General features: G+C 61.5%; 102 protein-coding genes, 2 pseudogenes and 1 riboswitch (2 of these 105 running past the window's edge). Of the genes and pseudogenes, 46 read left to right on the forward strand and 58 right to left on the reverse strand.

The window, feature by feature from the left end; genetic code table 11:
• Positions 1–502, forward strand: partial view of a multidrug effflux MFS transporter gene (locus tag N1937_RS11165; protein ID WP_260058790.1) — the final stretch only. Its footprint begins 779 nt before the window's first position; 502 of the gene's 1,281 nt are visible here — the last part of the coding sequence; its start codon lies beyond the left edge, outside the window; it ends in the stop codon at positions 500–502.
• A gap of 229 nt (positions 503–731) precedes the next feature.
• Complete coding sequence (locus N1937_RS11170; protein WP_260058792.1) at positions 732–1,472, forward strand: metallophosphoesterase; 741 nt, start codon at positions 732–734, stop codon at positions 1,470–1,472.
• Positions 1,473–1,515: 43 nt separating this feature from the next.
• Here the strand turns inward: N1937_RS11170 and N1937_RS11175 are convergent, their stop codons facing one another.
• The 11 genes from N1937_RS11175 to N1937_RS11225 all read right to left on the reverse strand — a co-directional run bounded on the left by N1937_RS11175 (position 1,516) and on the right by N1937_RS11225 (position 12,679).
• Entirely contained in the window at positions 1,516–2,340 is an 825-nt protein-coding gene (locus N1937_RS11175) for an inositol monophosphatase family protein (protein ID WP_260058793.1), read from the reverse strand.
• 40 nt (positions 2,341–2,380) lie between these two features.
• On the reverse strand, positions 2,381–3,208 hold the full coding sequence (locus N1937_RS11180; protein ID WP_017964496.1) for an inositol monophosphatase family protein: 828 nt from the start codon (positions 3,206–3,208) through the stop codon (positions 2,381–2,383).
• Between the two features lie 47 nt (positions 3,209–3,255).
• Positions 3,256–4,125, reverse strand: coding sequence for a tRNA 2-thiocytidine(32) synthetase TtcA (ttcA, locus tag N1937_RS11185; RefSeq protein WP_222294815.1), 870 nt, complete (start codon positions 4,123–4,125; stop codon positions 3,256–3,258).
• Between the two features lie 60 nt (positions 4,126–4,185).
• Positions 4,186–5,115 carry a glutaminase gene (locus tag N1937_RS11190; protein WP_130682789.1) on the reverse strand — a complete coding sequence of 310 codons (930 nt, stop codon included), beginning with the start codon at positions 5,113–5,115 and terminating at the stop codon, positions 4,186–4,188.
• A gap of 102 nt (positions 5,116–5,217) precedes the next feature.
• Positions 5,218–5,835 carry a 30S ribosomal protein S4 gene (rpsD, locus tag N1937_RS11195; protein ID WP_017964499.1) on the reverse strand — a complete coding sequence of 206 codons (618 nt, stop codon included), beginning with the start codon at positions 5,833–5,835 and terminating at the stop codon, positions 5,218–5,220.
• A 297-nt stretch (positions 5,836–6,132) separates the two neighbouring features.
• Entirely contained in the window at positions 6,133–6,621 is a 489-nt protein-coding gene (locus tag N1937_RS11200) for a GNAT family N-acetyltransferase (protein ID WP_168724790.1), read from the reverse strand.
• Between the two features lie 85 nt (positions 6,622–6,706).
• Entirely contained in the window at positions 6,707–8,218 is a 1,512-nt protein-coding gene (locus N1937_RS11205; RefSeq protein ID WP_222294813.1) for an ATP-binding protein, read from the reverse strand.
• Positions 8,219–8,398: 180 nt separating this feature from the next.
• Complete coding sequence (murI, locus tag N1937_RS11210; RefSeq protein WP_017964503.1) at positions 8,399–9,199, reverse strand: glutamate racemase; 801 nt, start codon at positions 9,197–9,199, stop codon at positions 8,399–8,401.
• Complete coding sequence (locus N1937_RS11215; protein ID WP_170255792.1) at positions 9,180–10,010, reverse strand: RNA methyltransferase; 831 nt, start codon at positions 10,008–10,010, stop codon at positions 9,180–9,182. The genes murI and N1937_RS11215 overlap by 20 nt, the downstream gene beginning before the upstream one ends.
• Before the next feature lie 4 nt (positions 10,011–10,014).
• The gene (locus N1937_RS11220) at positions 10,015–12,054 is read right to left on the reverse strand and encodes an FUSC family protein (RefSeq protein ID WP_260058798.1); all 2,040 of its coding nucleotides are present in this window, start codon (positions 12,052–12,054) and stop codon (positions 10,015–10,017) included.
• Positions 12,055–12,151: 97 nt separating this feature from the next.
• Entirely contained in the window at positions 12,152–12,679 is a 528-nt protein-coding gene (locus N1937_RS11225; RefSeq protein WP_222294811.1) for a hypothetical protein, read from the reverse strand.
• A gap of 187 nt (positions 12,680–12,866) precedes the next feature.
• Between N1937_RS11225 and N1937_RS11230 the strand changes: the two genes are divergently transcribed.
• From N1937_RS11230 to N1937_RS11240, 3 genes and pseudogenes are all read left to right on the forward strand, one after another.
• Positions 12,867–14,078: an NADP-dependent isocitrate dehydrogenase gene (locus N1937_RS11230; RefSeq protein WP_064246881.1), complete on the forward strand. Its 1,212-nt coding sequence runs from the start codon at positions 12,867–12,869 to the stop codon at positions 14,076–14,078.
• A 71-nt stretch (positions 14,079–14,149) separates the two neighbouring features.
• Complete coding sequence (locus N1937_RS11235) at positions 14,150–14,596, forward strand: GNAT family N-acetyltransferase (protein WP_260058799.1); 447 nt, start codon at positions 14,150–14,152, stop codon at positions 14,594–14,596.
• Between the two features lie 89 nt (positions 14,597–14,685).
• A pseudogene (locus N1937_RS11240) lies at positions 14,686–15,311 on the forward strand (glutathione S-transferase family protein).
• A 46-nt stretch (positions 15,312–15,357) separates the two neighbouring features.
• Here the strand turns inward: N1937_RS11240 and N1937_RS11245 are convergent.
• The 3 genes from N1937_RS11245 to recA all read right to left on the reverse strand — a co-directional run bounded on the left by N1937_RS11245 (position 15,358) and on the right by recA (position 20,436).
• The gene (locus N1937_RS11245; protein ID WP_017964510.1) at positions 15,358–16,209 is read right to left on the reverse strand and encodes an AraC family transcriptional regulator; all 852 of its coding nucleotides are present in this window, start codon (positions 16,207–16,209) and stop codon (positions 15,358–15,360) included.
• A 329-nt stretch (positions 16,210–16,538) separates the two neighbouring features.
• On the reverse strand, positions 16,539–19,193 hold the full coding sequence (alaS, locus tag N1937_RS11250) for an alanine--tRNA ligase (RefSeq protein WP_260058802.1): 2,655 nt from the start codon (positions 19,191–19,193) through the stop codon (positions 16,539–16,541).
• Positions 19,194–19,347: 154 nt separating this feature from the next.
• Positions 19,348–20,436 carry a recombinase RecA gene (gene recA / locus N1937_RS11255; protein ID WP_003568997.1) on the reverse strand — a complete coding sequence of 363 codons (1,089 nt, stop codon included), beginning with the start codon at positions 20,434–20,436 and terminating at the stop codon, positions 19,348–19,350.
• A gap of 229 nt (positions 20,437–20,665) precedes the next feature.
• On the opposite strand from recA, the gene N1937_RS11260 reads away from it, so the two are divergent.
• Positions 20,666–21,610 (forward strand): carbohydrate kinase family protein, encoded by a 945-nt coding sequence (locus tag N1937_RS11260; RefSeq protein ID WP_260058803.1) that lies wholly within the window; start codon positions 20,666–20,668, stop codon positions 21,608–21,610.
• Positions 21,611–21,696: 86 nt separating this feature from the next.
• Positions 21,697–22,623: a pseudouridine-5'-phosphate glycosidase gene (locus N1937_RS11265; RefSeq protein ID WP_260058806.1), complete on the forward strand. Its 927-nt coding sequence runs from the start codon at positions 21,697–21,699 to the stop codon at positions 22,621–22,623.
• Between the two features lie 91 nt (positions 22,624–22,714).
• Here the strand turns inward: N1937_RS11265 and N1937_RS11270 are convergent, their stop codons facing one another.
• The 3 genes from N1937_RS11270 to cckA form a co-directional block, all read right to left on the reverse strand.
• On the reverse strand, positions 22,715–23,221 hold the full coding sequence (locus N1937_RS11270) for a transposase (protein WP_341850326.1): 507 nt from the start codon (positions 23,219–23,221) through the stop codon (positions 22,715–22,717).
• Between the two features lie 70 nt (positions 23,222–23,291).
• Complete coding sequence (locus N1937_RS11275) at positions 23,292–24,023, reverse strand: hypothetical protein (protein ID WP_260058810.1); 732 nt, start codon at positions 24,021–24,023, stop codon at positions 23,292–23,294.
• A gap of 361 nt (positions 24,024–24,384) precedes the next feature.
• Positions 24,385–26,988: a cell cycle histidine kinase CckA gene (gene cckA / locus N1937_RS11280; RefSeq protein WP_260058812.1), complete on the reverse strand. Its 2,604-nt coding sequence runs from the start codon at positions 26,986–26,988 to the stop codon at positions 24,385–24,387.
• 300 nt (positions 26,989–27,288) lie between these two features.
• Between cckA and N1937_RS11285 the strand changes: the two genes are divergently transcribed.
• Both N1937_RS11285 and N1937_RS11290 read left to right on the forward strand, forming a co-directional pair.
• Positions 27,289–28,371 (forward strand): flagellar biosynthetic protein FliO, encoded by a 1,083-nt coding sequence (locus N1937_RS11285; RefSeq protein ID WP_260058815.1) that lies wholly within the window; start codon positions 27,289–27,291, stop codon positions 28,369–28,371.
• Positions 28,372–28,749: 378 nt separating this feature from the next.
• Positions 28,750–29,385 carry a DUF1062 domain-containing protein gene (locus N1937_RS11290; protein ID WP_432443482.1) on the forward strand — a complete coding sequence of 212 codons (636 nt, stop codon included), beginning with the start codon at positions 28,750–28,752 and terminating at the stop codon, positions 29,383–29,385.
• Between the two features lie 63 nt (positions 29,386–29,448).
• On the opposite strand, the gene dksA is transcribed toward N1937_RS11290, so the two are convergent.
• Positions 29,449–29,868: an RNA polymerase-binding protein DksA gene (gene dksA, locus N1937_RS11295; RefSeq protein WP_260058816.1), complete on the reverse strand. Its 420-nt coding sequence runs from the start codon at positions 29,866–29,868 to the stop codon at positions 29,449–29,451.
• Between the two features lie 276 nt (positions 29,869–30,144).
• Between dksA and N1937_RS11300 the strand changes: the two genes are divergently transcribed.
• From N1937_RS11300 to N1937_RS11315, 4 genes are all read left to right on the forward strand, one after another.
• Complete coding sequence (locus N1937_RS11300) at positions 30,145–30,639, forward strand: SixA phosphatase family protein (RefSeq protein ID WP_260058818.1); 495 nt, start codon at positions 30,145–30,147, stop codon at positions 30,637–30,639.
• A 75-nt stretch (positions 30,640–30,714) separates the two neighbouring features.
• Positions 30,715–32,190, forward strand: a complete 1,476-nt coding sequence (locus N1937_RS11305) for a YcjX family protein (RefSeq protein ID WP_260058819.1) — start codon at positions 30,715–30,717, stop codon at positions 32,188–32,190.
• Positions 32,187–33,266 (forward strand): YcjF family protein, encoded by a 1,080-nt coding sequence (locus N1937_RS11310; RefSeq protein ID WP_162119645.1) that lies wholly within the window; start codon positions 32,187–32,189, stop codon positions 33,264–33,266. The genes N1937_RS11305 and N1937_RS11310 overlap by 4 nt, the downstream gene beginning before the upstream one ends.
• A gap of 210 nt (positions 33,267–33,476) precedes the next feature.
• On the forward strand, positions 33,477–34,028 hold the full coding sequence (locus N1937_RS11315) for a hypothetical protein (protein WP_017964521.1): 552 nt from the start codon (positions 33,477–33,479) through the stop codon (positions 34,026–34,028).
• Positions 34,029–34,096: 68 nt separating this feature from the next.
• Here N1937_RS11315 and folK read toward each other — a convergent pair whose 3' ends face one another.
• The 3 genes from folK to folP are packed head-to-tail and all read right to left on the reverse strand — an operon-like array spanning position 34,097 to position 35,839.
• A complete protein-coding gene (gene folK, locus N1937_RS11320) occupies positions 34,097–34,615 on the reverse strand; it encodes a 2-amino-4-hydroxy-6-hydroxymethyldihydropteridine diphosphokinase (protein WP_017964522.1) in 519 nt (172 codons plus the stop codon).
• Positions 34,608–34,973 (reverse strand): dihydroneopterin aldolase, encoded by a 366-nt coding sequence (gene folB / locus N1937_RS11325; RefSeq protein ID WP_017964523.1) that lies wholly within the window; start codon positions 34,971–34,973, stop codon positions 34,608–34,610. The genes folK and folB overlap by 8 nt, the downstream gene beginning before the upstream one ends.
• On the reverse strand, positions 34,970–35,839 hold the full coding sequence (folP, locus tag N1937_RS11330; RefSeq protein WP_260058822.1) for a dihydropteroate synthase: 870 nt from the start codon (positions 35,837–35,839) through the stop codon (positions 34,970–34,972). Before folP ends, folB begins: the two co-directional genes overlap by 4 nt.
• A gap of 101 nt (positions 35,840–35,940) precedes the next feature.
• On the opposite strand from folP, the gene N1937_RS11335 reads away from it, so the two are divergent.
• Complete coding sequence (locus tag N1937_RS11335; protein WP_260058823.1) at positions 35,941–36,567, forward strand: DUF922 domain-containing Zn-dependent protease; 627 nt, start codon at positions 35,941–35,943, stop codon at positions 36,565–36,567.
• Between the two features lie 316 nt (positions 36,568–36,883).
• Here the strand turns inward: N1937_RS11335 and N1937_RS11340 are convergent, their stop codons facing one another.
• Together N1937_RS11340 and N1937_RS11345 are read right to left on the reverse strand one after the other, a co-directional pair.
• Positions 36,884–37,204: a 2Fe-2S iron-sulfur cluster-binding protein gene (locus tag N1937_RS11340; protein ID WP_003540151.1), complete on the reverse strand. Its 321-nt coding sequence runs from the start codon at positions 37,202–37,204 to the stop codon at positions 36,884–36,886.
• 260 nt (positions 37,205–37,464) lie between these two features.
• On the reverse strand, positions 37,465–37,848 hold the full coding sequence (locus N1937_RS11345) for an Hpt domain-containing protein (RefSeq protein WP_017964526.1): 384 nt from the start codon (positions 37,846–37,848) through the stop codon (positions 37,465–37,467).
• Between the two features lie 462 nt (positions 37,849–38,310).
• Here N1937_RS11345 and N1937_RS11350 point away from each other — a divergent pair, with 462 nt between their 5' ends.
• Together N1937_RS11350 and N1937_RS11355 are read left to right on the forward strand one after the other, a co-directional pair.
• A complete protein-coding gene (locus N1937_RS11350; RefSeq protein WP_260058829.1) occupies positions 38,311–45,291 on the forward strand; it encodes a hypothetical protein in 6,981 nt (2,326 codons plus the stop codon).
• Between the two features lie 155 nt (positions 45,292–45,446).
• Complete coding sequence (locus N1937_RS11355; RefSeq protein ID WP_170255773.1) at positions 45,447–46,007, forward strand: cysteine hydrolase family protein; 561 nt, start codon at positions 45,447–45,449, stop codon at positions 46,005–46,007.
• Between the two features lie 54 nt (positions 46,008–46,061).
• On the opposite strand, the gene N1937_RS11360 is transcribed toward N1937_RS11355, so the two are convergent.
• Complete coding sequence (locus N1937_RS11360; protein ID WP_260058831.1) at positions 46,062–46,811, reverse strand: aminoacyl--tRNA ligase-related protein; 750 nt, start codon at positions 46,809–46,811, stop codon at positions 46,062–46,064.
• A 386-nt stretch (positions 46,812–47,197) separates the two neighbouring features.
• Here N1937_RS11360 and N1937_RS11365 point away from each other — a divergent pair, with 386 nt between their 5' ends.
• Positions 47,198–48,073: a D-alanyl-D-alanine carboxypeptidase family protein gene (locus N1937_RS11365; RefSeq protein WP_260058833.1), complete on the forward strand. Its 876-nt coding sequence runs from the start codon at positions 47,198–47,200 to the stop codon at positions 48,071–48,073.
• 22 nt (positions 48,074–48,095) lie between these two features.
• Here N1937_RS11365 and N1937_RS11370 read toward each other — a convergent pair whose 3' ends face one another.
• Genes N1937_RS11370 through N1937_RS11385 form a run of 4 tightly spaced genes read right to left on the reverse strand, consistent with a single transcriptional unit; the run spans position 48,096 to position 52,130 of the window.
• On the reverse strand, positions 48,096–48,707 hold the full coding sequence (locus N1937_RS11370; protein ID WP_017964530.1) for an ABC-type transport auxiliary lipoprotein family protein: 612 nt from the start codon (positions 48,705–48,707) through the stop codon (positions 48,096–48,098).
• 26 nt (positions 48,708–48,733) lie between these two features.
• Entirely contained in the window at positions 48,734–50,104 is a 1,371-nt protein-coding gene (locus N1937_RS11375; protein ID WP_017964531.1) for an MlaD family protein, read from the reverse strand.
• 9 nt (positions 50,105–50,113) lie between these two features.
• Positions 50,114–50,959: an ABC transporter ATP-binding protein gene (locus N1937_RS11380; RefSeq protein WP_170281234.1), complete on the reverse strand. Its 846-nt coding sequence runs from the start codon at positions 50,957–50,959 to the stop codon at positions 50,114–50,116.
• Between the two features lies 1 nt (position 50,960).
• Complete coding sequence (locus N1937_RS11385; RefSeq protein ID WP_170255768.1) at positions 50,961–52,130, reverse strand: MlaE family lipid ABC transporter permease subunit; 1,170 nt, start codon at positions 52,128–52,130, stop codon at positions 50,961–50,963.
• A 102-nt stretch (positions 52,131–52,232) separates the two neighbouring features.
• Between N1937_RS11385 and dgcA the strand changes: the two genes are divergently transcribed.
• Positions 52,233–53,207 carry an N-acetyl-D-Glu racemase DgcA gene (dgcA, locus tag N1937_RS11390; protein WP_260058835.1) on the forward strand — a complete coding sequence of 325 codons (975 nt, stop codon included), beginning with the start codon at positions 52,233–52,235 and terminating at the stop codon, positions 53,205–53,207.
• Here dgcA and N1937_RS11395 read toward each other — a convergent pair.
• Entirely contained in the window at positions 53,159–54,379 is a 1,221-nt protein-coding gene (locus N1937_RS11395) for an MFS transporter (RefSeq protein WP_260058836.1), read from the reverse strand. The genes dgcA and N1937_RS11395 overlap by 49 nt on opposite strands.
• A gap of 225 nt (positions 54,380–54,604) precedes the next feature.
• Positions 54,605–55,447, reverse strand: a complete 843-nt coding sequence (locus N1937_RS11400) for a UDP-2,3-diacylglucosamine diphosphatase (RefSeq protein ID WP_017964536.1) — start codon at positions 55,445–55,447, stop codon at positions 54,605–54,607.
• A 235-nt stretch (positions 55,448–55,682) separates the two neighbouring features.
• Here N1937_RS11400 and N1937_RS11405 point away from each other — a divergent pair, with 235 nt between their 5' ends.
• Positions 55,683–56,432, forward strand: a complete 750-nt coding sequence (locus N1937_RS11405) for a histidine phosphatase family protein (RefSeq protein WP_170255765.1) — start codon at positions 55,683–55,685, stop codon at positions 56,430–56,432.
• 132 nt (positions 56,433–56,564) lie between these two features.
• Here the strand turns inward: N1937_RS11405 and N1937_RS11410 are convergent, their stop codons facing one another.
• Positions 56,565–58,004: an FAD-binding oxidoreductase gene (locus tag N1937_RS11410; protein WP_170255764.1), complete on the reverse strand. Its 1,440-nt coding sequence runs from the start codon at positions 58,002–58,004 to the stop codon at positions 56,565–56,567.
• 260 nt (positions 58,005–58,264) lie between these two features.
• Between N1937_RS11410 and N1937_RS11415 the strand changes: the two genes are divergently transcribed.
• Positions 58,265–60,577: an NADP-dependent malic enzyme gene (locus tag N1937_RS11415; protein ID WP_162117770.1), complete on the forward strand. Its 2,313-nt coding sequence runs from the start codon at positions 58,265–58,267 to the stop codon at positions 60,575–60,577.
• Positions 60,578–60,711: 134 nt separating this feature from the next.
• On the opposite strand, the gene N1937_RS11420 is transcribed toward N1937_RS11415, so the two are convergent.
• Both N1937_RS11420 and N1937_RS11425 read right to left on the reverse strand, forming a co-directional pair.
• Complete coding sequence (locus tag N1937_RS11420) at positions 60,712–61,245, reverse strand: ribonuclease H family protein (RefSeq protein ID WP_260059094.1); 534 nt, start codon at positions 61,243–61,245, stop codon at positions 60,712–60,714.
• An 11-nt stretch (positions 61,246–61,256) separates the two neighbouring features.
• Positions 61,257–62,066, reverse strand: coding sequence for an acyl-CoA thioester hydrolase/BAAT C-terminal domain-containing protein (locus tag N1937_RS11425; RefSeq protein ID WP_311202846.1), 810 nt, complete (start codon positions 62,064–62,066; stop codon positions 61,257–61,259).
• 320 nt (positions 62,067–62,386) lie between these two features.
• On the opposite strand from N1937_RS11425, the gene N1937_RS11430 reads away from it, so the two are divergent.
• Positions 62,387–63,481 (forward strand): DUF2865 domain-containing protein, encoded by a 1,095-nt coding sequence (locus N1937_RS11430; RefSeq protein ID WP_170255762.1) that lies wholly within the window; start codon positions 62,387–62,389, stop codon positions 63,479–63,481.
• 73 nt (positions 63,482–63,554) lie between these two features.
• Here N1937_RS11430 and bluB read toward each other — a convergent pair whose 3' ends face one another.
• Complete coding sequence (bluB, locus tag N1937_RS11435; protein ID WP_170255761.1) at positions 63,555–64,244, reverse strand: 5,6-dimethylbenzimidazole synthase; 690 nt, start codon at positions 64,242–64,244, stop codon at positions 63,555–63,557.
• Between the two features lie 42 nt (positions 64,245–64,286).
• Positions 64,287–64,473, reverse strand: a riboswitch (cobalamin riboswitch).
• On the reverse strand, positions 64,441–64,686 hold the full coding sequence (locus tag N1937_RS11440; protein ID WP_260058839.1) for a hypothetical protein: 246 nt from the start codon (positions 64,684–64,686) through the stop codon (positions 64,441–64,443). (Overlaps the previous riboswitch by 33 nt.)
• 187 nt (positions 64,687–64,873) lie before the next feature.
• Between N1937_RS11440 and N1937_RS11445 the strand changes: the two genes are divergently transcribed.
• From N1937_RS11445 to N1937_RS11460, 4 genes are all read left to right on the forward strand, one after another.
• Positions 64,874–66,748 carry a methyl-accepting chemotaxis protein gene (locus tag N1937_RS11445; protein ID WP_170255759.1) on the forward strand — a complete coding sequence of 625 codons (1,875 nt, stop codon included), beginning with the start codon at positions 64,874–64,876 and terminating at the stop codon, positions 66,746–66,748.
• Positions 66,749–66,808: 60 nt separating this feature from the next.
• The gene (locus N1937_RS11450; protein WP_260058840.1) at positions 66,809–67,390 is read left to right on the forward strand and encodes a hypothetical protein; all 582 of its coding nucleotides are present in this window, start codon (positions 66,809–66,811) and stop codon (positions 67,388–67,390) included.
• A gap of 401 nt (positions 67,391–67,791) precedes the next feature.
• A complete protein-coding gene (locus N1937_RS11455) occupies positions 67,792–68,859 on the forward strand; it encodes a 3-deoxy-7-phosphoheptulonate synthase (RefSeq protein ID WP_260058841.1) in 1,068 nt (355 codons plus the stop codon).
• 84 nt (positions 68,860–68,943) lie between these two features.
• Positions 68,944–69,441, forward strand: coding sequence for a hypothetical protein (locus N1937_RS11460; RefSeq protein ID WP_260058843.1), 498 nt, complete (start codon positions 68,944–68,946; stop codon positions 69,439–69,441).
• 8 nt (positions 69,442–69,449) lie between these two features.
• Here the strand turns inward: N1937_RS11460 and N1937_RS11465 are convergent, their stop codons facing one another.
• Positions 69,450–70,013 carry a hypothetical protein gene (locus N1937_RS11465; protein WP_222294789.1) on the reverse strand — a complete coding sequence of 188 codons (564 nt, stop codon included), beginning with the start codon at positions 70,011–70,013 and terminating at the stop codon, positions 69,450–69,452.
• Between the two features lie 696 nt (positions 70,014–70,709).
• On the opposite strand from N1937_RS11465, the gene N1937_RS11470 reads away from it, so the two are divergent.
• Positions 70,710–71,207 carry a hypothetical protein gene (locus tag N1937_RS11470; RefSeq protein WP_260058845.1) on the forward strand — a complete coding sequence of 166 codons (498 nt, stop codon included), beginning with the start codon at positions 70,710–70,712 and terminating at the stop codon, positions 71,205–71,207.
• 20 nt (positions 71,208–71,227) lie between these two features.
• Here the strand turns inward: N1937_RS11470 and N1937_RS11475 are convergent, their stop codons facing one another.
• Both N1937_RS11475 and N1937_RS31550 read right to left on the reverse strand, forming a co-directional pair.
• The gene (locus N1937_RS11475) at positions 71,228–72,013 is read right to left on the reverse strand and encodes an IS1595 family transposase (protein ID WP_260058846.1); all 786 of its coding nucleotides are present in this window, start codon (positions 72,011–72,013) and stop codon (positions 71,228–71,230) included.
• A 69-nt stretch (positions 72,014–72,082) separates the two neighbouring features.
• Positions 72,083–72,310 (reverse strand): annotated as a pseudogene (locus tag N1937_RS31550) (hypothetical protein); the annotation flags it as partial.
• A gap of 330 nt (positions 72,311–72,640) precedes the next feature.
• Here N1937_RS31550 and N1937_RS11480 point away from each other — a divergent pair.
• Positions 72,641–73,774, forward strand: a complete 1,134-nt coding sequence (locus N1937_RS11480; RefSeq protein WP_260058847.1) for a hypothetical protein — start codon at positions 72,641–72,643, stop codon at positions 73,772–73,774.
• Between the two features lie 159 nt (positions 73,775–73,933).
• On the forward strand, positions 73,934–74,170 hold the full coding sequence (locus N1937_RS11485; RefSeq protein WP_260058849.1) for a hypothetical protein: 237 nt from the start codon (positions 73,934–73,936) through the stop codon (positions 74,168–74,170).
• A 60-nt stretch (positions 74,171–74,230) separates the two neighbouring features.
• On the opposite strand, the gene N1937_RS11490 is transcribed toward N1937_RS11485, so the two are convergent.
• On the reverse strand, positions 74,231–75,061 hold the full coding sequence (locus N1937_RS11490) for a TolB family protein (RefSeq protein ID WP_260058851.1): 831 nt from the start codon (positions 75,059–75,061) through the stop codon (positions 74,231–74,233).
• A gap of 44 nt (positions 75,062–75,105) precedes the next feature.
• Positions 75,106–76,785 (reverse strand): NAD+ synthase, encoded by a 1,680-nt coding sequence (locus tag N1937_RS11495; protein ID WP_260058853.1) that lies wholly within the window; start codon positions 76,783–76,785, stop codon positions 75,106–75,108.
• 192 nt (positions 76,786–76,977) lie between these two features.
• On the opposite strand from N1937_RS11495, the gene N1937_RS11500 reads away from it, so the two are divergent.
• A complete protein-coding gene (locus N1937_RS11500; RefSeq protein WP_222279334.1) occupies positions 76,978–77,508 on the forward strand; it encodes a DUF1003 domain-containing protein in 531 nt (176 codons plus the stop codon).
• Here the strand turns inward: N1937_RS11500 and N1937_RS11505 are convergent.
• Positions 77,505–77,903 carry a GFA family protein gene (locus N1937_RS11505; RefSeq protein ID WP_017964550.1) on the reverse strand — a complete coding sequence of 133 codons (399 nt, stop codon included), beginning with the start codon at positions 77,901–77,903 and terminating at the stop codon, positions 77,505–77,507. The genes N1937_RS11500 and N1937_RS11505 overlap by 4 nt on opposite strands.
• A 297-nt stretch (positions 77,904–78,200) precedes the next feature.
• Here N1937_RS11505 and N1937_RS11510 point away from each other — a divergent pair, with 297 nt between their 5' ends.
• Positions 78,201–80,039 carry an ABC transporter ATP-binding protein gene (locus tag N1937_RS11510; RefSeq protein WP_260058855.1) on the forward strand — a complete coding sequence of 613 codons (1,839 nt, stop codon included), beginning with the start codon at positions 78,201–78,203 and terminating at the stop codon, positions 80,037–80,039.
• A 241-nt stretch (positions 80,040–80,280) separates the two neighbouring features.
• Here N1937_RS11510 and N1937_RS11515 read toward each other — a convergent pair whose 3' ends face one another.
• Positions 80,281–81,654 (reverse strand): class II 3-deoxy-7-phosphoheptulonate synthase, encoded by a 1,374-nt coding sequence (locus N1937_RS11515; RefSeq protein ID WP_017964553.1) that lies wholly within the window; start codon positions 81,652–81,654, stop codon positions 80,281–80,283.
• 219 nt (positions 81,655–81,873) lie between these two features.
• Between N1937_RS11515 and N1937_RS11520 the strand changes: the two genes are divergently transcribed.
• Positions 81,874–83,157: a TadE/TadG family type IV pilus assembly protein gene (locus tag N1937_RS11520; RefSeq protein WP_260058856.1), complete on the forward strand. Its 1,284-nt coding sequence runs from the start codon at positions 81,874–81,876 to the stop codon at positions 83,155–83,157.
• A 179-nt stretch (positions 83,158–83,336) separates the two neighbouring features.
• Here N1937_RS11520 and gor read toward each other — a convergent pair whose 3' ends face one another.
• A complete protein-coding gene (gor, locus tag N1937_RS11525; RefSeq protein WP_260058857.1) occupies positions 83,337–84,722 on the reverse strand; it encodes a glutathione-disulfide reductase in 1,386 nt (461 codons plus the stop codon).
• Positions 84,723–84,953: 231 nt separating this feature from the next.
• Here gor and N1937_RS11530 point away from each other — a divergent pair, with 231 nt between their 5' ends.
• The gene (locus N1937_RS11530; protein WP_260058858.1) at positions 84,954–85,166 is read left to right on the forward strand and encodes a hypothetical protein; all 213 of its coding nucleotides are present in this window, start codon (positions 84,954–84,956) and stop codon (positions 85,164–85,166) included.
• Positions 85,167–85,336: 170 nt separating this feature from the next.
• On the opposite strand, the gene N1937_RS11535 is transcribed toward N1937_RS11530, so the two are convergent.
• The 3 genes from N1937_RS11535 to rpiA form a co-directional block, all read right to left on the reverse strand.
• Entirely contained in the window at positions 85,337–85,621 is a 285-nt protein-coding gene (locus N1937_RS11535; protein WP_222385182.1) for an acylphosphatase, read from the reverse strand.
• Between the two features lie 94 nt (positions 85,622–85,715).
• Positions 85,716–86,279, reverse strand: a complete 564-nt coding sequence (locus tag N1937_RS11540; protein WP_017964559.1) for a DUF2059 domain-containing protein — start codon at positions 86,277–86,279, stop codon at positions 85,716–85,718.
• 15 nt (positions 86,280–86,294) lie between these two features.
• Complete coding sequence (gene rpiA, locus N1937_RS11545) at positions 86,295–86,993, reverse strand: ribose-5-phosphate isomerase RpiA (RefSeq protein ID WP_260058860.1); 699 nt, start codon at positions 86,991–86,993, stop codon at positions 86,295–86,297.
• A gap of 285 nt (positions 86,994–87,278) precedes the next feature.
• On the opposite strand from rpiA, the gene N1937_RS11550 reads away from it, so the two are divergent.
• Positions 87,279–87,995: an HAD family hydrolase gene (locus N1937_RS11550; RefSeq protein WP_210254191.1), complete on the forward strand. Its 717-nt coding sequence runs from the start codon at positions 87,279–87,281 to the stop codon at positions 87,993–87,995.
• A gap of 301 nt (positions 87,996–88,296) precedes the next feature.
• Here the strand turns inward: N1937_RS11550 and N1937_RS11555 are convergent, their stop codons facing one another.
• Positions 88,297–90,210, reverse strand: a complete 1,914-nt coding sequence (locus tag N1937_RS11555) for a L,D-transpeptidase family protein (protein ID WP_260058863.1) — start codon at positions 90,208–90,210, stop codon at positions 88,297–88,299.
• A gap of 74 nt (positions 90,211–90,284) precedes the next feature.
• Positions 90,285–90,521, reverse strand: coding sequence for a hypothetical protein (locus N1937_RS11560; RefSeq protein WP_162117672.1), 237 nt, complete (start codon positions 90,519–90,521; stop codon positions 90,285–90,287).
• Between the two features lie 91 nt (positions 90,522–90,612).
• Here N1937_RS11560 and fumC point away from each other — a divergent pair, with 91 nt between their 5' ends.
• A complete protein-coding gene (gene fumC / locus N1937_RS11565; protein WP_162117751.1) occupies positions 90,613–92,004 on the forward strand; it encodes a class II fumarate hydratase in 1,392 nt (463 codons plus the stop codon).
• A gap of 226 nt (positions 92,005–92,230) precedes the next feature.
• On the opposite strand, the gene N1937_RS11570 is transcribed toward fumC, so the two are convergent.
• Positions 92,231–93,382, reverse strand: a complete 1,152-nt coding sequence (locus N1937_RS11570; protein WP_260058864.1) for an acyltransferase family protein — start codon at positions 93,380–93,382, stop codon at positions 92,231–92,233.
• A gap of 206 nt (positions 93,383–93,588) precedes the next feature.
• On the opposite strand from N1937_RS11570, the gene N1937_RS11575 reads away from it, so the two are divergent.
• The gene (locus N1937_RS11575) at positions 93,589–95,196 is read left to right on the forward strand and encodes a fumarate hydratase (protein ID WP_222294781.1); all 1,608 of its coding nucleotides are present in this window, start codon (positions 93,589–93,591) and stop codon (positions 95,194–95,196) included.
• 346 nt (positions 95,197–95,542) lie between these two features.
• Positions 95,543–96,610 (forward strand): GGDEF domain-containing protein, encoded by a 1,068-nt coding sequence (locus tag N1937_RS11580; RefSeq protein ID WP_162117749.1) that lies wholly within the window; start codon positions 95,543–95,545, stop codon positions 96,608–96,610.
• A 343-nt stretch (positions 96,611–96,953) separates the two neighbouring features.
• Here the strand turns inward: N1937_RS11580 and N1937_RS11585 are convergent, their stop codons facing one another.
• The gene (locus N1937_RS11585) at positions 96,954–97,565 is read right to left on the reverse strand and encodes a pyridoxamine 5'-phosphate oxidase family protein (RefSeq protein ID WP_162117748.1); all 612 of its coding nucleotides are present in this window, start codon (positions 97,563–97,565) and stop codon (positions 96,954–96,956) included.
• Positions 97,566–97,602: 37 nt separating this feature from the next.
• The gene (locus N1937_RS11590) at positions 97,603–98,583 is read right to left on the reverse strand and encodes an alpha/beta hydrolase (protein WP_222294780.1); all 981 of its coding nucleotides are present in this window, start codon (positions 98,581–98,583) and stop codon (positions 97,603–97,605) included.
• Positions 98,584–98,630: 47 nt separating this feature from the next.
• On the opposite strand from N1937_RS11590, the gene N1937_RS11595 reads away from it, so the two are divergent.
• Complete coding sequence (locus N1937_RS11595) at positions 98,631–99,098, forward strand: MarR family winged helix-turn-helix transcriptional regulator (RefSeq protein ID WP_017964569.1); 468 nt, start codon at positions 98,631–98,633, stop codon at positions 99,096–99,098.
• A 3-nt stretch (positions 99,099–99,101) separates the two neighbouring features.
• On the opposite strand, the gene N1937_RS11600 is transcribed toward N1937_RS11595, so the two are convergent.
• Positions 99,102–100,292 carry a low temperature requirement protein A gene (locus N1937_RS11600; protein WP_222294779.1) on the reverse strand — a complete coding sequence of 397 codons (1,191 nt, stop codon included), beginning with the start codon at positions 100,290–100,292 and terminating at the stop codon, positions 99,102–99,104.
• A 59-nt stretch (positions 100,293–100,351) separates the two neighbouring features.
• Positions 100,352–100,726 (reverse strand): gamma-butyrobetaine hydroxylase-like domain-containing protein, encoded by a 375-nt coding sequence (locus N1937_RS11605; protein ID WP_170261044.1) that lies wholly within the window; start codon positions 100,724–100,726, stop codon positions 100,352–100,354.
• Between the two features lie 136 nt (positions 100,727–100,862).
• Between N1937_RS11605 and moaA the strand changes: the two genes are divergently transcribed.
• Together moaA and N1937_RS11615 are read left to right on the forward strand one after the other, a co-directional pair.
• Complete coding sequence (moaA, locus tag N1937_RS11610; RefSeq protein WP_222294778.1) at positions 100,863–101,909, forward strand: GTP 3',8-cyclase MoaA; 1,047 nt, start codon at positions 100,863–100,865, stop codon at positions 101,907–101,909.
• A 386-nt stretch (positions 101,910–102,295) separates the two neighbouring features.
• Positions 102,296–103,282: an IS110 family transposase gene (locus N1937_RS11615; protein ID WP_260058868.1), complete on the forward strand. Its 987-nt coding sequence runs from the start codon at positions 102,296–102,298 to the stop codon at positions 103,280–103,282.
• A 75-nt stretch (positions 103,283–103,357) separates the two neighbouring features.
• Here N1937_RS11615 and N1937_RS11620 read toward each other — a convergent pair whose 3' ends face one another.
• Positions 103,358–104,143, reverse strand: coding sequence for a class I SAM-dependent methyltransferase (locus N1937_RS11620; RefSeq protein ID WP_260058870.1), 786 nt, complete (start codon positions 104,141–104,143; stop codon positions 103,358–103,360).
• 115 nt (positions 104,144–104,258) lie between these two features.
• Here N1937_RS11620 and N1937_RS11625 point away from each other — a divergent pair, with 115 nt between their 5' ends.
• From N1937_RS11625 to N1937_RS11635, 3 genes are read left to right on the forward strand one after another with little or no spacing between them, the layout of a single operon-like run.
• Positions 104,259–105,395, forward strand: coding sequence for an ABC transporter substrate-binding protein (locus N1937_RS11625; protein WP_222294600.1), 1,137 nt, complete (start codon positions 104,259–104,261; stop codon positions 105,393–105,395).
• 6 nt (positions 105,396–105,401) lie between these two features.
• Entirely contained in the window at positions 105,402–106,472 is a 1,071-nt protein-coding gene (locus N1937_RS11630) for a FecCD family ABC transporter permease (RefSeq protein WP_222294602.1), read from the forward strand.
• A complete protein-coding gene (locus N1937_RS11635; RefSeq protein WP_222294604.1) occupies positions 106,466–107,218 on the forward strand; it encodes an ABC transporter ATP-binding protein in 753 nt (250 codons plus the stop codon). The genes N1937_RS11630 and N1937_RS11635 overlap by 7 nt, the downstream gene beginning before the upstream one ends.
• Positions 107,219–107,238: 20 nt before the next feature.
• On the opposite strand, the gene N1937_RS11640 is transcribed toward N1937_RS11635, so the two are convergent.
• From N1937_RS11640 to N1937_RS11655, 4 genes are all read right to left on the reverse strand, one after another.
• Positions 107,239–108,189: a sugar-binding transcriptional regulator gene (locus N1937_RS11640; protein ID WP_017964577.1), complete on the reverse strand. Its 951-nt coding sequence runs from the start codon at positions 108,187–108,189 to the stop codon at positions 107,239–107,241.
• Positions 108,190–108,210: 21 nt separating this feature from the next.
• Complete coding sequence (locus N1937_RS11645) at positions 108,211–109,677, reverse strand: FGGY family carbohydrate kinase (protein WP_222294605.1); 1,467 nt, start codon at positions 109,675–109,677, stop codon at positions 108,211–108,213.
• A 122-nt stretch (positions 109,678–109,799) separates the two neighbouring features.
• Positions 109,800–110,756 (reverse strand): transketolase family protein, encoded by a 957-nt coding sequence (locus tag N1937_RS11650; RefSeq protein ID WP_222294607.1) that lies wholly within the window; start codon positions 110,754–110,756, stop codon positions 109,800–109,802.
• Positions 110,756–111,565 carry a transketolase gene (locus tag N1937_RS11655; protein WP_222294608.1) on the reverse strand — a complete coding sequence of 270 codons (810 nt, stop codon included), beginning with the start codon at positions 111,563–111,565 and terminating at the stop codon, positions 110,756–110,758. The genes N1937_RS11650 and N1937_RS11655 overlap by 1 nt, the downstream gene beginning before the upstream one ends.
• Positions 111,566–111,774: 209 nt before the next feature.
• Here N1937_RS11655 and N1937_RS11660 point away from each other — a divergent pair, with 209 nt between their 5' ends.
• The 4 genes from N1937_RS11660 to N1937_RS11675 all read left to right on the forward strand — a co-directional run.
• Entirely contained in the window at positions 111,775–112,755 is a 981-nt protein-coding gene (locus N1937_RS11660; RefSeq protein WP_017964581.1) for an ABC transporter permease, read from the forward strand.
• Between the two features lie 117 nt (positions 112,756–112,872).
• Entirely contained in the window at positions 112,873–113,802 is a 930-nt protein-coding gene (locus N1937_RS11665; protein ID WP_017964582.1) for a sugar ABC transporter substrate-binding protein, read from the forward strand.
• Positions 113,803–113,831: 29 nt separating this feature from the next.
• Positions 113,832–115,310 (forward strand): sugar ABC transporter ATP-binding protein, encoded by a 1,479-nt coding sequence (locus N1937_RS11670; protein WP_017964583.1) that lies wholly within the window; start codon positions 113,832–113,834, stop codon positions 115,308–115,310.
• 22 nt (positions 115,311–115,332) lie between these two features.
• On the forward strand, positions 115,333–115,343 hold the start of the coding sequence (locus tag N1937_RS11675; protein WP_162117737.1) for an SDR family oxidoreductase. 778 nt of this gene lie beyond the right edge of the window; the window shows 11 of its 789 coding nt (coding positions 1–11); its start codon is at positions 115,333–115,335; the stop codon falls past the right edge of the window.

Raw genomic sequence — 115,343 nt, forward strand, 5'->3', positions numbered from 1 at the left:
TGGCGACTGGCTGCCGATCGCCTTTGCGGCCACCGCCGGCGGCATCGCCGTCGCCAATTTCGCCAACGGCTTCTTCGTGCGCACATTTGGCATGCGCCGCATCTCGCACGCTGCCCTGCTGATCTTCACGGCGCTGTCGGCCATCGGCTTTTTCCTCGCACTGGCCGGCAAGCCGGATTTCGCCGTCGCCTACGGCATCTTCTCCATCGTATTGATGATGTTTGCCGTGATCGCCACCAATTTCACCGCGATCAGCCTCGAGCCGATGGGCAATCTCGCCGGCACGGCAACCGCCATCACCGGCTTCGTTTCGACGACGGCCGGCGCCATCCTCGGCGGCCTGGTCGGCCAGATGTTCAACGGCACGGTGCAGCCGCTCTTCGGCGGCTTCGCGCTCTTCGGCACGGTGACGATCGCCGCCACCCTCTGGGCGGAAAATGGCAAGCTGTTCACCCACCCCGGCGACAGCACGCAGATCGATCCGGGTGCTGCTCATTTCTGAAATAGGAAGCGTCGCAAAAGACTGATTTTGCGACGCTCTGCGAACCTCAGGACGGTCGGGTTCGCCTTGCCACGGAAACGATTTTCGGTATGCCTTTTCAGAAGACACCAGAGCATGATGCCGAAAAGTGTGCGCGGTTTTCGGACGACATCTATTTAACCTAGAACAGGATTCAGATTTTAGGCCGAACAGGCCTAAAATCATCCTGTTCTAAGCAAGGACGAACGAAATGGCTGTTGCTCGCTCCGAATGGTTGCCCGCTATTCGCGAGATCGATCCAGCTATTGCTGTGTGTGCAATAGGCGACGTTCACGGACGTGCCGATCTTCTGGCGGAGATTCATTTCAGCATCGCCAGAGAAATTGACCTGATCTCGCCAGATGCCGCTCACTGTGTCCATTTGGGCGATCTGATCGATCGCGGCCCGGAAAGCTTGCGCGCCCTGAAGCTGGCAATGGAAGGCATCGCAGGCGTAGAGAGCCACACGCTCATTGGCAATCATGAATACCGCCTGCTTCAACTGCTCGAAATGCCGGACGCCGAAATGATGGAACGCTGGCTGAAAAATGGCGGCGCAGAGTTCTTCGAGGAATTGGGCGTCGATCCCAATGGTCGCTGGGAACAGCCGGTAGCAAAGCACTTGGGTAAGCAGCTTATGGAATGGCTACATTCTTTGCCTCTAAAGCTGCAGTTCGGAAAGCTGCTCTTTGTTCATGCAGGATTAGACCCCAACATATCTATAGAACGCCAGACCGCCGACACGCTCGCATGGATTCGCGAGCCCTGGCTGTCTTCGGAAGGGCCGTATGAAGATGGTCTGGCTGTCATTCACGGCCATACACCAGTCGCTGAGGCTGCTCTTGGCAACCAGCACAGAATCAATTTGGACACAGGCGCCTGTGAAACGGGCACACTCAGCGCGCTTCTAATCCATGGCAACAAAATGAAGCTTTTGCAGACCGGCAATTAATGGCTCTGTCATCGCGGACCCGATCTGTCGGGTTTCTATGCGTTCAAACCGTGAAGACCTCACGCCGCAGCACGTCCCATGAGGCCTTGTCGGGCGCAATCAGCAGCCCGCCATCGAGATGATGCGGCATGTAGGGCGAGCCGTCGAAGCGCGCCGCATAGGCGCCTGCTTCCAGCGAGATCAACGTGCCAGCAAGGTGATCCCAAGGCATCAGCTTGTTGTACATGAGGTAATGCACATGACCGCCGGCAAAGGTGCGGTATTCGTGGGCGGCGCAGCGGTAATTGGTGAGGAAGCGCACCTTGGCGAGGTTGGCGAGCACTTCGGCGCGCTTTTCCTTCGGCAAGTAGCCAGTCGAGGCCATGCCGACCATGTGCTCCAGTTCGACGGGCGCTGCGACCGACAGCCGCTCGGCGCCGCCATCAGGCCGCTGCAGCCAGGCACCGCCGCCCTTTTCCGCCATCACCCAGTCGTCTCCCATCGGATCATAGATGATGCCGGCAATCGTCTCGCCGCCGGCGATGACGGATGCCATGACGCCGAAGGCCGGGATGCCGGCGGCGAAATTGAAGGTGCCGTCGACCGGATCGACGACGATCGCGAGATCGGCATGTTCGAGGCTGCGGAGCAAATCAGGATCGGCCGCGACCGATTCTTCGCCGAGGAACAGCGCGCTCGGCCAGAGTTGCGCAGCTTCCGCCTTGATCATCCGTTCCGCCTGCTCATCGGCCTCGGTGACGAGATCGGTCGCCTCGCTCTTGGCTCGAACGTCTGCCTGGCCGAGCCGGCGAAAGCGCGGCAGGACCTCCGCCTTCGCCGCGCGCCGCAGCAGATCGGCAAGAACGGTCACGTCGACGGTCGAAGTCATGTCAAATCCTCACGCTCAGGTCTCTCAGGAGAAGCTTGAATCAGATGCCGACGATCTCGCGCCGGATGAGCTGCCAGCTCTCCCGGTCGGGCGCAGAGATGATGCCACCCGTCGTCTCGCCGGGGCGATAGGGCGTGCCGTCGAATTTCGCCGTATGGCCGCCGGCCTCCTGATGCGCGAGCACGCCGGCTAGGTGATCCCAGGGCATCAGCTTCGCATGGCCGATGAAATGCATCTTGCCGGAAGTGACCATCCAATATTCGTAGGCCGAGCAGTTGAAGGCGAAGGTCATGCGGATCTTCGCCATGTTGGCGCAGATACGGGCGCGATCCGGTTCGTCCATGTGGCTCCATGACAGGCCACCGACCATCTGGTTCAGGCTAGCAGGCTCGGCGACCTTCAGCTTTGTCGACTGCCCGTCCCGACGTTTCAGAAAGGCGCCTGCCCCCCTGATCGCGGTCACTGTGTCGCCGAGAACTGGATCGTGAATAATGCCGGCGACCGTTTCACCCCTGACGGTCACCGCCAACATGGTCCCGAAGACAGGAAGCCCGGCGGCGAAATTGAACGTCCCGTCGACAGGGTCGATGACGAAGGCGAGCTCGGCATCGGCAAGGGCCGGCACGACGGACCTGTCGGCGTCATAAGCCTCCTCGCCGACGATGAGTGCTGCGGGAAAGCGCTCTCTCAGCGCCGCGGTGATCCGCTGTTCGGCAAGCAGGTCAGCCTGCGTCACCAGATCGATTGCCGACGTCTTTTCCGAAACATCGGCAGCGTCGAGATTGCGGAAACGCGGCATGATTTCGGCGCGCGCCGCCTCCCTGACGCAATCGCCGAGAAAGAGAATATCCTGATCTGAAATAGTCATGCGAAATCCTGTCCGTCATATAATGAGCAGCCTGCTTAGCTGGCTTTTCATGAAGGATCGGTGACACCAAGGGTGGAAAAGTCGAAGAGTTTCGGGTCGAGCAGATGCGACGGGTTCACATGCGACAGCGCCCGCAGCATCGTATCCTTGCGGCCCGGCATCCGCCGCTCGATATCGGCGAGCATATCCTTCATCGCATTGCGCTGCAGCCCGTCCTGCGAACCGCAGAGATCGCAGGGAATGATCGGAAACTGCATGGCGACGGCGAATTTCGCGAGGTCGTCCTCCGCGGCATAGGCCAGCGGCCGCAGCACCATCAGATCGCCCTCGTCGTTCAGAAGCTTCGCCGGCATCGAGGCGAGCCGGCCGCCATGGAAGAAATTCATGAAGAAGGTTTCGAGAATGTCTTCGCGGTGGTGGCCGAGCACCAGCGCATCGCAACCCTCCTCCCGCGCGACGCGGTAGAGATTGCCGCGACGCAGCCGCGAACAGAGCGAACAATAGGTGGCGCCTTCAGGCACCTTCTCCTTCACGATCGAATAGGTATCCCGATACTCGATCCGGTGCTGAACGCCGATCTTGGTGAGATAATCCGGCAGCACGTGTTTGGGGAAGTTCGGCTGGCCCTGGTCGAGATTGCAGGCGATGAGTTCGACCGGCAGCAGCCCGCGCCATTTGAGATCGAGCAGCAGCGCCAGCAGCCCGTAGGAATCCTTGCCGCCGGAAAGGCCGACCAGCCAGCGCTTCTGGCCCTTCAGCATATCGAAATCGTCGAAGGCCTGGCGCACCTGCCGCAGCAGCCGCTTGCGCAGCTTGTTGAAAGAGACGGAACGCGGCGCATCGGCAAACAGCGCATGGCCGCTGCTGTCGGCTTCGCCACTCTCCAAATCATCGGCGATATTGGCTGCGATATTCATTGCTTCGTCCTACAGAAATTCCACACTTGCTCTACCAGAAACCCGCCTGGCAACACAGCGTCAATCGCCGAAAACCGACCAGCCGGTGCGCGCTGCGAGCATTTCCAACGCCGCGGCGCCGAGCTGCGAATTGCCGACCTTGTTCAGCCCCGGCGACCACACTGCGATCGAGGCAATGCCCGGCGCCACCGCGAAAATGCCGCCGCCGACGCCGCTCTTGCCGGGCAGGCCGACATGATAGGCGAAGTCACCCGAGCCATCGTAATGGCCGCAGGTCAGCATCAGCGCATTGATGCGACGCGCCCGCTTCGGCGAGACCACCGAATGGCCGGTCGTCGGATTGCTGCCGCGCGCCGCCAGGAACAGCCCGGCGCGGGCCAGCTGCTCGCAGCTCATCGACAAGGCGCATTGATGGAAATAAACGCCGAGCACGTGATCGACGGGATGGTCGAGATTGCGGTAGGCGCGCATGAAGTTGGCAAGCGCGAAATTGCGATATCCGGTCTGCGTTTCCGAGCGCGCCACCTTGTCGTCGATGGTGATTGACTCGTCATCGGCAAGATAGCGCACGAAACGCAGCAGCTCGCCGATTGCCTCGCGCGGCGCATGGCCGGCCATGACGACGTCGCTGACGGCGATGGCGCCGGCATTGATAAAGGGGTTGCGAGGGATGCCGCTCTCGTGTTCGAGTTGGACGATAGAGTTGAAAGCCGATCCGGAAGGTTCGCGCCCGACGCGCTTCCACAGCCCCTCGCCGACCTTGCCGAGCGCCAGGGTCAGCATGAAGACCTTCGATATGCTCTGGATCGAAAAGGCGATATCGGCATCGCCGACACGATAGACCCTGCCGTCGACGGTGACGATCGCCATGCCGAACTGCTTCGGGTCGACCTTGGCGAGCTCGGGAATATAGTCCGCGACCTTGCCCTCGCCGATCCGCGGCTGGATATCGGCGTAGATGCTATCGAGGGTCGCCTGCAAATCTGCCATTGCTTCTCTCCAGATCGCAAAAAAGCCGCTCGAAAGAGCGGCTTTCCGTATATCGACGCATGCTGTTGTCTCGCAATCGGTTTCGACTGCGAGACCAATGCATTAACGCGAATAGAATTCGACGACCAGGTGCGGTTCCATGACGACCGGGAACGGAACGTCGCTGAGAGTCGGGACGCGGCCGAAGGTTGCGACCATCTTATGGTGATCGACTTCGATGTAGTCGGGAACGTCGCGCTCGGCGAGGCTGACGGCTTCCAGAACGATTACCAGCTGCTTCGACTTTTCGCGAACCTCGATGACGTCGCCGGCCTTGCAACGGTAGGAACCGATGTTGACGCGCACGCCGTTGACCGAGACGTGGCCATGGTTGACGAACTGACGGGCAGCAAAGACCGTCGGAACGAACTTGGCGCGATAGACGATCGCGTCGAGGCGCGATTCCAAGAGGCCGATCAGGTTTTCAGAGGTGTCGCCCTTGCGGCGGTCGGCTTCGGCGAAGATCGCGCGGAACTGCTTTTCGCGCAGGTCACCGTAGTAGCCCTTGAGCTTCTGCTTGGCGCGCAGCTGCACACCGAAGTCCGAGAGCTTGCCCTTGCGGCGCTGGCCGTGCTGGCCCGGGCCGTACTCGCGGCGGTTCACGGGGGACTTCGGACGGCCCCAGATATTTTCGCCCATACGGCGGTCAATTTTGTACTTGGACGATTCGCGCTTGCTCATCGTATTTCCTTTCAAAGGCTTAAGACGGTTTGTTGCCAAACCGCACGAAGGAAACACGCCCTCCTCTGATCTCTGCCGAGATCCGACAGGATGTTCCGGTTAGCGAACAGGAACGATCCACGGGACATGTCAAATGAAACACCGGACATTGCTGCCCGGTGCTTGCGGCGGTCTTTAGAGGGCCGTCATGAAAATGTCAACAGCCCGAGATGCGATCACCGAACTTTGCGAATGCCACGTCTAGCGCTACATCCGTCGTGTTCCTCACAAACCGCTTCAGAACCTCGGCCAGTTCGATCAGGTCGCTTGCCCGTCCCATCCGGCAACGGGCTGGATTGCTTTTGCCATCTCGGACGTTTGAGCCCAGCCTGTTCGCTCATATAGCGGTCGTCCGGCCTTTGTCGTGTGCAGAATAGCATAGGTGATACCGCGCTGCCTGAATTCCCGATCTGCGGCATCCATGAGCAAGCCTGCTATGCCACGCCCCCGTTGCTCAGGATCGACAAACACGTTCAACACGTAGCCTCGATGATCGTCGCTCGGGTGGGATGGATGTGGCGGCCACTCGATAAGCATCAGGCCGACGCCTCCCACGGAACGTCCGTCATGCTCGGCGATGAAGCCGAAATATCGGCCGTCCTCCAGGCGCGGCTTGAGCCAATCTCGAAAGGCGGAATTCATCGCAGCGATCTCAGCCGCATCTCTGCCAGCTTCGGCAAACATCGCTTTGCGGTGACGGCATATGAGATCGAGGTCTTTCGGCAAAACAGGGCGCAGTTCGATCATTTGGCTTCCTTGCAATCTCTTCCTCAGCAGGGCATGGGCCGTTCGAAGGCATGCACCGCATCTGATCGGAACCTGACGCCTGCCCCTACTCCGCCGCCAGCGGCTGGTCGCCGGTATCTGGTGCGTTGGCGTCGCCCGGCGCCGTCTGGCAGTCCATGTCCGGGAAGGCGATGATGCGCTTGCCGGCAAAATCGGCATGCACGACCACGATGCCCTGCTCCTCGAAATAGCCGAGCAGGCGCCGCGCGCGGCGGGCGGAATGGGTGCCGTAGGCGCGGGCTATGCGGGCGTCCGACGGGCACGGCTCGCCGCGGACGGCGGCCTTGGCGAGCATCAGGAAAACGCCCTGCAGGTCGTCGGTGACACCTGAAGACAGCGACAGCGCCGTCGCCCAGGCATCGGTCGCGGCCGTTGCCGCATCGACGCCGGAACGCGAGATCGCCACACGCCGGCGGAAATCCGGCAGCGTGATCGGCGGTCCCGGCACCCGGCGCATGCGCAGCCTGACCAGAAAATCCTGGTAGAGCACCGAATCGGTGCGGAAGGCGGAGGTGGGATCGTCGAGGATTTCGGCAAGCACGCCGGCAAGGCGCTCCTCCCGCTCCTCGGCGGAGACTTCCACCTGACTCGCCCTCGCCTCGGCAGGTACCGCCGATGCCGCCGGCGTCGAGCGCGAGAGTTCGGCCAGAATATCGGTCGTCGGCCGCGGCACAGGCGGGGCGCGGCGCACCAGCGGGCGCTGGAATTCCTCCGGATCGGGCGTGAAGATCAGATCCTCGATATCCTGAGGCGCATCCGGCAGCGGCATCAGCTTCGGGCTGGAAGAGCGCGCCGAGGTCTCCACCGCGCCGATCTGGATCGGCAGCGGCCGGCGCGACAGCGCCGGTCCGAGAGCGACGAAATTGCCGCGCTTCAGGTCGCGGAACATCTCAGCCTGACGCCGGTCCATGCCGAGCAGGTCGGCAGCACGCGCCATGTCGATATCGAGAAAGGTGCGGCCCATCAGGAAGTTCGAGGCCTCGGCGGCGACGTTCTTGGCGAGCTTGGCAAGCCGCTGCGTCGCGATCACGCCGGCAAGACCGCGTTTACGCCCGCGGCACATCAGGTTGGTCATCGCGCCGAGTGACATCTTGCGCGCATCTTCCGAGACATCACCGCCGACCGACGGCGCAAACATCTGCGCCTCGTCGACCACGACGAGAACCGGATACCAGTATTCGCGATCGGCATCGAACATGCCGTTGAGGAAGGCGGCGGCGGCGCGCATCTGGTCTTCGAGATCGAGGCCTTCGAGCGTCAGCACGCAGGAAACGCGATGCTGGCGAATGCGGTTGGCGATGCCGGCAAGCTCCGCCTCTGTGCGCTCACCGTCGACGACGACATGGCCGAACCTATCGCTGAGGGTGACGAAATCACCCTCGGGATCGATGATGACCTGCTGCACCCATTGCGCCGACTGCTCGAGCAGGCGGCGCAGCAGATGCGACTTGCCCGATCCGGAATTGCCCTGCACGAGCAGACGGGTCGCCAGCAGCTCCTCGATATCGAGCGTCGCCGGGCTACCGGACGCCAATCCCATATCGATGCCAACCTGCAATGTATATCCTCGCGACGAAGAGACTCACATGAATGAACCGCCATTCTTCCGAAACGGCATCGCCCCGTCTATCAAAGAATGCATTGTCTTTCAGGACCGGATTTCACCAACCCACAGGACAATTCCCGGCATCATCCGAGAAGCTGATCCATCGCCGTGATCGTGCATCTCTTCGCGGCGCTACGCCCTCAAGCCGAAGCCCTGCATCAGCCGCCGTGTGGCGAAATCGGGATTGCCCGAGGTGAACACCGCGAAATCGACATTGTCGGGATGCACAGCGTCCGCGACCAGCGGCACCAGTGTACGGGCGCGCCGCGCGATCGCTTCGGCGGGGTCCAGCCAGTCGACCGGCCAGGGCGCAAGCCGGCGGAAAAGATTGGCCATGAAAGGATAGTGGGTACAAGCGAGTACGACGATATCGGTCTTCCGGCTGTCCTTCTCGACGAAGCATTGGTCGATTTCGGCAAGCACGGCCTCGTCGGAGACGGCATCACCGCGAATATAGGCCTCCGCCATGCGCGCAAGGTTCTCCGAGCCGACGAGCCGCACATGGCATTGCTGGGCGAAGGACTGGATGAGATCGCGCGTATAGGCGCGCTTCACCGTGCCCGGCGTGGCAAGCACCGAGACGAGGCCGGAGCGCGTACGCTCCGCCGCCGGCTTGATCGCCGGCACAGTGCCGACGAAGGTCATCTGGGGAAAGGCGGCGCGGAGATCGGCGCCGACCAGCGTGAAGGCGGTGTTGCAGGCGATGATGCAGACTTCGGGATCGTGTTCTTCGAGTAGCCGGCCGAAAAGTCCGATGATCCGTTCCTTCAGCGCCTGTTCCTCCCATCCGCCATAGGGAAAGCCGGCATCGTCGGCGACATAGATGAAGCCGCGTTCCGGCATCAACACACGCGCCTCGCGCAAGACGGTCAGCCCGCCGATGCCGGAATCGAAGACGAGGACGGGTTTCAACTCATGCGTCGGCGCTGTCATCGGGCGGTATTTCCTTGGCCGCTGTCGGGAACCGGCCGCCGCGCGGGCTCTTGCGCGAGAAGCGGTCGAGGGAGGAGATGACGCCGCGCAGCACGCTGATTTCCTGCTCCGTGAAGGCCCGGCGGGATAGAACGGCACGGAGATTGTCGACCATTTTCGGCTTTTTCCCGGCAGGGTGGAAATAACCGCGCGCATCGAGCGCCTCTTCCAGCTGGTCGAACAGGCCGAACAGCTGGTCCTTGGTCGAGGGCGTCTGCCCCATCGCCTGGAAGGGCACGGCGCCGAGATCCTCCATGCCGGACTTCATCCATTCATAGGACATCAGCAGCACCGCCTGGGCGATGTTCAGCGAGGCAAAGGCCGGATTGACGGGAAAGGTGACGATCTCGTCGGCAAGCGCCACCTCCTCGTTGGTCAGCCCCCAGCGCTCACGCCCGAAGAGGATGCCGGTGCCCTCACCGGCGCGAAATCTCGCCCGGAGCGTTTCGGCGGCGATGACAGGCGAACGCACCGGTTTGTAACCGTCGCGCTCGCGCGCCGTCGTCGCATAGACGAAATTGAGGTCGGCGACCGCCTGCTCCAGCGTATCGTAGACCTTGGTAGCCTCGATGACGTGATCGGCCTTGGAGGCGGTCGCCAAGGCTTTCTCGTTCGGCCAGCCGTCGCGCGGATTGACGAGGCGCAGTTCAGCAAGGCCGAAATTCGCCATGGCACGCGCCACCATGCCGATATTCTCGCCCATCTGCGGCTCGACCAGAATGATGGCCGGCCCTTCGGCCAGAAGTTGACGCTCGCTATTCGTGCCTGCCATGACCTTATCCCTGTTTCGAGCGCGCAATAACCTCGCCCGGGGCAAACGGCAAGACATCAGCCTGCGGATAGAGCCTTTCCAGCGCCGAACCGATCATTTCGAGCCCCAGTCTGGTGCCCTCGCGCGACAGCGGCAGATGCCGTCCTGTCGTCCGCGATGCCTTGCGCTCGATGAAGAAAGCGGTCGAGCCTTGCGCGGCCGCATCTTTCATCAGCGCCAGATCCGCCGCGATCAGCCTCATCAGCGCGTCGGCCTCGGCCGGCGCTGTGGAACTCTTCGCCAGGATGCGCGACCAATAAGTGCAGGAGAGGAAGATCGCCAGCGTCTGGCGGATCTGGCCCGGCCGCGTCACCACCGACCAGGACGAGCCGAGCGGCTTGGCGGCCACCGTCACGTCTCGGTAGGAGGCATCGATCTTCTGTGACAGGGCGATCAACTCGAAGCCGCTCTTGCCCTCACCGATCGCGTTCAGCAGGTCCTCCAGCGCCTGGAACCAGCGGGCAAGTGCCGCATCGAGCGCACCCCGCGTACGGGCCGGAAAGACCAGGAAGGCGACTGCCGTTCCGGCCACCGCCCCGATCATGGTCTCCCCGATGCGCAGCTGCAGCAGGTCGAGCGTCAACACGCCGGTCATGCCATAGACCAGGCAAAGCACGATCGAGATGAAGAAGGTCATCGTCGCGTAGGAAACCTGCAGGAAATAGAAGGCGAGGAAGATGCAGACGGCCGCAACCGGAATGGCGATCGCCAGCTGCCCCGAAATCAGCGTCGCCAGCACAAGGCCGATCGCGATGCCGAACACCGTGCCGAGCGAGCGCGACAGCGCCTTCATCGCCGTGTCGCCGCGCGAATTGGTGTTGGTGAAAACGAGGAAGGAGGAAAGCACCGCCCAGAACCAGCGCTCGCGCGACAAGAGCAGGCCGAAGCTCATGGCGATCGCCGATGCCAGCGTGATCTGCAACGCCGAGCGCAGAAGCGGATTGGCGAACGAAAAGTCGATCGGTTGGGGCTGCGCCATATCCTTGACGGCATCGATGCCGGAGAAGCCGGAGGCCTGTCCCTTGCCGATCGCCTGCGTCAATTGCCGCCGCGCCTCGCCGAGCCAGAGAAGCGCACGCACGGTTTCGCCCTGCGGCCGATCCACAGCGGCTTCGGTCATGCTCTCGTATCTTTCGAGTTCCGCCGTATCCGTCTCGATGACCGCATGGACGAGCGCGAAGGGCGGCGGACTCTGGAAGCTCAACACAATCGCACTCTCGGCGGCAAGATGCGCATCGAAGAGCCGGATCGCCAACTCGGCGGCTGGATCGGCGGCACCGTCGAAGACGCCGGCCGCTGGGCGGGGGATGAAGGTTTCGGCCATCAGCACCACTTCCTTCAGCCGGTCTTCCAGCTGGCGCAGCTCCTGCCGATCGACTTCTCCGATTTCGGCGCTGCCGGCAAGGGTGGCGAGCTTGAAGAGGATCTGGTTGATACGGCCCCTGACACTCTCGAGCGAGCGCAACAGATCGCGCTGCCAGTCGTCGGGTAGCAGCACCGCCCTCACCAGATGGCCGACGAGCACTGAGACGACCGGGCCGATCGCCACATCAGGCAGCTCGGCAAGAGAAGGCCGGAAATAGGACCCCATGAAATAGGAGGTGAAGGCGAACATGCCGATCGCAAAACCGCGCGGCCCGAACACGCGGCCGGCCGAGGCGAGCGCGATCACCACTAGGAAAACGAGATCGGAGAGAAAACGCCGATCCTCGAGGCCCGCCGCGATGGCGACGACGCCAACGCTTGCGACGCAACCGAAGAGCCGCGTCACCAGTTGGCGCGTATTGCCCTTGTCGCGAACCGCCACCCCGCCCTCGATCGACAGGACGATGCCAAGGCCGAAAGCTGCCGTCGGCAGCGGCAGGAGGAACATCTGGATGGCAAGGAGAATCAAAAAGGAGAAAACGATCGTCAGCGTCACCCGCGAGGCCATACGCAGACGCGAGAGCGCCGGATCGTTGGCAAGCAACCAGTCGCGGAACTGAAAACCGGAAAACAAATGCAAAAGCCCCTCATGCCGCCCAGGGATCAACAGATACCGCCGCAGGAGCGGAAATCAAACCGCCCGAGATCGAATCCCGATGCTTGCGAATGTCGCGCGCCTATTGGCCCTTGGCAATCAGCGCCATTGTCGTCTTGAGGGAATCGCGCGCCTGCGTTTCGATATTCTCGGTGACGATATCGTCGATGACGGGTTTGCTGCCTTCTTCGACCACGAGGAAATGAACAGTCGTATAGTCCTTGGCATCGGGCGCATCCGAGCAGGCGGATTTTCGGAAGCGCACGGTCACCTCGGCCACCCCGTTGACCGGCGGTGCCGCGACCATCGTCAGATCCTCCAGCGGGCAGGCATCCTGGCCATTGACGATGACGTCGTAGTCGAAGGGCGAAATGCCGTCGTCGTCGATGGCGGGAAACTGCGCCGCCGCCTGGTATTTCGCGACGAAATCGCGGCTGTAGAGATGGTCGAGCCGGCCCGCATCGAAGATGTCGGTCCAGTCGCTGTTGTTGTCGGCCCAGTTGCTCTTGGTCGCCTCCATGATCTCCTTCACGGGAGCAATCATGTCGGCGGCGTGACCGTTGCCGGAAAAAGCGATAAGGCTTGCGATAACAACGGCGATTGTCTTCATGGTCGAATATTCCGGGGGCAGCAGTTGGGCCGGAGACTAGCCGAAATCTGACACTTGGCAATGGCGGCAAAAACGCATTCCGAAACCGGTTGCAGCTTTGCGTTCCCGGTTCACAATGCTATAGCCCTCCTCATCACGTCACCCACCTGGGACCACGTCCCCATCCAAGCTCGAACGAGGCAGATACATGAACAAGATCAAGGTCGCCAATCCCGTCGCCGATCTCGATGGCGATGAAATGACGCGCATCATCTGGCAGCTCATCAAGGATAAGCTGATCCATCCGTACCTTGACCTCGACATCGACTATTTCGACCTCTCGGTCGAAAACCGCGACGCCACCAACGACCAGGTCACCGTCGACGCCGCCAACGCCATCAAGAAGTACGGCGTCGGCATCAAGTGCGCGACGATCACGCCGGACGAAGCCCGCGTCAAGGAATTCAACCTCAAGGAAATGTGGAAGAGCCCGAACGGCACGATCCGCAACATCCTCGGCGGCGTCATCTTCCGCGAGCCGATCATCTGCAAGAACGTGCCGCGCCTGGTTCCCGGCTGGACCAAGCCGATCGTCGTCGGCCGCCACGCCTTCGGCGACCAGTACCGCGCCACCGATTTCAAGTTCCCCGGCAAGGGCAAGCTGACGATCAAGTTCGTCGGCGAGGACGGCACGGTCATCGAGAAGGAAGTCTTCAACGCGCCGGGCGCCGGCGTTGCCATGGCCATGTACAACCTCGACGAATCGATCCGCGAATTCGCCCGTGCTTCGATGATGTACGGCCTGATGCGCAAGTGGCCGGTCTATCTGTCGACCAAGAACACCATCCTCAAGGCCTATGACGGCCGCTTCAAGGACATCTTCGAGGAAGTCTACGAGAGCGAATTCAAGGATCAGTTCAAGGAAGCCGGCATCACTTACGAACACCGCCTGATCGACGACATGGTCGCCTCGGCGCTCAAGTGGTCGGGCGGTTACGTCTGGGCCTGCAAGAACTATGACGGCGACGTCCAGTCCGACACCGTCGCTCAGGGCTTTGGCTCCCTCGGCCTAATGACCTCGGTTCTGCTGACGCCCGACGGCAAGACGGTCGAAGCCGAAGCCGCTCACGGCACGGTTACCCGCCACTACCGCCAGCACCAGAAGGGCCAGGAAACCTCGACGAACTCGATCGCCTCGATCTTCGCCTGGACCCGTGGCCTGGCGCATCGCGCCAAGCTCGACGACAATGCCGAGCTTGCCCGCTTCGCCGCGACGCTCGAAAAGGTTTGCGTCGACACCGTCGAATCCGGTTTCATGACCAAGGACCTGGCGCTGCTGATCGGCCCCGACCAGCCGTGGCTCTCGACCACTGCCTTCCTCGACAAGATCGACCAGAACCTGCAGAAGGCCATGGCGTAAGCCGGCCTTTCCGAGATAACATCGAAGCGGCGGGGATTTCCCCGCCGTTTTCATTTTGGGAGAATGAACCGATGACGGCCATCCTGCGACCGCTCGAATCCTCTGACCGCGCCGCTTGGGAACCCTTGTGGGAGGCCTATCAGCGCTTCTACGAAGTGGTCATCCCGCCCCAAACCACCGATCTCACCTGGGCTCGCTTCCACGATCCTGACGAACCGATGCATGCGCTGGGCGCCTTCGACGAAGACGGCCATCTTGTCGGCATCGTCCATGCCATCTTTCATCGCTCCTGCTGGCTGCCACAATGGACCTGCTATCTGCAGGATCTCTATGTCGACAACAGCTACCGCGGGCTCGGCACCGGTGCCGCATTGATCGAGGCCGTCGCCGATCTTGCCCGCGCAAACGGCGCAGGCCGGCTCTATTGGATGACGCACGAAACGAATGCAACGGCCCGCCGGCTCTACGACAGGATCGCCGAGCGCTCGGGTTTCATCCAGTACCGCAAGACGCTTTAAAGGCCTGGGGTTGCACAAGGGCCCCGCCGCACTATTGATTCCGGGGAACGGCAAGGCCGCAGAATAAACGGGAACATGAGGAGGATCTCATGACTGAAGATTTGGTATTCTATACGAACCCGATGTCGCGCGGCCGCATCGCGCGCTGGATGCTGGAGGAGATCGGCCAGCCCTATCGCACCGAACTCCTGACCTTCGGCGAGACCATGAAGGCGCCGGAATATCTCGCGGTCAATCCGATGGGCAAGGTGCCGGCAATCCGCCACGGCGATACCATCGTCACCGAATGCGCGGCGATCTGCGCCTATCTCGCCGAGACCTTCCCCGAAAAGGCCCTGGCGCCGAGGCCGGAGGAGCGCGCCCGCTATTACCGCTGGATGTTCTTTGCCGCCGGTCCGCTCGAATCGGCGGTGACGATGAAGGCGCTCGGCTTCGAAATTCCGAAGGAACGCCTGCGCATGGCCGGCTGCGGCGGTTTCGGCGATGTCATGAACACGCTTGAAATGGCGGTCTCGGGCTCGACCTATGTCGCCGGCGAGCGCTTCACCGCCGCCGACGTCTATGTCGGCGCCCATATCGGCTGGGGCCTTGGTTTCGGCAGCATCGAAAAGCGCCAGGCCTTCGTCGACTATTTCGGCCGCATCAGCGAGCGTGAGGCCTACAAGCCGCGAATGAGTTGGACAACGAGGCAGGCAAGACGATGCAGGCCGCTTGACCCTGAAACCGGCGCGGCTGCCAGACCGCGCCGGGGATATCTGCCGTCAGACAAGCGGCATGTGAATGTCCGTCAGAAGCTCGGTCGGCGGCACCTCGCGCGGATTGTTGAGATACTCCTCGAACATGACCCTGTCCTTCAACTGCCGACCGGATTTCGGCAGCCATTCTGCAAAGAGCCACTGATAAGACTTGGGCATATTGGCATAGGGACCCTTGTGGCGCAGCACCGCATAATCGCCGCCGTCGATCGTGCGCCGCTCGAACGGCGCCGCCGCCGGCACTTCGGCAGCGCCGGTGACGCAGGCGATCGAGCGCAGCTTTTCCTCCGGTACGATATCGGGATCGTCGAGATAGATGCCGATCATCCGCATCTCGGGCTTGGCGAGGCCGCGAGCGTAAAGCGTGCCGAACAGCGTCTCGAAGGCTTTGTCGATATGCATGTAGGAACCGGTATGAGGCACACCGATCATCTCGATCGGTCCGATCTCGCGTATGGTAACGTCTAACATGACTTTGGTCTTTCCGTTGGGTGAGGGTTCAAAGGCTGTGTGGCTTCCCTCTTTCCGATAGCGCGCCGGCGGCATGCCGTAGACCGACTTGAAGATACGATTGAAGGATTGGAGATTGGAATAGCCTGATCGCTTCGCAATTTCGCTGACGGCAAGCTCCGTGCGGACGATCTCGCCCGCCGCGTGATGCAGCCTGAGCCGCTTGACGGTGGCCGCCAGCGTCTCACCGTAGATCGCCCGGTAGATCCTGTGCCAGTGATAGCTCGACATGCAGGCGATCTCGGCAAGCCGCTCCATATCCAGCTCCTCGTCGAGGTGGTCGTGAATATAGGCCGAAACCCGTCTCAGACGGTTTTCATAAAGTGCCCATGCCGTTTCGCCATTCATGTCGGAACCTCGTGCAAATCGATCGGCTTGAGAGAACCATAACCCGATTTGACAAATCCTGCGGAGTTGCTGGCTCCGCAAGGCCAACGCCCAAGAGAGCCTCGCTGAGGCGCCCCGAAGGGGCCTCGAAGGACGAGACGGGTGCTCCTGCATCTCCCCAAACTCCTTTATTCCTGTGCTTGTCACAGGAATCCAGCCACGGCGCTTCCGCGCCGTGAATGAATCAGCACCCAAAGAGAGAAAGAGTCCTTCGCGCCCAACGACTTGGGCGCACTGGATCCCTGTGACGAGCACAGGAATAAGGGACGAGAGGCGACGTAATCGGCAGTTCAGCCGGCTAGTGCCACGGCAACCGCCTCGATCGCTTCGTCGGCCTTCGAGCCGTCGGGGCCGCCGGCCTGTGCCATGTCGGGGCGGCCGCCGCCACCCTTGCCGCCGAGGGCGGCCGAGGCGATGCGGACGAGATCGACGGCGCTGTAGCGCTGCACCAGATCCGGCGTTACCGCCACGACGGCACTTGCCTTGCCGTCGTCGGAAACGCCGATCAGCGTGACGACGCCCGATCCGATGCTGGTCTTGCCGTCATCGGCAAGACCTTTCAAATCCTTGGGATCGACGCCCGATATCGCCTTGCCGAGGAACTTGACGCCGGCAACCTCGCGCACGGCATCGGCCGAGCCGCCCTGCCCGCCGCCCATGGCGAGCTTGCGCTTGGCGTCAGCCAGTTCCTTTTCGAGCTTGCGGCGCTCGTCCATCAGCGCCTCGACGCGCGACAGCACTTCGCCGGGCTGCACCTTCAGCGACGTGGCGAGCGCCTTCACGCGTTCGTCCTGTTCGGCCAGATATTCGCGTGCCAACTCGCCGGTGACGGCCTCGATGCGACGGACGCCGGCGCCGACGGCGCTTTCGCCGAGAACGCGGATCAGGCCGATCTGGCCGGTGGCCCCGACATGCGTGCCGCCACAGAGTTCGATCGAATAGGGCTTGCCGGCCTTGACGCCGCGCACGCCCTCGCCCATCGCAACGACGCGGACCTCGTCGCCGTATTTCTCGCCGAACAGCGCCATCGCGCCTTCGGCGATCGCATCGTCGACGCTCATTAACCGCGTCGTAACCGGCGAATTCTGCAATACGATCTCGTTTGCCATGTCCTCGACGATCTTCAGTTCCTCGGCCGACATCGGCTTCGGATGCGAAACGTCGAAACGCAGGCGCTCGGGCGCGACCAGCGACCCCTTCTGCGCCACATGGGTGCCGAGCACTTCGCGCAGTGCCTCATGCAGCAGATGCGTTGCCGAGTGGTTGGCGCGCAGCCGCGACCGGCGGGCATGATCGACCGTCAGCACGACGGCATCGCCATCCTTGACCACGCCGTCGATGACAGTACCCTGATGCACGAACAGGCCTTCGCCCCTCTTCTGCGTATCTGAAATCTCGATCTTGCCGTGGTCGGACGAGATCACGCCGGTATCGCCCATCTGGCCGCCGGATTCGCCGTAGAACGGCGTCTGGCTGACGACGATCTGCACCTTGTCGCCGGCCTTGGCCTCGGCAGCGACGGCGCCGTGCTTGACGATTGCCTGCACGACGCCTTCAGCCGTTTCGGTGTCGTAGCCCAGGAATTCGGTTGCGCCGTGTTTTTCCCTAAGCTCGAACCAGACGGTTTCCGTCGCCTTCTCGCCGGAACCGGCCCAGTGCGAGCGGGCTTCGGCCTTCTGGCGCTGCATCGCATCGGTGAAGCCGGAGATGTCGACGCCGATCTCACGGGCACGCAGTGCATCCTGCGTCAGATCGAGCGGGAAGCCGTAGGTATCGTAGAGCTTGAAGGCGGTCTCACCATCCAGCATGTCGCCCTTGGAAAGATCCGTCGTCGCGTCCGACAGAAGCGACAGGCCGCGTTCCAGCGTCTTGCGGAAGCGGTTTTCCTCCAGCTTCAGCGTTTCCGAGATCAACGCCTCGGCGCGCACCAGTTCCGGATAGGCGCGGCCCATCTGCTGCACCAGCGTCGGCAGCAGCTTGTAGACCAGCGGTTCCTTGGCGCCGAGCAGCTGTGCATGGCGCATGGCGCGGCGCATGATGCGGCGCAGTACATAACCACGGCCCTCATTCGACGGAAGCACGCCATCGGCGATCAGGAAGGCCGAGGAACGTAGGTGGTCGGCGATGACGCGGTGGCTGGCGCTGCCTTCCGCCTTGACGCCCATCGTGTCCTCGATGGTGCCGATCAACGTGCGGAAGAGATCGGTGTCGAACACGCTCTGAACGCCCTGCAGAACGGCGGCCATACGCTCCAGCCCCATGCCCGTATCGATCGACGGGCGGGGCAGCGGGTTGCGAACGCCGGGTTCGGTCTGCTCGAACTGCATGAAGACGAGGTTCCAGAACTCCAGGAACCGGTCGCCATCTTCCTCCGGGGAGCCCGGAGGGCCGCCCCAAACATTCTCACCCTGGTCGATGAAGATTTCCGAGCACGGGCCGCAGGGGCCGGTATCGCCCATCTGCCAGAAATTGTCGGAGGTCGGGATGCGGATGATCTTGTCGTCGGAAAAGCCGGCGATCTTCTTCCACAGCGTCGCAGCTTCTTCGTCCTCGGAATAGACGGTCACCAGCAGGCGGTTCTTCGGAAGGTCGAAGCCTTCGGTGACGAGCTTCCAGGCAAGCTCGATCGCATTCTCCTTGAAATAGTCGCCGAAGGAGAAGTTGCCGAGCATCTCGAAGAAGGTCAGGTGGCGTGCAGTATAGCCGACATTGTCTAGGTCGTTGTGCTTGCCGCCGGCTCGCACGCATTTCTGCGAAGACGTCGCCGTTGAATAGGGACGCTTTTCGAGGCCGGTGAAGACGTTCTTGAACTGCACCATGCCGGCATTGGTGAACATAAGCGTCGGGTCGTTGCGCGGCACGAGCGGGCTCGACGGAACGATCTCGTGGCCGTTCTTCTTGAAATAGTCGAGGAAGGTCGACCGGATATCGTTCACGCCGCTCATGCTATGCCCTTCAATGCTGCCGGAGGCAGGTAAATACAAATCCATCGGCTTTTAACGTTCGCCTCCGCCACTGTCCAGCAGACAAACAAAGCCGGCCGCATTCTCATCAGGGAATGCGGCCGGCTTTGATGTTTAAAAGAACCGAGCGTGAAAATCACATTTCCGCGGCGGAGTCGCCATCATCCGGGTCCGGTCCGCCATTCTGCAGGAAGCGGTCGGCAATCAGGCCAGCATTCTGGCGCAGCGACAGTTCAATCTCGCGGGCGAGATCCGGATTGTCGCGCAGGAAAGTCTTGGCGTTTTCGCGGCCCTGGCCGAGGCGCTGGCTGTTATAGGAGAACCAGGCGCCCGACTTTTCGACGATGCCGGCCTTGACGCCGAGATCGACCAGTTCGCCGGTCTTGGAAACACCCTCGCCGTACATGATGTCGAACTCGACCTGCTTGAAGGGCGGCGCCATCTTGTTCTTGACGACCTTGACGCGGGTCTGGTTGCCGATCACCTCTTCGCGCTCCTTGACCGCGCCGATGCGCCGGATGTCGAGGCGCACGGAGGCATAGAATTTCAGCGCATTGCCGCCCGTCGTCGTTTCCGGCGAACCGAACATGACGCCGATCTTCATGCGGATCTGGTTGATGAAGATCACCATGGTGTTCGACTTCGAGATCGAAGCGGTGAGCTTGCGCAGCGCCTGGCTCATCAGTCGTGCCTGCAGGCCGGGAAGGCTGTCGCCCATCTCGCCTTCGATTTCGGCGCGCGGCGTCAGGGCAGCGACGGAATCGACGACGAGAACGTCGACGGCGCCGGAGCGCACCAGCGTATCGGTGATTTCGAGCGCCTGCTCGCCGGTATCGGGCTGCGAGATCAGCAGGTTCTGCAGGTCGACGCCAAGCTTGCGGGCATAGACGGGATCGAGCGCATGTTCGGCATCGACGAAGGCGCAGATGCCGCCCTTCTTCTGCGCTTCGGCAATCGTCTGCAGTGCCAGCGTCGTCTTACCGGAGCTTTCCGGTCCGTAGATTTCGATGATGCGGCCCCTCGGCAGGCCACCGACGCCGAGCGCAATATCGAGGCCAAGCGAGCCGGTCGAGATCGTCTCGATCTCGACAACATTCTCGTTGGAGCCGAGTTTCATGATCGAGCCCTTGCCGAACGACCGCTCTATCTGTGAGAGTGCCGCTTCAAGCGCCTTGCTTTTGTCCACCGATTTGTCCTCTACCAGCCGCAATGAATTCTGAGACATCCCATCCACCTTTAGGTTATTGAAGCCGCTCTAGCAATGTCGAGTTTGTACTCCATTTGTTCCATTCTCGCAATAGGCGATCAAACAGTTGAAAGAAAAAGGTAAAACGACACGTGTTCTGCATTTGTTTTATCGATAAAAAGCAACGGCTTAGGCCAGAAATGCCGATTCGGCCGCGGAAGGGCGCGCTGTATCGATTCGTCCTTCCGGCATCGGGAGAGGGGATCGGATGAAGAAAAAGATTCTTGTTCTCGGCGGCGCCCATATCGATCGGCGCGGCCGCATCTCCGGCGAGACGGCACCTGGCGCCAGCAATCCCGGCACATGGTTCGAGGAGCCGGGCGGCGGTGGCTTCAATGCGGCGCGTAACCTCTCAAGGCTCGGTTTTCAGGTGACGATGATCTCGCCGCGCGGCGGCGATCCGATGGGCGAGACGGTTGGAGAAGCTGCCGATTTCGCCGGCATCGACGACCGGCCCTTCGTCTTCCTCGACCGCAAGACGCCGAGCTACACGGCGATCATCGAGAAGGACGGCAATCTGGTGATCGCCCTTGCCGACATGGATCTTTACCGCTTCTTCGTGCCGCGGCGTCTCTCCATCCGCTGGGTGCGGGAGGCCTTCGCCGCGCATGATTTCATCCTCTTCGACGCCAACCTGCCGGAAGAGACGGTCGCGGCGATCGTCGCAAAGGCGCATTCGCTAGGCAAGCCCGTTGCGGCAATCGCCATCTCGCCGGCCAAGGTCGTCAGGCTGAAACCCTGCATCAGGAATATCGACTACCTGTTCCTGAATGAGGCTGAAGCCGCCGCCCTTGCCGGTGCACTGCCGGAAGACGCCGCCGGCTGGCCACCTTTGCTGAACGAGATCGGCATCCGGAACGCCGTCGTCACCCGCGGCCGGCGCGAACTCGTGGCGCTTTGCGAGGGCCGCGCCGTGACGCTGCAGCCGCCGATCGCCGACATCGTCGCCGATGTCACCGGTGCCGGGGATTCACTTGCGGCCGGCACGCTCGCCGCATTGATATCAGGCCTGCCGCTCGAAGAAGCTGTTCGCCACGGCACTGCAGCCGCCACGCTGACCGTGCAGTCGCGGCATGCCGTCAACGAAAATCTGACGCCCGATCTGCTGAATGAGGCGCTTGCTCTTGTTCCCAAGGTCAGAATTCTGCATTGAAGCGGCCAATTAAATAGTTGCGCATGATGTCGTCCGAAAACCGCTCGCACCTCGGCATCATGCTCTGTCGATCACAGGACAAGACCATGACCAAGCCCATCTCCCCTCTTCTGCCGATCGCCTATTCGAAGGAAGTCGCCAGCGCCAAGCAGCGCGGCGCGCCACTGGTGGCACTGGAATCGACGATCATCACCCACGGCATGCCCTATCCCGGCAACATCGAGATGGCCCGCAGCGTCGAGGCGATCATCCGCGAACAGGGTGCGGTGCCGGCAACGATCGCTGTCATTCACGGCTCGCTGCATATCGGCCTGGAAGCTGCGGAACTGGAGCAACTCGCCAAGGCGACGGAAGTGATGAAGGTGTCGCGCGCCGATCTCGCCTTCGCCATCGCCGAGCGCCGTACCGGCGCCACCACGGTCGCGGCGACAATGATTGCGGCGGCGCGCGCCGGCATCCGCGTCTTTGCCACAGGCGGTATCGGCGGCGTGCATCGCGGCGCCGAGGAAAGCTTCGATATATCAGCAGATCTCGAGGAACTCGCTCGCACCGGCGTCATCGTCGTCTGTGCCGGCGCCAAGGCGATTCTCGACATTCCGAAGACGCTGGAAGTGCTGGAAACCCGTGGCGTGCCTGTCGTCACCTATGAGAGCGAGGAATTCCCCGCCTTCTGGTCGCGCTCCTCGGGTATTCGCAGCCCGCTGTCGCTGAACAGCCCGGCCGCCATCGCCAATTTCCAGACGGTGCGCGAACAACTCGGCGTCGACGGCGGCATGCTCGTCGCTAACCCCGTGCCGGAGGCGGACGAGATTCCGAGCGAAGAGATGGAAATCTATATCGAGCGGGCGCTTGATAGCGCCGAACGCGACGAAGTGACCGGCAAGGCGGTCACACCCTATCTTCTGTCGACCATCTTCGACCTGACCGACGGCCAGAGCCTCAAGACCAATATTGCGTTGGTTGAGAATAATGCGCGGCTTGCGGCTGAGATTGCGGTGGCGCTGGGTGAATGAGAGGTGATGGGGCTGGGGCCAGCATGGCCTTCAAAACGGCCATGCCGTGTAAGCCCCCTCTGCCCTGCCGGGCATCTCCCCCACAGGTGGGCTAGGGCATATACATATCTCGCAAAGCCCATCCATCGGCGACGGCTCGAAAGTATTTGAGGCCGTTGAAGAAGGTGATTGGGCCCGGCGGCTTGGCCGAGGCGTAGCCGTTCCAGCCGCCGAGCTTGGCGATGATCCAGGCGGCCCAAGCCAGCGAGGCCTTAGAGTGGGGATTGGACTGCAGCTTGGTTGTGCCCTTGAAACGGCTTTCGAGGGCGGCGAGGGTATCGATCTCGGCTGCCGTGAAGGTCAGGCTTGCCGGCTGGTGATCGCCGCCGCTGCGGGCTTGGACGAGATGGAGGACGATTGCTGCGGCCTTGGCGGCGATGGCGACGAGCTTTTCCAGCCGTGCCGCCAGATGCAACTGGCTGTCCTCGATCTTGAAGCCTTGGTTCTTCATCACCCGAAAGAACTGCTCGATCATCCAGCGCTGCTTGTACCAGGCGACGATCTGCCAGGCATCGGCCGGGCTGCTGAGCCAATGGGTGGTCAGGAGCAGCCAGTGCAAGGGCTCGACACCGTCGGGGGCGGCCGGTTCAACGATCTCGACCCAGCTCAGCCTGACGCCATCGGGCAGGCTAGGCCTCGCGCAGGTTTTGCGGCCGCCGGATCGTCGCTTCGCCGAAGCGCAGGCACACCGTCGCCTGCCGCGCCGGACGGTCGGCGCGCTCGCGCAGATCAATCGTCTGAGTATCGCAAAACGCCACCGTTTCGACCGCGCGGCGCAGTTTGGAACCGTCGATGAGCGCATGGTCATGCATGACGCGCGACAAAAGATCGAAGCGCCGATCGGGCAGGCGCGCCCACATGATGAAGAAGTCACCCTCCCGGTCGGCGATCGCCGTGACCCGGGCCGCACGCGAAAGCACCAGTTTGGCCGCCTCTGCCGTCTCCACCCAGCGCCGCGATTCCTTTTCGTTCAACGGCCGCTCGGCATGCGGCGTAAGCTCTTTGCTACCCCGCGTCCAGACCCGGCCGCCCACCAGGCCAAGGCAGCTGCCGGTGTCGGCATCGAGCGCCAGCATCGGATGCAGCAAAAGGCCAAAGCAATTGCCTTTTTTGATCTTGCCCAATTCCCGCCGGCTGTCCGGCGTCGTCGCAAACTTGATCTCGCTGGTGTCCTGCAGCGCCAGCACGTGGCGACCCTCAACCGCAGACCGGGTCTCCTGGCTCCAGCCGGCAATGATCTCTTCCACGCTCACCGCACTGTTGTTGAGAAAACGCCCGAACCGGATCTCCTGCGAATGGTTGCCCTCGGCCAACTGGCGAAGGCAAACCGTCTCGCGCAGCACAATGCGACGGAGCAGCACCGCCCCCCTTTATCGAGACGACGATCTCCAAACCGGCCCAACGAAAAATCATGCCCTACATCCATCGGCGACGCTCCCAAATCAAAACGTCGCCAAAACAATCATACAGCCCGCAGTAAAGGAATCCGACCCCCGCAAACCGAGTCAATCCGTCGCACCGACTTATGTATATGCCCTAGCACAGGTGGGGAGATGACAAGCGGCGAGATCTTCGCATCACATCAACGTCTCGCCGAGCTGCAATGAATATTTGATTGGGGAAGCCGGTGCGCCCCAGCCGATCTCCCCACCTGTGGGGATGCCTGGCAGGGCAGAGGGGGGTGCGGCACAGCACAAATCTTCCCCGCTGACAAGCCTCCCCTCACCCATCCAACGTCTCCTTGACCACAACAGCTAGCTGCTTCAGTGAAAACGGCTTCGGCAAAAATCCGAATTTCGCCTCCGGCGGCAGGTTGCGGGCGAAGGCATCTTCGGCATAACCCGAGACGAAGATGAACTTCATGTCGGGATAGGTTTTGCGCAGTTCGCGCAGCAGCGTCGGGCCGTCCATTTCGGGCATGACCACGTCGGAAACGACGATATCGACCTTGCCGTCAAGTTCTTCCAAGATGGCCAGCGCCTCGACGCCCGAGCCCGCCTCGTGCACGGTATAGCCGCGCGTTTCCAGCATGCGTTTGCCGCCGCGGCGCACCGCCTCCTCGTCCTCGACGAGAAGAATGACGGCCGATCCCGTCAGGTCTTCCGGCTGCTGCGGCGACACCGGCAGCGGCACCACTTCAGCCCCGGCGATGGCGCCGTCGATCGAACCCGCTTCTGCGGCCACTGCCGGCTCTGGGATGTGGCGCGGCAGGAAGACGCGGAAGGTCGTGCCCTTGCCGACTTCGGATTCCGGCTGGATATAGCCCCCCGACTGTTTGACGATGCCGTAGACCATGGCGAGGCCAAGTCCCGTGCCCTTGCCGACATCCTTGGTGGTGAAGAAGGGCTCGAAGATCTTGTCCATGATTTCGGGCGCGATACCGGTGCCGTTATCGGCGACTTCGACCAGCACCATGTCCTCGGCCGGCATATAGGAGTAATTGAAGGCCGAGACCTCGGCGGCGGTCAGATTGCGGGTGCGCAGTGTCAACGTGCCGCCGTCGGGCATCGCGTCGCGGGCATTGACGCAGAGGTTGATCAGCACTTGCTCGAACTGCGAAAGGTCAGTTTTGACCGGCCAGAGGTCGCGGCCATATTGCACGTCGAGCTTGACATTGGTGCCGGAAAGCAGCCGATCGACCAGCATGCGCAGGTCGCCGACAACATCGGTGAGGTTCAGCACCGAGGGCCGCATCGTCTGCTTGCGCGAGAAGGCGAGCAGCTGGCGCACCAGCACGGCGGCGCGGTTGGCGTTGCGCTTGATCTCTATCAGGTCTGCAAAGCTGGCATCGGCCGGCCGCGCCTGCAGCAACAGGTGGTCGGCGGAAAGCAGGATCGCCGTCAGCACGTTGTTGAAATCATGCGCGATGCCGCCGGCAAGCGTTCCCACAGCATTCATCTTCTGCGTCTGCGCCATCTGCGCTTCCAGCGCCTTCTGCTCGGTCACCTCGACGGCATAGACGATCGCCGCCTCCTCGGGCGCCTCGTCGCTCTGGTCGATGACGGCATTGACATAGAAGCGGAAATAGCGCGCCTCGTCGGTCGGCGTGCGGGTGTCGAGGGGCGCGATGTCGCCCTGCCGGTCCTTGGCCGCCGCCAGCGCCGCGGCCAGCTGCGGCCGGTCGCTCTCCTGCACGATGGTCTCAAGATGCGGCGCCTTTTCGAGATCGTCGCGCGAGACGACGCCGGAGAACATTTTCAGGAACGGCGCATTGGTCCGCAAGATGCGCCCGTTGCCGTCGACCGAGGCGATAGCCATCGGCGTATTGTTGAAGAAGCGCGTGAAGCGCATGGCGGCGGCCGAAGCGGACTGGCCGCCGGCATCGCTCTTTTCACGCGCCAATACGATCGTCCGGCTTTCGCCGGGCGCACCGTCGCGCATCGAGGTGACGCTATGGATGATCTGCACCGGCAGGCTCTGGCCGTTGCTCTTGCGCAGGTCGAGATCGAGCGTCACGGTCTTCTTGAGACCCGGTTCGGCCTGCACCGACTGGATCAGCGCCAGTCCCTCGCCCGCCACGACGTCGCCGATCGTCATCGAGCCCGGTACGAATTTGGTGAGGTCAAGGCCCAGCCATTCGGCAAGCGTCGCATTCAGGTAGAAGATCTCACCCTTCCTGCCGGCGGAAAAGAAGCCGGCCGGCGCATGGTCGAGATAGTCGATCGCGTTCTGCAATTCCTTGAAGAAGCGCTCCTGGTCGTCGCGCTCAGTGGTGATGTCGGTGATCTGCCAGATCTGCAGCGGCTTGCCGCCGTTCTCCTCCGGCTGCAGCAGCCGCGCCTTCAGCCGATACCAATGCGCGCCGGAGCTGTTGCTGCCAGGCCCGACGGCGCGCAGCAAGCGAAATTCCTCCCGGCCCTCCTTGCCCTCGCGCAGGCCGTTGACCAGCCTATAGAGCGCCTCGTTGGATTCGCGGTGGCGCGACAGCAGCGTCTCCAGCGTCTGCACCTCGGTCGCCTTGCGCGCGCCGGTCAGCGCGCCATAGGCGGCATTGGCATAGATGATCCGGCCCTTTTCGTCGGTGATCAGCGTTCCGTCGGGATGGCTGTTGAGGAAGGCGCGCGCCAGGCTGTCGGACTGGCGCTGCGGCATCACCTCGATGAAGCCGATGACCGAGGATACCAGGAAGAAGATGCCGACCATGGCGAGCACGCCGAGACCGCCAAGCACGACCTCGTTGTCGAGCGATTTCTTGAAGAAGATGAAGGCGCCGGCCGCCGCGATCAGCACGAGCGCCAGCAGAAGAATGCGCAAGACCGTGCCAGAACGCCCCCCACGATCCACAAGCGGTGCGTTATAGTCGTCGGCCTGACGCGGTTTCGTCATATATTCCTCACATAAGCCCTCCTGCTTCGTAGCACGAACACGAAGCAGGAATCAGGCACTCTCTACCTTCTTAGCAATTTGCCGCGTCGGCAAAAACACCGCTAGCCGGCAAGACTGCTTGAATTCACAGGCAACAGCGCCATCTGCCCCGAAAGCGCAGCGCAGCCGCCCGGATGCAAGGTCGCCGGGTACCAAGCAGCGGAACACGAAATCGCGTTCTCCCGTGACTGGACAGCACCGGCGGCCCTTGCCTAAGGAACGGAAAAGTCGTCAATATGTGCCGAATGCGAAATGGAGTGAGTGACTATGTTGGATGATGTTGTCGGAGCTTATGGCAGCCGTTTCCTGCTTGCGGCCGGTGGCGTCGGTCTGGCGCTTCTCCTGCTCATCCTCGTGCTCTGGGTGATCCGCAGCCGGGCGCCCTCGCCCTTCGTGCGCGGCGGCCGCAACCGCCAGCCCCGCCTGCAGGTGCTGGATGCCGCAGCCGTCGATGCCCGTCGCCGGCTGGTGCTGGTGCGCCGGGACGACGTCGAGCACCTGATCATGATCGGCGGCCCGAGCGATATCGTCATCGAAAGCCGCATCCTGCCGGCAGCGGCCGAACAGCCGGACAGCGCCAGCCGCCCGCAACCCGTCGAGCAGCGGCCGATATCCGTCGCGCCGCCGGAAATGCCACAGGAAACGCCACCGGTTTCGCCACCGCGCCCGCCGGTCGCAGCCCGCGTCGAGCCCGCCGCCGAGCCCTCTTTCGCTGCGCCGGCTTCGCCAGAGCCGCGCCCGCGCCCAGAGCCGTCGACCCAACCGTCGACCCGACCGCCAGTCCAGCCGGCCGTGGCACCGCCGGTGGTCACGAGCCCTCTTCCGGCAGAGCCGGTGACTGCTCCGCTGTCGGCCGAACGCGACAATCCTCTGCGTGCTGCCCCGCCCCAGCCACGCCCGCTGGAGCGTCCCGCCGCTCCCCCAGCGGCGCAGCCCGCACCGTTCCACGATACCTCAAGTGCCGCCGAGATCCTCGAAGCCGCCCGTCAGCGCGTGCTGCCGCAGCACCGCATCGAACCCGAGGTCTCCGCCCCGCCTGTCCAGGAGATGCCGGCGGCCGCACGCGCCGCACCTGGTAGCGCCGAAGACGATTCGGCTGCGCAGTCGGCAGCAGCGAGCCGTCTTGATTTCCAGCGGGTGCTGGAACAGGAAATGTCGAACAATCTGACGGCTGAACGCATCGTGCCGGCGCCGGCAAACCAGGCGCCCCGGCCCGGAGCGCCGCAACCCGCAAACCTGCCGCGCCGCGATCCGGAAATGGCCCCGATCACCGGTGCCGATACCGATCTGCAAAAGGAAGTCGCCCGCATCTTCGGTGAGATGAGCGTCAACCGCGACAAGTGAGCGGAAACGCAGTCCGGCTTCAAGTTGCATAAAAGCCGCAATGCAGCGACTTTCAGTTCCCGATGTGTCAGGGGGCTCCATCTTGTGCTGATAATTTGTTATCGCTTCGGTTGAAGAGCATTGGCGCGTCGAGGTCATACTTTGCCTAAGTAAATACCGGTCTCACTCCAGTTTCACCCGCACTGCCGGACAGCGACACGCTGACGGCGTATGAACACGTTCATCGGGTGGTGGCGAGAGACCGGTTTGGCATTGTTGACATGTGCCGCAGCTCCGCTGTCTCAGCTCTTTCGCCGCCCAGAACATCGCCACACCGCGCCCGCGAGGGCTTTCTCACGCATCATCCTGGTGGACTTCCGAACGGAAGACCAACACGATATGTGCAATACCCTTCGGGTCCGATGGACCATTCTACCGAAAACAGCGCCCCAGCCCTGGATTGTATGCAGTGGCTGCGGAGGCCCCAGAGCTTTCCGATGCAGTGACAAGATCCGGCTCAACGCCAATGGCCGCAAGCTCGATGCCTGGCTTATCTACAAATGCTCGACCTGCGAAAAGACGTGGAACCGTCCGATCTTCGAGCGCCGGAATGTTCGCGATATCGATCCCGCAGTCTTCGAGGCATTGCAGTCCAACGATCCGGATTGGATCCGGGCAGAAGCGTTCAACCTCGAAGCTCTCAGGCGCAAGTCGCAACGCGTCGACGAGTTTGCCGAATTTGAAATCGCAAAAGAGATGCAGCAGGACATTGCCAATTGGACGAGACTGGAAATCGAACTGATGGTCCCGTTTCCATCAAGCACGCGCCTCGACCGCCTGCTGGCGTCCGAGTTGCAAGTTTCACGCACCCGGCTACAAGCTCTTCACGATGGTGGCATGCTACGGACGGATTCGAATCGAGCCGACGTTTTGCGGCGGCGGATCAAGAACGGCACCAAGCTTGCAGTCGACGTCACCGCCGAGACCGGCCGGGAGCAATGGTGGAGGTCTGTGGCGACCGGAAGCGCACCGTAATTGTAAAAGGCGCCGCGATCAGATCGCGGCGCCTATTCTGCTCTCATGCCTGCATGAAAACTCTCATTCGTCGCGATAGACTTTTTCGCGGCGTTCGTGACGCTCCTGCGCCTCGATCGACAGTGTCGCGATCGGGCGGGCGTCGAGGCGCTTGAGGCCGATCGGTTCGCCGGTTTCCTCGCAATAGCCGTAGGTGCCGTCTTCGATGCGCTGCAGTGCCGCATCGATTTTGGAAATCAGCTTTCTCTGCCGGTCACGGGCGCGAAGTTCGATCGCCCGATCTGTTTCCGACGACGCTCGGTCAGCGAGATCAGGATGATTTGCGCTTTCCTCGGCCAGATGGTCGAGTGTCTCGCGCGCTTCTCTAAGGATATCATTTCTCCATGAAACCAGCTTGGCCCTGAAATAGGCACGCTGGTTTACGTTCATGAACTCTTCCTCTTCCGAGGGAACGTAATTGCTAAGATCGATCTTCTCACTCAACGCGATTCTCCTGAAGAACATCTCATCTGGCGGGGTGTATATCCCAAGCGCTAGCCGCGATTCAAGCCAAATACGACAGGTAAACAGATTTTTAAATCTGTCACAGTTTTCGGCTAACAGACTATTTTCTCATCATTATTCCGGCCTGCGTTTTTTGCTTCGCCTTCAAAACGCCGTGTTATCGGCCGCGTTTTGGGCAGCTGGAGCAGCGCTGACGGTTGACGCCGGCCGATTGCAACCGCTACTGAAAAGGCCCGCTGGATCTTGGATTTGCCCATGACCGTACCCCTGCCTCCGCCCAACCGCGTCTATCTGCTGCGTCACGCCGAGGCCGCCGGGGCCGAACCCGGGCAGCGCGATTTCGACCGGCCGCTCAACGAAAAGGGCTTCGGCGATGCCGAAATCATCGCCGATAAGACCGCCGACAAGGGCTACCGTCCCGATCTTCTGATCAGTTCTACGGCGCTGCGCTGCCGCGATACCGCCGATGCGGTGTACCGGGCGATGGGCCTTACGCTCGAAGTTCGTTATGTCGACGCGCTCTATAACGCCACGGTCGACAACTATCTCGAGATCATCGATTCGCAGGACGAGGCTGCTGTCATGCTGGTCGGCCACAATCCGACAATGGAGCAGGCGCTGGAGGCGCTGATCGGTCACGAGGCTATGGCAGGCGCCCTTCCCGGCGGCTTCCCGACGGCAGGCCTTGCCGTCGTCGATTACGACGCTTCCGCCGCAGTCTGGCGCCTCATCGATTTCGTGGTCGTCTGAAGACTTTCGCGCCGCTTCTTTCGCGGGCGGCGCACCCTTCCTATATTGCCGTCAGTTACCAACCGGAATTGCGCCTTGCCGCCACGACTGACATCCTTTGCCGATGACGCCCGCATCGCCTTCGATAATCTCGCCGACCGGGCGAGCGGCCTCGTCAATCCGACCGTGCGGCTCGGCGTTACCGGGCTCTCCCGCTCCGGCAAGACGGTCTTCATCTCCTCATTGGTTCACAATCTGCTGCATGGCGGCCGACTACCGCTGTTCGAGCCGGTCCAATCCGGCCGCGTCTCGGCGGTGCGGCTGGAACCGCAGCCGGATGATGCCGTGCCGCGCTTCCAGTACGAGGACCATATCCGCGCGCTGGTGAAGGACCGTATCTGGCCGGATTCGACCCGCGCCATCTCCGAGTTGCGCATCACGCTGGATTATCAGAGCGCCAGCGGCTGGAACCGGTTGTTTTCGCCCGGCCGCCTGTCGATCGATATCGTCGATTATCCCGGCGAATGGTTGCTCGACCTGCCGCTGCTCGGCAAGAATTACCGCACCTTCAGCGAGGAAACGTTGGCACTTGCCGAAACCGGCGTCCGCTCCGAGCTGTCGCGCCCATGGCTGGCGCTGACGCGCGCCACTGACATCCATGCCGGCGCCGACGAGATGATCGCCCGCGACCTCGCCGCCGCTTTTGCCGATTACCTCAAAGCCTGCAAGGCCGACGAACGCTCGCTTTCCACCCTGCCGCCTGGCCGCCTGCTCCTGCCCGGCGATCTCGACGGCTCGCCGGCATTGACCTTTGCACCGCTGGCTCTGCCGCCGGACGGGCGCCCTGGCCGCGGCTCGCTCTGGACAATGATGGAGCGGCGCTACGAGGCCTATAAATCCATCGTCGTCAAACCCTTCTTCCGCGAGCATTTCGCCCGCCTCGACCGCCAGATCGTCCTGGTCGATGCGCTGCAGGCGATGAACCGCGGCCCCGAAGCCGTGCAGGATTTGGAGCGCGCGCTGACCGACGTGCTTGCCTGCTTCCGCCCCGGCACCAATTCGCTGCTCTCATCCCTGCTCGGGCGGCGCATCGACCGCGTACTGGTTGCCGCCACCAAGGCCGATCATCTCCACCATGAAAGCCACGACCGGCTCGACGCGCTGACCCGCCGCCTGGTGGACCGCGCCATCGACCGCATCGGCATCGCCGGCGCCGGCATCGACGTCATGGCGCTTGCCTCCGTGCGGGCCACCCGCGAGGCGACCGTCAAGCGTGACGGCCATGAACTGCCGGTCATCGTCGGTACGCCGATGGAGGGCCAAGCCATTGCCGGCGAGCGCTTTGACGGCCAGAGAAAGACCGCGATCTTTCCCGGCGACCTGCCGGAGGATCCGGAAAGCCTGTTCGACCTCACCGCCTCGCGTGTAACCGGTGTGCAACTGCCCGATGTCAATGTCGTCAGGTTCCGCCCGCCGCATCTTGAGGAAACCGGCGGCGGCATCAAGCTGTCGGTGCCGCATATTCGCCTCGACCGTGCCATGCAGTTTCTGTTCGGAGACCGTCTCGCATGAGCAAGCCCCCGTCCGATCCGCCGCGCCGCGCGCCCGCCGCCTTCAGCTATGAGGACGAAGCCACCGAGCGGCGTGACAACGGCCGGCAAGGAGGTGAGCGGCGCAAGCCGGAAAGCTTCTCGGAGCATATCGTCGTGACGCCTGATGAGGACGATCCCTTCCTCAATCCCGACAAGGATCTGAGCGCGGTCCCCGTTGCAGCGCCGCGCAAGCGGCGGACCTCCTTCGGCAAGATTGCCGCCGGCGCCTTCGGCATCCTGCTGTCGCTCGCCATCGGCCTCTGGACCGATAGCCTGATCCGCGATCTCTTCACCCGCGCCGACTGGCTGGGCTATGCGGCCCTTGCCGTGCTGGCGGTCGGCATTCTCGCCGTACTCGCCCTCGCCATCCGCGAAACCATCGGCATGATGCGCCTTGCCGCCGTCCAGAAGATCAAGGCCGAGGCCGAGGCGGCGATCCTCGAGACTCGGCCGGCCAAGGCGCGCGCCGTCGTCGCCCAACTGACTGCGCTGCTCTCGGCAAATCCCGAGACGTCAAAGGGCCGTGCGACGCTGAAGGCGACCGAGGGCGAGGTCATCGATCCCCCGCATCTGATCGCGCTGGCCGAACGCGAACTGCTCGCTCCGCTCGACCGCAAGGCCCGCGCCCTGATCGTCAATGCCTCCAAGCGCGTCTCGATCGTCACCGCCGTCAGCCCGCGCGCCGTGGTCGACCTGCTCTACGTGCTCTATGAGGCCGTGCGCCTCATTCGCGCCATGGCCGAGCTTTACGGCGGCCGTCCCGGCACGCTCGGCATGTTCCGCCTGCTGCGCGACGTGCTGGCGCATCTGGCCGTCACCGGCTCGATCGCCGTCGGCGACAGCCTGGTGCAGCAAGTGCTCGGCCATGGACTGGCGTCCAAGCTCTCAGCCCGACTGGGTGAAGGCGTCATCAACGGGCTGATGACTGCCCGCATTGGAATCGCGGCAATGGATCTCTGCCGTCCGCTCGCCTTCCGCGCCCTGAAGCGGCCGGGAATCGGTGATTTCATCGGCGATCTCACCCCGTCCATGTCGCCGCGCGGCAACAATCCTTGAACGAAACAGCGATTCCGCAGCTTTCGACTCCCCTTGCGTAATGCCAGAGAAGTTTCAACAGATTCAATGATCTAGTGACGGGAGTTTAAAATCGCCGTCGCACGAAAGCCTTACGCCGCCTCGCATTTCGGCACAATTGAAAGGAAGGATTAACCATTCTTCGGCAAAACTTGCAGCCAGTTCGTGAGTGGTGTTTGCCAAGGAAAATCCATGTATTCGCGCAAGTTTCTCATCGTATGCGGCTTGGCCGCCGCGGCATTGTCTCCCGTCGCAGATGTCGCTCCGGCAGCCACTGCTGCAACCCGTGACAAGGCCTTCTTCGATTCCGTCGCCGGCTCATGGAAGGGCCCCGGCGAAATCGTCGCCGGCAAATATAAGGGCACGAAATTCACCTGCAACCTGATCGGTGAGCCCACAGGCGACAGCAGCGCCGGCATCAAACTCGACGGCACCTGCCGCGTCGGCGTCTTCAAGCAGCCGATGACCGCCGTCATCTCGCAGTCGGGCTCGACCTACAAGGGCAAGTTCCTTGACGGCGCCGCCGGCAAGGGCCTTGACGTCGTCTCCGGCGCCGTCTCCGAGGATACCGTCGTCGTCGGCATCAACCGCGCCAAGCTGAATGGCGCAATGATCGCCCGCGTGCGCGACGACAAGACGATGAACGTCACCGTTTCGGTCAAGGTCGAAAGTCAGATGGTGCCGGTCATCGGCCTGACGCTGACCCGCCAGGTCGACGAGATGGCCGTCGGTTCCATCGAGTAGGCAAATCCCACAGCGGATTTTCCTGAAGCGGCGGGTTTCCGCCGTTTTGCGTTTCAGGTCCCCTTGCTTCAGGCGCTCAGCCACCAGTCGCGACTATCGTCTGCGACCTCGATTCCGGTCACCTCCGCATCCGACAACCACTCACTCACCGCCCTGCCCCTCACGAGCAGACCCGGCGCTATATCGGCAAGCGGCATCAGCACGAAACCGCGATCGGTCATGCGCGGATGCGGCAGTTCCAGCCGCGGCGCGTCCTGGACCACATCGCCATAGGTCAGCACGTCGATATCGAGCGTGCGCGGCCCCCACCGCTCGATGCGCTCGCGTTTCATTTCGCGTTCGATCGACAGGCAGACATCGAGCAAAGCCTCAGGCGCCAGCCTGGTCTCGACGGCGGCGCAGGCGTTGAAGAAGAAGGATTGGTCCGTCTTGCCCCAGGGCGGCGTGCGATAGAGCCGCGAGACCGCCGTAACCCGACAGTCGTCCCGTCCGTCCAGCCTCTGCAGCGCGGCCGCCATCGCCTTTACGGGATCGCCGATATTGCCGCCGAGACCGAGTGTGGCGGATTGCAATGCGGCCTCAGGCAAAATGCTCAACGCTCACCTGCACGAAATCGAGCACGCCAGGGACCGGCGCGTTCGGCTTGCGCACCGTGATCTTCGCCCGCCGCACCTGCGGGAATGTCTCGCAGAGCCCCTTGGCGATATCGAGCGCCAGTGCTTCGATCAGGTAGCGCCGTTTGCCCGTGACGATCTGCTCAATCACGGTGAAGGCGACACCGTAATTGACGGTATCGTTGATCGAATCGCTTTCCAGCGCCTCGCCGGCGACGACATCGAGCTCGGCATCGACGAAGAAGCGCTGGCCAAGGAACTCCTCCTCGTCATGCACGCCGTGGCGCGCGAAGAAGGCGCAGTTCTGCAGCGTAATCGTGTAGGTGGTCATGTCGGCCGCTTCCTCTCGAATTCCTGGCGCGCATTGAGCATAGCATCGGCGATATCAAGCGCATCCCTGTTGATTGCGACATTGTGCACGCGGAAAACCGCAGCCCCTTGAAGTCTGAGCAGCGCGCTGGTCGCAGCCGTCGCAGCATCCCTGTCCTGCGCCTCACGCCCCGTCACCGTGCCGAGGAAACGTTTGCGCGACGTACCGGCGAGCAGCGGCAGACCGAAGCGGGAAAGTTCGGAAAACCGCGCCATCAGCTCCAGGTTTTCTTCCGCAGTCTCCTTGGCGAAGCCGAAGCCCGGATCGAGCACGATGCGATCGCTGTTGACGCCTGACGAAGCGGCGATCGCAAGCGACCGCTCGAGGAAATGCACCTGATCGGCAATCACATCGACAAGTTTTACTCTGTCGCGACCGGTGTGCATGATACAGAGTCCGGCTCCGGTCACCGCGGCGATATCGGCGATATCGGGCTCCTTCTGCAGCCCGAAGACGTCGTTGACGATATGGGCGCCGGCACTGATTGCCAGCCGCGCCGTCTCGGCGCGATAGGTGTCGATGGAGATCAGCGCCTGGGTGCGGCCGCGCAGCGCCTCTATGACGGGCAGCACGCGCGCCTGCTCCTCGGAAGGGCTGACGGTTGCTGCGTTCGGCCGGGTCGATTCACCGCCGATATCGACAATCCCTGCACCCTCGCTCACCGCCCGCAACGCCTGTTCGACTGCTGCATCGACGGTTTCAAAGCGTCCGCCATCGGAGAAGGAGTCCGGCGTCACGTTGATGATCGCCATGATCGTCGAACGACGGCCGAGTTCGATCTCTCGGCCATGGCCGACACGCCACAATCTGCCTTCGAGCCCTGTCACCAGACTTATCCCATTGGAGACGAAAAAAGCGCCATCCGATATTGCGCTTGTGGTGGCTATGCCCCAAGCTCCCGTCGATTTCAACACGGGTTGCGTTCAGAATGCCGCTTGCAGTGCGTTATATGGTCCTTCCTATCGCCTTTTCCATTGCTCTTTCCCTCTGCAGCCCCGTGGCAGCCGAAGTGATCGCATCGAAAAGCTATTCTTATTTCGACATTCGCGGCAAAACCGCGGATGAGCTCGACCGCGAACTCAGCCGGCGCGGGCCGACAGCGAGCGGCTCTTCGGCGCGTCATCCCGGCGCCACGAAGATCCGCTTCGGCGGCGAGGCAACCTACATTCAGGATAACGGGCGCTGCCGCGTCGGCAACGTCAAGGTCACGGTCCACACCCAGATCATCCTGCCGCGCTGGAGCAGCCGCAAGGGCGCCAGCAAGGAGCTGTCGATGATCTGGGACGCTCTGTCGAGCGATATCAAGCGCCACGAGGAGCGCCATGCCGAGATCGCCCGCGATCAGGCCCGCGCCATGGAGCGCGCCATCCGGGCGCTGCCGCAGCAGCGCAGCTGCGAAGCCATGCAGGAACTCGTCTCCGGCGAATCAGCTCGCGGTATAGAGGAGCACGATCGGCAGCAGGCGCGATTCGACCGGGTCGAGGCGGTCAATTTTCAGAAGCGCATGTTGAGGTTGCTGAACAATCGAATCAATGATCGAGCCGGCGCAAAATAAGGCTTTTTCAGTCTTGTTGCGAGCGGAAAACCTTAGCTGCACAACGAAACTTGTGCGAAACTTGCACCCTCCCCAGCGATTGAATGGTCATTTTTCATCCTGGCAGACTCAACCGGAACGCGTTAATATGAACACATTCGAAAGTTCAGGTACGGCAACTGCACTTTCATCGCTGGGTTCTCCTGGCGCGTTCCGAAGCCGCGGATGTTCCTCCCTCATCCGTAGGTAATGCGCCCGCCTCGCCTCGCTCGCTCTAGCGCGCGAGGCGTCTTTTTTGATATCGAATTTTTCGGCGACGATTGTGGCGCAGCGCGCTTCAGGCCTGGCGTTCCGGCACGTGCACCACGAGCCCGTCATAGACGGCCTTCATCCGGATCTGACAGGACAGCCGCGAGGTCGGGCGTACATCGAAGGCGAAGTCGAGCATATCCTCTTCCATCGCTTCCGGCTGGCCGACCTTCTCCGTCCACTCCTCGTCGACATAGACATGACAGGTCGCGCAGGCGCAAGCGCCGCCGCATTCGGCCTCGATGCCGGGCACCGAATTGCGCACGGCATTCTCCATCACGGTGGAGCCTTGGTCGACGTCGAGGTCGAAGCGCGTGCCGTCGAAGGCGACGATGGTAAGTTTGGGCATCAGAACTATTTCCGGTCTTCAGGTGGATGGGCGGATTTTCTTCCGACAATTCGACGCATCAGTCAACATTGGGAAATCCGTGACAGCCTCGCAGATCGGGCCTTCGCCCGCCGTCTTCAAAGCGTCATCAGGGACGTCGCAAAAAGACCCGTGGTTCCGCAATGGAACAACGGGCCTCGTTCGAACGGTACCTCAGGCATATCGCCCAAAAATATGCGGCGGTTTTGGCACAGCGACCTGCGTCGGTGAAGACCTGGAGATCAGCCGCGGCAGAGCTTCAGGATGAAATTCTCGGCGTCGATAACGGCAGCGCCGAGCGCTGCCGTCGCGCCGGCATCACCGCCGGTTTCCTCGACGGCTTCCGCCGTCTGCGACACGCGGAACGCGCCGACGGAGCTTGCCGCACCTTTCAGCCGGTGCGCGGCTGCGCCAATACGGATGGTTTCGCCGCTTGCAATATCCTGGAGGCAGGCACGGGCCTGGCGCGCAAACATCTGAAGGACTTCGATTTCCAACGTCTTGTCGCCCATCGTCTGCTTTGCGAGATGGACCAGATCGATTGGCCGGACCTTCGAAGGACACGGTCCCTTTGCATTATCCGGCGCCTCGAATACGATGTTCAATGCTGCCATCTGGGCTGCCATTGCCAATTCTCCCGTCTCTATCGTCCGCAGTTGCAACAGTTCTGCGTCCGGAGAGTGGCCATCACGTTAAATTCGGGCACATTCAGGGCGGAAATCTCGCCATATGGTTAACGTCCGTTAAATATCCCTAAATTATTGGTTTTTAAGCGATGCCTCGGATTCAAAGATGTTAACAACGGGTTAACGAGCCGTGAATCTCAAGCCTTCATTAATTGTGTGAGGACCTCAGATGTGTCACTACGATACTGGTGGAGCGGGTTTATGGTACGCGCCTTTGCCGAGCGAGTGGATAATGGTAGTGTTTTGATACCTTCCGTTTGAAAAAGCGGCTATCTACTCTGAAATGACATGCTTATCCGTCCTTCGTTGGGATGGAAGGCTGGAACGGCAAAGTTGTTCCCGGGTGAGGCGGAAGCCAGGGATGCGCGGTTGGGCCGGCTGACAGTAACGAGGCATACCCGAATGGCGAACAACAAATACAACGAGTCAATTGAGGACAAGGCGTTCAAGGCATTGGACGAGGCGCTCCAGATCGACTTTAGCAAGGATAACGTACCGTCTCGCCGCGGCGACGCGCCCCAGGCCCCGGAGGCTAATGTGTCTGATCCATCGAATGCGCGTAATCAGCAGGCTCAGGACGAAGCGCAGCGCCGCAGCCGCCGCGGTGCCGCCGGCGAGCAGACTTCCAGGGGTCCGGCCTTCACGCCCGCCAACGATGCCAGCCGCAATACGCCCGCCTCGATCCTGAAATCCTTTGACGGCGCCTCCAGCCGCTCGGCGGTGCGCACCGCCACCTTGTTTTCCGTGCTTTGGGTCATGGCCGGCCTTGGCCTGATGTCGCTGCTTTATGCTCCGCAGATCTGGCAGATCCGTTCGCTCGCCGACCTCGTCGCCCTGCCCGGCGTCATCGCCGGCCTCGTCGGCATCATCGTTCCCGTGATGATGTTCTACGCCTTCGCCATCATGATCTCCCGCGCCCAGGACATGCGCAACGCCGCCCGTTCCATGGCAGAGGTGGCATTGCGCCTGGCAGAGCCGGAAACCATCGCCTCCGAGCGCATCATGACCGTCGGCCAGGCCGTGCGCCGTGAGGTCTCGGCCATGAACGAGGGCATCGAGCGCACCATCGCGCGTGCCTCCGAGCTGGAAACGCTCGTCCATTCCGAAGTCAATGCGCTTGAACGTTCCTATGCCGACAACGAGTTGCGCGTGCGCGGCCTCGTCCACGAACTCGGCTCCGAGCGTGAGGCGATCGTCAACCATGCCGATCGTATCCGCACCTCGATCGGCAGTGTGCACGACCAGCTGAAGGAAGAGCTGTCGCTGGCGACCGAAGAGATCGCGGTGCGGCTTGCCACATCCGGCGAAGCCTTCGCCTCGCTGATCGATACGCGCGCCGCGACGATCCTGGAAAAATCGGACAGCGCCCTGCAGTCGATGGGCAGCCTGCTCTCTGCCAAGACAGATACCCTGCTGCAGACCCTGAACGCATCGGGTTTTGCGCTCGCCACAGAATTCGACAACCGCCTCGAAGCGCTCTCCGTCAATCTCAACGACCATGGCGAAAGACTGCTCAGCCAGTTCGAAACGCGCGCCTCGACCATGGACAGCAGCACCGAGAAGCTGAATGCGGCGCTGAACGAGCGCACGCACCAGCTCAACGAGATCCTGATCGCCCGCACCCGCGAGATCAACGAGAGCCTGACGTCAGGCGAACGTACCATCGGCGGCACGCTTGACGACGTGCTGTCGAAGCTGAACAGCGCGCTCGACGAAAAAGGCGCAAGCTTCCGCCAGAGCCTGCAGACCACCGCCGACGACGCCGTCATGGATCTCGACGTGCGCTCCGGCTTCTTCGAGGAGCGGCTGCAGACGACCGTCGCCCAACTGTCGACCGCCTTCGACGAACGCGTCGCCGAGTTCACCAGCGCCTTCGACAAGCGAACCGGCTCGCTCGACACCAAGCTGATGGAAAGCCTCGCTCGTATCAACGAGACGCTGACCGGCGGCTCGGATTCGATCGACGGCATCCTGAATTCCGGCATCGACCGGCTTGGTTCGTCGCTATCAGACCAGTCGCTGGCGCTCGCCACCGCGCTCGCCACCGGCCACGAAGTGCTGGAAAGCACGCTCGGCAGCCGCGCAGATGAAATCACCACGGCACTCACCAGCCGCACCGGTGAACTGACCTCTGCGCTGCAGAGCGCGACTTCTGAAATCGCGCTGACCCTTGCATCAGGCACCTCCGAACTGCAGAACAACCTTCAGACGCGCTCGGCCGAATTCCGCGACACGCTGCGCACCACCACCACTGATCTGACGACTGCCGTTGCCGCTGGCACAGAACAGGTGACCGCTGCCTTCGGCGGTCGCGCCGAGGAGCTCAGCGGCGTGCTTGCTGCGCGTGCGGCCGAAATCAGCGAGGCGCTCGGCACGGCCCACGGCCGCATCGACAGCGTCATGGCAGAGCGCGGCGGCGCACTGGTCGAGGCGCTGACCACCCATCACAGCCGCTTCGAGGAAACGCTGGCAACCCGCTCCGACGCCATCATCAATGCCGTCTCCGGCACCCATGACCGTCTTGCCGAGACGCTCGATGAAAAGTCGATGGCGCTTGCCATCTCTCTGAACGAGAGCCATGCCCGCATCGAGGATACACTTGAGACGCGCTCCGAGGCCTTACTCAACGCCGTGTCTGGCACGCATGATCGTTTGTCGGAAACGCTGGACAGCAAGGCGGCGGCCCTGACGACCTCGCTCGACGAGCGCCATGCCCGCATCGAGGATGCGCTTGGAACACGCGCCGAGGCACTGTTGAACACTGTATCCGGCACGCGCGACCGTCTTGCCGAGACGCTCGACGAGAAGGCGATGGCGCTGGCCATGTCCTTGAACGAGAGCCAGGCCCGTATCGAGGAGACGCTTGAAACCCGTTCAGCCTCTCTGCTGAACGCCGTCTCCGGCACCCATGACCGTCTCTCCGAGACGCTGGACGGCAAGGCGGCAGCTTTTGCCACCTCGCTGAGCGAAGGCCATGCCCGTATCGAGAATACGCTCGAAACCCGCTCCGCGGCGCTGCTGAACGCCGTCTCCGGCACCCATGATCGCCTCTCCGAGACGCTGGACGAAAAGGCGATGGCACTCGCCATCTCGCTCAACGAAACCCAGACGCGGATCGAAGACACGCTGGAAACCCGATCGGCAGCCTTGGTGAATGCGGTCTCCGGCACGCATGACCGTCTGTCCGAGACGCTGGACGAGAAGGCGATGACGCTCGCCATCTCGCTCAACGAGAGCCAGTCGCGGATCGAAGACACGCTGGAAGCACGCTCCGAGGCCTTCCTCAAGGCCGTGTCTGGCACGCACGACCGTCTCTCGGAAACGCTCGACGAAAAGGCGACGGCGATCGCCGCCTCCCTGAACGAGGGCCAGAGCCGCCTACAGGATACGCTGGAGAGCCGCTCGGAATCCTTCCTGAATGCGGTCTCTGCCACCCACGACCGCCTGTCCGAGACACTTGACGATCGGGCGATGGCGCTTGCCATCTCGCTGAACGAGAGCCAGAGCCGTCTCGAGGAGACGCTGACAACAGGCGCCGATGCGATCACCAATGCGGTTTCCGGCACGCATGTTGGCCTGAACGGTGTACTCGACCAGAAGGCCGCCGCCCTCGCCACTTCGCTGAGCGAAGGCCAGGCCCGCCTCGAGGAAGCCTTGGGGCACCGCACCGCCGCGATCATCGGCGCCGTGACGGCAACCCACGACCGGCTCACCGATACGCTCGACGAAAAGACCATGGCGCTCGCCATTTCGCTCGACGATAACCAGAGCCGCTTCGACAGCGTGCTCGAAGCCCGCAGCAACGCCATCATGGAGGCCGTCTCCGGTGCCGAGGCACGAGTCGCCGGTGCCTTCTCCGACAAGACCGATGCGATCCGCACCGCCTATACCGACAATCAGCAGCGGCTCGAAAATGCGCTTTCCGAACATAGCGCCGCCCTCTCGGGTGTTCTCGATGCCGGCGGCACCCGCTTCGAGGATCTCGTCGGCGGCTTGACCGGCCGCATTGAAGGCCGTCTGACCGATGCACATACACGGCTCGGCGGCCTCGCCGACGAAGCCGCGGCGCGCATCGAGGGCGGGCTTGCCTCGGCCCATGAGCGCATCCGCACGACGCTCGAAGACCGCGCCAACGCCATAGACCTATCGCTGAACCAGGCCCATGCGCTGATCAGCGATACGCTGGCCGAACAGGCGACCAGCATCGGCACCTCGGTGGCGACGAGCGTCGGCATGCTCGAATTGTCGCTGGAGCACCGTGAAGCCGCAATCCGCCAGGCGATCGATGCCGGCGCCCAGAGATTGGAAGATCGCATGCATGCCGGCGCCGGCCAGATCGCCGGCCGCTTCCAGGAGGCGGCAAGTGCGATTTCGAGCTCCACCCAGGATTTGTCCACCCGTCTCGATCGGTCGGTCGAAAACCTGACGGGCCGTTTTGATGAAACCGGATCGCGTGTGGAAGCCGGTCTTGCGGCGATCGAGACCCGCATCCGCGACGGCGTCGGCGGTGTTGCCGAAAAGGTCGAAGCGGCCAGCGGCCAGCTGTCCGGCGTGCTTGCCGACGGCGTCTCTCGTCTCGGCGCGCTCAGCGACGACGCCACACAGCGCATCTCGGCGACGCTCGAAGGCAGCGCCGCAAACCTCACTCAGGCGATCGACAGCCGCACCGCCAATCTGGCCGAGACGCTGGACAGCCGCACCACCAGCCTGACCGGCGCTATCGATGGCCGAACCGCGAGCCTCGCCGAAACGCTCGACCGCGGCAATGAACGCATCGAGGAACGCCTCTCCACCATGGACCGTGCGTTGACCGTCGGCCTCGATGCCGTCAACCGCACTATCGAAGGCAAGGCCGCTGGTCTCGCCTCGACGCTGCGCAGCGCGGTTGCCGACGCGGCCCAGGGAATGGAAGGCGAAGCGACGAGAACCACCGAACTGCTTGGCAAGACAGGCCAGCAATTCGCCGAGGATCTCAATGTGAAAAGCGACGAATTCACCCGCACCATGGATGAGCGCTCGTCGCAGATCGTCACCCGCGTCGCCGAAGCTCAGAACCGGCTGGCAAGCCAAGCCGCTGCCGTTGCCCAAACCTTCTCCGAAGCCGGCAATGCCATCGTCAACAAAGTCGCCGAGGCTGAGACCATCGTCGGCACGCAAGTCAATGCCATCTCCAAGGTGCTGTCGGATGCCAGCCAGTCTCTGGAGTCACGCGGCAACGCCATCCGCTCGACGCTCACGGGCGCCGGCAGTGAGATTTCCGCAACCATGGCGGATGTCGACCGGGCGCTCGAAGCCCGCAGCAGCGCCATTCGCACCAATCTCGAGGAGCGAGCCCGCGAGATCGATACGACGTTCTCCGAGATCGACCGGGCGCTCGAAGCGCGCGGCAACTCGATCCGCTCGACGCTCGAGGAGCGCACCCGCGACCTCAACTCGATGTTATCAGGCCGTTCGGTCGAATTGACACGCATCCTCGACGAGACGGCCCGCCCGATCATCGACCGCTACACTGATGCCGGCGAGCAGGCCGCCGCCCGCATCACCGCCGCAGCCAACCTCAGCGCCGACCGTCTGCGCGCCGAAAACGAAGCGCTCGCCAGCGCCGTTGCCGCCCGCACCGAGAATGTCGCCAATGCCGTCAGCGCCATCGAAAACAGCCTGGTCGGCAACGTCAACGGCCTCGTCCAGCGAATGTCGGAAAGCAGCGCGGCGATGGCGATGATGATGAACCGCGCCGCCGAGCAGCTGACCAGCGTCGACGGTCGTCTGGGCGATACCACTACGCGGTTTGCCGACTCCGCCACCAAGGCCGCCGAGATGGTCTCCGCCTCCACCAGGCTTCTCGAAGGCAAGATCGACCGCCTCTCCGACATCTCGGGCCAGACGCTGGCGCAGGTCGGCGGCATCATCGGCCGCTTCGACGAACACTCCAAGGTCCTGACCCAGGCCTCGCAGCTTCTCGGCGCCGCCCAGTCCAACCTCGCCTCGACGCTCGAGGAACGCGAGAGCGCGCTGCAGACACTCTCTGTCGGCCTCGTCCAGCGCTCCGCCGAGATCGAAAAGACCATGCAAGGCCTCGGCGGCATGATCGAGACCGTGTTCGAGCGGGCAGAACAGCGCTCCAGCCAGGTCACCGGCAATTTGCGCCAAGGCGTGCAATCCTCCTTTGCTGACATTGGCCGCATTCTCACCGAAACCGAGAAGCGCGCCCAGGAAGCGGCAGAGACGATGCGCGAGGCGATCACCCGCGCCGGCGACGAGGCCAATACGACGATCGACGGCACTTTCGCCAATGTCGAACGCCGTTCCGGCGATCTCTCCAATCGCATTCGCGGCGGTCTCACCGCCTCGCTGTCGGACGTCGAGCGCATGCTCGGCGAAGCCGGTCGCGCCTCCGACGGTGCCGCCCAGCACATGCGGGAAGCGCTACGCGAGGCGATCGACGATGCAGTCGGCCGCTTCTCCGGCGCCACCGAAGATATCCGCCGCTCTGCCGCCGACATCCGCAGTGAACTCGACGCGACCCGTGCCGAACTGAAGCGCGGCGCCTTCGATCTTCCCGAGGAAGCCAAGGAAAGCGCCTCGGCCATGCGCCGGGCGGTCGCCGAGCAGATCAAGGCGTTGCAGGATATCTCCCAGCTCGTCGGCCGCTCCAGCCAGCAGCTTGAGATCTCCGAACCTGTCGCCCGCACGCTTGCTCAGGCGCAGCCGGCCCCGCGTCCCACCCAGCCGGTCGCAGCCCAGCCGCCGCAGCCGGCAGCGCCGCCGCCGCTTGAAGCGACGGGCCTGCGCGGAACGATTGCACCGTCTGCGCCGGCTGCCGCCCCTCCGCGCGGCGCGCCGCAGCCTGCCCCCGCTCGCCAGGAGCCAGCCCGCCAGGAACCGGCGCGCGCCGAAGGCGGCGGCTGGATCAGCGATCTCCTGCGCGGCGCATCGCGTGACGAGGCCGCCGACGAAGCGCCTGCCCGCGCCCCGGCCCGCCAAGCGGAAACCGCCGCCCCTGCGACGCGCAGCAACAGCGATAGCCGCAATCCGCGGCACGTCGTCGAATCGCTGAACTCGCTCTCGGTCGATATCGCTCGCGCCATCGACCACGACGCCTCGGTCGATCTCTGGCGCCGTTATCAGCGCGGCGAGCGCGACGTCTTCACTCGTCGCCTCTATACGCTGAAGGGCCAGCAGACTTTCGACGAGATCAAGCGCAAATACGACCGCGAACCGGAATTCCGCACCGCCGTCGACCGCTATATCGGTGATTTCGAAAAGCTGCTCGCCGACGTCGCCCGCACCGACCCGAACCGGACGGTGACGCAGTCCTACCTCACCTCGGATACGGGCAAGGTCTACACCATGCTCGCTCATGCCGCAGGCAGGCTCGGCTGAGCCTGACTGGGACCTGCGATTTGGAAAGCCGCTTGAACACGTGTCAGGCGGCTTTCGTTCTATATTGCGAGGGTGAAGGCATCTCTGCAGATATACAAAAGCAAAGCATTCCGAAACGAAACCATCCACCGTTCAGTTACGGAAACCTCCCCGAAATGACCAAGGCCCTTCTGATCATCGACGTGCAGAACGCGATCCTCGCCGGCAAAGCCTCGCCTGAGCGGCAGCCTTACATCGATACCGCACTCGACGAGACCGTTGCGCGCTTGGCAGTGTTGCAAGAAAAAGCTCGGCAGGCGGGCGCGCAGGTCGTGCTCGTTCAGCATGACGGCGACGTTGGCCATCGGTTGGCTGTCGGCACGCCGGGTTGGGCCCTGCGCGACGAGATCGCGCCAAGGCAGGCCGAGGTCGTTGTGCGCAAGAAAAGCGCCGACTCCTTCTTCGAGACCGATCTTGCCGAATGCCTGCACGAACGATCAGTCACTCACCTCGTCGTCGGTGGATGCATGTCGCAATTCTGTGTCGACACCACAGTCAGGCGAGCCGTGTCGCTCGGATATGATGTGACGTTGATTGCCGATGGTCACATGACCGGCGACACAGCGACCTTCACCTTCTCCGAGATCATTGCCCATCACAATGAAACGCTCGATGGTTTCGATGCCGGCAAGGCAACGGTAGAAATCCGCCCCGCCGCCGAGATCGAGTTTTCATAAATTCTCAGACCACATGAGAACCGGGACCGCCTGGCAGCACCGGATTCCGATATCTCACCGATCGGCGGCTATGCTCCAGTTATAAATGCACCGATCGAGACCGATGGCGATCTCAAGCACGAGCACGTCGTGGTCGAAGGCAGCTCCCTTCTTCGGCTGCGACCGGTAACGCTGCGGAAAATCCGTGCGTCGCGAGATCGAGCAGACCTCCATCCACTTGTCGCCATTGTCGACCTCGATATCCATCGTCACCTCGGAATAGCCCGGCAGCCGGTCGGAAGGTACGATCCGCGTCGGCAGATGGATCAGCGATGCGATCATCCGACGGACCGGCTCGAGGCATGCGGCGTGATAGTCGTTACCGCTATCGGCCGTGAAGGCGCATTGGAATTCAAGCTGCCAGAATTCCTTCAGCCGCATGTGTTTGGTCGGCTGTTCCTGCTCGCGACGATAGGATCTGCCGGCTTGCCAGACGCAGAGCGGCAGCCGTGTCTTGGAGTGATTGCCGAGAATATGCTGCATATAGATGTAGGTCGACGGCGTGGTCTCCGGTCTCAGCACCAGCGCGGTATCGCTGGTGGAGAGCTGCTCCTGGACCCAGATATCGGCGTTCGAATAGGCGCTTGAAACAAGTGACCGCGGCATCAGCGCCGGCGCCTCGACCCTCCTGACATCCCAGGCCAGATTGACGGATCTGAGAAAACTGCGGACTTCTTGTGAGAAGAAGCCGATCATATGATCGCGCAGATGGATCTCGCGCTCCTCCCAATGGACGAGCGAATTGACATGATAAATATTGAGCACGGTGCCTGTCTCCCTGGCAGCCTTGATTGACGTGGTGAGGGGCTTTACGTCCAGCAGCGCGCCGGACGCCGATAGCGCCCGTACGTCACAGCAGGACGCGGAGACCTCGTCCGTCAAAAGCGCGCAAGATCGCAACCTGCGGGCAGGTGCTGATATGACGGGAGATGGGCGCGCGCTTCGTGCTCATGGCGAAATTCTCTACGTGCCCAGCCGGACATTGTCAAACGGCCGCAGCGAGCCGGACGTCGGTCGAAGGACATGGTGAGACAAAAGGGATCATCTGTGGATGACCCTTTTTTGTTGCCCCGGTTCCTTCATTCCGTCACAAACCTTTTTAATCCCCTTGCGTTCAAGCTCATGACCAAACGATAGAGACAGCAACATTGATGACCAAGACGACATCCAGGCTCCTTGCCACCGCGCTCTCCTCTGCTTTCCTGATGGGCGCCGTCACGCTGGCTGAGGCCGGCCAGGCAAGTTTCGTCGTCGATGCGCAGTCCGGCCAGGTCCTCGAAGGTTCCAATCAGGACGATCTGAACTATCCGGCGTCACTGACCAAAATGATGACGCTCTATCTCGCCTTCGAGGCCCTGCATGACGGACGCCTCAACTGGGACCAGAAGCTCACAATGTCGGAAAATGCCGAGAGCAAGGAGCCCTTCAAGCTCGCTGTCGGGGCCGGCCGTAAGGTGACGCTGCGCGAAGCGGTCGAAGGGATTGTGGTGCTGTCCGCCAACGACGCTGCTGTGGCGATCGCCGAGCAGCTTGGCGGCTCCGAACAGGCTTTCGCCAAGGAGATGACCGACAAGGCACGCCAGCTCGGCATGAAGGACACGGTCTTCAAGAATCCGTCTGGCCTTCCCGATCCGGAGCAGGTCACCACGGCGCGGGATATGGCGACACTTGGCGTTTCGCTGATGCGGGACTTCCCCGAGGAGTTCAAGCTCTTCTCGATGCGCGGCTTCCAGTTCCGCGGCATGAAGCTGCGCGGCCACAACAACCTCATGTATCGCTATGACGGCGTCGACGGCATCAAGACCGGCTACACCGACGCATCGGGCTACAATGTCGTGACCTCGGCGTTGAAGGATGGCCGCCGCGTGGTCGGCGTCGTCATGGGCGAAAAGACCGCGAGCATACGCGACGACAAGATGGCAAGCCTGCTGGACAGCGCTCTATCGTCGTCATCGACCGCCACAGCTTCCACGACACCCGGCAGCCAGCCGGGAACGACGATGACGGATTCGCAACCGACGAAGTAGCCCGAAAGCTTAGCCCGAAAGCTTAGATAGTCTTCAGCGTCCAGCTGACGATCTCGGAGGCAACCGTGGAGAAGGCGCGGTCGAGGCCCTTGACGAAGCCGTCATTGCCGCCGCCGGCCGGCGCCATGGCGCGGAACACCTTCTGGGCGCGCACCGAGCCGTTGCGGTCGTTGAGGATCTTGGCGGAGATCTCGACCACCGCCTGGTTGCCGTTCGAAGCATCGATCTCGAAGGAGCGGATATCGGTAACGACTTGGTAGTCGATCGCCAGCCCCTGCCCCGGCATGCCGACGCCGCCGAGCTTGCCGGAGTTCTCGAAGGCTTCCACCAGTTTCGACTGCACTATGCGCGGCAGCTTGTCGCCCCACTGCGCCTTCGAAAGATATTGGATTTCTGACGGCGAAACACGGATAACGATCTGCTCGCTGTCGAGCGCTCTCAGCGCCGTCGGGCTGGCAATCAAGATCTGGCGGGATTTGGCTGCGGGTCCACCCCCGTCGACGGCGGCGGACAGGTCATAGGTATCGTTCTTGGCCGCGGTGCCGCACCCGGAAAGGATCAGCGCCGTCAGCGGCAGTGCGATCACCGTTCCCCTGATCCAAGAACGGCGTGACGACAGATGCGATGCGACCATATTCGGCTACCCCTGACTTCCCCAGTTTAACGCCGCGTCCGGCCGTCATATTGCTTGACCGTTTCCCCGCCGAAGATCAGGCGTTGCGGATTGCGGTCGAAGTTGGTGATCGTGTCGTTCAGATTGCTCACGGTTCCGCGCATGTCGTTGACGAGAGTCTGCACGTCGCGCAAACCACCGCTCGAGAATTTCTGCAGATTGTCGGCGATCGGCCCGATGCGCGAATTCAGGTTGTCCGCCACCTTCTTGAAGGATTCCAGCGTATCTCGCGCCTCAGTGAACAGCGATTGCGTATTGTCGGTGCCGAGCAGCGCATCGACCTTGATGAGAATGCCGTCGATGCGGGTCGAGGCCGAATTCAGCTTGTTGGAAAGCTGCGACACGTCCTGGATCGTCTGGTCGATATCTTTCTGACGCGCGGAAACGGTGTTGGCGACGTCGCGGATCGAGGCGACGGCGACGCGCGCATCCTTGGTCGCCTGCGCGATATCGTCGACCGAACCCTTCACCTTCTGGGGATCGATCTGGGCAACGAGCGTATCGACGCGGTCGAGTGTCGCCTGCGCCTGCTTGCCGAAATCGTTGAAGGTGGTGGCCGTCTCGTCGAACTTCTGGATCGCGCCCTTGAGGTCGCCCGAAGCATCGGCGACATTGGCGGTAATCTTCTCGGCATTGGAGACGATGTTGTCGATCTTCTGTGCATCGACCGCCTTGACCAGCTTTTCGACCGCTTGCAGCGTCGAATCGACACGACCGGAGACCGCCTTCACCGTGTTGGAGAGTTCACCCACGCTCTGCAGGAAGGAGTCGATATTGCCGGAATTCTTGGCAAGCGCATCCGAGAACGTCTCGGCATTCTTGAAAGTCTCGGTCAGCGGCCCGCGCGAATCTTCGATGAAACCCTGAAGTTCACCAACCGCGTCGTTGGCACGATCGAGTATCTTGTCGGCGGTTGCCAGAAGATTGGTGACGCTTGACTGGTCGGCGACGATGACGGCGCGTTTGCCGTTGTCGATCGCATGCTGGAGGATGCTTTCCTCGCCTTTCCGGCCGCCTGACAGTTCGATATAGGCGGCGCCCGTCAAGCCCTGGATTTCAAGGGCGGCCTTGGTCGAGGGGTAGATCGGCGCATCGGTGCGCACCTGGGTGAAGGCCAGTGAATATTGCGGATCGTCGGCATCGATCGACAAAGTCTGCACCGAGCCGATCTGGATGCCGTTGAAGCGCACCGGTGAGCCGACGCTGAGGCCGTTGGCCGAGCCCGGAATACGCACGATCAGTTCCGTCATCGGGCCGCCGCGGCCATATTCGGCCATCCAGTAGACGAAGCCGAAGGCAGCCGCGATCACCAGCACCGTGAAAAACCCGACAATCGTGTAATTGGCTTTGGTTTCCATCTTATCCGGTCACTTTCCGCTGCTGTCGTGCCGCGCGGCAGTAGCGTTCTGCGGCACGATCGACCGCGCGCGTTTGCCCTTGAAATAGGCCTGCACCCAGGGATCGTCATAGGCCAGCATGTCGTCGATCGTGCCTTCCACCATTACTCGCTTCTTTCCGAGCACGGCAATACGGTCGCAGACCGAAAACAGGCTGTCGAGGTCGTGCGTGACCATATACACGGTCAATCCCAGACTATCGCGCAGGCTGGCGATCAGTTCGTCGAATTCGGCCGCGCCGATCGGGTCGAGGCCGGAGGTTGGCTCGTCCAGGAAGACCAGTTCCGGATCGAGTGACAGCGCGCGCGCAAGGGCTGCGCGCTTGATCATGCCGCCAGACAGTTCGGAGGGATATTTGTCGGCGGCATCTGCTGCAAGCCCGACCATACGGATCTTCAGATGCGCCAGCTCATCCATCAGCGAGGTCGGCAAGTCGAGATATTCGCGCATCGGCACCTGGATGTTTTCCTTGACCGTCAGCGACGAAAACAGTGCTCCCTGCTGGAACAGCACGCCGAGCCGCATGTCGAGCGCGTTGCGCTGCGGCTCGTCGAGTTCGTCGAAATTCTGGCCGAGGATCTTGATCGTGCCGGAGCGGCGCGGCAGCAGCCGGAGCACCGTGCGCATCAGCACCGATTTGCCGGTGCCCGACGCGCCGACGAAGCCGAGGATCTCGCCGCGGTAGATATTGAGGTTCAGATTGTCGAGCACGACCTTGGAGCCGAAGCCGACGGTGACGTCGCGCGCCGACAGCACGATGTCCCTTTCGTCCTTGTCTTCCGTATCGATCGGTTTCTCGTCCACGCGATTCGCCATGCTAGAAGTCGATCGCTGCATAGAACATCGCAAAAAGCCCGTCCATCAGGATGACGACGAAAATCGCCTTCACCACCGAGGCCGTGACATGCTGGCCGAGCGATTCCGCGCTGCCGCCCACCTTCAGCCCCTCGACGGCGGCGACGATGCCGATGACCAGCGCCATGAACGGCGCCTTGATCATGCCCGACAGCACAGTCGACAGCGTCACCGCCTCGTGCAGGCGCGACAGGAAATTGGCGAAGGTGATGCCGGAATAGCCCCAGGCGACAGCGGCAGCCCCTCCCAGCGAAGCGAAATTTGCCAGCACCGTCAAAAGCGGCAGCGCAATGGTCAGCGCCACCAGCCGCGGGAAGATCAGCACGCCGATCGGGTTCAGCCCCATCACCTTCAGCGCGTCGATCTCCTCGCGCATCTTCATCGAGCCGATTTCGGCGGTGATCGCGCTGCCCGAGCGGCCGGCGATCATGATCGAGGTCAGAAGCACGCCGATTTCGCGCAATTGCAGGATGCCGACGAGATCGACGACAAAAACCTCAGCGCCGAAGTAGCGCAGCTGAAAGGCGCCCTGCTGGGCAATGATCGCCCCAATCAGAAACGACATCAGCAGGATGATCGGGACGGCGCGAACGCCCATATGGTCGATCTGGTTGACGATTGAGGCCGGTGAAACGCCGCTGCCGCGGCCGAATTTCATCTGGGCGCCGCGCACCGCCGAGCCGAGGATATACATGGCGGCAGCGAAATTGTCCCAGATCTCATAGGTCATTTTGCCGATCGGCGCGAAGATGCGCGCAATAAGCGAGACTTTCTCCGTCTGCTCCGGCTCGGGCTTGGCCGGCTCCTCGGAAAACATCTCCAGCATTTCGTCGATATGCGGATTGGTGCCTTCGAAGCGAACCACCCGGCCGCCCGCCTCTTCTTGTTTCTTCAGCCGGCACAGCAGCCAGATGCCGGCGGTGTCAATATCCGAAACGTCCGAGAGGTCTACGGTCAAGTCACCGGTCTTTTTCTGCAGCAGCTTTTCGAAATCGCGCAGCACCAGATGGATGTAGGCGCTGCGCCAATTTCCTTGAAGACGCACACGCTGTCCCGAGCCATCAGCCTGGTCGTCCACATCAAGGGAGGCGGCGTTGCGATTCTCGGCGTTCAAGATACTTGTGTCTTTCAAGGCTTATAGCGACATTGCCGACTCGCGAAGCAGATCGTTCGTCGCCCGGCGCGTCAATATACAGAAGCACCGTGCAATTTCCATGCTCGTAGGAGAGCAATAATGCCGCGCACCCTCGATATCCAGATGAATTCCTTTCCGATTGCCGGGACCTTCACTATCTCGCGCGGGGCAAAGACCGAGGCCGAAGTGATCACCTGCACGCTTGTCGAAAAGGGTGCGCAGGGGCGCGGCGAATGCGTGCCTTACCGCCGCTACGGCGAGACCATGGAGAGCGTTTTCGCCCAGATCGAGGCGGCGCGACCGCTGATCGAGGCCGGCATTTCGCGCAGCGACCTGCTATCGGCCATGCCGCCGGGCGCGGCCCGCAACGCCGTCGATTGTGCCCTCTGGGATCTCCAGGCAAAGCAAACAGGAGACAGCGTCGCCGCCCGCCTCGGCATTGCCGCTCCGCAGCCGCTCACCACCGCTTACACCATCTCGCTCGGCACGCCGGAGGTGATGGCCGCCCAGGCGCGCGAGCATGCCGGCCGCGCCCTGCTGAAGGTCAAGGTCGGCACCGGCGACGATGAAAGCCGCATCCGCGCCGCCGCGCCCGATGCCGCCATCATTCTCGACGCCAATGAGGGCTGGCCGGAGGCCGTGTTGGAGCGTCATCTCCATATCGCCGCGGAAGCAGGCATCGCCCTCGTCGAGCAACCGGTGCCGGCTGGCCGCGATGGGCTGCTCGCCGAAATCCGCCGCCCGCTCCTCGTCTGCGCCGACGAGAGCGTCCATCACACCGGCGATCTCGCAAGCCTTGCCGACCGCTACGACGCGATCAACATCAAACTCGACAAGACTGGCGGCCTGACGGAGGCGCTGTCGATGAAGGCCGAGGCCGAACGGCTCGGATTCAGCATCATGATCGGCTGCATGGTCGGTACCTCGCTTGCCATGGCGCCCGCCGTTCTGCTCGCCCAAAATGCCGATTTCGTCGATCTCGACGGCCCGCTGCTGCTGGCCCGGGACCGCGAACCCGGCCTGCGTTACGCCGCTTCCCTGGTCTTTCCACCCGAAAGCACCCTCTGGGGCTGAAGATAATAGGCTGAGATGACGAGGCCGAGGCCGGAGAACGCGATCAGCGCCATGACGTAATAGCTGACGACGCCGAGCCAGGCGTAGAGATAACCCGACGCCAGGGTCATCAGCGCCATCGCCATGCCGACATAGAAGAAATAGGCGCCCTGCGCCGATGATTCCTGCGTTTCCTGAACCGTCGCCATGATTCGCCGCTGCACGCCGGTATGCACGAAGGCGTAGGTGAAGCCGTGGAAGCATTGCAGCAGGAAGAAACCGGCAAAACCGGTATTCATCGGAAACAGGATCCAGCGGCAGACGCTGATGGCGCAGCCGAAGCGGATCAGCGTCCAGGCGTCGAAGCGACGGTTGAGACGCTTCGACAGGAAGAACACCGTCACTTCCGAAGCGACGCCGGCGCTCCAGAGCAGCCCGACCTCAGTGCCGGAGAAGCCGAGCTGATGCCAGTAGATCGAGGAAAAAGCGTTGAGCACCGCATGGCTCGACTGCTGGATGGCGACGCCGATCAAAAGCAGCAGCAGGTGCGGTTCGCGCAGGCCGCTGCCGGTGGCGGCCGGAATGTTGATCGGCTGGCCGCGGCGCCGCGTCGGCCCGATGCGCGGACAGAAGATCGCCATGACAACGGTCATGATAAAGCCGAACACCATGACATCAAGCACCATCCCGCCGCCCCATCGGCTGATCATCTGGCCACCAACCAGCGTCGAGACGATGAAGGCGATCGAGCCCCACACGCGCATCGACCCGTAATCGAGCCCCCAGCGGCGCACACCTGAGATGACGATCGATTCGACGATAGGCACATAGGGCGCGAAGGTGGCGCCCTGCAGCGCATAGATGATCGCCACGGGCCAGAAGGTCGTCGTCCAGAAGAGCGCGATCGCCGTCAGCAGCGACATGCCGCCCGACCAAAGCAGCACGTCGGCGCGCTCCTTCAAGCGGTCGGCGATCATGGCGACGACAGGCGCCACCAGCACGCGAACCACCATCGGTATGGCAAGGATGATGCCGATTTCGTGGTCGCTGAAGCTGTGGGTTGCGAGCCAGACGGGAAAGAACGGCAGGACGATGCCGTTGACGAGCAGCGGCGCGCAATAGGAAAGCGCGCTGAGCAGCCGGAAACGCGGCGGCGCTCCCTCACCCGTCGGGGAATTTTGAGCGGGAATCATAGGTGGACCTGCAGGAAACTGGACGCTGTCCTAACACACCACCCTGGAGGCGACTATTGCGAGAAATAGCCGTTCTGAAACGTTTTAGAAAATAAACAGGGCCTGTCGCCAAACGGTAACGGCCAAATACCTACTGCATTATTTTAAGTGTTTGCGGCGTCCTATACGCGTCTGAAAAGACGCGCGGCGCTGTAAAGCGCAGACGCGGATGCGCCGCCGCCTGAATCAAGCGGCCTGCGGGGCCAGTTCGCCCTCATCATGCATTTCGATGGCGGCAAGCGCCGGCACGCTACTGGCAAGCGCCCGCCAGGTGATCAGTTCGAACGTGCCATCCTCGTGCTCGGCGACCGCCGTGCAGCTTTCCACCCAATCGCCGGTGTTGATGTAGCGGATGCCGTCCATGTCCTGGATGATGGCATGGTGGATATGTCCGCAGATCACCCCGTCGGCGCCGTTTTTGCGGGCCTCCTCGGCGACGACGCGCTCGAATTCACCGATGAAATTGACCGCATGCTTGACCTGCAGCTTCGCCCAGGCCGAGAACGACCAGTAGGGCATGCCAAGCCGGCGGCGCACCGCCGCCAGGATGACGTTGATGCGGATTGCCGTGTCATAGGCCCAGTCGCCGAGATAGGCCAGCAGTCGGGCGTTGCGGACGACGATGTCGAACTCGTCGCCGTGCAGGATCAGGTATTTCTTGCCGTCGGCGCCGTCAAGCATCATGCGCTCGACGACTTCGATGCCGCCGAAATGCATGCCTGGGAAGGCGCGCAGGAATTCGTCGTGATTGCCGGGAATATAGACGACGCGCGTGCCCTTGCGCGCCTTGCGCAACAGCTTCTGGACGACATCGTTGCAGACCTGCGGCCAGTACCAGCTGCGCTTCAGACGCCAACCGTCGACGATGTCGCCGACGAGCACGATTGTATCGGCCTCGTGGTGGCGCAGGAAATCCAGCAGGAAGTCGGCCTTCGCGGCCTTCGAGCCGAGGTGGACATCGGAAATGAAGAGCGTGCGGAAATGTCTGGGTTCCATCATGTCTTTCACGAGCTGCCGCTCATGTCCCATCTTTCATCTAGCCTTCCAAAACCAGACTCGTGTTTCAGGAAGATGACAAGCTGGGGAAAAGCCCTGCAAACCTGTCCATCGCCGCGCGGCCGCCTGGCCGTCGCCGCGCGGACAGCATGCCCGTCGCCGCGCATGCAGCACGCCCGTCGCCGTCAAGCCCACTGACGAGGTTGCCCTGCGCATTCAGGGCGTTCATGATGACGCCGATTCCATATCCGACAATGCGGGATGGCTGATGCGTCTCTTTCTCGTTCGCCATGGCGAATCCCTCGGCAACGTCAACGAACAGGCCTACCGCCAATTCGGCGATCACAATGTGCCGCTGACGCAGTGGGGCCATCGGCAGGCTCTCGAAGCAGGCGGCGTGATCGCCTCCTATCTGCAAGCACTGCCGAGCGCAGGTTTCGGCAAGCTGCATATTTGGTATTCGCCCTTTCTGAGGACGCGGCAGAGCAAGGATGCGCTGCTCGAAGCCCTGCCGGAAAGCTTCATCGGCGATATCAGGGAAGATTATCTGCTGCGCGAGCAGGATTTCGGTCTCTTCACCGAAATCTACGACCGCGCCGAACAGAAGCAGAAGTTTCCCGAGGAGTTCGAAAAATGGGCAAGGCTGCGCAGCAACAGCGGCAAGTTCTACGCACGGCCGCCGGATGGCGAAAGCCGGGCGGATGTGGCCCAGCGGGTGCGCCTGTTTCTCCAGACCGCCATGCACGATGCCGAAAATAGCGACCACAACGTCGTGATCGTCGGTCATGGCGTCACCAACCGGGCGGTCGAAATGAATTTTCTGCACCGCCCCGTCGAGTGGTTCGAGCGTTCCGACAATCCAGGAAACGCCGATATCACCCTGATCGAGGGGACGCGCTCGCAAGGATATGAGTCGATCCTGTTGCATCAGGCCGCCGAACGGCAGCCGGGGCAGGAACACGAGTTGCGCGATGCCTATGGCGCCGACGTGACAATCGTGCCGAAGCCCGGCGGGTAGCAACGCCCGACCGAAACAAATGCCATGTCACCGACCAAGGACATTATGCTTCGAGCGCCAGAAAATCGTGCCGCCGCGCGTTGAGCAAGCGCGCGGTGGCATGATGCAATGCCTTGTTTTCACGCCATCCCGTCAGGCGGCGCGCACGGCCGCCACGGGTTTGACGTTCTGGTTCATGCGGAACAGGTTGTTCGGATCGTAGCGCAGCTTGATTTCGGCAAGGCGGTGGTAGTTGGTCCCGTATGCCATTTCGACCCGATCGGTTTCGTCTTCCGGCATGAAGTTGATATAGGCGGTTCCCACTGCATGCGGCTTGGTTGCCTCGAAAAGCTCGCGCGCCCAGCCGGTGCAGCTTCCATCCATGCCGGCTTCCCGCCAGCGCGCATGCACATTCATGACGAAATGCGAGCTGCGCTGCGGAAACGCGGTGGCTTCGGTCGGAACACGCCCGGCCGCACCGCCGACATGGCCGATGAAGATCTCGCATTCCGGGCCGGGCAGCTTTCGCACGGCATTGAGCAGGACATCGATCGCAGCATCAGAGAGAGAGGCAAAATCCTGGCTCTTCCAGTAATTGCGCGCGCCCGGTGTCAACAGCGGGTCGAATGCCTGCTGCCAGCTGGTGAACGGCACCGGGCCGACGACGTCGGCGATAGGATTTCCGATCGTGCGCAATCTGGCTGTTGCCTTTTCTCCCGCCGCGATATCCCCGCAATAACACATCGCCAGCACGACGATCTCCTTGCCGTGCCATTCGGTGGGAAGGAATGGCAGCGGCGGCGCCTGGCGCATCACCACCCAGCAGGTCAGTTCGTCAGGTGCCGCTTCCAGCGCCTGCCGATACTCCTTGAGTACCATTTCCGCATCGGCGAAGGGATGCACGACCAGCCCGGCGAGAACCTCCGTGTTGAGAGGGTTAAGCTTGAACTCGAACGAGGTCACGACGCCGAAATTGCCGCCGCCGCCGCGCAGCGCCCAGAAGAGGTCTGGTTTTTCCGTCTCGCTCGCCTTGACCAGCTCACCATCGGCCGTCACCACATCCATCGACAGCAGATTGTCGATCGTCAGCCCGAATTTGCGGGTCAGCCAGCCGAAGCCGCCGCCCAGCGTCAATCCGGCGATGCCGGTGGTCGAATTGATGCCCGTCGGCAGCGCCAGCCCGAAGGCCATCGTTTCCTTGTCGACATCGGCAAGCGTTGCGCCCGGCTCGATCCTGGCGCGCCGCGTCTGCGGATCGACCCGCACCGATTTCATCGCCGACAGGTCGATGACGACGCCACCCTCGCAGACGGCATTGCCGGCGATGCCGTGGCCGCCGCCGCGCACCGAAAGGAGCAGATTATTGTCACGCGCAAACCGCACCGCGCGCACGACATCCGCAGCGCCGGCGCAGCGCGCGATAAGCCCCGGCCGGCGATCGATCATCGCATTCCAGATCGCCCGCGCCTCGTTGTAATCCACGTCCTTACCGGTCAGAAGACTGCCGCGAAATCCGGCGGCAAAGGCATCGATGGCCACGTCATTGACCATCGTCTGACCCTTTTGCAGGGTCGTCAGGTTCAAATTGTCCATGGTTTCCTCCATGCGACCGGCGCCCCGCACCGTCGCGGCCGGCATCCTGCGCCCGTTGCCGCGGCCAGACAAGCTTCCAGAAGGATTAGCTAACTGAAACGATCGCAATCGAATTGGTCCGACGACCCCTCTGATTCGCGGGCAGAGCGGGTGTGCCATTTGACCCTTTGCGAAAACTTGAGCCACCCCGCATTTCCATACTGTCGCCCGTATCCGATTGATGTATGGAGGGAGCTCAAAAGACGTGCACGGAGGCGGCGATGGATCACCTGGAAAAATCGAAGACGGAAAAGAACCTGACGAGCGGCGATCTCGACGAGCAGGCGCTTTTTTTCCACCGCTATCCCCGCCCCGGCAAGCTGGAGATCCAGGCGACCAAGCCGCTCGGCAATCAGCGCGACCTGGCGCTCGCCTATTCTCCGGGCGTTGCCGCCCCTTGCCTTGCCATCCGCGACAATCCCGAAATGGCGGCCGAATATACCTCGCGCGCCAATCTCGTCGCCGTCATCTCCAACGGCACCGCCGTGCTTGGTCTCGGCAATATCGGCCCGCTTGCCTCCAAGCCGGTCATGGAGGGCAAGGCCGTGCTCTTCAAGAAATTCGCCGGCATCGACGTCTTCGACATCGAGATCGACGCGGCAGCCGTCGACCAGATGGTCTCGACCATCGCCTCGCTGGAGCCGACTTTCGGCGGCATCAACCTTGAAGACATCAAGGCGCCGGAATGTTTCGAGGTCGAGCGGCGCCTGCGCGAAAAGATGAAGATCCCGGTATTCCATGACGATCAGCACGGCACGGCGATCATCGTCGCCGCCGCGATCCTGAACGGGCTGGAACTCGCCGGCAAGGCCATCGAGGACGTCAAGATCGTCGCCTCCGGCGCGGGTGCCGCCGCGCTTGCCTGCCTCAACCTGCTGGTCATTCTCGGGGCGAAGCGCGAAAACATCTGGGTCCACGATCTCGAAGGCCTGGTCTATGAGGGCCGGGTCGAGCTGATGGACGAATGGAAATCCATCTACGCCCAGAAGAGCGATACGCGCACGCTCGCCGAAAACATCGGCGGCGCCGACGTCTTTTTGGGCCTTTCGGCCGCCGGCGTGCTGAAACCCGAGCTGCTGGCGCAGATGGCCGACAAGCCTCTGATCATGGCGCTCGCCAATCCGACGCCGGAGATCATGCCCGATCTCGCCCGTGCCGCCCGTCCCGACGCAATGATCTGCACCGGCCGCTCGGATTTCGCCAACCAGGTCAACAACGTCCTCTGCTTTCCCTATATCTTCCGCGGCGCGCTCGATTGCGGCGCCGAAACGATCAACGAGGAAATGAAGATGGCGGCCGTGCGCGCCATCGCAGCCCTTGCCCGCGAAGAGCCGTCCGATGTTGCCGCCCGCGCCTATTCCGGCGAGACACCGGTCTTCGGCCCCGATTACCTCATCCCATCGCCCTTCGATCCGCGCCTGATCCTGCGCATCGCGCCTGCCGTTGCCAAGGCCGCCGAACAGAGCGGCGTCGCACGCCGCCCGATCCAGGATTTCGACGCCTATCTCGACCAGTTGAACCGCTTCGTCTTCCGCTCCGGCTTCGTCATGAAGCCGATCTTCACCGCGGCCAAGGCCGCCGAGCGCAAACGCGTCATCTTCTCCGAAGGTGAGGACGAGCGCGTGCTGCGCGCCGCCCAGGTGCTGCTCGAGGAAGGCCTTGCCGAACCGATCCTGATCGGCCGCCCGCAGGTCATCGAGACGCGGCTGAAGCGCTACGGCCTGCGCATCCGGCCGCTGTCGGATTTCGAGGTCATCAATCCGGAAGACGATCCACGCTTCCGCGAATATGTCGATCTCTATTTCTCCCTCGTCGGCCGCCGCGGCGTCATTCCGGAAGCCGCCCGCACGATCGTGCGCACCAACACCACCGTCATCGGCGCGCTGGCGCTGAGGCGCGGCGAGGCCGATGCGCTGATCTGCGGCCTCGAAGGCCGCTACGAGAAGCACCTGCGCGATGTTCGCCAGATCATCGGCAAGCGCAAGAATGTCCGCGATTTCTCAGCCCTCAGCCTGATGATTTCGCAGCGCGGCGCCACCTTCTTCACCGACACCTATGTCACCTTCAATCCGACCGCCGAGGAGGTCGCCGAGGCGACGGTGCTGGCAGCCGAGGAAATCCGCCGTTTCGGCCTCACGCCGCGCGCCGCGCTAGTCTCGCATTCCAACTTCGGCTCGCGTGAGTCCGAAAGCGCCACGAAGATGCGCAACGCCCTGCAGCTCGTGCGCGAAGCCGCGCCCGACCTCGAGGTCGACGGCGAGATGCACGGCGAAAGCGCCATCACCGAAGCGCTGCGCAAGCGCGTCATGCCGGACACGACCCTGCACGACGAGGCGAACCTCCTGGTCTTCCCGAACCTCGACGCCGCCAACATCACCCTCGGTGTGGTCAAGTCGATGACGGACGGCCTGCATGTCGGCCCGATCCTGCTCGGCACCGCCCTGCCCGCCCACATTCTCGCCCCCTCGGTCACCTCCCGCGGCGTCGTTAACATGGCGGCACTCGCCGTCGTCGAGGCATCGCAACCGGCCTGAGCCGGCTCAGACTTGTGACAAAGTCGGCCAGCCTTTTCGTCATGTTCGGGCTTGTCCCGAGCATCTGCAGCCGGTTGATATCAAGCAGATATGAGGCCCGGGGCCCTGGATAAAATCCATGCCCTGATGCCGTCTCAGGCACTCGGTATCGACAGGCGCCCCTTATCTGCGAGCGCATCCGCGCGCTCGTTGCCGGCAATGCCGGAATGGCCTTTGCACCAGGCGATGGTCACCAGACCATTCTGGCAAAGTTCAAGATCGACCGCCTTCCAGAGTTCCGCATTGGCGATCGTTCGCCTTCGCGCATTCCCATTCGGGCTGCTTTTCTTCCAGCCGTTGTTCTTCCAGATATGTCGCCAGTTGTTGCAGCCTTTGATGGCGTAGATGGAATCCGACCAGATGGTCGCGGGCTCGCCGCTTGCCTCGCTGTTGATCCAAACCACAGCCTTGAGGACGGCCATCACTTCCATCGAATTATTGGCGGAATCTTCCGCGCCACCGAAGCCGGACGCAATTTCCGCGGAATCGCGATAGGCGATAAAGGCCCAGCCCCCTTGCCCGGAACCCGGTTCATGACAACCGTCCGCGAAAACGTGAAGGCCGTCTTGCGCGCCTCGGATTCCGGCTATCGTTTCAGAGAAACGATGCTCGTTAGAAATGCCTGTCATTGATAGCGATCCTATGCCTGAAGCAACGGCAGTATTTTTTGCCACGCCGCATGCCCAAGCCTCGCATCCGGGTCGTCACCGCCTCCATGAGCATGCAACTCTGATCGCGGCGTCCTCTCTCCGGGAAACAAAATCCGGTGTCCTGCGTCTGCGTCGTAGACAAGCGACACTGACTTGCCATTCTCTTTTCCACGCCTGACAAGTTGCTGCGCGAAACGATCGGACGGCCAAAGCGCATCATCTCCGCCGGCAACGAGAACGACTTCTGCCGACGCTCTTTCGATCGGAATTTGAGCCCGGCGTGCCGCCTTTTCGAAACGGATCAGGCAATGTTCGAACAGTCCTCGATAAGAAACTAGGCCGTCTCTATATTCCGGCTCCCACGCCGGGTCGGCGGGAACGAAGTTTAGCGGGACGCCGTTCAAGCACCAGGACGACCTTTCGGGCCAGGCAATTCCATCCGTTCCCGGACCAATATTTCCCCAGACGACCGAAGGCGGACTGACAGCGACAACAGCACTCACGCGGGAATCGAGGACCGCGGCGAGCAACGCAGCTTCCGCGCCTTTCGAAGTGCCAACGAACACGATGCGCTGGCATCCGGTCGAAATCAGATATTCTGTCGCTTCTGAAAACGTCTCCAGGGGAATTTCGCAAATACCCGGTGACTGCCCATATCCTCCAAACCATTGCAGCGCCAAAGCCTTCGCTCCTGCTTCGGCGAACAGTTTCGCGCGATCAACGTCAACTCTGCCACTGGAACCACCCAAAACGACCACCCCAGTCGTCGCCGTATCTGGTCCTGCAACCAGTTCCCCCATAACCTGGCCTTGAAGCATTACGATTGGATATTCGACCACTTTCCACCGACCCCAAGCGAACATTCATGACGAAGACACTCGTCGATTGGGTTTATAGCAAACGGTGGAGGGTGCCAAAGCGTTTAAGCCGGTGGTTGCCCGTTGAGCGAAAGCTACCCGGAACTTCCCCTAACGGAATGCTCCCCGCATCTACTGGATAAAATCCCGAAAATACGCTAGGAATTTATCCCAGCTTATTAAGAGAAATACCCTAAGAGAAACCCGCGGCGATCGGTGCCGCAAACGACCGATCGATTCTTTGCTCATTCCGGGACGACGCCGTGAAACGCCGAAACCTGTCTCTTGCCGTCTTCCTTGTCTTCGCAGCGCCCGCTGCCGCGCAGACCATTACTATCTGTGAGGATCTGCGTGGCCGCCTCGCCGACCTGCCGCGGTCGATCGGCAATAACAACGGCTCGGAAGCGCGCCAATATGCCGGCGCCATGGCCGAGCAGAACCTCGAGCTGCGCAAGGTCCGCAACGAGCTGCGCGGCAACGGCTGCACCTCGGGAAGCATGGTCGTCATCGGCGGCGAGAATGCCGATTATTGCACCGAGCTCTCGCAGTCCGAAGCCCGCATGATCGACAACATCCGCTATCTCCAGGACCGCCGTGAGGAGCTGCGCAACCAGACCGACGGCAATGACGACGCGCGCCGCGAGCTGACCGCCGCTCTCGACCGCAATGGCTGCAACAGCGAAAACGTCTATGCCCCGAGCGATCGCAGCGCCGACGAACCGGCTCCAAGCGTCGAGGAACAGGCGATGCGCACCGATACCTTCATTCCGCTCGGCGGTGGTGACGAGGTCGATCCGCGTTACGGTGTGCCGCGGGCCGAGATGCTATCTCCGGTCAGCACCATGTGCGTGCGCAGTTGCGACGGCGGCTTCTTCCCGATCAGCTCGAACGCCACATCGGTCGATTTCGGCCGCGACGCCCAGACCTGCGCCAAGATGTGCCCGGGCATCGAGACCGAACTGTTCTATCGTGACGTGACGAGCACCGAAGCCTCGAACATGATCTCGGTCGCAACGGGCACGCCCTACAGCGCCATGAAAAATGCCTTTGCCTACAAGAACCGCACGCCCGGGGAAAAGTCCTCCTGCGCCTGCAATCTCACCGCCTATTATGAGGAGATGCGCGGCAAGCAGGTGGTGAGCGAACCGCCGCAGCAGAGCTCCATCACCACCATCCGCACCAATCCCCCGGCGAAGGATGCCGCAGCTGCGCCGCAATCATCCGTTCCCGAACGCCCCTACGATCCGACGCAGAACCGCGTCCGTCAGGTCGGCCCCCAGTTTCTGGCCGGCGATCAGGGCTCGATCGACCTCACCAATCCGGCAACGCCGGGCCCGCAACCACAACAACAGCAGTGATATCAATCAAGCCACCCAAACCGCGCGGCGGTTTTGGGACTACGACATGCATCTTCGATGCGACGCACTTTATTTAGGGCTCGCTTCGTCCCCATCCATCATGAAAGACGAGTTCCTCGAGCGGCAGCCGCTGCCGCCAGCCTTTGACGGAGAGTTCCGGCTCGTCATAGAGCCGATCGACGAAACCGGCACAGAGCCAGGCGACCACCTCGATATGCTCGGGTATGCCGAGAATGCTTTTCAGGTCGCCTTCACGAAAGATGCTGACCCAGCCGACGCCGACCCCTTCCGCCCGCGCGGCAAGCCAGAGGTTCTGGATGGCGCAGACTGTGGAATAGCTATCCATCCTCGGATTGTGCGTACGCCCCAGCACCACGCTGCCGCCGCGGGTGGGATCGCAGGTCACGCAGATCCCGAGCGGCGCCTCCGTAATGCCTTCGAGCTTAAGCGAACGATATGCCTGCCGCCGTTCGCCTTCGAACATCAGCGCCGCCTCCTCGTTGGCGCTGGCAAAGGCATTCCGGACGCGCGCCCGCACAGTCGGGCTTTTCACCAGAATGAAATTCCACGGCTGCATGAAACCAACCGACGGCGCGTGATGGGCGGCCGTCAACAGACGCTCCACGACATCGTCTGGCAAGGGATCAGGCAGGAACTGGCTGCGAACGTCGCGCCGCGTCATGATCGCATAATAGACGGCCTCGCGTTCGGCCAAGGAAAAACCGGACGCCGCCGAAAGGGCATCCTCATCAAAGGGTCGCATCGTCAAATCCCCAACAACGCAACCGCCCCGCCGTCCGCGCGGATCGGTCTATCTAGCCAGGCCGGTCTTCTGACTGGGCGTCATCCGTCTGCCGCAGCCTTCCCGGCAAGAAGCCAGTGGCGTGATAAGCGGCAAACGTCGGCCTTACAGCGTTGGGCACGTTCCGGCTTTGCACCGGATTCCCGATTCTCCCGCCTTACCGGCGGGCACCTGACGGCGCATCTATTTCAGGAAAGCGCGGCGGCGGCAAGGCGGCCCGCAAGCCGCCGACACGCTGCATGTAGCCTTCGGCGATGTCGATGACGCCGACAGCAGCCAGGCAACCGCGATCAATGCCGTTGCCCAGCGTATCTCTATTCCTCCACCGTCCAGCGCGATACGGCAGTACCCGCCGGTTGGCTGGGCTTGGCGCCGGCAGGCGCCAGGGTGAAACGACCCGCATGTACCCCAGCACCCCATTCTACTTTATGATTTATTCACACATCAAATACACACTGCGTTTACGCGTTTTGGGTTGCTATCAGGACATGGGCATGAGGGCTCGTGATGTGACCGTCAGCGTCGATGCCCGTATTGATACGCCAGTCCGGAACATGTCCGACTGAGCCGCAATTCTAGGCCGCCGCGGAATGTTCCAATTTTTGAAAACGATGCCTCTGACCGCCAAGCTGGCGGCGATTATCGTTGCCGTGAACCTCTGCGGCATTTCCGCTTTCGCCACCTATACCTGGATGTACGAAACCCGGGCCTTGATCGATGGCGCCAAGGCGAACTGGTCCAAGAATGCCGAGCAATTTGCATCTCTGGCGGCGGGCGGCGTCAAATGGGGGAAGGCGAACGCGGTTCGAGAGGCTTATTCGCTCTATCGCGACGACCCCTCGCTCGATCTCGTGCAGTTTGCCGCATTCAACGCCGAACCTGCCGCCGTCGATACCTGGGCGCGCGATGGCGTCAGTGGTTTGCCGGCACCAACCGATCTGGCAAAGAGCTTGAGCGCGAAACCGGAAAAGACGACCATCGATGACGGTAGAATATCTGCCGGCGTCGTGACGATCATCGCGCCGCTCCCGCTGGATAAGTCGGGCAAGGCCACCGGTTACATCGTCACGAACTGGTCCGTCGAAAAAATCGCTTCCGAAGTCAGGCAGAAAGTTCTCATTTCGCTGCTCACGCAGTCCGCGATCACCGCCATGGCCGTCGTTGCCTTCCTTCTCGCCATGCGCAGCCTCGTTGGCCGGCCCATCAGGGTGATCAGCGAACGAATCAGCGCGTTGCAGAAAGGCGATCTGGTCTCTCCCGTCACCTACAGGGAAAATGGCGACGAGATCGGCTTTCTGGCGCGGGCATTGGAAGTTTTCCGTCACGAGGCGATTGCGAAGGTCGAGAGAGAGCAGGCCGCTGCCGAGCAGAGCGCTTCGCTCGACGCCGAACGGGCGCGCAACGCATTGCTGACCGAAGAGGCCAGCAACACGCAACGGCTGGTCATGAACGCTCTCGCAAATGCATTGGAAGGGCTCGCCGCCGGCGACTTCTCGATACACCTGGCCGATGTCGGTCCAGAATTCGATAAATTGCGTCAGGACTTCAACAACATGGTCGATGCGGTCGCGGCCGCTCTGACAGAGATCAAGACCGCTTCAGTGGCGGTTGAAACCGGATCCAGCGAGCTGGCGATCTCCGCGGATCAACTCGCCAGGCGGACCGAGCAACAGGCAGCAGCATTGGAACAGACCGCCGCGGCACTGGATGAGGTGACCACCACGGTCAGAACATCGTCGCAACGGGCTGAAAATGCCGGGCAGTTGGTCGAGGAGACCAAGCGGAGCGCCCATGTCTCGGCGACGGTGGTGCGCGATGCAATCGGTGCGATGGACCGGATTCAAACCTCGTCGAGCCAGATCGGCCGCATTATCGGCGTCATCGACGAAATCGCCTTCCAGACAAACCTGCTGGCGCTGAACGCCGGTGTCGAGGCGGCGCGCGCCGGCGAGGCCGGCAAGGGTTTTGCGGTCGTCGCGCAGGAAGTGCGTGAACTCGCCCAGCGGTCGGCAAATGCCGCAAAGGAAATCAAGAACCTGATCAACGTATCCGGCCAGGAAGTTGCCGCGGGCGTCGGGCTGGTGAACGAAACTGGTGACGCCCTGCTGAAGATCGAAGAGCAGATCAACCGCATCAGCGATAGCATCGCTTCCATCGTCCAATCCTATCGCGAACAGGCGACGGGCCTGCAGGAAATCAACAGCGCGATCAACCAGATGGATCAGACGACACAGCAGAACGCGGCAATGGTCGAGGAAACCAACGCAGCTTGCCACGAACTGCTGTCGCAAGGACGCCTGTTGCAGGACTCGGCCGGTAGGTTCGTAGTCGGTGCGTCTACCGCCAGCCAGCCCAAACCCGTTCAAGCCGCCCGCCAAGCTCGTCCCGATACTAGAGCCTTCACGCAGCGTCATGCAGGTAATGCCGCCGTTGCCGCTGCTCCCGGTGCCTGGGAGGAGTTCTGACGTCGACTGCATCCGATAAGCCTTAGTTCTCAGCAACCTATAATCAGGAAGGAAACGCCTATGAAGAAAATCGTGCCCGCATTTCTTTTGGCCTGCACCGCATTTGCCATGCCGATCGGCGTATCCATGGCACAGGATGCCAAGCTTGCCCCGATCTCCGACTACGTGACGAGCGATGTAAAGCCCTGGCTTAACGACCCCGCCATCATCGAGGCTATCAAGGCGCAGAACGCTGCCAACGCCAATCTCAATGCTGCTGATGTCGACGCCCTTGACAAGAAGTGGCGTGCCGAAGTCGATGGCTCAGACCACTCGATGATCGACGGCGTGCTCAACAATGCACTGTCGAAATTCCTTCAGGGAAAGAAGGAGGCTTCCGGCGGCAAGATCACGGAAATCTTCGTCATGGATACAAAAGGCCTGAATGTCGGTCAAAGCGACACCACATCGGATTACTGGCAGGGCGACGAGGCCAAGTTCCAAAAGTCCTTCGGAGCCGGCAAGGACGCCGTCTTCGTCGACGAGATCGAAAAGGATGAGTCGACCCAGACACTGCAGTCGCAGGCAAGCGTCACGATATCAGACGACAAGGGAACACCGATCGGCGCCATCACCGTCGGCGTGAACGTCGACGCCCTGTGATCTCAGGAACTGAGTCTTCTAGAACAGTGCGAATGACCGTCGCCCGGAAGCATCTTTAGGGCGACGGGTTTAAACAGAGCTTAGAGCGCGTCGCCTGCACGAGATCGAGTGCGACGCGCTTCTTGCCTCGCCGGGGGGTGTCCCTTCCGCAGAAGCCGTTGCCATCTCGGGGAACGCCCGATTTTCAGGCACAAAATTCTGCGTGACAACGCGTCGCCGTGACACTACATACCTCTCATGTCGATCACATCAATCTGCGCCTCGCGATTTTATTGGTACCGCTACTCTCAGCGGATGCGGGTCCATGCGTAACTGAATTCGACGCGACGACAACCCGAACAGCCGCTAGTCTACCTGGCGGCTTTTTTGTTCCGCCGGTATGACCAAACAGGAGCCATACCGTGTCTGATACCATTGACGATCTGCGCATCGTCGAAATCACCCCGCTGACCAAACCCGCCGATATCATCGCGGAAATTCCCCGCAATGCTGATGTCAGTAAGACCGTGACCAGCAACCGCAATGCGGTCCACAAGATTCTCCGAGGCGAAGACGACCGCCTGATCGTCGTCATCGGCCCCTGCTCCATCCATGACCCTGTTGCCGCCAGGGAATATGCCGAACGGCTGGCGGAACAGCGCCGCCGCTTCGCCGGCGATCTCGAGATCGTCATGCGCGTCTACTTCGAAAAACCCCGCACGACCGTCGGCTGGAAGGGCCTGATGAATGACCCGCATCTCGACGGCAGCTACCGCATCGAGGAAGGGCTGAGGATTGCGAGACGCCTGCTGCTCGATATCAATGCCATGGGCCTTCCGGCCGGCTGCGAATTCCTCGACACCATCACGCCGCAATATATTGCCGATCTCGTCAGTTGGGGCGCGATCGGTGCGCGCACGACCGAAAGCCAGGTCCACCGCCAGCTTGCCTCCGGCCTTTCCTGCCCGATCGGCTTCAAGAACGGCACCGATGGTGGTGTGCGCGTCGCGCTCGACGCCATCCTCGCCGCCTCGCAGCCGCATCACTTCCCGGCAGTGACCAAAGACGGACAGGCAGCAATCGCCTCGACGACAGGCAATGAGGACTGCCACATCATCCTGCGCGGCGGTAAGCGGCCGAACTATGAGACGGCCGATGTCGAATCCGTCACGAGCGAAGCCGTCAAGCTCGGCGTGGCCCCGCGCATCCTCATCGATGCCAGCCATGCCAACAGCGGCAAGGACCCGATGAACCAGCCGCTCGTCGTCAGATCCGTTGCCGCCCAGATTGCCGCCGGAAACGGCGACATCAAGGGCATGATGATCGAAAGCAACCTCGTCGCCGGCCGCCAGGACCTCGTTCCCGGCAAGCCGCTGGTTTACGGCCAGTCCATCACCGACGGCTGCATCGACTGGGATATGTCGGTCGCGGTGCTGGAGGACTTGGCAAAATCCGCCCGCGCCCGGCGCAAGGCAGCCGTCGCAGCCTGATAGTCAGCATTAAACGCAGCGGGCAGAAACCCGCCGCCCATTACAGGGCGGTGGGGGCAACCCGGTTATCTCACGGGTACGCCGATGGCGACACTGCCGTTGGCTGTGACCGCCAGTTCATGCCCATTCATCCCAACGAGCCACAGCCGCCAAATGCAGGCGTCTGATGATGGAGCGACCAGATGGGCCGACACAGGCGCATATTTCGCGGGCACGTCATTTGTCGTCGGAGCCGGCTTGGTCGGAAAATACCTTCGTCTTGTGGAGACGGCTATCAACGGTGCTCAATCGATCGTCACCACTACGCCGGTGCTCCGGCCTGTCGTCGCATTCGTGGCGCTGGCCGCAATGCCGCTCGCGATGGGCGCTAAGTTCGCCGCAATTGCCAACAGCGAGGTCGGCTATAACAATTACTATGGCGCTGCTGTTGGTACCGGTAGGCTGGTTGGAACCAAGGCCAATATCAGATTTCTCGTCCAATCATCCGCGAAGTCGCCGATCCCCAAGCAGCGTGGGGTTACTAACCCACCGCCCCGCCATCATGGGCGGAGCGCGGGACCGGATCACCGGCACGCGGAATAGGAGTAGATTTAATAGAGCCATGGATGCATTGAATCGGGCTCGTGTTCAGTCGCGACCCTGTAATAGGTACGCATGTCGTCGCGCTCTTTTTCGTAAGTCCACTTCAAGCCCCATCTGCATTCTTCCGTCATGCACTCACGGCTCTTCGATCCGAACATATCGAGTTGAAATGCCTCGCCATTGATTTCGCCGGTAATCGAGCCGGTTTTCCCCTTATCCTTCGATATGAGTTCAAACGCCCCTGCTCGACCATCCAGACAGTAGATCTTCCCGCGGTAGGTTCGCTCGCCGGTCTCAAGCTTCCAGAAATTCGTCTTCACCTGCGATACGCTGTAGCGCCCCTTGCATTGCTGCCTTTCGGCCGAGCCGATCTCAATCGTCCCCCCCATCTCCTCACTCTCGTCCCTCGCAGTCACCTTTCCGAGCACCGGAGTACCCGTTGCGAGGTAGCTTCCCTCGACGCCACGGACAAAAAGATATGAACAACCTGCGAGCGTGAAACCCATTGCCACCAAGGAGCCGGCGACCGTGAAACCACGCAGCGTCCACGCGCATCTCAAGACAGCCAGCAAGTCTATACCTCCAGGTTCATCCTCATGTTCGCGGATGCCAAAAGAGCGGGTTGGAGCATTGGGCGTCGTTACCAGCCAGAATAGCACTGATATTCAGGTCACAATATTTCCCCCACAATTAGGAAGATGAATAAATGCCACAGCTCATCTTGAAATAGAATACCCCGTCCGCTTCGGCAAGTTACACGAAACTAGAGGCAGCTACTGCAATCAAACTTGGGAGCCCCGATCACCCACCCCTCAAAAGCGTGCGCATCAGCAATTCGAAGATGAGGCCGGGCGCGACGTTGTTACTCACACTGTGACGTGAAATCCTGCCGAATAAACTTTTTCGATAGGGGACGCATGCCTGTAAAAACTCTTCCATCTCCACCTTGGTGGAGAGTAGCGATTGCGTTGATCGTAGTTCCCTAAATCGCGTCCTTCGCATACGCTGTTTACAGCCCACTGTATCAGGGCCTGCCGGATATGACCGAGCGCGTTATCCGAACAACTCAGGCCGTCGCGCTCATTGGTGCGTATCCGCCAACTGCTGTGTTGGGGATTCCATTGCTATGCTACTTCAGGCGACGTGTAGGGCCGCCCCTTGCAAATTGCGCGATGGTTGGAGCCTTTGTTGCGACCTTCCCCTGGATGTGCCTTGTTGCATTTTTCCGGCATTATGGAGCAGTTGCCACAAGATTCCGATGAGAGCTGATGCTATCTCCTGAGGGTGCCTCGGGAGTGTTGCGTATGGTTGAAGTCGTAGACGAATTGAAAGCGAAATTGGCCGAGATCGATGCCAAGATGGAAGAGCTGCGGCGGGAGATCGTCGCCCTCGTCGATCAGAAAGCGGCATTCGAAACGGTGATAAGGGTTTACGATCCCGGCTTTGAGCTGGCCGCGCCGCCTTCGAAGGGACGCCGTGCCTCGTCACGGGAAACGGCAAGCGGTCGCGTTACAGAACTCCTCAAGGGCAAGAACAATCGCCATATCGTACTCGATATCCTGCGTTGCTCAGGACGGCCAACGACGACAGCAGAGATCGCAGAGAAGTTCGCGAACGACGCCGACCTCGGCAGCGAAACAGCTCGCTTGGAGTCCGCCCTCACGAGCAGGTTCTCCGCGACGCTGAACGGGTTGGTGAAGCAGGGGCTGGTTCGCCAGGCTGGCACTGAGGACGGCCGTCGCCACCTCTGGGAGATCAGCCGTTAATCCGGCGGCTCGCCCTGCAACTACACCTGGTCGACGATATTCTGGGCGGCGCACTGCCAGTATCCGCAAAGGTTCCGCGACGTCGGCCTTGAGGTGATGGTTTGCAGGAGGTCGGCGAACTGCCAGCGCAGGCCCATGTAGCGCGTGTCCTCCTTCCACGACAGCATCGCCATGTACCAGTCGAGGTACTTCGTCGAGAACCGGTGGTTGATGCCCTTGTAGGCCTTCTCGACGCGGCTGAAGAAGCTCTCGATCACATTCGAGTTCGTGCCGTCGTCCTCCTGGTACCGAAGGCTGTGGTTCACGCGATGCATGGCGACGAGCCCGATGAGATCGTCGTAAGCCTTGTGTTCGTCGGCGATCAAGAGTGCCTTCGGATCGACGTGCCTGGCGACGGCCGCCCAGGCGTCCTTGCCGTTCTCGTCCATGATCACACGCGTCAGCGTCCGGTTCGGAGCGTTCCGGTTGGCTTCCCTCAGCGCCAGGACACACATGCGCTTGCCGTTCTGGTTTTCCTTCTTGCGGCCGTCCTTCCGCTCTTCCTTCTTGTTCGCCTTGCGGAGAACGCCGCCGACATACTTGCCGTCGATCTGCACCGTGCCGTGCAGTTTGATCGCATCACGGCGAAGGCCGACGGCCTCGCGGAGCTTCTGCAACAGTACGTAGGCGGTCTTGTACTGGACGTTGAGCTTACGGCTCAGATGGAGCGCGGCCATACCCTTGGCGGCCGTGATCTCCTCCCAGATAGCCATGATGATCTTCTTGAACGATAGCTTCCGGTTGGCGAAGACGGTTCCGGATGTCACCGAAAACTCGGCGCGACATTCCGGCTCCGAGCATCGGAAGCGGCGACGCCGGACGCTGTACGGCTCCAGGCATCCGCAGCGAGGACAATATGGATTGCCGCCGTTGTCAGTCCAGCGGAAGTCGACGAAGAGGCCGTAGGCATCGTCTTCGGTGAGCGACCAGACCTTCTCGGGATCGAGATTGCGGCCATCTGGACGCAGGAGCGGGTGCTGGCCGAAGCCTTCCTTGGGATCAGGCCACGCGCAGCGGTCGTATTTCGAACCTCCGGTCTCCTGCGGAGAAGGGGTCGTAGGAATTCGGCCTCAGGATGGGAATTCGCTTCTGGAGCATGTTCAGGTTTTCGTTCGATACGCGGGACATAGGCGGACAGCTCCGTCGAAAGGACGGAAGCAGAAGGTCAGCGCTCTATTCGTATCAGTCTGAACATAGGGCTCCTTACCAGGTGGCGTGTCAGGAGTCGAGTCGCTGGTTTATCTGCGTGCGATCTTCGGCTATTCGCCTTGCATCAACCATAAGTAAATTATCCCCATGGCGTGTGATGCTAACCAGTGTAGCGTGACGGGAGCGGCCCGCCGGACTTAGGCGAGCAAGGCTGGCATGTCGCTTCCGGCCCCGAGGTGCTCAGAATGATACGCCGTCGAGAAGCCTTCTTCATTGCCGTCATCATCGCGGCTCTGCTGCCAACGCAGGCAATGTCCGCCAGTATCTTATCTGGCAACTCATCGCCGCTATGTCTCGTTCCGGTCAAGAACGGCGAGCCAACTAAAGCCGACATCTACCAGTCGTTTCGGCTAACATCGAAGGTCGTCGTCGTGCGTGGCTTGGATCGCCCGATTATTTTCCCACTAAACCGCGGTGGTGTCTGGACGATCGACACCACTGGGGCGTACGTCCCGTTCGGAGGCGATTTCCCCGACCATTATCAAGACCAGTATGCCACCGACACGTCGACGGGAGACGTAATTGGCGTGAGCTGGAAACTCGGAGTTTTCAGGCTTCGACCAGGTGAGACACAGTTCGAGCGCCTATTCGCGGCCGACGGAAAGCCGTTCGTCCATCCTTTTTCAGCGGCGTACGTGGCGCGTTTAGGAGGCACAGTCATCTCGGACAACTCGGGCCTTTATCTGCTCCGGCCCTCTGGGCAGGTCGAGCGGCTCTACTGGGATACCCGCGTCGGTGGGAAGTCGCCGGGACGAGTGTTCGACCTACCCGAACTGAAGCTGCTTTTGTTCACCGCCGAAGGTTATATCTATGCGAGGGACGACAACGGGAACTTGACGATTTTCGACAAAGGTTTTGGAGGCGTTCAGGCCGCTCGTGTCACTGCGGACAGAAGAATATTCCTAGAGCGCATTGATCAAAATCTTGTCGTGCCCTGGCCTCCGAAGGACCCGACGCGGCCCGCCGCCCAGCAAGCCACCCACACCTACGAGAACTTTGAAGGCATTGAAACCTACGTCGGCACATTGGTCAGAGTGCACGACAAGCAGATGTCGGTCGACTTGCCCCAGAGAGTTTATAACCCGCCGACGGAGTTTCCGGGTGGCGTTATGGTGGCTAACGCGGGTAACGACGGGCTTTACACGTTGAACGCCGAAAACAGATGGGATTTCGTTGACCAGAGCCGCGAGATTGCCGGGAATGTCATCTACCTCTTCCAGCTTCCCATCGAAAATCAAGCCGTCTTGGTCAACGGCAGGGAAGGACTTTTCCTTCTGGTCCGGAAAACCGATGCGCGAGCGGTCGCGTGCTTGAGGTAAATTGCCGGTAGCAGGTCATCTCGTTGATAGACACCCGCGCCGCGATATCCGGCGGTTGGCCAAGCGACTGAGGCTAATCGCAATTCTGTTGGTAGTGAAAGGGTTTGGCTCCGTCATCGCCGCGTGCGCATTTGGCTCTACAGGATGCCTGGGCCGATCTTGTGGCATTTGCTCCATAATGCCGCATTTTTCGGCCCTGACGAGGCTTATGCTGGTGACCACATCACTTACCAAAACGGCATGATGACATGGTGGGGATTGCTAGAGACCGTCAAATCGCTCGCAGTGACAGCTGTATTCGGCTTTGCTGCTGGTGGACTGTTCTGGCTGGTGGCCGCCGCTGGCGTTAAAAGACAGCCCGTTTCTGAAACGATTCCAAGCAAAGTGTTCGAGTAGGCGGTCTCTCGATATCATCAAATACCCACCACCCGATCATAAAATGGCGGTGCGCCAGTCTCAAGATCTCACCGGAAAATACCTGACATAAGCGAATTCATCGCCTTCGGGCGACCAGTTCGGCACATTGATCGTGCCCTGCCCGCCGAAAAGCTCGAACAGCGTCTTCAGATTGCCGCCATCCATGTCCATCAGCCGCAGCCGCACGTCCAGGTCGCGCGGATGGTCGAACACCGAAGGGTCGTAGGACAGGATCAGCACCTTGTCATTGGTAGGCGATGGATGGGCGAACCAATTGCCCTGATTGTCCGATGTCACCTGCTCGAGCCCGGTGCCATCGGGATGGATGCGCCAGATCTGCATCAGCCCGGTGCGGCTGGAATTGAAATAGATCCATTGGCCGTCAGCCGACCAGTCCGGCCCGTCATTGCGTCCCTCGCCATGCGTCAGCCGCGTTTCGGCGCCGCCATCGACGGAGATGGTGTAGATATCGAAGAGGTCGTCGCGGATGCCGCAATAGGCAAGCTGGCGCCCGTCCGGCGACCAGCCATGCCAGTAGGATGGCAGGTTCTGCGTGATAAGCCGCGGCGTGCCGCCATCGATCGGCAGGATATAGATCGCCGACTTGCCGAATTCGGTCTTGTCGGAGATGACAATCTCAGTCCCATCGGGCGAAATGCCGTGATCATTGTTGCAGTTGATGGCAAAGCCGGTATCGACCTTGACCACATCGCCGCCATCGAGCGGCAGCCGGAAGAGCAGCCCGTCGCCGTTCATAAGCAGGTAGGAACCATCCGGCGAGAAGTTCGGCGCCTCGACCAGCCTGTCCGTCTGCCAGACCTCGCGGGCCCTGCCCGTCCTGACATTGTAGATCTCAACCGAACTGCGCATGTTTCCTCCCGAAAGGCTTAATGCCGTTAGCGATCTCGATTGCGTCAGCGATCCCTGAAGCGGTTGGTGATCGGATAACGCCGGTCGCGGCCAAAATTCTTCTTGGTGATCTTAACACCCGGCGCCGATTGCCGGCGCTTGTATTCGGCGAGATAGAGCAGGTGCTCGACCCGGTGGACGGTCGCCACGTCATGGCCGCGGGCGACGATCTCTTCGACCGCCATCTCCTTCTCGACAAGGCATTCGAGGATATCGTCGAGCACGGGATAGGGCGGCAGCGAATCCTGGTCCTTCTGGTCGGGACGCAGCTCGGCCGACGGCGCCTTGTCGATGATATTCTGCGGGATTACCTCGCCCGACGGCCCCAGCGCATCCGGCGGCACGTTTTCGTTACGCCAGCGGGAAAGCGCATAGACCTGCATCTTGTAGAGGTCCTTGATCGGGTTGAAGCCGCCGTTCATGTCGCCGTAAAGCGTGGCGTAGCCAACCGACATTTCCGACTTGTTGCCCGTCGTCACCACCATCGAGCCGAACTTGTTGGAGATGGCCATCAGGATGACGCCGCGCGCCCGGCTCTGCAGGTTCTCCTCGGTGATGCCGCTGCCCGTGCCTTCGAAAAGGCTGGCGAGCGCACTGCTGAAACCCGTCACCGGCTGTTCGATCGGCACGATGTCGTAGCGGCAGCCGAGCGCCTTGGCGCAATCGGCCGCATCCTTCAGCGAATCCTCGGAAGTATAGCGATAGGGCAGCATGACGGTGCGCACCCGCTCCTCGCCCAGCGCATCGACGGCGATTGCCGCACAGATCGCCGAGTCGATGCCGCCGGAAAGGCCGAGCACCACGGTTTTGAAGCCGTTCTTGTTGACGTAGTCGCGAAAGCCGAGCAGGCAGGCGCGGTAATCGGCCTCCTCGCTTTCAGGGATATGCGCCAACGGCCCTTCGTCGCAATGCCAGCCGTTTTCGCCGCGCTTCCATGTCGTCACCGCAAGCGCCGTCTCGAACTGGCTCATCTGGAAGGCAAGCGACTTGTCGGCATTGAAGGCGAAGCTCGCCCCGTCGAAGACGAGTTCGTCCTGGCCGCCGAGCTGGGCGGCATAGATCAGCGGCAGTCCGGTCTCGATCACCTGCTTCAGCACCACCTGATGGCGGATATCGACCTTGCCGCGATAATAGGGAGAACCGTTCGGCGACAGCAGGATCTCGGCCCCGCTTTCGGCCAGCGTCTCGCAGACGCCGAGATCGCCCCAGATATCCTCGCAGATCGGAATGCCGATGCGCACGCCGCGGAAATTCACCGGCCCCGGCATGGCGCCCTGGTCGAAGACGCGCTTCTCGTCGAACTCGCCGTAATTCGGCAGGTCGATTTTGTCGCGCACCGCGATCACCTTGCCGCCGTCGAGCACGGCGACCGAATTGTAGCGACCGGTCTCGTCCTGCCGGGGAAAGCCGATGATGACGCCTGGGCCGCCGTCGGCGGTGTCCGCAGCCAGGCTCTCGACGGCCTTCCAGCAGGCGCGGATGAAGGCGGGCTTCAGCACCAGATCTTCAGGCGGATAGCCGGAGATGAAAAGCTCGGTCAGGACGAGCAGATGCGCGCCCTCCCGTCCCGCGTCAATACGTGCCTCGCGCGCCTTGGCGAGATTGCCGGCGACATCGCCGACCGTCGGATTGAGCTGGCCGATGGCGATGCGGAAAATATCAGAAAGGGCGTTTTCCTGTGTCATGTCATTTATTTAGCCTGCGCCTTTCGCGACCGCAACATGTTGGCGCCAAAAGCGGCGCCCCGCGACGACGAAATTTTTATGAACGGATTGCGCATGGCGCCACACGGCATTGATGCGCATTGCAATTTACCTCCGGAGCGGAATACTTGCGCCGGAAGCGACCGCATCGATAACGGGTATCGGAAACAGGCCATGTCTAATCTCTCGGAATTCGTGCACCATCATTTCGACAAACCGGCCGACGAACTCGGCGACGTCGAAAAGCGCGTGCTGGCGAAAGCTCACCAACGCAAGGTCATCTCGACCGACGTCAACGCCGCCTTCTCAGCCGAAGCCTCCTTCGGCGAGCGTATCGCCGACAGCATCGCCCGCATCGGCGGCTCCTGGTCCTTCATCATCGCCTTCTTCGTCTTCCTCACCGCCTGGACGGTGATCAACACCATCATTCTGGTGAGCGGCGCCTTCGACCCTTATCCCTTCGTCTTCCTGAACCTGATCCTGTCGATGCTCGCCGCCATCCAGGCGCCGATCATCATGATGTCGCAGAACCGCCAAGCCGAACGCGACCGCTTCGAGGCCGCCAAGGATTACGAGGTCAATCTCAAGGCCGAGCTCGAAGTGCTCTCTCTGCACCAGAAGATCGACATGCGCGTGCTGACCGAACTGACGGCGCTGCGCGAGGACGTTGCCCGGCTCAGCGCCGAATTCGCTGCCAAGGGCTAAACCGGATTCACCGCATATTGCGGCAGGCCATCTGTTATCTCGTAGAAATCGCCCTTGTCGGCACAGTAGATATGATGGCCGAAGGCCAGGCCGCTCGGCGTGTCGAAGGCGCCTGCCATGACCGAAACTTCCGCCGATCCGTCCGCCTGCCAGAACAGCGCGGAGCCGCAATTGGAGCAGAAGCCGCGCTGCGCCTCTTCGCTCGACCGGTACCAGCGGACCGCCTCAGTGCCATCAACCGAAAGAGCCGCGCGGGCCACGTTGACCGCAGCGTAGTAAAACCCCGTCTGCCGGCGGCATTGCGAGCAGTGACAACCGACGACAGGTCCTGGCTTCGTCGTCGTCGAAAATCGCACGGCGCCGCAAAGGCAGCCGCCTGTATGCCGTTCGGTCATGGTCGCCCTCCCGTTTATGACGGGATGTTGCCGCCGATCGCCCGCGGCGTCAAATCCATTCCGTTCAACGAAATCATCAAAAATCTTGAGGGTCGTCGACCGTGTGCATATTTGGCCGGAGCGATTACCCCTGTTGCTTGTCGACAACACCCGCAGGGCTCTTCGCATCACAGCATTGAATCGACCACCATTGTCGGCGATACTTATGGAGCAATTCATCCGACCCTCGGGAGACTGACATGAGAGCGATCTTGTCCGAACAGAAAGGAAACATCCCCCACAAGGACATTCAGCTTCATGAACATTTCGTTCTCTCGCGCGAGGAAAAGCTCGCGACCTCATAATCGCTTCCCGAAACTCTTCCGCGACGACGCGAATGCCGCAGACCGCAGGCGGCGCTGGTCGCGCATGCGCAAATTCCTCTCCTACTATCGCCCGCATCTGCCTTTGCTGCTGGCGGATCTGCTTTGTGCCATCCTCGTCGCTGGCACGGCGGTTGCCTTGCCGCTCTGCGCCAACATCGTCACGAGCCGTCTTCTCGCTCTGCCCGATGCACCGCAGGCCTTCGCACAAATCCTTGCGATGGGCGGCATCATGTTGGCCGTTCTGGCGGTCCAGATCGTTGCCATCTTCTTCGTCGACTATCGCGGCCACGTGATGGGCGCCCGCATCGAGGCCACGGTGCGGCAGGAACTCTTCGAGCACTGCCAGAAGCTCTCGTTCAGCTTCTACGACCAGCAGCGCACCGGCCAGTTGATGAGCCGCATCACCAATGACAGCCTGTGGCTGGGCGAGCTCTTTCACCACGGCCCCGAGGATCTTTCCATTGCCGTGCTCAAATATGGTGGCGCCATGCTGGTGCTGTTCTTCATCGATCCGCCATTGGCGGCCCTGATCCTGTTGCTCACCCCGGTGGCGGTGGCCTATGCGCTCTATTTCAACCGGCGGATGAACCGCGCGCTCGAAGCCAGCAAACGGCAGGTCGCCGCCGTCAACGAGCGCGTCGAGGATGCTCTTTCGGGAATTCGCGTCGTCCAGTCCTTTGCCAACGAGGCGCTGGAGAAGGAACGTTTCGCCGAGCAGAACCGGCGCTTCCTGCAAAGCCGCGCCGAGGGCTATCGCAGCGAGGCCTGGTTTTCGGTCGGCACCGAAACCTTCGCCCAGCTCATCACCATAATCGTTATCGTCATCGGTGGCCTGCGCATCCTGACGGCGGAACTGACCGTCTCCGATATGCTGACCTTTCTGCTCTGTGTCGCCGTGCTGGTCGATCCGGTGCAGCGGCTCGCCAATTTCGTGCGCCTCTGGCAGGAGGGCTACACCGGTTTCATCAGGGCCATGGAGATCCTGGAGATCGCCCCCGATATCACGGACCGGCCGGCCGCCCGTCCGATGCCGGCGCCAACGGGCGAGATCCGTTTTTCCGACGTCGCCTTCGGCTACGAGGGCGATGGCCCGCGGGTGCTCGAGCAGCTATCGCTCACCATCGCCCCCGGGGAGTTCGTCGCCCTAGTCGGCCCCTCGGGGGTCGGCAAGAGCACGCTTTGCTCGCTGATATCGCGCTTCTACGATGTCGAGGCTGGCGCGATCCGTATCGATGGCACCGATATCCGCGACGTGACGCTGACTTCGCTCCGCCGCCATGTCGGCGTGGTGCAGCAGGATGTCTACCTCTTTGCCGGCACGGTGGCGGAAAACCTGCGCTACGGCCGGCCGGAGGCCATCGATGCCGAACTGGAAGCGGCCGCGCGCGCGGCCAATGCGCACGACTTCATCATCGCCCTGCCTCAGGGCTATGACACCGATATCGGCCAGCGAGGCGTCAAGCTCTCGGGCGGTCAGCGACAGCGCCTCACCATTGCCCGTGCCTTCCTCAAGAATCCCCAGATTCTGATCTTCGACGAAGCGACCAGCGCGCTCGACAACGAAAGCGAACGGGCGGTGCAGCAGGCACTGCTCAGCCTGGCAAGCGGGCGAACCACCCTGGTCATCGCTCACCGCCTGTCGACCGTCCGCCACGCCGACCGCATCCTGGTCCTGACGGCTGATGGCATCGTCGAACAGGGCACCCATGACGAGCTGATGGCGCAAGACGGCGTCTACGCCAACCTGCACAGCGTCCAGGCGAGTATATGAGCGTCTGTGTCAGCCCCTCATCCGCCTGCCGGCACCGACCAGGGTCGAGCCACGGGTCTCGACCCGTCCTTCGGACCCCCGTAAACGGGGCGAAGGGACATGCCGCACCCGCTTCCCCCAAACTCGACGCTGCGTTTGGCACGTCCCCTCGCCCCGTTTACGGGGAGAGGGCTAGAGGGGCAGCGATCAACAAAAAACCCGGCATCGCGCCGGGTTTTTTGTCATTCATTTCAGACTGATCTCAGCCGTTGGCGACCATGCGCTTTTCGTCGCGCCCGCCCTTCATGCGCTCGGCAAGCAGGAAGGCAAGCTCCAGCGCCTGGTCGGCGTTGAGGCGCGGATCGCAATGGGTGTGGTAGCGGTCCTGCAGGTCTTCTGCGGAGACCGCGCGGGCGCCGCCGGTGCACTCGGTCACGTCCTTGCCGGTCATCTCGATATGGATGCCGCCCGGATGCGAGCCTTCGGCGCGGTGGATCTGGAAGAAGCTTTCGACTTCCGACAGGATCCGCTCGAAGGGACGGGTCTTGTAGTTGTTGAGAGTGATCGTGTTGCCGTGCATCGGATCGCAGGACCAGACAACCTTGCGGCCCTCGCGCTCGACGGCGCGAATGAGCTTCGGCAGGCTGTCGGCGACCTTCTCATGGCCGAAGCGGCAGATCAGCGTCAGGCGCCCGGCCTCGTTGGCAGGATTCAGGATGTCGATCAGTTGCAGCAGGTCGTCGGCCTGCAGCGACGGGCCGCATTTCAGGCCAATCGGGTTCTTGATGCCGCGGCAATATTCGACATGCGCATGGTCCGCCTGGCGCGTGCGGTCGCCGATCCAGATCATGTGGCCGGACGTCGCATACCAGTCGCCCGAGGTGGAATCGACACGGGTCAGCGCTTCTTCGTAGCCGAGCAGCAGCGCCTCGTGGCTGGTGAAGAAATCGGTCTCGCGCAGAGCCGGATGGTTTTCCGAGGTGATGCCGATCGCCTTCATGAAATCCATGGTTTCGCTGATGCGGTCGGCAAGCTTGCGGTAGCGCTCGCCCTGCGGGCTGTCCTTGACGAAGCCGAGCATCCACTGGTGCACGTTTTCGAGGTTGGCGTAACCGCCCATCGCAAAGGCGCGCAGCAAGTTCAGCGTCGCCGCCGACTGGCGATAAGCCATGGCCTGGCGCTCCGGGTTCGGAATGCGCGACTCCTCGGTGAATTCGATGCCGTTGATGATGTCACCGCGATAGGCCGGCAGCGTGACGTCGCCCTGCTTCTCGACATTCGACGAACGCGGCTTGGCGAACTGGCCGGCGATGCGGCCGACCTTGACGACCGGCAGTTGCGCGCCGAAGGTCAGCACGACCGCCATCTGCAGGAAAGCCCGGAAGAAATCGCGAATATTGTCGGCACCGTGCTCGGCGAAGCTCTCGGCACAGTCGCCGCCCTGCAGCAGGAAGCCGTTGCCTTCGGCGACATTGGCGAGATGCTTCTTCAGGCGGCGCGCTTCACCTGCAAAGACAAGTGGCGGGTAGCTGGCGAGCGTGGCTTCCGTTGCCGCCAAGGCGGCCGCGTCGGGATAGTCGGGAACCTGCAGGATCGGTTTTTGCCGCCAGCTGCTCGGGGTCCAATTGTCTGCCATCTCACTCACCTGTTCTCACATCCATACCTCAGGATGCCCTCAATATGCGGCGGCTTATAGACCTTTAGATCCGGCTTGCAAAGACCAATCGCCGACAGTTGTCGCCTCACCGCCGCCGCTCGCCGCTGTCTGGTTAAACCCGCATATACCATGTCGATTTCCCCATATTTTAGACTTTCAATGTAGAACCGCAAAGAGTTTCAACATCGGGGACATGGCATGGCGATCCTTCCGCCCGGGTTCATATCGGACCGCTCGGGCAATTTTGGCATCATGACGGCGCTGCTGGTGGTGCCGCTCTTCGGCGCGGCTGGCATGGCCGTGGATTTCGCCCATGCGCTCAGCCTGAGGACACAGCTTTATACCGCCGCCGATGCCGCCGCCGTCGGTTCGATCGCCGAGAAATCCGGCGCGGTCGCAGCCGCCATGACCATGAGCGGCAACGGCACGATCTCGCTCGGCAAAGACGACGCCCGTAGCATTTTCATGTCTCAAATGTCCGGCGAGCTGACCGACGTTCATGTCGATCTCGGCATCGACGTCATCAAGACTGCCAACAAGCTGAACTCGCAGGTTTCCTTCAGCGCGACGGTGCCCACCACCTTCATGCGCATCCTCGGCCGGGACTCGATTACGATCTCGGGCGTTGCGACGGCCGAATATCAAACCGCCGCCTTCATGGATTTCTACATCCTGCTCGACAACACGCCTTCCATGGGCGTCGGCGCAACCGCGACCGATGTTTCCAAACTGCAGGCCAAAACAGGCTGCGCCTTCGCCTGCCATCAGATAGACCAGAGCACCAACAACTACACTATCGCCAAGAGCCTCGGCGTCGCCATGCGCATCGACGTCGTGCGCCAGGCAACTCAGGCGTTGACCGATACGGCCAAGACCGAACGCGTCAGCAGCGACCAGTTCCGCATGGGCGTCTATACTTTCGGCACCAAGGCCGAAGACGCCAAGCTGACGACGATCTCCAGCCCCACATCCGACCTGACGAAGGTGAAGAACTACACCGACGCCGTCGATCTGATGACCATTCCCTACCAGAACTACAACCAGGACCAACTCACGAGCTTCGATAGCGCCCTGACCCAGATGAATACCATCATCGATCCGGCCGGTGACGGCACGTCGAATATCAGCCCCGAAAAGATCTTGTTCTTCGTTTCCGATGGCGTCGGCGACAGTTACAAGCCGTCGACATGCACCAAGAAGACGACCGGCGGCCGCTGTCAGGAACCGATCGACACCTCCTTCTGCAAGCCGTTGAAGGATCGCGGTGTCAAGATCGCCGTGCTCTACACCACCTACCTGCCGTTGCCGAGCAACGATTGGTACAACAAATGGATCAGCCCCTTCCAGAGCGAGATTCCGACGAAGATGCAGGCATGCGCTTCGCCCGGCCTCTACTTCGAGGTGACGCCGACCCAAGGTATTGCCGATGCGATGAAGGCACTTTTCCTGAAGGTCATCCGAGCGCCGCGCATCACCAGCTAGCGCATCGGCCCGAAAATCGAAATCGATTTTCGGAAAGCACGATGCGTAGATCCAGAAAGTTAGAGCGTCCTTTGTGCGTCCGAAAGGGCGCACGGCGCACCTAATGCATGTCGCCGGAAGTGTGCTGCCGTTTCGGGTCAACGACATGCATAAAACAAAGAGCTAAAGCCCGCCGTGGGTCAAAGCCGCTTGCCGTCGCGGATCCGATAGCTCGGCGCATACATGGTGACAAGCTCTTCGGCGGCGGTCGGATGCAGCGCCATGGTACGGTCGAAATCGTCTTTAGTGCAGCCGGCCTTCAGCGTGATGCCGAGCAACTGCGCCATCTCGCCGGCGTCGTGGCCGAGGATATGGGCGCCCACCACCTTGCGGCTCGCCGCATCGACGATCAGCTTCATAATCATCCGCTCGGCCCGGCCGGAAAGCGTTGCCTTCAGCGGCCGGAACTGGGCGCGGTAAACCTCGAGCTCGCCGTAACGTTTGCCCGCATCCTCTTCCGAGAGGCCGACAGTGCCGATCTCCGGCTGCGAGAAGACGGCGGTCGGGATCAGCTCGTAGTCCGGCCGGGTCGGATTGTTCTTGTATTCGGTCTCGATGAAGCACATCGCCTCGTGGATCGCCACTGGCGTCAACTGTACCCGGTTGGTGACGTCGCCGAGCGCATAGATGTTTTCGACATTGGTGCGGGAATATTCATCGACAATAACGGCGCCGCGTTCGTTGACGGCGACGCCGGCCGCCTCGAGGCCGAGGCCTTCGGTGTTCGGATCGCGCCCGAGCGCCAGCATGACGACGCCGGCCTGCAGCGTGCCGTTGTTCAGCGTCTCCAGAATGAGCCCGTTCTCACCCTTCGAAACCTTCTGCAGCGTGTCGTGGCAGAGGATGCGGATGCCCTTGGCGACCATAGCCTCGTGCAGCCCGCGTCTCAGATCCTCGTCGAAGCGCGACAGGATCTCGGCGCCGCGATAGATCAGCGTCGTCTCGACGCCGAGGCCATGGAAAATATTGGCGAATTCGACGGCAATATAGCCGCCGCCGGCGATGACGATCGATTTCGGCAGCTCTTCGAGATGAAAGGCCTCGTTGGAGGAGATGCAGAGTTCGTGACCGGGAAGGGCTGCATGCGGGTTAGGCCGTCCGCCGGTGGCGATCACGATCGTCTTGGCCGTCACCGTCTGTCCAGTCTTCAGCAGCCGGACCGTATGGGCATCCACGAGCTCTGCGCGCGTTTCCAGGATTTCGGCATTGGCGCCGGCGAGACCTTTCTTGTAGAGGCCTTCCAGACGGGCGATTTCAACATCCTTGGCCGCCACCAGCTTCTTCCAGTCGAAGCTGCTTTGGCCAACCGTCCAGCCGAAGCCCGCTGCATCCTCGAAATGCTCGTGGAACTGCGAGGCATAGACGAAGAGCTTCTTCGGCACGCAGCCGCGGATCACGCAGGTGCCGCCGTAGCGGTATTCTTCGGCAATCGCCACCTTCTTGCCGAGCGAGGCGGCGACACGCGCGCCGCGCACGCCTCCGGAGCCGCCGCCGATGACGAAGAGGTCGTAGTCGTAGGAAGACATGAGGAGCTCCGGAAGGGAATCGTAGGAAGGATGTCCCTGATATAGGGGCGATCATCACGAAAACAAAAGCCCGCTCGTGCGTCATCCCGTTCCCACCGCTGAATCTTCATTGTAAAACGGCTGCCCCAGTCACCGTCTGCGGTTGACCCAGTCACCGTCTGTTTATGGTTGACCCGGTCAGCCGAGGCTGGCAGGCAATCCATGGGATGGAAAAGAATGCCGGAGCAAAGAATGGATCAAACTCTCTTCACCAACCTGTGCAAGGCTGGCAAATTCAAGGAAGCGCTTGGCCTTGCCATTCAGGGCCATGAGGACGAAAAATACACGCCAAGCCGTTTCTCGATCGACAAGAAGACGAGACTGCCGATCTTCTACCGCGGCAACAAGCGCGTGGAGCCGGATGAGGAGGGTGTGTGGCAACTTGCAAAGAACCCGAACGCCTAGGGACTGAGTTCCGGCGCACATCCGATGCCAATTGCATATGCCTAGATCGGGATGATTTTAGGCCCGATCGGCCTGAAATCTGAATCCTGATCTACATCAAAGAAGTAGAGCATGATGTCGTCCGAAAACCGCACACACCTTTCGGCATCATGCTCTAGCGATTGTTGCTGTCAGCGGGTAATGCGGAAATCCGTCGGGATCTTTTCAAGCTGGGCTGCTTCCGTCTCGACGCCCGAAACCGACGCCCCCGAAGGCCCGCGCCTGAAACGCTCGATCATCGTCGAGATGGCGCTGTCGGGTCCTGCGATCACAGCGACGACCGCCCCGTCCTCTTCATTGCGAACCCAGCCGGTCAAACCGAGCCGTACCGCCTCATCGCGTGTCCAATAGCGAAAACCGACACCCTGGACCTTGCCGGATATCCGCACTCGGACAGCCTTGTCATGATCGGACATCTGCAATCACCTGAAACCTCGCCGGCAGCATTTGCCGCATCATAGCAAAAAAGCCCGGACAATGCCGGGCTTTCGCAAATTTGATGGGCAAGCCTTACTGCTGGGCAGCCGGTGCGGGAGCCGGAGCGGCGGGGCTGTCGGTTGCCGGCGGCGGCGCCTTGATGACCTTGGAAAGCTCGGCGTTGCTCTGCTTTTCCAGGTCGCGGGAAATGCCCTGCGCCCAGATGTCGGCAGCCTTCGCCGTCTCGCGCGAAGCGACCGGACCGTCGCGCAGCAGCTTCTTGCCGACGTCGGAATTATAGAAGTCAGCGATCGCCTTCAGCTCATCGACGGTGAAGGTCTTGGCGTAGGTGAGTGCCGCCTCCTTCTCCAGATCGCCGCGGCGCGGCGCCAACGCAAGCGCCTGCGCGTCGACCGTCGACGAAATGATGTCCTGGTAATTCGGCGAATCCTGGATCAGGCCGGCCTTCAGGCGCTCGGCGAGACCGGGCAGGATATTGTCGAATTGGGCAGTGGCGCCAATGGCGTCGATCGCCGCGCGAGACGCCTTCAACTGCTCCTCGGAGACTTCCTGCGCCTTAACGGCGGAGCCGAAGGCAAGCCCGGAAAGAACGACGGTCGCAGCGGCGAGACGGCCAAGACCTGCAATGTTCATCATGAGTATATGCTCCTGTTATCTGTTTGCCTGCAGTGTACGCACACCCGCAGGACCGGCAATGATCGCAAGTGCCGCCATATTGATAAAGAGCCCGTGTTCGACGACGCCGGGTATGGAATTCAGCTCGCTCGAAAGCGCCTCTGCATCAGGAATGCGGCCAAAAGATGCATCGATGATGTGATGGCCGCCATCCGTGGTAAACTCTCCGTCACCCGACTGGCGCAGATTAAGTTCACCCGAGAGACCGAGCCGGGCCGCGACCTTTTCGATCGCGATGCGCGTCGAGACGAGCCCGAACGGATTGACCTCGATCGGCAGCGCGAAGGCGCCGAGCATTTCCACAAACTTGCTCTCGTCGGCAATGACGATCATCCGCTCGGAGGCGGCTGCGACGATCTTTTCGCGCAGCAGCGCACCGCCGCCGCCCTTGATCAGCCTGAGCCCCGTATCGACCTCGTCGGCGCCATCGATCGTCAGGTCGAGCGTCGGCAGCTCGTCGAGCGACTTCAGCGGCACGCCGAGTTCGACGCAGAGTCGCGCGGTTCGTTCGGACGTCGGGACGCCTTCGACCCTGAAGCCGCCCGCGACCTTCTCCGCCAGCAGGCGAACGAATTCTTCCGCCGTGCTGCCGGTGCCGATTCCGAGACGCATCCCGCTTTCGACATGGGCGAGTGCGGCCTCGGCGGCCTTGATCTTCATTTCGCGGGCATCCATGCGCCGCCAGCTCCTGATATTGCGTTGGATGTGCTGTTTACACGGCTCGCCTGGCAAACGAAAGTCAAAATCATCACGGAAAATGAAAAGCCGAAACAGAGGCCTGCGGCCTTCCCAGCCATCGCCGGACGTTGCTTTCCGCCGCGCGATCGCCTACCTCAGGGACGATCCATCGTTCCCAGGGACGATCCATCGTTCCCCAGGACGATCCATCGTTCCCCAGGACGATCCATCGTTCCCCAGGACGATCCATCGCTCCTCAAGCCGACCATCGCTCAAAGAGACATGCCCTTGACCCCTGCCCCCGCTCCCCCAGCGCTTGTCGTCTTCGATCTCGACGGCACCCTCCTCGATACCCATGTGGACCTGGTCGAGAGCCTGAACCATACGATCTCGGCCCTTGATCTCGAACCGGTCAGCTACGACGACCTCACCCATCTCGTCGGCCAGGGCGCGCGCGTGATGATAGAGCGCGCCTGCCGGCTGCGCGGCCATCCGCTTGAAGGCGACGCCCTGCCGGCACTGATGGAGCGCTTCATCGCCCATTATGCCGGCAACATGCCCGGCCGCACCGAGCCCTATCCGGGCCTGGTCGCCGCGATGGACCGGCTGAAATCAAAGGGTTACCGCCTCGCCGTCTGCACCAACAAGATGGAGAGCCTGGCGCTCGGCCTGCTCGAAAAGCTCGACCTCACCCAATATTTCGACGCGATATCAGGCGGCGACACCTTCCCCGTGCGCAAGCCCGACGCCCGCCACCTCACTGGCACCATCGAACGCGCCGGTGGCGACATCGCGCGCACGGTGATGATTGGCGACAGCATCAACGACATCGCCGTGGCCAAGAATGCCGGCGTGCCCTCGATTGCCGTGCCGTTCGGTTATTCCGACGTGCCGGTTTCGAGCCTCGATCCGGATGTTATCATCACCCATTTCGATGAGCTGACATCGGAACTGGTGGAAAGGCTGTTACGGGAATACGCCGAGAAGGTTGCCGTCTGAGGCTTGGCGATCAACCATATGTCTTTGCGATCGCGGCCCCTCATCTGACCCTTTGGGCCACCTTCTCCCCCCTGGGAGAAGAGGGAGAACAAGCTGCTTTCGCTCGTTTCCACAAATGGCGCTTTCAGGAAGGGGGAGACGCCGCTAAGATTTCGCTTCTCCCCGGCGGGGAGAAGATGCCGGCAGGCAGATGAGCGGGCCACACGGCACGTCCTCTCCTCTTATTTCTTACACGCCGATACCCCAAAACAAAACGAGCGGCCCCAAGGCCGCCCGCCAGCATCAATCATCAGAGCTGATTTCAGATCTGCGCCCCACGCGCCTTCGTCGTCGCGTCAAAGGCCTTGTCGACATAAGCGTCGCGGCCGTAGACGTCGTCGAAATATTCCACCACGCCGTCCTTATTCGGCCAAGCCGTGAAGTAGGAGACGTAGACCGGGATCTTCTGCGGCACGCGCACCGCATGGTTCTGCCCGCTGGCGATCTGCTTGGCGACATCGTCGACCGTCGTGCTGAGCACGGCAGCCGCCATCGCACGCGGATCGGCAAGGCGCACGCAACCGTGGCTCAGCGCCCGCATGTCGCGCTTGAAGAAGCTCTTCGACGGCGTGTCGTGCATGTAGATCGCGTGGCTGTTCGGGAACAGGATCTTGAGTTCGCCGAGCGCATTGTCGCTGCTCGGCGGCTGGCGCACCGAGACGTTATCGGTCGAGCCGTACCAGTCGACGCTTGAAGAGGCGACGGCATGGCCGTTCACCTCGACTTCATAACCGAGTTGGTCGAGATAATTCGGATCCGAGCGCAGCTTCGGCAGCATCTCGTTGATGATGATCGACTGCGGCACGCCCCAGAAAGGGTTGAATTCCACCGTCTCGATCTCGTCGTCGAAGAAATAGGTCTGGTTGTTCTTGCCGCCGACCACCACGCGCATCGACAGCTGTTCCTTGCCGTCATTGTGGTAGTAGACCATGTAGGCGGGCTGGTTGATCATGACGTAGCGGGAACCAAGATCTTCCGGCAGCCAGCGCGCCTGCTCCATGGCGACGACGAGCTTGTCGATCTTCGAGGCATTGGTGTCGCCGCCGGTCATGGCGCGCACGGTCGCCTGGCCGATAACGCCATCGGGCTTCAGCCCGCGCTCCTTCTGGAAGTCCTCGACCAGCGAAACGATATCAGGCGAATAGTCGCTGCTGCCTGCGTAAGCAGCAAGCGTTGCCGCATGATCGGTCCTCAACGTTTCGGAGCCGTGCTTGCCGATCGCCTTGACGATATTGGCAATCTCGGGCGAGCTGTCGCCAGGCCTCAGCAAATTGTCGAGCGAAACGACGATTCGCTCCTCATTGCCGCCATCGGCGGCGCGAAGCTTTGCAAGCTCCGCCTTGAGCGCCAGGAACTGCGGGCTATCAGGCGAGCGACTGGCGATGTAGGCACCGACATCGGGGCTCATGCGGGCAAGCTTCAGCACCGGGGCCAGATTGACCACCTTGCGCTGGAAGTCGTGATAGCCGGAGATCTTGTTCGGATCGATCCGCCCGCGCACCGTATCCTGCACAAAGGCAAGCACTTTGGCGGAGAGTTCGAGTTCGAACTGTGTCAGCGCCCGGTCGCGGAAGGCGGGATCGGGATTGGCCGGGTCGATAGCAGGAGCCTGGACGGCGTAATCTTCTGGGTCGAGGCCGACGACGGCCGCATCGGCAAGAACTGACATCGCCGACTTGGCGCGGTCGTTGATCCGGTTGCCCTCGACCCAGACGAGCGGATTGCGGCTGTCGCCGTAATAGGCTTCCAGCGCCTTTGCGACGTCGGCATTGGCGCGCACCTTGGCCTGCGCCAGGAAACGGCGCTGTACGGCGGGTTCGGCGCTGGAATCGCCGCTGCCCGAAACATCGGCGACTGTGCCGGTGACGACGGGATCGGCGAACTTGCCCGTATCGACGAACTGCAGCGTCTCGGTTTTGTAGGTATAATAACGCGGACCGCTCACCTTCGGCAGCGGCGCCTCAGGGTCGAGCCCGCCGAGCGATCCGCCGATGCCGCCGCGCTGGCCTACACGGCCGGGCGGCATTTGGTCCATGAAGATGGTGCTCTGGGTCCGCTGCCTGTCGCCGCGCAGCATATCCATCAGTGTGTAAGCATGCGCGGGAGCGGCGCTCATCACAGCCACGCCGCAGGAAATTGTCAACGCGGATACCGCGCTTTTAAAAACGAAGGTCATATATATTCCAGTCCCGGTGTCATGCTGTTCTCAGCTCAAATCCCGCGAAACTCAAGCAACGTCCGGCTCATTGATCAGAAACCGGCCTGCGCCGCCAGCGCCGGCGGACTCAATTCTATGTGACGGAGATCCTGCACGGCGCCGCGCAGCAGTTCACACAAAATTATGAAATTATTAGTTAATTTTTTACCGAATTTATCTCGGCAGACCAGTGCAGCGAAAACGCCGCGGCGCATAAAATATCCAAAGTGGCCGAAAAAGCACGCCGCCAGGCCAGGGCAAACATGACTTCCGCTTTCAATATTTTGCACGACGTGCAGTTTTCTTATCGGGCTTTCCAACCTATAAGACCTCATCTTTCGGAAATGCCCGAAAACAGCAGCCAAAGGGAAGGCAAGGCCGATGACCGCAACCCGCACTGAAACCGATACTTTTGGCCCGATCGACGTCGCGGCCGACCGATATTGGGGCGCCCAGGCCGAGCGTTCGCTCGGCAATTTCAAGATTGGCTGGGAAAAGCAGCCGCTGTCGATAGTGCGTGCGCTCGGCATCGTCAAACAGGCAGCCGCCCGCGCCAACATGTCGCTCGGCCAACTCGATCCTGCCCTCGGCAAAGCGATCGGCGACGCCGCCCAGGAGGTGATCGACGGCAAGCTGAACGACCACTTTCCGCTGGTCGTCTGGCAGACCGGTTCGGGCACACAGTCCAATATGAATGCCAATGAAGTAATCTCCAATCGTGCAATAGAAATGCTTGGCGGCGTCATGGGTTCCAAGAAGCCGGTGCATCCGAACGACCACGTCAATATGAGCCAGTCGTCGAACGACACCTATCCGACGGCCATGCACATCGCCTGCGCCGAGCAGATCGCCCATCACCTGCTGCCAGCCCTGAAGCACCTGCATGCCGCCCTCGACATGAAGGTCACCGAGTTCAGCCACATCATCAAGATCGGCCGCACCCACACCCAGGATGCGACGCCGTTGACGCTCGGCCAGGAATTTTCGGGATATGCCGCTCAGGTCGGCTCCGCCATCAAGCGCATCGAAATGACCCTGCCCGACCTCTGCGAACTCGCCCAAGGCGGCACTGCCGTTGGCACCGGCCTCAACGCGCCGGTCGGTTTTGCCGAAAAGGTCGCCGAAGAGATCGCTGCCATCACAGGCATGCCCTTTGTCACCGCGCCGAACAAGTTCGAGGCGCTCGCCTCGCATGACAGCATGGTCTTTTCCCATGGCGCCATCAATGCGGCTGCTGCCGCCCTCTTCAAGATCGCCAACGATATCCGCCTGCTCGGTTCCGGCCCGCGCGCCGGCCTCGGCGAGCTGGCCTTGCCGGAAAACGAGCCCGGCTCCTCGATCATGCCCGGCAAGGTCAATCCGACCCAGTGCGAGGCGCTGACGCAGGTCTGCATCCATATCTTCGGCAACAACGCGGCGCTGACCTTCGCTGACAGCCAGGGCCATTTCGAGCTCAACGTCTACAATCCGATGATGGCCTATAATTTCCTGCAGTCGGTGCAGTTGCTCGCCGACGCCGCCGTCTCCTTCACCGACAATTGCGTGGTCGGCATCGAGGCACGCGAAGAGAATATCAAGGCCGGCCTCGAACGCTCGCTGATGCTGGTGACCGCACTTGCCCCGAAGATCGGCTACGACGCAGCCGCCAAGATCGCCAAGACAGCGCACAAGAACGGCACGACGCTGAAGGAAGAAGCCCTCGCCAGCGGCCTGGTGACGTCGGAAGAATATGACGCGATCGTCCGGCCTGAGACGATGATCGGGCCGAAATAAGAAGGCCGTGGGGCCGTGTGCCCTTCATCTTGCTCCCCTCTTCTCCCCAGCGGGGAGAAGGTGGCCCGAAGGGTCGGATGTGGGCGCGCACGGCACACCATTCATTGCCCTTCGCGCTCCGCGTCAATCTCTGGACGAATGGCCAATCGGTTCCAATTCCAACCAATAATGCCGGCATCGCCCGGAACCTGAGATCTCGCCGTTATGACGATGCGCACCTCAAACCCTATTCGGCGGGCGTATATGCCGCAACCTTTCTTCTCCTCGGCGCTTTTAGGAACTGCGCGATTTTCTTCTCAACGGCGAAGTAGAAAGCCAATCCAACAAGGACGCAGAATATTGTCGTCGCGATAAGCAATGAGATACGCACGGAAAGCGGCGCGGCCCCGCGCTCGGCGCCGATGAGATAGATTGCAAGCTTCGCGATGCCAATCGTAATCATATGAGTGAGATAGAGGGAATAAGAGGCGTCACCTAATATCTTCAACCGTTTGATCTTCGGGACAAGTGCCGCGCGTTCTGCAATCAAGGCGCCTGAAACAATAAACGCCGAAGGCACACCCCAGGCAAGAAGCCGAATGAAGCCGGTTGGCTTGTCGAGGACAGAAGACGCGACAAGACCCGCGAGCCCAACCACAATCAACGCTGCCGCCAACGTCGGCGATTTGATATCTGCCTTACACATAACGAATGCGATTAGAATGCCGGCTAGAAACTCCAACAGAAGCGGAGAGGCGTACACGATGGAGTAAGGAGTCATTGGCGTGAATAGTCCGATCGTAACACAAGCGATCAGAAAGCCCGCTATCGCCAGGAGACGCGTAGTCTGTCCTTTCAAAAACAGCGCAAGACAAAACGCCGTATAAAAGAACATCTCGAAATTCAGTGTCCAACCCGGAACGAGAACTGGCTGAACAATTCCGGTGCTGTCGTAATAGGGAATAAACAGCAACGACCGGATAATATCTACAGTATTGAAAGTGAGATGGTCGTAGTTCTTGGGTGAGGCAGTGGCCGCAACCAAAAATAGAATCGTGCAGATCCAGTAAATGGGCAGAACGCGCTGAACACGGTTTTTGATGAATCGCAGCGACGTCGTGGGCCTTGCATCCGATATGGTCCACATGATGAAGCCGCTGATTGTAAAAAACAGATCAACTCCGGCCGCCATAGGAACGAAATCCCAACCAAAAATGAACGCAACATGAAAGAATGTCACGGCGATTGCTGCGATGGCTCGCAGATACTGTATGGAATAAACCATAACCACCTCGCTTGTGTGCACCGCAACATTGCACGAGGGATTTGCAAATTCAATTAAGTTTTTAAGAAAAACCCTGTGCGCTATCAAAGGCGGCAAGGCTTTGCTGCCGAACATGAGGTATATCCGGACACGGCGTAGAGTTGATCCTTGTCGCGCAAACCGGTCTTGCGAGGACGCGATATAGTGCGTCCGAGGGTCAGCAGGGCACGTCCCTTACCGCGACGCCGAAATCGCCCGAGCCCGCATCCCGATTGCTTTTGCCCCGCAGCGGATTTAGACCGGTTCCAATCTAGCGACGCCCCACCAGAAAGGTCACTTCGATGGCTGACGATCTCTTCCCCCTCGGCAAGGATGCCACCCCCTATCGCAAGATCAGTGGCGACCATGTCTCGGTCGATACGTTCAAAGGCCAGGAGATCCTGACCGTCGAGCCGGAAGGCATCCGCCTGCTTGCAGAAACCGCCTTTGCCGATATCAACCACCTGCTGCGCGCCGGCCATCTGAAGCAGCTTGCCTCGATCCTCGACGACCCCGAGGCCACGGACAATGACCGTTTCGTCGCCTACGACCTGCTGAAGAACGCCAATATATCAGCTGGCGGCGTGCTGCCCATGTGCCAGGACACCGGCACCGCGATCATCATGGGCAAGAAGGGCCGCAGGGTGTGGACCGAAGGCGAGGATACGGCAGCGCTCGCCCGCGGCGTCATGGATGCCTATGAGAAGAAAAACCTGCGCTACTCGCAGCTCGCGCCGGTCAAAATGTTCGAGGAGAAGAACACGAAGAACAATCTGCCGGCCCAGATCGACATCTACGAGGAAGGCACCGACGCCTATGAATTCCTCTTCGTCGCCAAAGGCGGTGGCTCGGCCAACAAGACCTTTCTCTACCAGGGCACGCCCTCGCTCTTGACGCACGATCGGATGATCGACTTCCTCAAGGAGAAGATCCTGACGTTAGGGACGGCGGCCTGTCCCCCCTATCATCTCGCGATCGTCATCGGCGGCACCTCGGCCGAGATGAACCTGAAAACGGTCAAGCTCGCCTCCACCCGCTATCTCGACGAGCTGCCGACCGAAGGGTCCGAGAGCGGCCATGCCTTCCGCGACATCGAGATGGAGAAGGAAATCCACAAGCTGACGCAGCAGATGGGCGTCGGTGCCCAGTTCGGCGGCAAGTATTTCTGCCATGACGTGCGCGTCATCCGCCTGCCCCGCCACGGCGCCTCGCTGCCGATCGGCCTCGGCGTCTCCTGTTCCGCCGACCGTCAGGCCAAGGGCCGCATCACCCGCGACGGCATCTTCGTCGAGCAGCTCGAAACCGACCCGTCGAAATACATGCCCGAGATCGATGAGGCCAAACTGTCTGAATCGACGGTGCGCATTGATCTCAACCGGCCGATGGCCGAGGTGCTCGCCGAGCTCTCCAGGCATCCCGTCAAGACGCGCCTGTCGCTATCGGGCACCATCATCGTTGCCCGCGACCTCGCTCATGCCAAGATCCGCGAGCGGCTGGAAAAGGGCGAAGGCATGCCGGATTACCTGAAGAACCACCCGGTCTATTATGCCGGTCCCGCCAAGACGCCGGCCGGTTACGCCTCCGGCTCCTTCGGCCCGACGACGGCCGGGCGCATGGACAGCTACGTCGACCAGTTCCAGTCCTTCGGCGGCTCGATGGTAATGCTCGCCAAGGGCAACCGTTCGCGCGCCGTACGCGAGGCCTGCAAGAAACATGGCGGCTTCTATCTCGGCTCGATCGGCGGCCCCGCCGCCCGTCTTGCCCAGGACTGTATCCGCAAGGTCGAAGTGTTCGAATATCCCGAGCTCGGCATGGAAGCCGTCTGGAAGATCGACGTCGAAGACTTCCCTGCCTTTATCGTCATCGACGACAAGGGCAATGACTTTTTCCAGGAGCTAAATTTGGGGTGAGTGGCGGGCTGCGTTGCCGCCTGCTTTACCGAGCCGACGCCTTATCCGACGCGCTTATGTTCTGCGCCGCCGCAATACGAAACGACCAAAACCAACTGTCGACAAGATGAATACGCTCTCCGGCACAGAAGAACTGTAAGTTTTTCAGACGCCGCTCCCGCTCAACGAGTATGCACTGTCTCGATAAAGATACGTTTTTCCGTGGAGAATCATAGGCCTGATCGAAGTATTTCCCCATGCGGCATTTATCGCATGTAATCTTTGGTATATATCGCTTTAATCTTTTCCCAAGAAATTTAAGCTAACAAATAGAATATTGCCTTTGAATATATGAGGAGTTCGCCGGATGAATACGGCTGTCGCGCCCAAGGTGCAAATTCCCGACGTTGCGGGTCAGATCACCTATGCCATGCGCTCCATGGGCGTTGCGCCGATACCGCGCAATTACGAACTCTTCTACGAGGCCTATATCGGCTCCAATCCAGCTCTCACCCGCGAACTCGCGGCCCTCGGCGGCCAGGTGAGCCAGGCCGAACTCGATGCTCTCGGCGCGCAGTACTTCACCCACAGCCCGGCCCGCGTCTTCGACGATGCCCATACGCGCATATCAGGCGAACTCGACGGCCTGCTGCGGATCCTGAGGCAGGAGCAGAGCTCGCTCGAAAGCTATACCAGGTTGCTCGGCGAGACCCACAAGCGCATCACCTCCAAGAGCAATGCCAGCGTCGAACTGATCGAAAACGCCATCGATCTCCTGAGCCAGGCGACTGGTGACACCATGGCGCATGGCGAACGTACCGTTGAGGACGTCGTCCAGCGCTCGCACGAAATGGATCAAGTCCGCAAGGAACTCGACGAATACAAGCGCATCGCCAACACCGACTCGCTGACGCGGCTTTCCAACCGCCGCGCCTTCGACGACCGCCTCGCCGCCATCTTCGACAATTCGAGCATGCGGCCGGTGACGGCGCTGCTGCTCTGCGACATCGACAATTTCAAGAAGATCAACGACACCTACGGGCATCCCGTCGGCGACAAGGTGCTCGCCACCGTCGCCTCCGTGATCCGCAGCAATGTCCGCCGCGACGTCTTCGTCGCCCGCACCGGCGGCGAGGAATTCGCCCTCATTGTCGATGGCAATACACCCGAGGAAGTCACAGCGATCGCCGAGCGCATTCGTCGCACACTGGAGACGACGCCCTTCAAGAATTCCCGCACGCGGGTGAATTACGGTCCGGTCACCGTCTCGATCGGCATCTGCATGGCCTCCAATGCCGAGGATGCCGGCGAACTCTACAGCAAGACCGACATCGCCCTTTACGGCGCCAAGAATGCCGGCCGCAACTGCACCATCCTCTATCAGGATGGCATGCAAAAGGATTTCACCAAGAGCTGGCTGATCTACAAGACGTGACGGCGATCCAGCGCCGCACGCACACTGTCACCGCAAGGTGAGGCGGCGGGATGCTGTCCAGTTCGCGCGGCTTGCTCCCTCTTCTCCCCTCGGGGAGAAGGTGGCCCGCAGGGTCGGATGAGGGGGCCACACGGCATGCCCTTCATTGTTGCCTTCGCTTGCGCTCAGCGCATTCGCGGCTTTGCCGCTCACCCCCTCATCGCCTCGCTATCGCTCCGGCACTTCTCCCCGCTGGGGAGAAGAGACTTGTGGCGGCGCCGTATTCCTCGCTCATCCGTGAGGGAGAAAACGGACGAGTTCGCCGCGACGCCGAGTAAAAAGCCGGCAGCCACCGGCACGCTTTCTACCACATCGTCTTTGCCGCCCGTCCCGGCCATTCCCGGTCGTAGGTTTCCTGGTCGAAATCGCCGGTCGCAGCCTTCAGCATCTGCCCGGGCGTCGGCAGCTTCGCTGGATCGGCGAAGTGCTCGGTATTCCAGAGCTCGGCCCGCATCACGGCGCGCGCGCATTGGAAATAGACCTCGTCGATCGAAATCACGACGACGGTGCGCGGATGTTTGCCGTCCATCTCGAAACTTGAAAGCAGCGCATCATCATCGGAGACGACGCCGCGGCCGTTGATGCGCATCGTCGTGTTCGAGCCGGGGATCAGGAACATCAGCGCCAGTCTCGGATCGCGCACAATGTTGGAGAGCGAATCGACCCGGTTGTTGCCGCGCCAATCCGGCAAATGCAGCGTCTCGTCGTCGGCGACGCGCACAACGCCGCCAAGATCGCCGCGCGGCGAACAATCGAGCCCTTCCGGCCCGACGGTCGCAAGCGCCGCGAACGGCGAGATTGCGATCATCTCCCGATAGAGCGGGGTCAATTGCTTCGTCACCTTGGTGACGGAGGCCGGCGAAAGTCCGGCGCCATAGATCGTATTGAGCTCTTCGATGCTGCTGATGATTTTCATGAGGCGTCCCGCCGCGGCTTGATCTTCGCGACGGACGCTACAATGCCGCGCGCCTTGCCGGAAGCTCAAAAAACGGAATGATCTCCGCATCATTTTTGATGTTTTCATCAGGCGCTTCACCAGCTTCCCGATCGCCGTCGAGAAACGCCGCGATCGCGGCAAGAACCGGCGCGGCGCCGACGATGCGCCGGTGGCCGAAGCCGTTCGCCCAGAACAGCCGAACGCCCCTTCCCGCCGCGCCATAGCGCCTGGCATGGAGAGGCGACACCTCCTTGTCGTCCTCGGCATGGATGACGAGCACTGGGCGGCCGATCTCGCCCGCCGCTTCGCCGGCGTCGAAGTCTTCAAGCCTCCGTCCGGTGACTCGGTGGACCTCGTTCTCCAGTGCCGCTTGCGCCGCAGAGCGAAGACCGACTATCCGGCCGAAGTCGGTAAACAGCCAACCCATCTCGCTCGGCGCACCGATCAGCACCAGGCGCTCACCGCTGACAGGCGCCACGCGAGGCAGCAGCTCCGCTGCCGAGACCATGAGCGCCGCGCCGCCGAAGGAATGACCGATCGTCGCATCGAAGGCGCCGAAGCGCTCCTCGGCCGCCGCGATCGTCTCGACCGCGAGCCCCATATGCAGGAAGCGCCCGCCGGAACGGCCGTGGCCGGGAAAATCGAGTGCCACGACCTCCGCGCCCGTTGCCGCAAGCATCGAGACGAGTTCGGCCATATATGCCGCGCTCGATCCCCAGCCATGGGTCACCAGATAGCGCTTGCGCTTGCCTCTCGCTCCGCCGTTCAGCCGGTAGGCATGCGCTTGGCGCCCGCCGACAAGCCTGAGGGTGAAGCGTTCGGCGCCGGAAAGTCGGGCAGCACCCGCCGCATGCGCTGCCTTCGCCTTTGCTCCCTTCGGCTTTGCCGATGGCGTCCGGCAGAACAGCTGGAACGCCGCTCTGCCTGCCAGATCGGGCGAAATCGCCTGCAGAGCCGAAAACCCGAGGCGGGTGACGTCAAGCGCAAAGTTTGCCATAGTGGGATTCCAAAAGACTGTTCAACACTGAACAATAAAGTACAACGATGAACAAAAATCAATCCCTTCCCTGGGATCATCCGCGTTTTCGCAGCTGGATCGCGGTGGCTCGCGCCTGCCAGCTGATGCAACAATCTCTTGCCCGCTCGCTTGCCGATCTCGACATCAAGCCGCCGCACCTCGATATCCTGGTCAATCTCTATCGTTTCGAGGGCATCTCCCAGCAGGAGCTGGCGCGCAAGCTGCTGGTCGGCCGCTCCAATATGAGCATGCTGCTGCCGCAGATGGAGAAGCGTGGCCTGATCCTCCGCCGCGATGACGAGCGCGACAAGCGCGTGCTGCGCCTCTATTTGACGCCGGACGGTCGAAAGCTGAGTGAGGAAGCCATGGCCATCCAGACCGGCCTCATCGACCGCGTGCTATCGGACGAACCGATAGAACAATGCATGGCGACCGCCGATTCGATGGAGCGGATCATCACCGTGCTGCTGAAAGATCTGCGTGACGAGGACTGATGTTCAATGCAGCGTCGGCGCCGCCGCCGTACCGGTCAGCGAGCGATATTCCCAAGCGGCGACGATAATCAGCACCAGCGTCGCCAGGATGCCCATCAGATAGACCTCGATGAAGGGTGCGGCGAAGGCGAGCAGGATCAGAAGGACCAGGCCGGCAAGATGCGATAGCGGCAGCTGGCCGCTGGTCGCGCCCTTGAACCAGAGATTGCCGATCAGGAACAGGCCGGAGCCGCCGAGCACGGCCGCGGCGATACCGAGATTGCCGGTTTCATGCGGATGCGAGAACATGAACTCGACCGCCACTGCATGGACGATGATGCCGGCAAGGATCGGGATATGCCCATAGGTGAAGGCCAGACGCGCCAAGCTGCCCGGCGTCTCTTCATGCTCGATGCGGTGGGCGGCGCGCCCGTGGCCGAAGCGGAAATAGAGCCACCACATGGCGACCGTGCCGACGAAGCCGGTGACGAAGACGACGCTGGTCAGCCCGGAGAACGGCAGCTCCGAAAAGGTTCGGCCGGAAACGAGGATCGCTTCGCCGAGGCAGATGATGACAAAGAGCGCGCAGCGTTCGGCCATATGCGCGCCGGAAACGTCCCAGTCCCGCGCCGTCGAGCGCCCGAGCCCGGGCACGGCAAAGCCCGCGGCCGGCCCGGCATATTCGATCGCCAGCGCAATCACCCAGGCGATCAGCCGGACTTCATGCTCGAGCAGCCCGCCGGCAATCCAGAAGACCCCGGCAACCACGAGCCAAGTGCTGATGCGGACGAAATTCAGCGTGTTGGGGCGGTCGACGCGCGTCATCGCATAGGTCGTAAACAGCGAGCGCCCGACCTGCATCGCCACATAGGCGCCGGCAAACAACAGCCCCTTGTCGCCGAAGGCCTCGGGGATGGAGGCAGACAGCAGCAGCCCGAGCATCATCAGCGCCACCAGCATGCCGCGTACCGGCATTTTGTCCGGATCGAGCCAGTTCGTCACCCAGGCCGTGAAGATCCACACCCACCAGACGGCGAAGGTCATCAGCGCCGCTTCGCCGGCACCGAGCGGCGTGTAGTGGGCGGCGAGCGCATGCGAGAGCTGCGAGATCGAAAAGACGAAGACCAGGTCGAAGAACAGTTCGAGGAAGGTCACCTTGCTGCCGCTGGCGCTGCCCTTGGCGCGGAGCCAGTTCTTTCCGTTCGTCTTCGCCATATGGCCCCCGATGGCTGGATTACCCGTGGATTGAAAGTGTAGCGGCGCTCAGGTGAGCATCAGCGCGGCTTTTCCGCCGTGTCGCGGTTCATGCCTTTTTCGCGGAGTTCGTCCTCGTAAGCGGAAAACAGCTCATCGCCCCGCTCGCCGAGTTCGCGCAGATAGGTCCAGGTGTAGATGCCGGTATCGTGCATGTCGTCGAAGCCGATGCGGACCGCGTAATTGCCGGTCGGCATCATCGAGATGATCGCGACATTGCGTTTGCCCGGCACCGTCACCTTCTGTCCTGGCCCATGGCCCTGCACCTCGGCCGAGGGCGACAGAACGCGCAAGAGCTCAGCCGACAGGTCGAAGCTCAGACCGTCATCGAAGGTTACCACCAGCCGCTGCCTGTCTTTCGAGACGCGAAGTTCGGTCGGCCAGATATCGCTCATCATTTTGTCCTCTTCTCATGCGAGGAGTAGGCGCTGATCTTTTTCGGCGCAAGCTGAAATTGGCATGCTCGCGCGGGCTGTTTCCCTTGACGCGACAATAGCATATGCCCACATTGATGAGAGTACGGAGATACAGGTGAACACCAGAGTTGGAACGATAGGCAATGCATCGCCGCTGGTGGCAGGTGCGCACCCGATGATCGACCCCTTCGGGCGGGCGGTCACCTATCTCCGTGTGTCCGTCACCGACCGCTGCGATTTCCGCTGCACCTATTGCATGGCTGAGAATATGACCTTCCTGCCGAAGAAGGATCTCTTGACGCTGGAAGAGCTCGACCGGCTTTGTTCCGCCTTCATCGCCAAGGGTGTCCGCAAGATCAGGCTGACCGGCGGCGAGCCCCTGGTGCGCAAGAACATCATGTATCTGGTTCGCCAGCTCGGCCAGAAGATCGGTTCCGGCCTCGACGAATTGACGCTGACCACCAACGGCTCACAGCTTTCGCGCCATGCCGAGGAGCTCTATGATTGCGGCGTGCGCCGGATCAATGTTTCGCTCGATACGCTCGACCCCGACAAGTTCCGCAAGATCACCCGCTGGGGTGATTTCGCCAAGGTCATGGAAGGCATCGACGCGGCTCAAAAGGCAGGGCTGAAGATCAAGCTCAACGCCGTGGCGCTGAAGGATTTCAACGATGCCGAGATGCCGGAGCTGCTGCGCTTCGCCCATGACCGCGGCATGGATCTCACCGTCATCGAAACCATGCCGATGGGCGAGATCGAAGAAGACCGCACCGACCAGTATCTACCGCTTTCAAAGCTGCGCGCCGATCTCGAAGAGCAGTTCACCCTTACGGACATCAATTACCAGACCGGCGGCCCGGCGCGTTACGTCAGGGTCGAAGAAACCGGCGGCCGCCTCGGCTTCATCACCCCGATGACTCATAATTTCTGCGAAAGCTGCAACCGCGTCCGCCTCACCTGCACCGGCACGCTCTATATGTGCCTCGGCCAGAACGACGCCGCCGATCTCCGCGCCGCACTCCGCGCCACCGAAGACGACGCCCTCCTCCACGCCGCCATCGACGAGGCCATCACCCGCAAACCCAAAGGCCACGACTTCATCATCGACCGCACGCATAATCGCCCGGCGGTGGCCAGGCATATGAGTGTCACCGGAGGGTGAGAAGCGGTCCCGCAAAGCGGGAGCAATCGATCCAGTGAATCGATTGCAGCGCCGAACGCCCTGAGCAATGCGAAGGGCCGGGATACGGTGCGGCAGACTCCCCCTTCTCCCCAGCGGGGAGAAGATGCCCTTCAGGGCAGATGAGGGGGTGAGCGGCGAAGCCGCGAGTGCGCCGAGCGCAAGCGAAGGGCAATCAACGCTGTGCCGAGTGGCCCCCTTGCATGTTCAAACTGCATCCGTTGATGATGGGTGCGACCCCTGGGGGATGGCCATCCCCCAGGGGTCGGACGGGCGGGACCGTAACCCCCTTGGCGTGAACCGGGGATGAGCCTGGTCCGCCCGTCCTTCGCGTTTGTCCTGAACAGATAGTGGGGAGCAGGTCCCGTATGCAAGGCAAGGTATCGTCGGAACGCACCGCGATGGCGACAGTTTATGTCGGCATCGATGTCTGTAAAGAGTGGCTGGACATTCATCTGCATCCTCTCGGCCGCAGTTTTCGGGTGACCAACGACACGGCCGGCCTGCGCCGCCTCAAGCGGGAACTCGATGCGCTTGACCAGATGCCGCGCTCGGCGCTGCGTATCGTCATGGAAGCGACCGGCAAGTGGCATCGCGCCGTCCAGCGCTCGCTGCATGCCGATGGCTTTTACGTGTCGATCGTCGACCCGCTGCGCGCCCGGCTGTTTGCCAAAGCCTGCGGCTTTCTCGCCAAGACCGATCGGCTCGATGCGCGGTTTCTGGCCATCATGGGAGAAGCCCTCAAGCCCGCACAGACCCCACCGCCGGACCAAGCGCTGGAAGCCCTGCAGGAACTGGTCAATGCCCGATCTGCCGCCAATGGCGAACGCACCGCCCTGTCCAACCGGATGAAGACGGCCGTGACCGCCTTCCTGCGCAAGGAACTGACGCGCCGGCTTGCCGCGCTCGACACCCATATCGCAAGACTGGACGCCGAGATCGAGCGCAGCATCTGCGCCGAGCCCGAGATGCGCCGCCGCCTCGACATCCTCATCTCCATTCCCGGCATCGGAGCCGTCACCGCCGCAAGCCTGATCGCTGGCCTTTGCGAACTTGGCGCCTGCTCTGGCAAGCAGGCCGCCATGCTGACCGGCCTTGCGCCGATTGCCTGCGAAAGTGGCGAGCGGGCCGGACATCGCTCCATCAGGGGCGGACGCCCAGCACCCAGGAACGCCATCTACATGGCCGCCCTGTCTGCCTCCCGTCACAACCCGGACCTCGCACGCTTCGCCGCAAGGCTGAAGAAAGTCGGAAAACCCAATAAGGTCGTCCTCGTCGCCGTCATGAGAAAGCTCATCGTCCTGGCAAACACCCTCATCACCAAAAACCGCATCTGGACACCAAATCCACCTTGACACCAAACACAGATGCTCATCCGACCCTGCGGGCCACCTTCTCCCCGCTGGGGAGAAGAGGGAGCCGCATCCCCATCACCAAGGCTTACGCGCGCAAATCGCAAACCGGTCCTGCACCATGCGCTCCAGCCCGCGCAGGAACGGCATCTTGCGCGCCTGCGCCCAATGGATATCGGCGAGTTTGCGGTCGACGACGATATCCGTAAAACCGGCTTGGCGCAAAAGATCGACAACTGCTTCGGCCGGCATCTGGCTGGAGAAATGCACGCGTGAGCGGATCTTCTGGTGCCGCGCCATCATCTCCGGCGACATGTGGCTCGCCGGCAGTTTGCCGGTCACCTTCGTCCAGAGCTTCTGCAGGCCCTTGACCCAGGTTTCCTTACCCATATTGCCGTCGAGGATCAGCACCTTGCCGCCCGGCTTCAATACCGAGAACCATTCCTTGAAGGCTGAAGCCGGGTCGACCAGCGTCCAGACAAGATGGCGGTTGGTGATGACGTCGTAGCTGTCCTTGGGCTCCATGGTGTTTTCGGCGTCGCCGGCGACGAAGCGGATATCGGTGCCGCGCTTCTTGGCCTTGGCGCGCGCCTGCGCCAGCATCGCATCCGACCAGTCGAGGCCGGTGACTTTGAAGCCGACATCGTTCATCAGATGCGAGATCACGGCGGTGCCGCAGGCAAGATCGAGCGCTGCCCGTCCCTGCCCGGCGCCAAGATGCTTTCGGATCAGCCGCTGCCAACCCTTCCGCTCCGCTTCCGAAAAGATTTCATGGCCGACGCTCTGGTCGAAGGTTGCCGCCCTCTCCGACCAGAAATCGCGGATTTCGTCGCGGATGGAGTAATTTGTGTTCGTCGAATTCATCTTGAGAGCCCCGGCATCGGATCAGTTTGGAAATGCTCTAAAACATATAACTTGATTCATAAAGTCATATTTCTTATGCCTGCGGACATTATTCAGACATCAGGGGAATTTCCAGATGAATTTCGTGAAAATGCTCGCAGTTTCCGCGGCTGCGATTGCCGGCTTGATGCCACTTTCGGCCTGGGCGCAATCCTTCACCGTCAAGGATGTTGCGGGCCGCGAAGTGACCTTCGACAAGCCGGTCGAGCGTGTGATCCTAGGGGAAGGTCGCATGCTCTATGCCGTAGCACCCATCGAGAAGGAAGATCCCTTCGCCAAGATCGTCGGCTGGCGCAACGATCTCTGGACCACCGACAAGGACGGTTTCAACGCCTATGTCGAGAAGTTCCCCAAGGGCAAGGACCTGCCCTTCCTCGGCAATCTGACGGACGGCACTCTGCAGACCGAAACGGTCGTCAAGCTGCATCCCGACGTGCTGCTGCTGCCGATCGGCAACAAGACGGCGGCCGACGAGGTGAAGCTCGAGGAGATGCTCAGCGGCATCGGCGTGAAGATCGTCTATATCGATTTCCGCGAGCACATTCTCGCCAACACCGAGCCGAGCCTGAAGATCCTCGGCCAGATCTTCGGCCATGAGGGCCGCGCCGAAGCCGTCGCCAGCTTCTGGAAAGAGCAGATGGCCCGCGTCACCGACAGACTGAAGGCGGCCAATCCGCCAAAGCCGAATGTGTTCATGTACCGCGCCGCCGGCCTCGTGGAATGCTGCGGCACCTTCGGTCCCGATAATTTCGGCCTGATGGTCGATTGGGCTGGCGGCCACAATCTCGGCTCCGATTTCCTGCCGGGCTATACCGGCTCGATCAATGCCGAGCAGGTTGTCGCCTCCAATCCCGATGTCATCGTCGTCACCGGCTCCAACTGGAGCCAGACCAAGAATGCCAAGGATTATGTGAATGTCGGCCCGAATGCCGTCGCCACCTTTGACGACAGCCGCAAGTCGCTGAACACGCTGATGGAAAACCCTGCTTTTACCGGCTCCAGGGTGGTTGCCGGCGGCAATGTCCATGCGATCTGGCACCAGTTCTATACCAGCCCCTATCAGTTCGTTGCCGTTCAGCAACTGGCCAAGTGGTTTCATCCCAACCTCTTTGCCGATCTCGATCCGGATGCCACCTTCAAGGAATTCCACGAAAAATTCCTGCCGGTCGCCTACCAGCCGGGTTACTGGGTCGACGCCAAGGCGGGTCAGTAATCCGAAATGGCAGAGATCGCCGCACTATCGATCGAAGCCGAAGCTGGGAGGGAGCGCTACCGCGCCCTCGCCCGGCGCAAGCTGCTGATCCTCGCCACCATGACGACAGCACTCTGCCTGTGCTTTGCCGTCGATCTCGCCTGGGGCCCGGCCCGCTATAGTCTTACCGAGGTCGTGGCCGCCCTCCTCGACCCCTCCTCCGTTTCGGATCAGGTGCGGGCCGTCGTCTGGGACATCCGCATGCCGGTTGCGGTGATGGCGATCGTCGTCGGCGCCTCGCTCTCCGTCGCCGGCGCACAGATGCAGACGATCCTCGCCAATCCGCTCGCCAGCCCCTTCACCCTCGGCATTTCGGCGGCGGCAAGCTTTGGCGCAGCGCTGGCGATCGTCACCAGCGTTCCGCTTCTGCCTGTTGCAGCCGGCCTGCTCGTGCCGGTCAATGCCTTCATCATGGCGCTGATCGCCACGCTCTTCATCCATTTCGTCTCGCAGGCCCGCGGCGTCTCGGTGCAGACGGTGGTGCTGCTCGGCATTGCCCTCGTTTTCACCTTCAATGCGGCCCTCGCCTTCCTGCAATATCTCGCCTCAGAACAGGCGCTGTCGGCCGTCGTCTTCTGGACGATGGGCAGCCTCACCAAGGCCACATGGCCGAAAATCTGGGTGACGCTCGCCGTCTTGCTGATCGCGTTGCCGCTCTTTGCCCGCAACGCCTGGGCGCTGACGGCGATCCGGCTTGGCGAGGACAAGGCCGCAAGCTTCGGCGTCAATGTCCGCCGCATCCGGCTGCAGACCATGCTGGTGGTCTCGCTGCTTGCCGCAGTCCCCGTCAGCTTCGTCGGCACCATCGGTTTCGTCGGCCTGGTCGGGCCGCATATATCACGCATGATTCTTGGCGAGGATCAGCGCTTTTTTCTGCCGGGCTCGATCCTGTCGGGCGCGCTATTGATGTCGCTGACCTCGATCGTCTCGAAGTCGATCATCCCCGGCGTCATCTTTCCGATCGGCATCATCACCGCACTGGTCGGCGTGCCCTTCTTCTTCTCGCTCATCCTCTCGAACAGGAGCCGGTCATGGTAGCGCTTCAGTTGCAATCGGTCGGCGCCTATCACGGCCGCAAACTTTTCGTCGAAGACGTGACGACGCCAATGATGACATCGGGCGAGGTCGTCGCGGTGATCGGCCCGAACGCCGCCGGCAAGTCGACGCTCTTCAAGCGCATCACCGGTCTGCTCAAAGGGCCGGGCCATGTCGTCGTCGAAGGCTCGAAAACGAAAAACGCCATCAGCTACATGCCGCAGGATACCTCGGCCAACGCGGTGCTGACGGTCTACGAATCCATCCTGCTCGCCCGCAAGCAGGGTCAGTCCTGGGCCGTCAGCGACAGCGACCTGCGCTTCATCGACGAGGTCATGAAGGCGCTTGATATGTCAGCCATCGCCTTCCGCGATCTCGGCGCGCTTTCCGGTGGCCAGCGCCAGCTCGTCTCGATCGCCCAGGCGCTGGTGCGCGAACCCGAGATTATGCTGATGGACGAACCCACAAGCGCGCTCGACCTCCACCGCCAGGTCGAGGTCCTCGACTTCATGCGCCGCCAGGCCCGCACCAAGGGCATGATCGTGCTGATCGCCATCCACGATCTTAACCAGGCACTGCGCTTTGCCGACAAGGTCCTCGTCATCGCCAACGGTCGGATGCACGCCTGCGGCACCCCAAGGGATGTCGTCACCGCCGAGATGCTGCGCGAGATCTACAGGGTCGAGGCCCGGGTCGAGAAATGCTCGATGGAGTACGACCATGTGATCGTGGATGGGACGGCGCATTGAGGCTGGCAACAGTCTGCTCGTCAGCTAATCAATCGCTGCGCGGTAAACTTGTCCGTAACAAGCATGTCGATGACTCCCACGCGGAGCGCCCCTGCAATCGCGTCGGTCTTTTTGGACCCGCCGGCAAGAGCAATGACCCGGTCCACTCGTTCGAGATCCTCAAGTGGAAGGCCTATGACTCGGTCGTCCAGGGGTGTCTTGACCGGCTTGCCGTTTTTATCGAAGAAGCGAAGGGAGATATCGCCGACGGCTCCCGCTTCCGCGAGATCAGACAGTTCGCGGGACGAAAAGATGTTGCCGGACCGTGCGAGAAGTTCGGACGGTTCGACTGCTCCGATTCCGACTATCGCAAGCGTTATGCTGCCGAACAGGTCAATCGTCTCGCGGACGAACGGGTCGGCCTGCATCAGAAGCTTTGCCTCTCTGGACGAGGTAACGCCCTGCACGGGAAGCAGTTTCGGCTCGGCGCCGGTCAGCCGTGCAAGCCGCGTGGTAAGCTGCGTCGCATGCGTCTGCACTGAAGGATCCCCCATGCCTCCAAGGGTCTGGACGACGTATTTCGCCTGAGCGCTCTTCTGAGGATGAATGTTCTCGACCATCTTGAAAATGGTCTGGCTCCAACTCGAAACGCCGATGATCTCCCCTGGCGCAAGTGTCACCTCCAAGAGATGAGCCGCTGCCTCTCCGATACGGGCCATGATCGCTCCGTCCCGATCTTCCGTGCACTCAACGACGATCGCCTCCGGCAGATCGTATTTCTCGCGAAGCGCGCCCTCGAGCTCGCTGTAGGTGCCGGCGGGAGGGATCACGCTGGTTCGCACGATATCTTCAGCCTCGGCACGCTTGAGCATCCGCGACACCGTCGCCTGCGACAGGCGAAGGTGCTGTGCGATCTCCGCCTGTCGCCGTCCCTCCATATGGTACATCTGGGCGACCCTTGAAATCAGGCGGAGTTCGTTAAGGCGAGTCATCGCTATTCCCAGAGTGAATTTTTATTCACCTTTAGCCTTTGTTTCGCGGACCGTCGAGCGGGCAAGCGCATCATTCCAGGTATCGAGAAGCAGCGCGCGATCCACGGGTTGCGGCTCAATGATTTGAGTGTTTCGCGGCAACTCCGCGACGTTCTGGAGATTGCTCCACAAGCCGAGCGAAAGCCCCGCCAGGTAAGCAGCGCCCAAAGCCGAAGCCTCGGGTGCTTCACATTGGATCACCGGATGTTCGATGAGGTTCGAGACACACTGCATCAGAAAGCGGTTCTGGCTCGGCCCACCATCCACGTAGAGCGCGCCGAGCGCGCCGCCGCTCTGTGCCCGCATGGCCGCGATCACGTCATGCACCTGCAGGGCGATGGAGTCTGTGACCGACCGAGCCATTTGCGCACGTGTCGTATTGAAGTTGATCTGGGAGAACAGGGCACGGGCGTCGGACTTCCAATAGGGTGCGCCCAGTCCCACGAATGCCGGCACGAAACCAGGTCCGCCCGGCTCAGCGCTCGCCGCAAGTTCGACAAGGGCCGCCACATCCGCCAAGCCGAGAATCTCCGCCATCCAGGGAAGACTGGCGGCGCAGACGAGAATATTGCCTTCGAAAGCGAAAGTCGGCTTTCCCTCGATGCGCCATGCGACGGTGGTTGTGACGCCGTTGCGTGGGGGAATGAATCGCGGCAGCGTCGTCATGACCGAAGAGCCGGTTCCAAAGGTCACCTTTCCGTCGCCCGGCTTGAATGCTCCATGACCGAACAGGGCTGCGTGGCTGTCTCCGATCGCAGCCATGATCGGAGTGCCATCCGGCACCCCCGGCAATCCTTGCGTCCGGCCGAAATCGGCAGAGCTGTCTAGTACCTCGGGGAGGAGCGCGATTTCGACGCCGAAGATCTCGCCAAGTTCATCGCTCCATCTCTGTTCCCGCAGATCGAACAACTGGCTCCTGGCGGCATTGGAAGCGTCGCAAACATGCCGACGCCCGCCGGTCAGGCAGTGGACGAGCCAACTGTCGACCGTTCCCAGCCGCACCGATCGCCCGGCCGGAATACGGTCGAGCAGCCATCGGAATTTCGAACCTGGAAACATCGGATCCAATGGCAGGCCTGTGAGCGCCTGCACACGGTCAAGGCGGCCTTCGGCAATGAGACGCTCGCAATCCTGTGCCGTACGACGACACTGCCAGCTTACCACCGGTCCAAGCGCGTCTCCCGTTTCGGCGTCCCAGGCGGTGACAGATTCGCGCTGGTTGGAAATGGCCACCGCCTCGATAGTCACATCGGGACTGGCCTTCAGGCAGGCGTCGATCGCTTCGCAAACCGATGCGTAGAGCCGGCTTGGGTCTTGTTCGACCCAACCCGGCTTCGGATAGGAAATGCCGACAGCAGCCGAACCTCTGCCGACGATTTCTCCCCTTTCGGAAACCAGAACTGCCTTTGAATTGGTGGTGCCCTGGTCGATTGCCAGAATTGCCCGCATTCTATCCTCCCCAGATCAGGTCTCGGCCGGGACGACAAAAAGCGTCCCGGCTAGAGCAATTCCAGGAAAAGTGCCAAGCGGTTTTCCGTCCGGAATTGCATAAGAACAAAAGTCGCGCGATTTTACTTGCGCCTGATCAACGACTGCGCGGCGTCGGCGATTGCGGACGGCGCCATTCCGAATTCGTCGAGCAGAAACTCTGCCGAACCGGTCGGGGCATAGACCCCGGGAACTCCGAGACGTTTCATCGGGACCGGAGCATTGTCGACCACCACTTCGGCTACCGCGGAACCCAGCCCGCCAAAGATCGTATGCTCTTCGGCTGTGACGATCGCTCCGGTTTCCTTCGCCGCTGCTATGATAGCCTCCTCGTCGATCGGACGAACCGTTGCAAGATTGAGCACCCTGGCGTTGATGCCGCGGTCTGCGAGGATTTCGGCAGCCTTCAAGATGCGATGAGTCAAAGTGCCATTGGCGATAAGGGTGACGTCGGAGCCCTGGCGAAGGAGGTTTGCCTTGCCGAGTTCGAACCTGTGACCCTCCGGAAGCAGATCCGGTACACCAACGCGAGACAGACGCAGGAAACAGGGCCCGTTGTAAGCCGCGGCCCACTCAACCGCAGCAGCCGTTTCGATGCGGTCACAAGGCGCAATGACCGGAAGATTGGGCAGAACCCGCGTCCAAGCGAAGTCTTCGATCGAGTGATGGGTCGGTCCGAGTTCGCCATACGCCATTCCGGAAGAAATGCCGACCAGCTTGACGTTGGCATTCGAATACGAAATATCGGCCTTGATCTGCTCCAGCGACCGTCCCGTGAGAAACGGAGCAGCGGCGCACACAAATGGAAGACGTCCGCCATTGGCGAGGCCTGCGCCAACCCCCACCATGTTCTGCTCTGCGATGCCGACATTGACGAGGCGCTCTGCAAACTTCGCCTTGAAGCCGCCGAGCTTGGAGGAACCCACAGAGTCGTTGCAGACGGCAACGATGGTTTCGTTTTCGGCGGCCAGCCGCTCAAGCGCAGCAGCGAATGCGTCGCGGCAATCGTAGAGCCTGGGTGGGTTTATTGGCGCATTCATTACAGTGCCTCCGACAATTCTGCCAACGCAATTTCGTATTGTTCCTTGCTCGGTACCTTGTGGTGCCAGTCGACCCGGTCCTGCATGAACGATATTCCATGGCCCTTGTTGGTATGGGCGACGATGCAATGCGGTCTTGGCCCGCGGTGTTCGAGAGCCGGAACGATTTCGCTCATTTTGTTCCCGTTGATTTCGCTGACTTCCCAATCGAATGCTTCAAGCTTCGGACGAAGCGGGGCGAGATCATTGGTATCGGCCAGTGCAGCGCCCTGCTGAAACCTGTTGTGATCGATGATCAACGTCAAGTTATCGAGCTTGAACTGAGCTGCCGCCATGATCGCTTCCCAGTTTGAGCCCTCCTGCATCTCACCGTCGCCGGTGACGACATAGGTGTGATATTTCGCGCCTGAGAGCTTGGCGGCTATCGCCATTCCTACTGCGACCGGAAGACCGTGGCCGAGCGGCCCGGTATTCGTTTCGACGCCAGGAACCTTGTTGCAATTTGGATGCCCGTTCAGCCTCGAATGCGGCTTCAAGAAGGTGGAAATCTCATCCTCCGGGATGAAGCCGCGTTTTGCGAGCGTTACATACAGCGCGCATGCCGTATGCCCCTTAGAAAGAACGAACCTGTCGCGGTCGGGATGTTTGGGCTGATCCGGCCAGACATTCAGCACACGAAAATAGAGAGCCGTCAAAATGTCGATGACCGACATCTCGCCGCCAATATGGCCGGCGCCCGCTTCAAAGACCGCCTGGAGATCGCGCAATCGGATCTGGCGGGCGATGCGCTCAAGTTCTGTCGGATCCATAAATTCCTCCGTGCATAAATATTCAATCATCAATATTTTTGCACAACAAGCCGATTAGTCAAGCCCCTTAAGACGCTCCCGAGAGCACATGCCCGAAGAAAGCTTATTGACAGCTGAATGGCAAGTTGTTAATGAATTTTCCAGCAGGCATGAATAATTATTCTACCCTGAGCAAATATCGGATACAGGCCTACGCATAGGGAGGAGCAATGGTGGCGCTCGATATCAATGAACAGAGGCTTTCGTCCGGAGCCTGGCTGAGCAAGCTCAAGGGAGCTACCGGCCCCCTCGTCGGACTGCTCGCACTGTGCGTCTTTCTGAGCCTCAGCACAGATACGTTTCTTTCGGTTCGAAACGGCCTCAACATCCTCGACCAGATCACTGTTCTCGGCATCATGGCGGTAGGAATGACGTTCGTCATCCTGATCGGCGGCATTGATCTTTCCGTCGGCTCGGCACTCGCGCTGGCGATGATGGTCATGGGCTGGACCGCCAACGTCGCCGGCCTACCGCTGCCCGTCGGGATCGCTTTTGCTCTCATCGCCTCAGCGGTATCAGGCCTGATCGTCGGACTTCTGGTGACGCAGTTCCGGGTTCCAGCCTTTATTGCCACTCTTGCGATGATGTCCGCGGCTCGCGGCGTTGCAAACATGATCACGGACGGTCAGCAGATCGTCGGATTCCCCGACTGGTTCATGATGCTGGCCATCGATCGCCATTTCGGCATCATGACTGCCACGGTATTCCTCATGCTTGCGGTTGTTCTTGCCGCGTGGCTTTTCCTGCACTTCCGGTCCGAAGGTCGCATGCTCTATGCGGTGGGCGGAAACGCCGAAGTCGCGCGGCTGGCTGGTATCAACGTCCCGCTCGTGACGATAGCCGTCTATGTCGTTAGTGCCGTCCTTGCGGGGCTCGCAGGCATCGTGCTCGCCGCACGGCTGGATTCCGTCCAGCCGTCCAGTGGTCTGGGCTATGAACTGGACACCATCGCTGCGGTCGTCATCGGCGGGACTTCGCTCTCCGGCGGCGCGGGCGGCATCGGTGGAACGCTGATCGGCGTTCTTATCATCGGTGTGCTTCGCAACGGTCTCAACCTTCTCAACGTCTCGCCGTTCCTGCAGCAGGTGATCATCGGCATCGTCATCGTGCTCGCGGTCGGCGCAGAGACTATTCGTCGGCGTCGCGCCTGACGAGCGGGGTCCGCCGCGTTGGCAGACCCGGAATTCCGCCCCAAAATTTGGGGCGGATCAATACCCCGAGGGGGAGGACATACCCGAGGGTTCCATCAAACAACGGAGGAAAATACAATGAAAATAGCGCGCACCATGCTCGCGTCCGCTGCACTGCTCGGCCTCATGCTCGGCCCCGTACATGCGGCGGAACTGAAGAAGCTCGGCTTGGCCGTTGCCAACCTTCAGGCAAACTTCTTCAACCAGATCAAGCAATCGGTCGAAGCCGAGGCCAAGAAGCGCGGCATCGAAGTCATCACGGTCGACGCGAAGGGCGACGGACCGACGCAGGTCAACCAGATCCAGGATCTTCTGACCCAGAAAATCGACGCGCTGATCTATATTCCGGCAGGTGCGGCGGCTGCGACCGTTCCGGTCAAGCTTGCGAAGAGCGCCGGCATCCCGGTCGTGAACGTCGACCGGAACGCCGAGGGAGCACCCGGCGATACCTTCCTTGCAACGGATTCCGTCGCGTCTGCCAAGGCCGTCTGCGACTACATCCTGAAGGAAGCCGGCGGCAAGGGGAAGATGGTCATCATCCACGGCCAGAAGGGCACGACGCCGGAAGTCGATCGTTCGAAGGGCTGCGCTGAATCTCTCAAGGCATATCCGGACGTCAAGGTTGTCGCCGAACAGTTCTCCAACATCTGGAGCCAGGACGAAGGCTTCCAGATCATGCAGAATATGCTGCAGGCAAATCCGGACGTTTCCATCGTGTTCGCACAGGCCGACGGCCTCGCCCTCGGCGCCGCGCAGGCGATCAAGGTCGCCAATCCGTCGCAGAAGATCGTGGTCGGCGGCTTCGATGGCGACACCGCGGCTCTCGAAGCGCTGAGCAAGGGCGTCTTCAACGTAACGGCGACACAGCAGACGCAGAAGATGGGCCGCGATGCGGTCGAAAATGCCGCCAAGCTTGTCGCCGGAGAAAAAGTACCGCCGGTGCAGCTTATGGACGCCACGCTGACAACCAAGGAAAACGTCGCAGGCTTCATCGCCAGCCATCCGTAATGAAGTCGAGGTCTTGAGGAGGTGTGCCAATGACTGATCCCGTTCTTTCCCTGAGGGGCATATCCAAATGGTATGGGCCACTCCAGGTTCTGAAGGATGTCAGCTTGGACGTTTACCCCGGCGAAGTGGTTGCACTTCTCGGTGAAAACGGAGCGGGCAAGTCGACGTTGTCGGGCATTATTGCCGGGTCACGCTCGCCCTCCGAAGGATCAATGACATGGCTGGGGCAGCCTTATGCCCCGGCCACTCCAAGGGAAGCCATCGACAAGGGCGTTGTCCTGATACATCAGGAACTGCAGCTACTGCCGCAGCTGTCGATCGCGGAAAACGTCTTCATCGGACGCTGGCCGATGAAGAACGGCGTCGTCGACCGCGCCCAGATGGTTCGCCGGGCCCAGGACCAGCTCGCTCGCTTGAACCTTCGCATTCCTGCAACGCGGACGGTCGCCGGCCTTTCCACGGCGAATCAGCAACTCATCGAGATCGCCAAGGCGCTGGCTCTCAACGCAAAACTCCTGATCCTCGATGAGCCGACAGCCGCCCTTGGCGGAGCGGAGACGGAAGCTCTCTTCGAACAGGTTCGGAAGCTTCGCTCAGAAGGCGTCGGCATCGTCTATATTTCCCACCGCATGGAAGAGATCAAGCAGATAACCGACCGGATCGTCGTTCTTCGTGACGGCGAGCGGGTGCAGGAATTCTCCGACAGCGCCACCCCGGTGCGAACGATTGTCGAGAGCATGGTCGGGCGCCCGCTTGACCGCTTGTTCCCTACCCTTCCGGTTCCGACAAATCGCCCGGTACTCCAGGTGTCCGGGCTGAGCTCGCCGGACAACTCGTTCCGTGACGTTACCTTCGAGGTCCGGGCCGGGGAAATTCTGGGCATCGCCGGATTGGTCGGTGCCGGCCGCACCGAACTGGTGCGTGCGATTTCGGGAGCAGATCCAATCAGTGCTGGTTCGATCAAGCTGGAAGGCGAGGAACTCAGGCTGCGCGATCCAGCGGACGCGATCGCCAAGGGTATCGTGATGGTTCCGGAAGACCGCAAGGAGCAGGGCCTGATCGTCGGGCACCGGATCAGCGAGAACATTGTCTATGCCAATCTCGACAAACTCGGCGGCGGTTGGATCACGCCGCGCGTCAAGCGCTCCTTTGCAGAAAAGGCAGTTGCCAAGTTCGGCGTAAAGGGCCGTGCTGAACAGCACGCCTCGGACCTGTCCGGCGGCAACCAGCAGAAGGTCGTGATCGCGAAGTGGCTCATGCGCGATCCCAAGGTCGTTGTGCTCGACGAGCCGACGAGGGGCATCGACGTCGGCGCCCGAGCGGGCATCTACGACATCATCGTCAATCTTGCCAAACAGGGCGTGGCGGTCATCGTCGTAAGCTCTGACCTCGAAGAGGTTCTTGGAGTCTCCAATCGCATTCTCGTGCTTGCGCAAGGCAAGCAGGCGGGGATTCTCAATCGTGACCAGGCAAACGACGTTTCGGTCATGGAGCTAGCGACCATCTAAACAGACAGAGAAAGGAAGAGCGGTGTCCGACAT

Source organism: Rhizobium sp. WSM4643, from assembly GCF_025152745.1.
GTDB lineage: Bacteria > Pseudomonadota > Alphaproteobacteria > Rhizobiales > Rhizobiaceae > Rhizobium > Rhizobium leguminosarum_I.

Coding starts and splice junctions, on each gene's coding strand:
- N1937_RS11170 (WP_260058792.1), top strand. CDS start 732: ATGGCTGTTGCTCGCTCCGAATGGTTGCCCGCTATTCGCGAGATCGAT.
- N1937_RS11175 (WP_260058793.1), bottom strand. CDS start 2,340: ATGACTTCGACCGTCGACGTGACCGTTCTTGCCGATCTGCTGCGGCGC.
- N1937_RS11180 (WP_017964496.1), bottom strand. CDS start 3,208: ATGACTATTTCAGATCAGGATATTCTCTTTCTCGGCGATTGCGTCAGG.
- ttcA (WP_222294815.1), bottom strand. CDS start 4,125: ATGAATATCGCAGCCAATATCGCCGATGATTTGGAGAGTGGCGAAGCC.
- N1937_RS11190 (WP_130682789.1), bottom strand. CDS start 5,115: ATGGCAGATTTGCAGGCGACCCTCGATAGCATCTACGCCGATATCCAG.
- rpsD (WP_017964499.1), bottom strand. CDS start 5,835: ATGAGCAAGCGCGAATCGTCCAAGTACAAAATTGACCGCCGTATGGGC.
- N1937_RS11200 (WP_168724790.1), bottom strand. CDS start 6,621: ATGATCGAACTGCGCCCTGTTTTGCCGAAAGACCTCGATCTCATATGC.
- murI (WP_017964503.1), bottom strand. CDS start 9,199: ATGACAGCGCCGACGCATGAGTTGAAACCCGTCCTCGTCTTCGATTCC.
- N1937_RS11215 (WP_170255792.1), bottom strand. CDS start 10,010: ATGGCAGGCACGAATAGCGAGCGTCAACTTCTGGCCGAAGGGCCGGCC.
- N1937_RS11225 (WP_222294811.1), bottom strand. CDS start 12,679: ATGAAGACAATCGCCGTTGTTATCGCAAGCCTTATCGCTTTTTCCGGC.
- N1937_RS11230 (WP_064246881.1), top strand. CDS start 12,867: ATGAACAAGATCAAGGTCGCCAATCCCGTCGCCGATCTCGATGGCGAT.
- N1937_RS11235 (WP_260058799.1), top strand. CDS start 14,150: ATGACGGCCATCCTGCGACCGCTCGAATCCTCTGACCGCGCCGCTTGG.
- N1937_RS11245 (WP_017964510.1), bottom strand. CDS start 16,209: ATGAATGGCGAAACGGCATGGGCACTTTATGAAAACCGTCTGAGACGG.
- alaS (WP_260058802.1), bottom strand. CDS start 19,193: ATGAGCGGCGTGAACGATATCCGGTCGACCTTCCTCGACTATTTCAAG.
- recA (WP_003568997.1), bottom strand. CDS start 20,436: ATGTCTCAGAATTCATTGCGGCTGGTAGAGGACAAATCGGTGGACAAA.
- N1937_RS11260 (WP_260058803.1), top strand. CDS start 20,666: ATGAAGAAAAAGATTCTTGTTCTCGGCGGCGCCCATATCGATCGGCGC.
- N1937_RS11265 (WP_260058806.1), top strand. CDS start 21,697: ATGACCAAGCCCATCTCCCCTCTTCTGCCGATCGCCTATTCGAAGGAA.
- cckA (WP_260058812.1), bottom strand. CDS start 26,988: ATGACGAAACCGCGTCAGGCCGACGACTATAACGCACCGCTTGTGGAT.
- N1937_RS11290 (WP_432443482.1), top strand. CDS start 28,750: ATGTGCAATACCCTTCGGGTCCGATGGACCATTCTACCGAAAACAGCG.
- N1937_RS11300 (WP_260058818.1), top strand. CDS start 30,145: ATGACCGTACCCCTGCCTCCGCCCAACCGCGTCTATCTGCTGCGTCAC.
- N1937_RS11310 (WP_162119645.1), top strand. CDS start 32,187: ATGAGCAAGCCCCCGTCCGATCCGCCGCGCCGCGCGCCCGCCGCCTTC.
- N1937_RS11315 (WP_017964521.1), top strand. CDS start 33,477: ATGTATTCGCGCAAGTTTCTCATCGTATGCGGCTTGGCCGCCGCGGCA.
- folB (WP_017964523.1), bottom strand. CDS start 34,973: ATGACCACCTACACGATTACGCTGCAGAACTGCGCCTTCTTCGCGCGC.
- N1937_RS11335 (WP_260058823.1), top strand. CDS start 35,941: ATGCCGCTTGCAGTGCGTTATATGGTCCTTCCTATCGCCTTTTCCATT.
- N1937_RS11340 (WP_003540151.1), bottom strand. CDS start 37,204: ATGCCCAAACTTACCATCGTCGCCTTCGACGGCACGCGCTTCGACCTC.
- N1937_RS11345 (WP_017964526.1), bottom strand. CDS start 37,848: ATGGCAGCCCAGATGGCAGCATTGAACATCGTATTCGAGGCGCCGGAT.
- N1937_RS11350 (WP_260058829.1), top strand. CDS start 38,311: ATGGCGAACAACAAATACAACGAGTCAATTGAGGACAAGGCGTTCAAG.
- N1937_RS11355 (WP_170255773.1), top strand. CDS start 45,447: ATGACCAAGGCCCTTCTGATCATCGACGTGCAGAACGCGATCCTCGCC.
- N1937_RS11365 (WP_260058833.1), top strand. CDS start 47,198: ATGACCAAGACGACATCCAGGCTCCTTGCCACCGCGCTCTCCTCTGCT.
- N1937_RS11370 (WP_017964530.1), bottom strand. CDS start 48,707: ATGGTCGCATCGCATCTGTCGTCACGCCGTTCTTGGATCAGGGGAACG.
- N1937_RS11375 (WP_017964531.1), bottom strand. CDS start 50,104: ATGGAAACCAAAGCCAATTACACGATTGTCGGGTTTTTCACGGTGCTG.
- N1937_RS11380 (WP_170281234.1), bottom strand. CDS start 50,959: ATGGCGAATCGCGTGGACGAGAAACCGATCGATACGGAAGACAAGGAC.
- dgcA (WP_260058835.1), top strand. CDS start 52,233: ATGCCGCGCACCCTCGATATCCAGATGAATTCCTTTCCGATTGCCGGG.
- N1937_RS11395 (WP_260058836.1), bottom strand. CDS start 54,379: ATGATTCCCGCTCAAAATTCCCCGACGGGTGAGGGAGCGCCGCCGCGT.
- N1937_RS11400 (WP_017964536.1), bottom strand. CDS start 55,447: ATGGGACATGAGCGGCAGCTCGTGAAAGACATGATGGAACCCAGACAT.
- N1937_RS11405 (WP_170255765.1), top strand. CDS start 55,683: ATGCGTCTCTTTCTCGTTCGCCATGGCGAATCCCTCGGCAACGTCAAC.
- N1937_RS11410 (WP_170255764.1), bottom strand. CDS start 58,004: ATGGACAATTTGAACCTGACGACCCTGCAAAAGGGTCAGACGATGGTC.
- N1937_RS11415 (WP_162117770.1), top strand. CDS start 58,265: ATGGATCACCTGGAAAAATCGAAGACGGAAAAGAACCTGACGAGCGGC.
- N1937_RS11420 (WP_260059094.1), bottom strand. CDS start 61,245: ATGACAGGCATTTCTAACGAGCATCGTTTCTCTGAAACGATAGCCGGA.
- N1937_RS11425 (WP_311202846.1), bottom strand. CDS start 62,066: ATGGGGGAACTGGTTGCAGGACCAGATACGGCGACGACTGGGGTGGTC.
- bluB (WP_170255761.1), bottom strand. CDS start 64,244: ATGCGACCCTTTGATGAGGATGCCCTTTCGGCGGCGTCCGGTTTTTCC.
- N1937_RS11440 (WP_260058839.1), bottom strand. CDS start 64,686: ATGCGGGTCGTTTCACCCTGGCGCCTGCCGGCGCCAAGCCCAGCCAAC.
- N1937_RS11445 (WP_170255759.1), top strand. CDS start 64,874: ATGTTCCAATTTTTGAAAACGATGCCTCTGACCGCCAAGCTGGCGGCG.
- N1937_RS11450 (WP_260058840.1), top strand. CDS start 66,809: ATGAAGAAAATCGTGCCCGCATTTCTTTTGGCCTGCACCGCATTTGCC.
- N1937_RS11460 (WP_260058843.1), top strand. CDS start 68,944: ATGGCGACACTGCCGTTGGCTGTGACCGCCAGTTCATGCCCATTCATC.
- N1937_RS11470 (WP_260058845.1), top strand. CDS start 70,710: ATGCTATCTCCTGAGGGTGCCTCGGGAGTGTTGCGTATGGTTGAAGTC.
- N1937_RS11480 (WP_260058847.1), top strand. CDS start 72,641: ATGATACGCCGTCGAGAAGCCTTCTTCATTGCCGTCATCATCGCGGCT.
- N1937_RS11490 (WP_260058851.1), bottom strand. CDS start 75,061: ATGCGCAGTTCGGTTGAGATCTACAATGTCAGGACGGGCAGGGCCCGC.
- N1937_RS11495 (WP_260058853.1), bottom strand. CDS start 76,785: ATGACACAGGAAAACGCCCTTTCTGATATTTTCCGCATCGCCATCGGC.
- N1937_RS11500 (WP_222279334.1), top strand. CDS start 76,978: ATGTCTAATCTCTCGGAATTCGTGCACCATCATTTCGACAAACCGGCC.
- N1937_RS11505 (WP_017964550.1), bottom strand. CDS start 77,903: ATGACCGAACGGCATACAGGCGGCTGCCTTTGCGGCGCCGTGCGATTT.
- N1937_RS11510 (WP_260058855.1), top strand. CDS start 78,201: ATGAACATTTCGTTCTCTCGCGCGAGGAAAAGCTCGCGACCTCATAAT.
- N1937_RS11515 (WP_017964553.1), bottom strand. CDS start 81,654: ATGGCAGACAATTGGACCCCGAGCAGCTGGCGGCAAAAACCGATCCTG.
- N1937_RS11520 (WP_260058856.1), top strand. CDS start 81,874: ATGGCGATCCTTCCGCCCGGGTTCATATCGGACCGCTCGGGCAATTTT.
- gor (WP_260058857.1), bottom strand. CDS start 84,722: ATGTCTTCCTACGACTACGACCTCTTCGTCATCGGCGGCGGCTCCGGA.
- N1937_RS11530 (WP_260058858.1), top strand. CDS start 84,954: ATGGATCAAACTCTCTTCACCAACCTGTGCAAGGCTGGCAAATTCAAG.
- N1937_RS11535 (WP_222385182.1), bottom strand. CDS start 85,621: ATGTCCGATCATGACAAGGCTGTCCGAGTGCGGATATCCGGCAAGGTC.
- N1937_RS11540 (WP_017964559.1), bottom strand. CDS start 86,279: ATGATGAACATTGCAGGTCTTGGCCGTCTCGCCGCTGCGACCGTCGTT.
- rpiA (WP_260058860.1), bottom strand. CDS start 86,993: ATGGATGCCCGCGAAATGAAGATCAAGGCCGCCGAGGCCGCACTCGCC.
- N1937_RS11550 (WP_210254191.1), top strand. CDS start 87,279: ATGCCCTTGACCCCTGCCCCCGCTCCCCCAGCGCTTGTCGTCTTCGAT.
- N1937_RS11555 (WP_260058863.1), bottom strand. CDS start 90,210: ATGACCTTCGTTTTTAAAAGCGCGGTATCCGCGTTGACAATTTCCTGC.
- fumC (WP_162117751.1), top strand. CDS start 90,613: ATGACCGCAACCCGCACTGAAACCGATACTTTTGGCCCGATCGACGTC.
- N1937_RS11570 (WP_260058864.1), bottom strand. CDS start 93,382: ATGTTCGGCAGCAAAGCCTTGCCGCCTTTGATAGCGCACAGGGTTTTT.
- N1937_RS11575 (WP_222294781.1), top strand. CDS start 93,589: ATGGCTGACGATCTCTTCCCCCTCGGCAAGGATGCCACCCCCTATCGC.
- N1937_RS11580 (WP_162117749.1), top strand. CDS start 95,543: ATGAATACGGCTGTCGCGCCCAAGGTGCAAATTCCCGACGTTGCGGGT.
- N1937_RS11585 (WP_162117748.1), bottom strand. CDS start 97,565: ATGAAAATCATCAGCAGCATCGAAGAGCTCAATACGATCTATGGCGCC.
- N1937_RS11590 (WP_222294780.1), bottom strand. CDS start 98,583: ATGGCAAACTTTGCGCTTGACGTCACCCGCCTCGGGTTTTCGGCTCTG.
- N1937_RS11595 (WP_017964569.1), top strand. CDS start 98,631: ATGAACAAAAATCAATCCCTTCCCTGGGATCATCCGCGTTTTCGCAGC.
- N1937_RS11600 (WP_222294779.1), bottom strand. CDS start 100,292: ATGGCGAAGACGAACGGAAAGAACTGGCTCCGCGCCAAGGGCAGCGCC.
- N1937_RS11605 (WP_170261044.1), bottom strand. CDS start 100,726: ATGAGCGATATCTGGCCGACCGAACTTCGCGTCTCGAAAGACAGGCAG.
- N1937_RS11615 (WP_260058868.1), top strand. CDS start 102,296: ATGCAAGGCAAGGTATCGTCGGAACGCACCGCGATGGCGACAGTTTAT.
- N1937_RS11620 (WP_260058870.1), bottom strand. CDS start 104,143: ATGAATTCGACGAACACAAATTACTCCATCCGCGACGAAATCCGCGAT.
- N1937_RS11625 (WP_222294600.1), top strand. CDS start 104,259: ATGAATTTCGTGAAAATGCTCGCAGTTTCCGCGGCTGCGATTGCCGGC.
- N1937_RS11630 (WP_222294602.1), top strand. CDS start 105,402: ATGGCAGAGATCGCCGCACTATCGATCGAAGCCGAAGCTGGGAGGGAG.
- N1937_RS11635 (WP_222294604.1), top strand. CDS start 106,466: ATGGTAGCGCTTCAGTTGCAATCGGTCGGCGCCTATCACGGCCGCAAA.
- N1937_RS11640 (WP_017964577.1), bottom strand. CDS start 108,189: ATGACTCGCCTTAACGAACTCCGCCTGATTTCAAGGGTCGCCCAGATG.
- N1937_RS11645 (WP_222294605.1), bottom strand. CDS start 109,677: ATGCGGGCAATTCTGGCAATCGACCAGGGCACCACCAATTCAAAGGCA.
- N1937_RS11650 (WP_222294607.1), bottom strand. CDS start 110,756: ATGAATGCGCCAATAAACCCACCCAGGCTCTACGATTGCCGCGACGCA.
- N1937_RS11655 (WP_222294608.1), bottom strand. CDS start 111,565: ATGGATCCGACAGAACTTGAGCGCATCGCCCGCCAGATCCGATTGCGC.
- N1937_RS11660 (WP_017964581.1), top strand. CDS start 111,775: ATGGTGGCGCTCGATATCAATGAACAGAGGCTTTCGTCCGGAGCCTGG.
- N1937_RS11665 (WP_017964582.1), top strand. CDS start 112,873: ATGAAAATAGCGCGCACCATGCTCGCGTCCGCTGCACTGCTCGGCCTC.
- N1937_RS11670 (WP_017964583.1), top strand. CDS start 113,832: ATGACTGATCCCGTTCTTTCCCTGAGGGGCATATCCAAATGGTATGGG.